This window comes from Pseudophaeobacter arcticus DSM 23566 (assembly GCF_000473205.1).
Lineage (GTDB): Bacteria > Pseudomonadota > Alphaproteobacteria > Rhodobacterales > Rhodobacteraceae > Pseudophaeobacter > Pseudophaeobacter arcticus.
Map to the genome: position 1 here is coordinate 3,185,735 of NZ_KI421507.1, position 109,871 is coordinate 3,295,605.

Here is a 109,871-nt window from a genome sequence, read left to right on the forward strand (position 1 = left end):
CAGCGGAACCCGCGGAAACCGCATAGGTTTCCAGCTCCGTATCGCCTGAAATAGCTGTCAGCTCGGTGGCTTCCAGCTTGGCATTCATCGGCGCGTTGGCTTCTTCTACCGCTGCGATCTCATTCGCCACATCGCCGCGTGTCGACCACCCGAGGATCCCTGCAGTGGCAGAGTTCACCATAGGCCAGGCCGGATACATGATGGTGTAGCCAATCGCCCAGACGATGGTGGCATAGAGTGTCCAGAGCCACCAGCGCGGCATCGGGTTGTCGAATTCTTCGATCCCATCCCAAGAGTGGCCGGTGGTGTTTGGATCATCATCGTATTTTTTGACGGGTTTGCTCATGTCCTCGCCTCCTTGTCTGCGGCGGGTGTCGCCTCGTTCCCTACAGGGGCGGGGGCGTCTACGTGGCGAAAGGGAATACTGGCCGTGTCTTCATAGACCTTGCTGCTGCCGGGCCGAAAGGCCCAGACAACAATGCCCGTAAAAAACACGAACAGAAACAACAACATCCAGCTGTCTGCAAATTCGCGCAGGAGTGTGTAGATTTCCATCAAGGCTCCTCCTTAGCGGTTTGCGTCGGGTGTGAAGGTTGAGAAATCAACCAGCGTACCCAACATTTGCAGATAAGAGATCAGCGCGTCGGCCTCGGACACGCCGGGTTGGCCATCAAAGTTGCTCACGCTGACCTTGTCGCCGTAGCGTTCCAGCAGCCCATCATAGTCGCTGTCAGGATCCGCCTGGGCCTTAAAGTCAGCCTGGGCACTTGCCAGCATCTCTTCCGAATAGGGCGTGCCAAGCAGAGCATTCACCGACATGATGTCGCCGATATACTTGCCATCGATCATCTTACGCTCGAGGAAGCCATATTTTGGCATAACCGATTCCGGCACCACAGACTGCGGGTTGCGCAGGTGATCGACGTGCCATTCATCCGAATAACGCCCCCCCACACGGGCTAGGTCAGGCCCGGTACGTTTGGAGCCCCACTGGAACGGATGGTCATACATCGATTCTGCCGCCAGCGAGTAGTGGCCATACCGTTCGACCTCATCGCGCATCGGGCGGATCATCTGGCTGTGGCAGACGTAGCAGCCTTCACGGATGTAGACTTCACGGCCCGCCAATTCGAGAGGGGTGTAAGGGCGCATGCCCTCCACCTTCTCGATGGTGTTTTCCAGCCAGAACAATGGAGCGATCTGAACCAGGCCACCAATAGACACCACCAGGAAACTGCAGATCAGCAGCAGGGTCGCGTTGGTCTCGAGGATTTTATGTTTGTCGAGAATTGCCATTTGCCATTCCCTCCTTATTCAGCCGGAACCGCGACAGTAAGGCTCGACTCTTTGGCCGGAGCTTTACGGACGGTCATCCACAGGTTGTAGCACATGATAAGCGCACCGGAGAGGAACATAACGCCACCCAGACCACGCACCACATACATCGGGAACTTCGCTGCCACGGTGTCGGCAAAGGAGTTCACCAGGAAGCCGTTGGCGTCAACTTCGCGCCACATCAGGCCTTCCATGATCCCGGTCACCCACATCGAAGAGGCATAGAGAATGATGCCGATGGTGGCGAGCCAGAAGTGCCAGGACACCAGGCTGAGGCTGTACAGACGCTCGCGCTTCCACAGAACCGGAACCAGGAAGTAGAGCGCACCAAAGGTGATCATCCCGTTCCAACCCAGCGCACCGGAGTGCACGTGACCAATGGTCCAGTCAGTGTAGTGGCTCAGCGAGTTCACGGCGCGGATCGACATCATCGGACCTTCAAAGGTCGACATGCCGTAAAAGCCGATCGAGATAACCATCATCCGGATAACCGGATCGGTCCGCAGCTTGTCCCAGGCGCCAGACAGCGTCATCAGACCGTTGATCATGCCACCCCAGGAGGGCATCCACAGCACGATCGAGAACACCATGCCAAGGGTCGAAGCCCAGTCTGGCAGCGCGGTGTAGTGCAGGTGGTGGGGACCGGCCCAGATATACAGGAAGATCAGCGCCCAAAAGTGGATGATCGACAGTTTATAGCTGAACACCGGACGTTCGGCCTGCTTTGGCACAAAGTAGTACATCATACCCAGGAAGCCCGCAGTCAGGAAGAAGCCCACAGCGTTGTGGCCATACCACCACTGCACCATGGCATCCTGCACACCGGACCAGACGATGACCGATTTGGACCCCCAGATGGACACTGGAATGGTCATGTTATTGACCAGGTGCAGCATCGCAACGGTGACGATAAAGGCCAGGTAGAACCAGTTGGCCACATAGATATGCGGCTCTTTACGTTTGATCACGGTGCCGAGGAAGACCGCCAGATAGGCCACCCAGACAATGGTCAACCACAGGTCAACATGCCATTCGGGCTCTGCGTATTCTTTCGACTGGGTGCCGCCAAACAGGTAACCGGTTGCCGCCAGAACGATAAACAACTGGTAGCCCCAGAACACGAACCAGGCCAGGTTGCCGCCCCAGAGGCGCGCGGCGCTGGTGCGCTGCACGACATAGAAAGAGGTCGCAATCAGCGCGTTGCCGCCAAAGGCAAAAATCACTGCCGAAGTATGCAAGGGACGCAGACGGCCAAAGTTGGCAAAGCCCTGAGCCCACTCAAAGTTCAGCGCTGGAAAAGCCAGCTGGAAAGCGATGAACGTCCCGACGAGAAAACCCACAACACCCCAAAAGGCAGTGGCAATCACACCGGCGCGCACAACGCTGTCAAAATACTCATTTTGCTGGCTGCCAGCAGCCGGCTTTGCGTCGCCAGTATGGCGCAGCGTGTATAGAAACAGACCACCAGCAACGAGCATGACGATTATCGCATGCACCTGGTAAGCCAGATCTCGCGCATAATTGGTCCCGATCATCGCGAAAAGCGTGACCAAACCAAGCGCGATCAGCTTGATATAATTAGACATTTTGCGTCCCTTCACCATGTCTCCCGCGATTCTTGGCGTCGCGAGAAACCCATTTATTCCCAGAACTAAATGCAAAACATGCGCTCCGGGCGCATTGATCTGCATCAAGACAAATATCATTCAACTGTGACAGACCAAACAGGGTACGGCTACACTAACAGCCCTTCTTGTTAGAGCTTTGAAATTTTACCACATGAGGTGAAACATGACTTACAAAACCATTCTCACGGTTCTGACCTCGCAGGACACGGCTGAGACCCCTCTGTCACAAGCGGCCTCAATGGCTGCGGCCTTTGACGGCCATACCGATGTCTTGTGCCTGGGCGTTGATCGCACTCAGACCGGGTATTACTATGCCGGTGCCAATGCCATGGTTCTGCAAGAAACCATGACTCGTGCCAAAGATGACGCCAATGCTCTGCAATCCTATGCAGATGACTACCTGAAAAAGGCCGGCGTCCAGTTTTCAACCGATGCGGGTATCGCGCAGATTGCCGATATGGGGCGCCACGTGGCGCGACTGGCGCGGTTTTCTGATCTGGTTGTCCTGGGCCAACCCTATGGCAAGGGCAAAGGTGTCGAAGCCGAACCCGTGGTCGAGGCCGCACTTTTTGAAGGCCGCGCTCCGGTTCTGGTTGTTCCCGACAATGCCAAGCCTGTTGGCCAGCCAAAAACCATCCTGGTGGCCTGGAACGAAAGCATCGAGGCGATGACCTCCATTCGCAAGGCCATACCTTTCCTCACCGGCGCCGATCTGGTGCGCATTGTGGTGATCGACCCGCCGCAACATGGGCCAGAGCGCTCTGACCCCGGCGGCATGCTGGCGCAGATGCTGGCACGCCAGGGGGTCAAATGTGAGATTGACGTGCTCAGCAAAACCATGCCGCGCGTCTCTGATATCCTGATCCGCCATGCCGCCGACACAGATGCCGGCATGATCGTCATGGGCGCCTATGGCCACTCCCGCTTCCGCGAGGCAATCCTGGGGGGGGCGACCCGCAATATGCTGGAAAACGCAACCGTGCCGATTTTCCTGGCCCATTGATCGCAACTTGGGCTGATCCAGCGTAGTCCTGATGATTTAGCCCAGAAAATTTGCCCCGCCCAGCTGCACCCAGCCGGGCGGGGTTTTCTATTTGGCGGGTTGGCCCACGGCCCGCCAGGCAGATCTGGTTCGGCCTCAGCTCCGGACGTAATGCAGGCCCTGGAACCTGGCCCGCATCCGGGCGGTCTGTTGCGCCACCAAATCGGGGTCATTGCCGGTCAGCCCGGCGGCGATCAAACTGGCCAGTTCCGCAGCATCCGCAGGGGTGACACCCCGGCGCACCAGCTCAGGCGTGCCAATGCGCAGCCCGTTCATATCCCCCGCCACCGGATCAATCGGCAGGCCAATGCCACAGGCCAGAAACCCGGCGCGGCGCAGTCTTTTTGAGGCCGCCTGGCCACCGCCAAACCGCGCCGCCTTGATGGCAAACTGATGCGAGCTGGTCGCCTGCCCGCCCGCCGCGCCATTTGGCTTAAAGACCGGCAGCCCCAGGGCCTCCAGTTCAGCCGCCAGCGCCTGAGCCAGGGCGATCATCGCCTGGGCATAGGCCGGGCCGTGGTCGACCCAGTCCAGCAGGCTCAGCGCCAAAGAGGCGGATTTTGCCGCGTCAAAATTGGCCGTCATGCCGGGAAAGGCGATGGCATCCAGGCGTTCGGCAATCTCGGCGTCATTGCTGACAATCAATCCCCCCGCCGGACCGCCAAGGCTCTTGTAGGTGCTCATGGTCATCACATGCGCCCCCTCGCTCAGCGGATTGGCCCAGGCCTGCCCGGCGATGATTCCGCATTGATGCGCCGCATCAAACAGCACCTTGGCCCCAACCTCATCCGCAATGGCGCGGATCTCGCGCACCGGATGGGCAAAGAGGTTGAGACTGCCGCCGATGGTAATCAGTTTGGGACGCTCCCGCAGCGCCAGGGCACGCAGGGCCGCAAGGTCAACCGTATAGCCATCGGCATTGACCGGCGCCGGATGGGACACCAGCCCATAAAGCCCGGCACAGCCATCGGCATGATGGGTGACATGGCCGCCAATTGCAGCAGGCGGCGCAATGATACAATCACCGGGTTTGGTGAGCGCCATAAACCCATAGAGATTGGCCAGCGCGCCGGAAGCCACACGGATCTCGGCATATTTGGCGTCAAAGATCTGCGCCGCCAGCTCGGCCGCCATGACTTCGATTTCTTCGATGGCCTCCAGCCCCATTTCGTATTTGTCCCCCGGATAGCCCAGCGACGGCCGACTGCCCAGCCCGCGCGCCAGCACCGCCTCGGCGGCGGGGTTCATCACATTGGTCGCCGGGTTGAGATTGAAACACTCCTGATCGTGGATCTCGCTGTTGCGCTGTATTAGCGCCTCAATCCGGTTGGCTGCCGCAGACGGAGCCATTTCAGCAGTCGCCGCAGCGATCGCCTGCACCCGGGTTTCGCAGGTGGTCGGAACCCAGGGACGGGTGGCAAGATGGGGCATGGTAGAACTCCTATGAAGCATGGTCCGGGGCCGGTCTTTGGCCTGGGCTTTCCCCAGTTGAGCCCCAGTCAGGCTTGCGCGCAAATCAGTTTTCTGAAAATCTAGGGTTAGAAAAAGTGAGTCTAACCCCATGACTGTTTCTCCACCCCGCCCAAAATCCTTTGCCATGACAGCCCTGCGCGCCTTTGAGGCCTCCGCCCGGTTGGGTGGGTTTTCAGCAGCGGCCAATGAGCTGGGCGTCACTCCCGGTGCCATCTCAGCGCAGATCAAATCGCTGGAGGCAGAGCTTGGCGCGCCGCTGTTTCAGCGCAGCGCCAAAGGGGTGGTTCTGACGCCGCTGGGGGCGCAATCTTTGCCCGCCTTTGGCCAGGCCTTTGATCAGCTGGGACAGGCCGTGCAACAGATGCGCGATGCCGCGGCGCCGCGGGTGGTCCATATCGCCACCCTGCCAGCAATCGCCCAGTTCTGGCTATCGCCCCGCCTGCCCCACCTGCGGGCGGAAATGCCCGGCACCGAAATCTCGATCACGGCCCTGGAGCAGCCGCCGAACCTCAAGCGGACCCCTTATGATCTGTGCCTGTTTTTTGGCGGTCACAACGGCACGGTCCTGGCAGAGGATGTCATCTTTCCCGTCTGCGCCCCAGCCCTGGCTGAGCGGTTGAAAACCCCATTGGATTTGCTAAAGGTGCCCTGTCTATATGACACCAGTTGGGAGCAGGACTGGGAGCATTGGTTGGCACAGGCAGCCCTGCCGCATCACATCGCGCCGCGTGGTCCGGTCTATTCGCTCTATGCCCTGGCCGTGGAAGAGGCGCTGAACGGAGCCGGGGTCTTGATCGGCCATGAGGCCCTGTTGGCACCCTATCTGGCAAGGGGGCAACTGGTGGCCCCTTTTGAGAAAAAAGCCACCCTCCCCAGGGCTTTGCGGCTGTGGAGCATGTCTGGACGTAGCCCCAGTTCCGCCAGTCATCAGGTTGCAAGATGGCTGACAGGTACAGGCAGGACAAACCCTGCCGACCCCGGCTTAAACCCTATAAAAATTGACATGGAAACGCGGCAGAATACCTGAGGGCGGGACCCTGGCCGGCGCCTCAGCTGATAAAGCCGCCATCGCTGTCATCGCCCGCTTCTTCGAACAGGCGCCCCATATCAGGCACTGACACCCGGCGTTTGCCCTCCAGCAAAATCACCCCGTCCTTTTTCAAGGCCGACATCTGGCGGCTGACGGTTTCAAGCGTGAGGCCCAGATAATCCGCCATTGCCTCGCGGGTGAGGGGCAGATCAAAGGTCATTGTGTTGACCGCCCCACGCGGCGTCAGCGAGGCATCGCGTCGGGCAATGATTGTCAGCAGGCTGGCAATTTTTTCCCGCGCAGTTTTGCGCCCCAGAACCAACATCCATTCGCGCGCGGCATCCAGTTCATCCAGGGTCATCTCCAGCAGGCGATGGGCAATATGCGGCGTATTGGCCATCAGCTCTTCAAAGGGCTTTTTGCGGAAACAGCACATCACCAGATCGGTGGTCGCAACCACATTATAGGCGGCACCGTCGCGCCCTGGGCGACCGACAAAATCGCTCGGCAGCAACAGGCCAACCATCTGCGTGCGGCCGTCCTCCATTGTCTGCGTCAGAGTTGCGATACCCGACACCACAGAACCGACAAAGTTCATCATATCGCCGGACCAAATAATTGGCTGCCCCGCTTCATAGCTGCGATAGTACTTGATGGCGTCCAACGCCTCCAGCTCGTCAGACTCGCAGCGAGCGCAAACAGCACGGTGGCGGATAGGACAATCAGCACAATTGATATGGGATATGGTTGGGGCGTTCATGGTCAGTCCCGTTTGATCTAGGTCAAAGTTCGTTCGTGCGAATACTGACTAGGATAGTGACATGTGTCAGGAATCACAATTGGCGAAGCTCGGTTTATTCGATGCCAAAGTGCCGCGCTATACCAGTTACCCCACAGCGGCGCATTTTGGGCCGCAAATTGGTGCTGCGCATTTCCAATCCTGGCTGGGCCAGGTTCCTGCCGGGAGCCAAATTTCCCTTTATGTTCACATCCCCTTTTGCCGCACACTCTGCTGGTTTTGCATGTGTCGCACCCAGGGGACCAGATCTGATGCCCCCATTTCGGCCTATGTTGCGGCGCTAAAACAGGAAATTTCGCTGCTCAGATCCCATTTGCCAAAAGATCTCTCCCTGTCGCGCATCCACTGGGGGGGCGGCACTCCGACCATTTTGCCCCCTGAAATGATTCGCGATCTGGCTGCTGCGCTGTGCGAGATAGCGCCTCTGGCTCCGGGCGCTGAGTTCTTGGTTGAGATCGACCCCAATGAATTCGACCAGGCCCGCTGTGAGGCGCTAATTGACGCTGGGCTTACGCGCGCCTCGATTGGGGTGCAGGGATTTGACGACACAACCCAGCAGGCTATTGGCCGTAGTTTAACCTTTGACAGGGTCGCGCAGGTGGTTGCGATGCTGCGCCATGGCGGCGTGCAGGACCTGAGCACCGACCTGCTGTTTGGCCTGCCGAACCAGACGCTTGCGCAGATCCGCCAAAGCACCCGGCAATTGCTGTCGCTGACGCCGGACCGGGTTGCGCTTTATGGCTACAAGCATCTGCCCGCGATGATCCGGCGCCAAACCATGATCCCGTCTGAAACCCTGCCCAAGCCCGAGGACCGGCTGGAGCTGTTCAGGGCCGCCAGGGCCATCTGCCTGGAAGACGGCTACCAACAGATCGGCCTCGACAGTTTTGCCCGTCCAGGTGACAGCCTGATCCATGCCCGTGAGACACAGGACCTCAATCAGGGATTAAAGCGGGGGTTTCAGGGCTATGACAACGACCCGGCAGAGGTGCTGATTGGGCTGGGAGCCTCGGCTGTTTCCCGGTTTCCGCAGGGCTACGCGCAAAACGCGTCCAGCACCGCCCACTATATGGCCGCGATCAAGACGGGATGTCTTGCCTCCGCCCGCGGCCATGCCTTTGCCGGGGAAGACCACCTGAGGGGGCGCATCATCCAGGCCCTGCTTTGTGGCTTTGCCATCCCCCGTGCGCAGATCCTGGCGCCCTGCCCGGAAATGGCCGCTCGGTTTGACACTCTTGTCACCGAGGCCTGCGCCGCCTTTCCGGGGATACTGGTTGAAACCACAGATGGCGCTGTGGTGACCGAGCAGGCCCAGGCCATCACACGGGTGATTGCCCGCCATTTCGACGCTTATGAAGCCGTCGTCACTGATGCTCAAACGGGCACGAACACCGATACGAACACCGAAACGAACACGGGCACAAACACGGACGCTGTCGCGCCAGCAGTCACCGCAGCTTTGGTCAATATGACCCCCGGCTAAACCTGCTCTTCCTTGTCCTGCCGCCTCTGCATGATGGCTTATCCACGGCACGCTGCAGCGCCGCGCCAGCGGCGCCACCCCCAAGGGTGTGCTTTTGCCTCTGGCAAATGCTGAGCGGGCGGGAGCCCCCCCTTAGCAACATCTCCACCTCAAAGACCCCCGCTCTGCTGTGGTCTCAGTTGCCGGTAGGTGCAGGGACCTCCCCCCTAGCCGTGCCGCAGGCTAGCGGGCGGCGGCCAGCAACTGGCGCGTATATTCCACCTTTGGATGCTCAAACAGCGTCTCGGCGGCCCCCGCCTCGACGATATCGCCCTGTTTCATCACCACCACCTGATGCGACATTGCCCGCACCACATTCAGATCATGGCTGATGAACAGATAGGCCAGCCCGTAGCGTTTTTGCAAATCGCGCAGCAGCTCGACGATCTGCACCTGCACCGTCATGTCCAGCGCCGATGTTGGTTCGTCCAGCACCACCAGTTTGGGCCGCAGCACCATGGCACGGGCAATGGCGATACGCTGACGCTGGCCGCCGGAAAACTCATGCGGGTAGCGATCCATCGTCGCCGGATCCAATCCAACCTCGACCATCACCTCCGCCACCAGGTCGCGCGGGGCGCGGTGCTGGTCGACCTTGTGAATGGCCAGCCCTTCGGCAATGATCTGGGCGCAGGTCATCCGCGGGCTGAGCGAGCCATAAGGGTCCTGAAACACGATCTGCATATCCTTGCGCAGGCTGCGCAGCTCACGCGTGGACCATTGCCGCAGATCGTCACCGCAGAACCGCACCTCGCCCTCAGAGGCAATCAGCCGCATGATCGCCAGCGCCATGGTGGTCTTGCCCGAGCCGCTTTCGCCGACGATACCCAGAGTTTCGCCAGCCCGCACCGAAATCGAGGTTGGATTGACCGCCTTCACATGGCCGACGGTGCGTTTCAACAGCCCCTTCTGGATCGGGAACCAGACTTTCAAATCCCGGGTACGGATCATCTCTGCCGCATCAGCCGCCACCGGTTCTGGGATACCAGAGGGCTCTGCTGCCAGCAGTTTTTGCGTATAGGCATGTTGAGGATTGTCAAAAACCTCCGCCGCCGGGCCTTCCTCGACAATCTCACCGCCCTTCATCACACAGACCCGATCGGCGATGCGGCGCACCACGTTCAGATCGTGGGTGATGAACAACAGCCCCATGCCCTCAGATTTCTTCAGCTCGGCCAGCAGCTCCAGAATCTGCGCCTGGATGGTCACATCCAGCGCCGTTGTGGGTTCATCCGCAATCAGCACCTCTGGTTTATTGGCCAGGGCCATGGCGATCATCACCCGCTGGCGCTGACCACCGGACAGCTCATGCGGATAGGCGCTCAGGCGGGTTTCGGCATCGCGAATGCCAACCTTTTGCATCAGTTCCAAAATGCGCGCCCGCGCCGCCTGCCCCTGCAATCCCTGATGCAGTGCCAGCGATTCCGCCAGCTGCTTTTCAATGGTGTGCAGCGGGTTGAGCGAGGTCATCGGCTCCTGAAAGATAAAGCTGATGTCATTGCCGCGCACCTGCATCAGGTGCTTTTCCGAGGCGCCGACCATTTCAACCCCGTCATAGGTGACGGACCCTTCCACGATGGCGCTGTCGCCCAGCAGTGACACGGTGGAGAGTGCCGAGACGGATTTGCCAGAGCCGGACTCGCCCACCAAGGCCACGGTTTCACCACGTGCAACCGAGAATGAGACGCCTTTGACAGCCTTGTTGATCTTGCCATCCTGACGGAAAGACACATGCAGGTCTTTGACCTGAAGGATTGGAGCTTTTGTCATGTCTGTCTCTTGCCTGCAGCAACACTGAGGGCGGTGCTTGACCGCGGGCGGAAACGAAGTGCCTGCCCATGGGAGCCATGGGGGTGGTCGGGCACTGCCCGGCTTGCTGCCGGGCCTCTCTGGCATGCGCCTCTTCTTATCATGAAAAGGTCTTTCTTGGATCAAAGGCGTCGCGGATACCTTCAAAGATAAAAATCAGCAGCGACAGCATCAGGGCAAAGGTGACAAAGGCGGTAAAGGCCAGCCAGGGCGCTTCGAGGTTTTGTTTTGCCTGCAGGGTCAGCTCCCCCAATGAGGGCGCCGAGGAGGGCAGGCCAAAGCCGAGAAAATCCAAACTCGCCAAGCCGCCAATGGTGCCGGTGATGATAAAGGGTAGCATGGTCAGGGTTGCCACCATGGCATTGGGCAGCATGTGGCGCAGCATGATGGTCATATTGCCCACTCCCAGGGCCTTGGCCGCGCGGACATATTCCAGATTGCGCGCCCGCAGGAATTCGGCCCGCACCACGCCCACCAGCGAGGTCCAGCTGAACAGGATCATCAGCCCCACCAAGAGCCAGAAACTGCGGCCCAGAATGGCAAACATGATGATGATCACATAGAGCGTTGGGGTGGAGCTCCAGATTTCGATCACCCGCTGGAACACCAGATCCAGCCAGCCGCCAAAATAGCCCTGCACCGCACCGGCCAGAATACCAACCACCGTGGCCGCGCCCGTCACCATCAGGGTAAAGACAATCGACAAGCGAAAGCCATGAATGACCCGCGCCAGCACATCGCGTTTGGCGTCATCTGTGCCCAGAAGGTTCTGCCCATTGGGTGGCAGTGGTGCAGCCCCAGGGCGGTCCACATTGGTGTTGTAGGAATAGGGAATGAGCGGCCAGATCGTCCAGCCCTTGTAGAACCCTTCAGCCGCGTAGCTGCCCCCCGCTATTTCCTCGATAATCTCTTCCGGTTCGTCAAAGCAGTCCTCAACCCCGCCAGATTGAATCAGGCATTCCACCTCTGGGTCGCGATAGCTTGCCTTGGTTTTTACATCGCTGCCAAAGGTGCTCTCAGGGTAGTACTTGAAGATCGGCGTATAAAGCTCGCCGCGATAGCTCACCAGGATGGGTTTGTCATTGGCCAGGAACTCAGCAAAGAGCGACAGGCCAAAAAGCACCGCAAAAATCCACAGGGACCAATAGGCGCGTTTGTTGCGGCGGAAGGTGTTCCAACGACGTTGGTTCAGCGGGGATAATGCCATGGTTCAGCCCTCCCGCTTTTCAAAGTCGATGCGGGGATCAACCAGTACATACATCAGATCGGAAATGATCCCGACCACCAGGGACATCAGACCAAAGATATACATGGTGCCAAACATCACCGGGTAATCCCGCGCCACCGCGGCCTCAAACCCCAGGCGGCCCAGACCATCCAGCGAGAAAATCGTCTCGATGATCAGGCTGCCGGAAAAGAATATGCTGATGAACACCGCCGGGAAACCGGCAATCACAATCAGCATGGCATTGCGGAACACATGGCCATAGAGCACCCGGTTTTCCGACAGCCCCTTGGCCCGTGCGGTGATGACATATTGTTTTTTGATCTCATCCAAAAAGGAGTTCTTGGTCAAAAGCGTCAAGGTGGCAAAGGAGGCAATGGTTGAGGCAATCACCGGCAGCGCGATGTGCCAGGCGTAATCGTAGATCTTGCCAAACAGGCTGAGGCTTTCCCAGTTGTCAGAGGTCAGGCCGCGCAGGGGAAAGATCTGCCAGTAGGAGCCACCCGCGAACAGAACCAGCAGCATGATCGCAAACAGGAACCCCGGGATGGCATAGGCGGCGATGATGATGCCACTGGTCCAGGTATCAAAACGCGAGCCATCGCGCAGTGCCTTGCGAATCCCTAGGGGGATCGAAATCAAATAGGCAATCAGTGTCGACCACAGCCCCAGAGAAATCGACACCGGCATCTTTTCCAACACCAGCTCTGTCACGTCGATCTTGCGAAAATAGCTCTCACCAAAGTCAAACCGCATGTAGTTGACCAGCATCAGGCCAAACCGCTCCAGCGGTGGCTTGTCCAGGCCAAACTGCTCTTTCAGCTCCTCGATGAGTTCCGGCGGCAGGCCCTGACGGCCTGCGTAGCTGTCATTGGCTTCTATCACCGATGATCCACCGGAATCCCCGCCGCCACCGGCAAAGCCCTCAAACACATCACCGCCGCCCTGCAGCTGCGCGATCACCTGTTCCACCGGACCGCCGGGGACAAATTGTACCAGGGTAAAGTTCACCACCATGATGCCAAACAGGGTTGGGATCACCAGCAGTAAACGTCTAAGGATATAGGCTGCCATGTCGCGCCCTTACCGCAAGGCGCCCGAGGCTTTCAATTCAGCCTCGCGCGCGGCATCCACCCACCACAGGTCCAGCAACCCGGTGTCATAGGGGGGCAGGTTTGCAGGGTAGGCATATTGTTTCCAATGGGCGATCCAGCTGACGTCCAGATACCAGGTTGGCACCATGAACCGTTTTGCCCGCAGCACCCGGTCCAGCGCACGGGCATTGGAGTAGAGCTCTTCCTGGGTTTTGGCGTCAACAACATTGTCAATCAGGGCGTCCACTGCCGGATCCGCCAGACCTGCCGGATTAAAGACCGAGAACTTATGCGCCTCGGCCCCAAAGAACTGATACAGGCCGGTCGATGGTTCCAGTGACATTGGATAGGCAAAGGAGACCATGTCAAAATCCTTTTCCCGGCGGCGGCTGGTGTATTGCGCGTAATCCACCCGATTGAGCACCGCGTCGATGCCCATTGCCTGCAGGTTTGACACATAGGGGCCGACGATACGTTCCAAAGTCGGGCTATCAAGCAGGAATTCGATCTTCAGTACCTCGCCCGCCGCGTTCTGGCGCATGCCCTCACTGTTCACTTCCCAGCCGGCCTCATCCAGCAGCTTCATGGCGCGGCGCAGGTTGCGACGATCATTGGGGCGTTTGGGTTTCGAGGCATGGGCCATCACCGGCTCAGAGGTCAGAATCGCCGGATCAATCTGGTCGCCCAGCGCGGTCAGCACCTCCAGTTCGCGCCCCGTCGGCACGCCTTTGGCCTCCAGATCGCTATCCTGCCAGAAAGAGCTGCGATGGCGGAACAGCCCGTATTGCAGGCTCTCGTTGGTCCATTCAAAGTTGAAGGCCAGCTGCAGGGCCTCGCGCACCCGAATGTCCTGGAACTTGGGCCGCAGCAGGTTCATCACAAAGCCATTGGCCACAGGCACATTGCCGTCCGGGATCTCGTTCTTGATCACATCGCCATTTGCAACCGCGTCAAAATCATAAGAGGTCGCCCAGCTTTTCGAGTTATTCTCAGGCCGCACGGTGTAGATGCCAGCCTTAAAGCCCTCCATGGCGGCAATGGCATCGCCAAAATACTCTACCCGGATGGCATCATAGTTATGTCGGCCGATGTTGACGTTCAGATCCTTGCCCCAGTAGTCGGGATTGCGGCGGTAGGTGATGCGCTGGTTGATCTCGGCCTTGTCCAGAATATAGGGGCCAGAGCCAATACCCGGATCCAGACGTGGCTCATCCAGGCGGCGGTTTTCGGGATCGGCCTCAAACCAGGCCTTCGAGAAAACCGGGGTGCCCCCCACCTGTGTGATCATGGCGCGGCGAGGGTAATCCGGAGAGAAGTAGAATTTCACCTGATGCGGGCCCAGCGCTTCGGCCTTGGGGATACGTTTGCGCACGGCTTCGGCATAGGACTGCAGGCCCTGATCCAGCAGGATGTTATGGGAAAACACCACATCATCCGCCGTCACCGGGCTGCCATCGGAAAAACGCGCCTCGGGGCGCAGGTTGAAAATCACCCAATCCTGGCTTTCGGGGTACTCCAGGCTTTCGGCAATCAGACCGTAATAGGATCCCGGCTCATCATAAGATTCCACCAGCAGACCCTCAAAATGCTCCGAGGCCAAGGCGCCGGCCCGGCCCTGGCGGGTAAAAGGGTTCATACTGTCAAAGGTGCCCACCGCCGAAATCGACAGCTCGCCGCCCTTTGGCGCCTCTGGGTTCACATAGTCAAAATGGGTAAAGCCTTTGGGGTATTTCAATTCCCCAAATTCGGCAAAGCCATGGCTCGTGATCACCTCCTCTGCCGCCGCCCGCAGTGGCATCGCCAGAAGCAGGAGGGCAAAGGCAAGCCCCAGAATCAACATGAAAACCGGGCTTGCAGGCCCAGCCTGCACCACCTGTGCCCTGGCCCGAGTAGCCCTTTGGGCCTCTTGCTGTGCTGCCTGATTACCTGCCATCTGGGATGTCATCTGTCACAACCTCCATTGCCCGGCCTTGGACTGGCGCGGTTTTTCCTGTCCCGCAAGCTAAAACCCGCAGGTGGTAACATTCAAGGTGAGATTACGTGATCGCGACAATCACCAGATCGAAAGCGCGTGATCTCGCCGCGACAACCGGACATTCCCCGACCCGTTGCACATGCAAAAGGCCGCAGCAGATGCCGCGGCCCTTTGAAATCTGTTGTGCTGGTTCGGGAAACCAGATCCGGATCAGTTGTCGAGGCTGTCCAGATAGGCAATGAGGTTCACCCGGTCATTTTCTTTTTTCAAACCAGAGAACGTCATTGTGGTGCCAGATGCATAGGCTGCTGGTTTCGTCAGGAAGTGATTAAGCTCTTCTGCCGTCCAGGTGCCGCCCAGCGCGGTCAGAGCGCCGGAATAGCCAAAGCCATCCATGCTGGCCTGGGCGCGGCCAACAACACCATAAAGCGAAGGACCGGTGCTGTTCACACCCTCTTCGAGTTTGTGGCATGCTGAACATTTTTTGAAGACCTTGGCGCCTTTGCCAGCGTCAGCTGAGGCCATCAGCTCTTCAAAGCTGACCTCAACCGCATCTTCATCAGCGGCGCTCGCATCCGCTACTTCAATTACATAAGATTGCTCACCGTGCGCATCTGACGAATAGAGCACATCCGCGGCCCAGTGGCCCAGAAGAAGCACCAGGAACGATCCGCAAACGCCTGCGGTCGCTTTGGTTAGGGTCATCGTGTCAAACATGAATCGCGTGTCCGTTTTAGCTGTCTGGGTCGTTGTCTAAGGCTTCCACTCGTCAGTGGCAAGGTATAGACAACGCGACGAAATGCCCGTTTGCTGAAGTTTTGCAGGAAAGTCGCACTGATGACCGGAAAAATTGCCATTCAGGGGGAGCTCGGCTCTTATAGTCACGAGGCCTGTCGCAATGCGCGCCACGCGATGGAGGTGCTTCCCTGCGCCACATTCGAGGATGTGATCGAGGCGGTGCGCTCAGGCGAGGCAGAGCAGGCGATGCTGCCGGTTGAGAATTCCACCTACGGGCGGGTTGCCGACAGCCACCGGCTGCTGCCCCATAGCGGGCTGCATATCATCGACGAAGCCTTTGTGCGGGTGCATATCAATCTCTTGGTGGTGCCCGGTGCCAAACTGGAAGACATCCGCGAGGCAAAATCACATCTGGTCCTGCTGCCACAATGCGGAAAATTCCTGCGTAAAAACAACATCATGGGCCGGGTTAGCCCGGACAATGCCCGCGCCGCACGCGATGTCGCGGCAGCAGGCGACATCCATACGGCCGCCCTGGCCAGCGAATTGGCCGGCGAGATCTATGGGCTGGATGTGCTGGAGAAAAAGATTGAGGATCGCGGTGATAACACCACGCGTTTCCTGATCATGTCGCGCGACCCTGACACCAGCCGCCGCGGTGCCCATGGCATGATCACCAGTTTTGTCTTTCAGGTCCGCAATATTCCCGCCGCCCTGTACAAGGCCATGGGAGGCTTTGCCACCAATGGCATCAACATGACCAAGCTGGAGAGCTATATGGTCGATGGATCTTTCACCGCAACGCAGTTTTATGCGGATATCGAAGGCCATCCAGATGATGCAAACGTGCAACTGGCAATGGATGAACTGGCCTATTTCACCACCAATGTGGAAATTCTCGGCGTCTACCCTGCCGACAATGGCCGCTATTAGGCGGCTCCGCCTCTCACGGCATCCAAAGTTGCGCCAAATGAGCGAACAACAAAGCGGTGCGCGAGAGATTGGCCTGCACTGCCAAACGCCTGCGCCCAGAGGTGCTGACGTACAGGAAATCTAGACTCTCCCCGGCATCCTTCCTATCGCTGGGGCGCAACCTGCCAGAGTCCGTCATGACAGCTATACCGCAAGCCACAACCTACCCCAGCGCCATCCCTGCCCATCGCCGTGCCGATATCGCGGTGCATGCGATTGGTCTGACCCTGATCCTGGCGGCCGGCCTTGCGCTGTCTATCAAGGCCAGCGCCGATCTTGATTTTACGCTGATTGCCGCGCTTGGTGTCTATATCCTCTGCGTTCTGGCCTCCAATATCGCGTCAAGCCTGTACCACTTTGGCCCCTGGCACCACCGCCGTGTATTGCTGCGCCGCATTGACCATGCTGCAATCTATCCCAGCATAACCGGCACCTTTACGCCTTTTTTTGTCCAGGCTGACACCTCCTGGACCTGGACACTCTTGTACCTGTGCTGGGGGCTGACCGCCCTCGCAATCTGGAACAAGATTACCAATGAAAACGTAAAGTCCCGCTGGTCGACGGCCTCTTACCTGGGGCTTGGCGCGCTGGGGTTGGGCGCACTGCCGGATCTGACCATGGTGCCAGCCACCAGCCTGTGGTGCATCCTGTCTGGTGTCACCAGCTTTGTGATCGGCACCGGGTTCTACGCCCGCAAGACCCTGCCGTTTCGCTATGCGATCTGGCACATGTGGGTCAATATTGGCGGCATTCTGATGTTTACCGGCATCTGGATCGCCCTGTTCTGACGCGCCCTGTTCTGACGCGCCCTGTTCTGACGCGACCTGAGACACCTCAGATGGGACGCTCACAGGCCTCGTTGCGGCCATGCCCCCCCAAATCCCACCCAGTTGCCATACAACACCGGTCACTTAATCCAGCTGTGATGCGGGGGCCTCGGCAGGCTCATCGCCGGCCCATCTGGCGGCCAGGTGCAGCAGGATGATGATCATGGCAATGGGTACAGAGATCGAAATCCAAACCATCGGAATGCCAAGGGTATCGGCAGTCAGGCCCGATTGGCGGGCAAGATAGCCTTTGGCAAAACCGCCGCGCAGGCCAATGAAACAGAAATAGACAACCGGCAGAATAAAGATGAGCACCGCAGCGCTTTCGACCGCTTTGGCAAAGGTCGCCAGAAAATGAGGGGGCTGCGGGAACACGCTGTGCATCAACACCGCATCTGAGCGGGTCTTGAACGACAGCGTCGCCCCCAGCAATCCGGTCCACACCATCGCATAGCGGGCAACATCTTCGGTCCAGACAGGTGGCGAGGCAAAGACATATCGCGCAATGATCTGAACAACCACCGTCACGAACATCAGACAAACCGCAAAAACGGCAACGCGGCGCATGAGATAATGCAAACGGTTACTGGTGGTGATGATGAGCTGGCGCATCTTTTTCTCCGGTTAGGGGCTGGGCGGGCTACCGGGCGGCAGCCCGCCCATCGGTTTAACGGTTCTCGTCAGACAGTTTCTTCCACAGCGCGGTGTCCTCTGCAGACATCAGGTCTGAATCGTAGACCGGCAGAGAGGCTTCACGAAACACGGCACGCTCTTCTGGCGTAAGGCGCTGCACTGTCACGCCCTTTTCCTCCAGCGCCAGCAGCCCGTTGACCGAAGCAGCCGCCAGCCAGTCGCGTGCCGCAGCGTCTGCAGTAACAACTGCAGCGTCAACGCTTGCACGATCTGCCTCTGACAGGCCATCGTACCAGTCCTTGGAGGCGATAACCGCCCGCAGTGGCCAGATCACATCCGCAGTGGCAAAATTCTTCACAAAATCGGTCTGGCCAAACATCACAGGCACAAAAGGCGAGTTCAGGTAGCCGTCGATGACACCTGTTTGCAGGCCTGCCGGGACTTCCCCCCAGGGCACAATCGTGCCGCTGGATCCCCAGGCCTGATACATGGCAATCTGCGCGTCATCCAAGGCACGCATCCGCAAAGACGCCATATCCGCCGGAGAGCGGACGGCCTGTGTTGTGGTAATCACGCCTGACGCGGGGCCAAGCGGTGCCAAAGCCAACAAGATCGCGTCTTGTTCTGCCAGGTTTTCATTGATGCGGTTGTAGACATCGCCCGCAGCCAGGGTGCGGTCCATATGCGCGATATCGCTAAAGATATATGGCAGGCGGATCCCGTAGATAAAGGGATCCACCTGGGCGACGGCGCGGACATCTGAAAGCGAAATTTCAAGCAAGCCAGTCGAGACCTGATCGAATTTCTCGGCCTCATTTCCAACCGAGCCACGTGGCATTTCACGCACCTCCATGCCTGCGTCTTTCAACGCGTTGCCAAAGGCAAATGCCCAGTTGTAGGATCCTGATGTTTCCAGATCCGGCTTGCTGTCCAGTGCAATTTTGACCTCTGCTGACGCAGATGTACCCATCGCGAGCAATGCCGCGAATGTAAGTGCCTTAAGTTTCATTGGTCGTCCTCCCTTAGGTTTGATTAGTTCACGGAAAATCCGAACAGGCGTGGCAACGTGAGACAGATTGCAGGCCAATAGACGAGCGCCAGCAGCAACAGCACCTGAACAAAAATGAAGGGCAGCACGGCATAGGCCAGCTTCCAATAATTGAGGTTTGTCAGCGCCGAGACCACGACAAGGCATTTGCCCAATGGCGGTGTAATCAGCCCAACACAGAGGTTGAAACACAGCACGATGCCAAGGTGGATCGGGCTGATGCCCTGCTCCATCGCTTGTGGTGCAAACAGCGGAATAAGCAGGGTCAGGGCCACGGGGGTATCCATGAACATGCCAGCGACCAGAAAAACGCCCACAAGGAAAAACAGGTATTTCGGCCCCGTCAACCCGAAGGAGTCGACCCATGTCGCAAGAGCCTGTGACCAGCCCAGCTGGCCCGCCAGGTAGCCCAGCACCGAAATTGCTGCGAGAATGATAAAGATCGTGCCCGTCATCTTTGCTGTGGCCTCAACCGCGTCAAAGATCATTTTCCAGTTGAGACCTTTGTAGTATTGCCCCGCCATCAGCGCCACCAGCACCGCGATGGCCGAGCCCTCGGTCGGAGTTGCCAGCCCAAAGACCAGTGATCCGAGAATCACCACGGGCAGGCACAGGGCCGGCGCCGCGTTCACCAGACTGGGCAGGAAAGACGGCAGCCCGTCAGAGGTTCCACCGGGATGTCCTTTGACGGCGGCAATAACCGCATTCAGCGCCATCAGTGCCGCAGCAAGCAGCAGGCCCGGAACAACACCCGCAATGAACAGGGCAGCAACCGACGCGCCGGTCAACCCGCCATAGATGATCATGATGATAGAGGGTGGAATGATCGGGCCGATCATCGAAGACGCCGCCGTGATCGCCCCGGCGTAATAGGGGTCATAACCGCGCGCCTTCATTTCCGGCACGAAGGTGCGCGACAAGGCCGCACTGTCAGCGATAGCCGAGCCCGAGATACCTGCAAAAAACACGCTGGTCAGGATATTCACATGCCCCAGGCCACCGCGAAAGCGACCAACAATGGACATGGCAAAATCAATCAGGCTCCGGGTGACGCCGGCGCGGCTCATGATCTCGGCGGTCAGAATGAATAGTGGCATCGCCATAAAGGCAAAGACGTCGAGCTGGGCAAAGATACGCTGCGGCAGGATCGACAGGAACTGGCTCTTGTCGACGGCAACAAAGGTCAGCACCGAGACTGCCCCCATGAGATAGGCAAAGGCCGTGCCGCTGATCAGCAGGAGAACAAAGATAACCGGAATGAAATACATGGGGCTATACCGCCGTTTCGATGGGGGTCGGCTCAGACCGGGCAGGACTGTGCAGGATCGGCGGATGCGTCACAATGGAACGCAGGTCGGTCGCCGAAGGCGCAAGGCTTGCCATATCGGGGCGCGGCCGCGCCATGTCCGGGTCCTGGGAGAAAAGCGTTTCCAGCGATTTGGCTGCCGCCAGCATCGCTTCGTCGCCGCGCACCGCGCCCAGCATCTGCAGCCCAAAGGGCATGCCACGGGAGTCGCGACCGCAGGGGAGCGTGATTGACGGGCCACCAGACAGCGAGCCGCGATAGGTGAGGGCAAGCCAGCGATAATAGATATCCATGCTCCGTTCCTCGATCTCTGTCGCATGCCCCTGGGTCCAGGGGAACGGCGACACCGGCGCGGTCGGCAGCAAGATGACGTCAAATTCCTGCATCAAGGCATTGAACCGGCGCAGGATGCGCGTCTGCTCGGCATGGGCCCAGGCCCGGTCCGCCAGCGACATCGACCGCCCCAGGTCCACATTCGCCTGGATGTCGGCGCCAAAGTTTTCGGGCTCGGATTTGACCCCTTCGCCAAAGGCCGACAGGAAACTTTCGGCCCGCAGGATGTCAAAGCACCGGTCCATCTCGCCGAGGTTCAGATCAACGGGGCGGCACTCTGCGACATGGGGGGTGATTTTCTGAATACGATTGCGGAAGGTCTCGCGAATATCCGGATCTACCGGCGCGCCACCAAAATCCTCGCTGAATCCCACACGCAGGGGGCTGAGTTCCTGGCGTGGCAGGGTCGCAAACCGATCCTGCGGCGCCCGTGCCGACAGTGGATCATCAAGGTCAAACCCCTGTGCCAGGCTCAGCATCAAGGCCAGGTCATCCACCGTCCGGGTCATCGGCCCAAGCACCGAAATGCCTGACCATCCCAGGGGCCGGGTTGGATGGGCGATCACGTCAACAGAGGGGCGAAATCCGACGATACCACAAAGTGCCGCTGGCAATCGAAGCGACCCCCCCGTGTCGGACCCGGTGCACATTGGCAAAAGCTCTGCCGCCAGCGCCGCCGCAGACCCACCAGAAGAGCCGCCCGCGATCAGGTCAGCGTCAAAGGGGTTGGCTGTGGCCCCCCAAACCGGGTTTCGGCTGTTCCCACCGGCGCCGCACTCGGGCACATTGGTCTTGGCCAGCACAATCGCCCCGGCGCCCCGCAGACGCGCGACCATGGGCAGATCTTGGCTGGGGAAATATGCGCGCATGCGTGGGCTGCCATGGGTCGTGAGCAAGCCTTTGGTATCTTGAAGATCTTTTACGCCAATCGGCAAGCCATCAAGTGGCCCCCTGGGCGCTCCTGCCTGCCATCTGTCGGTTGCCTGCGCCGCCTCTTTGATCGCCGCTTCAGCGTCGATCGCGGTCAGGGCGTTCAGCTTGGGGTTGACCTGTGAAATGCGCTCCAGGCAGGCCGTCAGGTATTCGCTTGGGGTCAGGCTACATGCCGCAAACCGCTCCAGAACCTGACGCGCCGAAAGGGCCATCAAGGCTGCCCCGCTCATGCGCGCACCAATGACGTATCATTCTCGATCAAGCCAGTCACTTTATCCCTCCCAAGAAAACGAATGAGGTTATGATAAAGTGACACAAACCAGATAAATAATGAAATTTGAGCGCCAAACATTAACCAAAAGGAATGGTCTCCAAGTCCTCCGTCGTTTTTTGCAGACATTTCTGGAAGAATGACAAGGCATGGTTGGTTTCGACCTGATCCTTGCGCCAAAAGCACCGGACCTCGGACAGAAAGCCGCGGGTGTCCAGCGGCAGCGTGACAATATCTCCGCGTGCCGCATGGGACTGGGCAAGACGCTGCGGCATCAGCCCCAATGCGGGGATGGCTTCCAACAGTGCCAGATTCAGCGTCAAAGACAGGGAGGCAATTGTATTGGCTGGTGGTGCCAGCCCGTTTGCCGCAAAAAGCGCATCGACGGCCCCCCGGGCAACCGAATTTGCGTGAGGCATAATCCAGGGGAAATCAACCACATCGGACCACTCAAGCTCAGACTTTCTGGTGAGCTGGTGATTACGGCCCGCAACAACGACAACGGGTTCTTCAAAAAGCCTGAGCTGGTCAATGCCGGTCAATTCCTGCGGCTGCCATATCCGGGCGATCAGCAAATCCAGTGCGCCGCCCTGCAATCCCGGAAGCAGCTCGACAAAATGCCCCTCCTTGACCACGATGCTGGCCTGCGGTGTGCTGCTTTTGAATAGCGCGATGGCACTGGGCAACAGGGTGGGCGCAACCGAGCTGACGACGCCAACCGAAACCGCGCCTGAAATCCCGCTGGCCATTGCCTCAATATCAAAGGCCGCCCGATCAAGCTGATTGAGCGCCTGCTTGGCATGGCTTACCAGACGATGACCAACCGGCGTCAAGAACAGACGGTTCCGGTCGCGGGTCACAATCGGAACGCCAACGATCTTTTCCAGCTCCGCAATCTGCTTGGAGACTGCGGGCTGCGTGACGTTCAGCTCCTCCGACACCCGCGCCACCAGTTTCAGGTCGGACAGGGCGGCAATGACACGCAGGTGGCGAAGCGTTATGGCCTTCTGGAAATCACTGTTTGAAATAGCCGTTACTCACAGGGTTTGGATGACTGGAGGATACTGTAGTTTGTTTCTGATGATAAAGCACACCCGGACTGAACAGGTTTCACCAAACTGGCGGGCAGGCAAAAGGACTGACAGCCACGTGCAAGCGTTTCAACATGACTGCTTTCCTTGCCCCCAAAAGCGGCGTTCGTGCACGACGTTGCAAAGGTCCGGATCGAGCCCTTGGCGAAGCGATTCTGCGCGATGCGCGAACATCACTTCTTGGTATTTGCGAGCTTTCCCAGAAGGCGCACCAGTTCATTGAGTTCGGGTTCGCTGAGCGATTGCTGAACCGATTTGACCAACATCTCTGCATAGATCGGCCAAATTGCTCTGCGGGTTTCCAGTCCTTTCGAGGTGAGCCTGATGATCTGCCCTCTACCATCGCCAGCTACATCCTCACGCGTGATGAGACCTGCCTTCGTGAGTCTATCCAACAGACGCGAGGTTCCATATTGAGGGAGCAATAGCCGCTCTTTCAGCTCGTAAGGGCGTATGCCTTCGGCCCCGGCTTTTTCAATCTCCAACAAAGCATCATACCAGCTCAGTTTTGGCAGGCCGCGTTCTTTCAACTCGATTTCAATCCCTTGAAGCAGCGTTTGGCTGACAGAGAGAAGGGATATCCATGCCCGGGTTGTTTGTGCGCTGAGTGTGGTCATAGGGTACATTAGCGCAAAAGATGCAACTGCATCAACCTTGACGTTCCGTTGGCTGCCCCTATATAGATGCAATTGCATCTACATGGAGATTCCGAATGACCCTGCATCTGATAAGCCATTCACTTTGCCCATATGTTCAGCGAGCCGCGATCTCGATGTTGGAAAAAGGCGTTTCTTTTGAACGCACTGATATCGACCTTTCAAACAAGCCTGACTGGTTTCTAACCATTTCGCCGCTGGGAAAGACGCCGGTTTTGACCGACAGGCAAGAAGCGATATTCGAATCCTCTGCGATCTTGGAGTACCTGGAAGATACCCGGCCGTCGCCTCTCCACCCTTCGGCTGCGATAACGCGCGCACAGCACCGTGGTTGGATCGAGTTCGGGTCGGCCACCCTCAACGACATAGCGGGACTTTATAACGCCCAGACTGCCGACACGTTCAATAAGAAACTCCAAACACTGGAGGCAAAATTCACACAACTTGAGCGACAACTGGGACAAGGCCCGTATTTCGCAGGGAGTGAGTTCACTCTTGTTGATGCCGTCTTTGCACCGGTCTTTCGGTACTTCGACTCGTTCGATGAAATCGGCGATTTCGACATCCTGACTGACAAAGAAAAGGTTCTGGCGTGGCGCGAAGTTTTGGCTGCACGACCATCGGTCAAACAGGCGGTATCTGAAAATTATCCAAGTCTTCTGAGGGCTTTTTTGCTCAACCGAAACTCCCACCTGTCTCGGCTCATGACGCGCCAAATCGGTGGAGACTAGACTAGGGTCTGGACCCTAGGTGTTCAGTCCCGGCATCTGGCAGCTTCGTCCGGCTCTGCTGACGTCCCACTGGCGCAATCTGAAACGCCGTTATCTAGCCTGTCTCATGGTGGCCCAGGATGCTGGTATTGACCGCTCAACTATGATGGAAGCCGATGCCCAAGAGTGTTGCGACGTGTGACCGCCAGCAACTTGGCGCAGTACTGGCCAGGCGGGGGGCGCAGAGAGCCAATCAGGGGAGCTGACGCGCGTTCACGGCGCGCGCCGGGCCGCAACTCCTGCCTTTCAATTTGATTGACAGTCTCAAGATTGACCTCATACATGGCCTAGATGGTTTTTCCCGGGGTCACTCCGGGAAAATGAAAAGGGAATACGGTGTGGTGTAGCCAATAGGCGCCAAATCCGTGACTGCCCCCGCAACTGTGAGCGGAGAGCACTGCTGCAACAAGCCACTGCCCCATAGGGTGGGAAGGCGCGGCAAGGCCTCGACCCGCGAGTCAGGAGACCTGCCATCCATTTGTTCACCCAACCCAGGACGGGGAGTCCTGACGGAGGCTTAGATGGCACAGAGTAACTGGCTACACAGGACCGGCACCTGCTCTCTTCGCGCGTTTAACTGCGGGGCGAGACATGACCAACCACAGTGATCATTCCATATTGATTTGCACCACCTGCAAAGGGGCAGGCGCCGCGCGCAAACTACGGGCAGCACTGGCGGAACATGTGTCAAAGCGGTTCGTTTTACGGGCCGTAGACTGCATGGCGGGCTGCGAACGCCCGATAACGGTCGGATTGCAGGGTCCGGGCAAGACACAGTATCTGTTTGGTGAGATCGAAGCCCAGGCGGATATCGAGGCGATCGCCTGTTTTGCCCAGCAGTTTTTGGCAAGCGACACGGGCTGGAGCACAGCCTCGGAGCGACCAAAGAGATTGTACGACAAAACCCTGGCACGGCTTCCCGCCTACAGGACGGAGGCCAAGACATGACCGGATCGCCACCTTTATCGCGACCTTTTCTCTGTGTGCGCGACCTGGAGTATTTTGCCCTGAACGGAGACCTGCTGGTCTCGGGGGTTTCCTTTGATTTGCAGCAGGGTTCGATCCTCGCCATTGCCGGGCCAAATGGCGCCGGCAAATCGACCCTGCTGAACCTGCTCTCAGGATGTGAACCTCTGGCGCTTGGTGAGGTTTTCATAGGGGGTGCCAGCCTGCGCCAGATGAAAGCTCAGGATCGGGCAGGACACATTGCCCTTGTCAGCCAGCAAAGCTCCCCGGATGGGCGGCTGCGACTTCAGGACTATATTGCCCTAGGGCAACTGCCAATCGCGGCGCGCCGGTCCGCACATCAAAACAGCCAAGCCATCGAGGCCATTCTGGACCTCACAGGGCTTACGAAAATGGCGCATAAACCAATGGCACAGCTGTCAGGCGGGGAGCGCCAGCGTGCGCATATCGCCCGTGCCCTTGCGCAGGAGCCCAAGCTCTTGTTTCTCGATGAGCCGACCAACCACCTGGACCCGGATGCCAAAGGGCGCATTTTGTCCCTGGTTGCCTCTCTGGGCATCACCGTTGTCATGGTGGTGCATGATCTGGTGATGATCCCGGAATTTGCCACCCATGCGGCCTTGATGAAATCAACGCGGCTTGTGGCCTTTGGTCCCGCCGCCGAGGTCCTGACCCCTGAAAATGTCCAGGCGACCTTTGGGGTCAGCTATCTGTGCTTCCCCCATGAGGGCCGGATGATCCCTGCGCTCGATATTCGCAAAACAGACTTCCAAAATCTGAAGGAAAACTCACAATGAAAACTCTCTGGTCTGCTGCGCTCCTCCTTGGTGCTGCAAGTAGCGTCGCGGCACATGAAGTGAAGGTCGACAATTGCGGCACTCCACTGGTTTTTGAAACCATGCCGGAACGGCTGGTTGTGCATGACATCAATATGTCTGAAATGGCTTTTGCGCTTGGCCTGCAGGACAAGATGGTTGGCGTCACCGGCATCTCCGGATGGTATAAGACAAGCCCCACATTCGACAAAGATCGCGGCGATATCCCTGAACTTGCGCCCAAATATCCAAGCGTCGAAAATCTGGTCTCGGCCTCTGCTGATCTGTTTTTTGCCGGCTGGTACTACGGCATGAAGCCCGGTGGCGATGTGACCCCGGACACCCTGGCGCCCTTTGGTATCAAAACCATGGTCCTGACCGAAAGCTGCGTGCATCTGGACAAAGACCGCCCAGCGGCCAGTATGGATCTTTTGTTCAACGACGTTCTGCGGCTCGGCAAGGTCATGCATGTGGAAGACAAGGCAGAAGCCTTGATTGCAGGCTGGCAGCAGCACTTGGCCAGCATTGAAGCCAGAACCGCCGAATTCGCCAAACCGCGTGTTTTCCTGTTGGACGGACCCGCAGATGCGCCCTTCACGGCCGGCAGGTTTGCCATCCCTGACGCCATGATCACAGCTGCAGGTGGCGCCAGCGTAACCCATGATCTGGACACCAGTTGGGGGCGCACCTCCTGGGAGGCGGTTGCGGCCGCCAATCCAGAATTTCTGGTGTTGCTGGACTACCAGAACGGCAATGGCGCCGCAGATACCTTCAAGTTCCTGCAAGAGCACCCGGTTATGGCACATACCGATGCGGTCAAGAATGAGCGCTGGGTGGGGCTGCGGTATGAAGAGCTGACGCCTGGGCCGGCAAATATTGCAGCCATCGAGAAAATGGCCAAGGCAATGCATCCGGGCCTCAACTGATATGGGCCGTTTTGGCCTTTCGCTGATATTGGGGGCGGCCGTTTTGGTCGCCCTGCTTTTACTCTCCGTCCTCTACGGGTCCACCGATGTGCCCATGGCGGAGGTCTTTGCCGCCCTCTCTTCGGGATTGGGGTTCAGCCCCCTGGAGCCAGAGCCCATTCATCGGATCATTTTTGACCTGCGCCTGCCGCGGGCGCTGTTCGCCGCCCTGATCGGCGCCGGATTAGGCCTGGTCGGCGTGGTTCTGCAAACCACAACCCGCAACGATCTGGCGGATCCGTTTTTGTTCGGACTTTCCTCCGGTGCCGCCGCCGGGGCGGTTCTGGTCATCACGGTCACCGGGGATTTTCTGGGGCTTTGGACCCTGCCCCTTGCGGCCTTTACTGGCGGGCTTGTGGCCTCCGGCATCGTGCTGCTGCTGGTGCGCAGCCTGCAAAGCAGCGCCCCGGAGAAACTTATCCTGGCCGGGCTGGCGGTCTCCTTTCTGTTTGCGGCAATCACCAACTATTTGATCTTTTCGGGTGACACCCGCGCGGCCCATTCGGTGATCTTCTGGATGCTTGGCGGACTTGGCCTCGCCCGGTGGGAGACCCTGCCTCTGGTCGCGGCGGGCCTGGCCTTGATCGCGACCTATGCCATTTGGCGCAGCCGCTGGCTGGACGCGCTACTGGCGGGGGATACCACCGCGACCAGCCTGGGTGTGCCGGTCGGCGCGCTGCGCACCCGCATGTTTTTGGTCTGCGCCCTGGGCACCGCCGCCTTTGTCTCGGTCGCCGGAGTTATCGGCTTTGTCGGGCTCATGGTGCCCCATATCGCCCGTGGGCTTGCCGGGCCAATGCATGGGCGTCTCTTGCCCATGGCGGCCATAATCGGCGCGGTTTTGCTGACCGCTTCTGATATCGTATCGCGCTTGCTTCTGGCGCCGCAGGAGTTGCCTGTGGGGATCGTCACCACCTCGGTTGGGGCAGCTTTTGTATTTCTTTTGCTATTGGGAACAAATCGGCGGGGGGCCTGAAAGAGCGTATCGCTCTTATTTTCGCATCCTTGCAACAGAGCCAGTGCACCAAACCGCCTGGCTTTCGTTCAAGGCTGCACCTGTTTCAGCCCTCCCCCGTTTTCAGGGGGTGCGCAGAGGGTTCAGATCCTCTGGGTATTCAAAATCGGGAGCTTAAGGGAGATAAGGTGAGAGGTTGGACATCGACCCAAGCGGGGCTCGTTGTGGCTGCTTCCTTCCGGATCTGACCAGGTTGGCGAGGCGCCTGCCCGCGCCAACCTCTCGAATCCCGATATAGGCAGAGTTTGGCCCGATGACAAGAGCCGGATACCAAGAGCGATGCCGCCATGCTTTGCGGCAAACAAGTGCCGCGCAGCCTGTTTGCCGCAGCCCGGATGCGTCGCCTTCAAATATGCCCGGCAAGATGTCAGGCCAGAGTGCGCAGCGCTAAAGGCTCAGCCGCAGTTTCAGGAAACCATTTGGCGTCACGCCCTGATCTTCGGCCAGGCCCTCGGGCAATTCGTCCAGATAATTGCGCGCAACCGGCCCGGTGTAGACATTCACCCGCGTCTCTGGAAGTCGACTGAGCCGCCAGGGGTAGCGGGCCTCTGCCAGGGCATCTTTGGGCAGACGTCCCGATACGTAATCGCAGATCGCATCGCGGATCTTGATCCCGGGCAGGCGCAGGTTCTCTGCCTCCTGCACCATTTTGAAATTACCGCCGCCACTAACCCGATAACTGTTTGTCGCAACTGCAAACAGCTGTGTGCTGGACACAGGTGCACCGTTCCAGCGCAGGTTCCGTATCCGGTGGGAGTCCGGATTGATTACCAGGCCAGAAGACGAAAACCGCGGCGGTTGTGACACATCAATTTCATAGTCCAGGCCAAAGATCACATCAAAATTATGTCCGGCGCGGTCCAGGTTGACCAGTTCTGTGTTGCGACTTTCCGGGGTGATCTGATTGAACATGCCGGCTGACATTTCCAGCCAATCCCGCAGCTGATCACCAGTGACGGTCACCCCCCAGATGGCATTGGGAAAAACCTGCAAATCCGCAACATTGCGCATGCAGAGATCCCCTGCCGCAACATCCGTGTAATTCTCGGGCCCTGAGCGGCCACCAAATTTCCCCGGCGACACCGCTGACAAAAGAGGCAGATCGCCCGCTGTGGCCCCCGCTAACATGGGGCGCACCGCCGCCATCTGCGCGCAGGCCGTCAGAGCCAGACCATGGTCCTGGCCAAAGAAAGTGAAATAAGAGTGCAGAGCTTCGGAACTATGCCCAACCGGCTCTTTCATCCGGACCTGGGTCTGCGCGTTTGCCTCCGCCAGGATCTCGACAAGAGACGGATCCTCCTCCACCAGAGGCGTCAGCCGTCCCCAGGCATCACGGCGGGAAATGGGCAGCGCACTGGCCTGCCAGGTCTCCACCCGCCAGCCCTTAGACCCGTAGCGCAGATGCAAGTCGATCCGCCCCAGATGAGAGCCATGTGCTCCGGGCATAACCACGGGTTTTGCAAAGGCATGTTCCGGATCGGGCAAGACCAAATGCGTATGGCCGCCAATCACCGCATCAATGCCAACAGTGGCCACAATCGGGCGCAGGGCGTTTTCCATGTTCGGAACAGAAAGCTCACCTCCAACCCCGGTATGCGCCAAGGCCACAACCAGATCGCAGCCCGCGGCCCGCAGGTCTGCGGTGCTGGCTGCGGCGGCCTGTACCATGTCTTGGATCTGGACCTCACCTTCCAGCAGATGTGCGTCCCAAATCATGGTCTGCGGCGGCAACACAGAGAGGATACCAATCCGCAGAACCGGCGCATCGGGCAGAGCAGCGAGCCGCCGTTCGATAATCGTTGTCTTTACAAAGGGAAGCGCGCGGTCCGGCGAAACCGCAGACATATTGGAGCAGACCACCGCACAGGGCGCATCTTTCAAAACCTCCTCGAGCATCGGAAGGCCATAATTGAAATCATGATTGCCCAGCCCTAAGGCATCATATTGCAGCGCCGAGAAGGCGGACATCAAAGGATGAACGGCAGTGGTGTCGGCAGAGGAGATCTTGGGGTCGACCTTCAGCGCGGCTTCCCCAATCGGGGATCCCTGTAAGGCGTCGCCATTGTCCAGCAGGAGAGTCACGCCCCCCTGGGCCTGAGCCTCTTTGCGTGCCTCGGAAATAAGACTGGCCAATCGGGACAGGCCCACGCCCGGGTCCTCCCGATCTGCGTAGTAATCTCGGCTGAGAAGGTGACAATGTAGATCCGTTGTCGCAAGGATGCGCAACATTCCAGAGGCTTCTGACTTGGAAGCTGCCATTTCTGTCATTGTGCTGATATCACAGCTGTCACTGCTTGGTCCAATCTCTTGCTTCACCAGCCCCCTTCAGAGAACCACCGTTCATTTGAAACAGCGTTTCACAAATTTGCAAAGCCTCCAAATACGTCATCTTTAAGAAAAATTAACCAAGTTGCCAAGGAGCTAGCCTGAGGGCAAACAAAGTCAAGGCAGCAATTTCACCACCTCTGTGGCGCAATAAATCAGAGATACTCTGGTATTTCGTGCCCCAAGGGGCCATCACTTTGCATAAATGCGCCAGATCACGGGGAACCGCTCGTTTCTGGCACCACAGTTAGTGCAGGGAGCGACGGATGAAACGGGCAGAACAGGTAACCTTTGGCGGCGGTGGCGGTTTGGATCGCAAGGCGCAGCTGCGAGAAGATCCCGCCGCACTGGAGACCGCCTGGGCCGCACCGGAGACGCAGGTTCTCATGACTTGGCGCGGCAAGATCCTCAGCCAGCGCTCTGATCCTGAGCGTGGACCTGATGGTCTGGCCTGGATTGCCTCCTCTCACCCCGTCGCATCGGAACACCGCAGCGCGGCGCTCTATCTTGGTGTGGCGCCTGACGGGACAGAGCGATTTGCCTGCGACCTTGGCGCCTGGCAGCCGGATGCATTGGATGAGATGGCCCTGGCCAGTTTTGCCGACCTGAGCGAACAACAGCACCCGGACCTGCCGACGGGCTATGTCTTTGCCGAACTGCGCCGCATCATGGCGCGCCTCTCTCCGCTGGAGGCAGAGCTGGCCGCCACCGCCAAAGCCCTGCTGTCCTGGCATCAGTCACACCAGTTCTGTGCCCGCTGCGGTGGCAAAAGCCAGGTCGCGCAGGCCGGCTGGCAACGCAAATGCCCCAGCTGCAAGGCGCTGCATTTCCCGCGCACCGATCCAGTTGTCATCATGCTGGTCACCCATGGCGATGACGTCCTGATGGGCCGATCACCTGGCTGGCCAGACGGTATGTATTCGCTCTTGGCCGGTTTTGTTGAGCCCGGGGAAACTCTGGAAGCAGCCGTGCGCCGCGAAGTGTTTGAAGAAACAGGCGTTTCTGTTGGCGAGGTTGGCTACCTCTCCAGTCAACCCTGGCCATTCCCGATGTCGCTGATGTTTGGCTGCAGCGGTCAGGCCACCAGCCGCGACATCACCATCGACCCCAAGGAAATCGAAGATGCAATCTGGGTGAGCCGTCAGGAGATGATGACTGTCTTTGCAGGAGAACACCCAATCATCAAACCGGCGAGAAAGGGTGCAATTGCACATTTTCTTCTCGAAAACTGGCTTGCGGACACTTTGGATTAAGGAGATTATTCTATCACCTAATCCAATAATACTCTCTGAGGGCTGACCACTGGTCAGGCGGCATATCATGGAATTAACGAGTAAAGAGGACGTCGACACGCCTCTGGCTGAAGTCTTTGAAGCGATTTCCGATTTTGCCAGCTTTGAACGGTCGGCAATCCGGCGCGGCATCGAAGTACAGCGTTTGAGCGACGATGCCACCCCGCAGGTTGGCATGGCCTGGGATATTCGGACGGATTTTCGCGGCAAACCCCGTGAGTTGCACCTGGAGCTTTCCAACTACGAGCCCACCACCTTGATTGGTTTTGAGGGCGATAGCGCCAGCCTGTCTGGCAAGGGCCAGATTGAACTATTGGCGCTCTCGCCGCGCCGCACCCGCCTTTCGGTGAAGGTCAATGTGCAGGCCAAAACCCTGTCTGGGCGGCTGCTGCTGCAATCGCTCAAACTGGCGCGGTCCAAGATCAACACCCGCTTCAAGCAGCGCGTGGCAGAGTTCGCCAGCCTGACCGAAGACCGGGTGAACCGCAGCGCCTGATCCCGGTTGCGGCCAGCCACAGCTGTGACGACCCAACTGTCGGCGCCACCTGGCTGCTTGCTCCGCTGTCCATCCCTGCCCGCCACCCTTTGCCGCTGTGGCGTGGGTGATCCTGTCCATACTGTTTTCTCTGTACTGGTATCTCCGGGCCGGTATGGGCCTTGCTGTGCCAATTGCGCAATTGGTGATTGACGACTCATATCTGTCAGCGATAGCGGTTGGAGAGATGGTTTCTGCGATGCATGTTCTTGTGTCCAGGATGAAAAGGGAACGCGGTGCGGCCAGGCTATTGCAGCCCTGCCAACTCCGCGACTGCCCCCGCAACTGTAAGCGGTGAGCGCTTCGGGTGAACCACTGGCACGGGGATATGATCCCTGCCGGGAAGGACCGAAACCGTATCGACCCGCAAGTCAGGAGACCTGCCATCACCAATGTAACTCGAAACTGGACGGGGAGTCCGGGCGGGTGCATGAGGTGGTTGCGGGTAACGCCCTCCTGGTCTCATGCCTGCGCCTTCTGATTTTCCCGCCAGCGCGCGGAGGGCGCATCATGACACCGATGGACCAGACAACGACCAAACAAACACATCACTTTTCCCAGAGCATCTGTATGCACCTGGGCAGGCCCTGCCCGGCCCTGTCCCGGATGCTCACGGCGCTGGCCGGGGCGCTGGATAAGGCCCGCCCGGTGACATCCGCCGAATTTGAGCTCTGCGGTGAAAGCCTTCTGGATGGCTGCGCGCGACATTGCCCGGCCCGGTTCATTGCCACCCACGACCGCATTCGGGTGTTTTGTGACGTCACCGAAGCAACCGATACCGAGGCCCTGGATCTGTTTGCTGATACTCTGTTCCAGCCAGACAGCCGGGCCTTTGCCGCAGCAAAACTGCATCAGCCCCCCTGCGCCATGGGCGAAGCCCTGCCAAAGCCTCTGCCCCAACAGACCACTGCGCAAACCGTCCACCCAGCGCTGTAGCGGCAAGTTTTATTGGGGGGCGGGCGGTTTAAGAGCCAGAAGCTGCGCTCCGCCCCCTATATCTTTCGGCTTTATATCTTTCTGGCTTTCTTGGCTCCTGGCCGTTTTGCAGCGGCCCGCGCCCAGGTCATCTGATCCTCGGTCTCGACAGCGCAGGCGCGCACAGCACGGAGCCGACGCAGCGCTTTGTCGGGCTGTTCCCCGGCCTCAATCATCAGACGCAGAACCACCATGCCGGACCGCCCGCAACCGCCTTTGCAATGCACCAGCACCCGGCCGCCCCCGCGCAGAGCCTGCAAGGCCAGCGCGCTGACCGCGGGCCATTGCGCCAGCATGTCTTTGGTTGGGGCGGAAAAATCTGGCAATGGCAGATGGATCCAGCGAGAGCCCATGGCCTGAAAATCCTGCCCCAAAGGCGCCGCACCAGCGCCGAGATGTTCAACTTCGGTTGTCATCGAGATCACCAGCCCTGGCTGCCAGTCATGCAGGTGATCCATGTCTCCCTTGTAGTCGCCGCCACTGCCTGGCAGCGGGCAAAGCGCCAGAATGCCATCGCCAACACTCAGCGCATGCAGCGTGAGGGATCGCACGGATTGGTCTGTGAGATGATCATCCATACCGAGCCCTTTCCCAGCCCCCCGCCGCGCTGGCAAGCGGGCCAAAGCAGCCCCTGCCAAACCCGGTGTTTTTAGACAATGGCATAGTCATATCACACAATCCGGATACACAGGCCCAACTTCGATCACAAACACGCGCCGAAAAACCAGTTCATAAAAGGCGGGCCTTAAAACTCAATAAAACCGACCACGCAGCAGGGTCAGCACCCGGCGCCAAATCAGGCACCGCCCCCAAAGTCTGACCTGCCGAGCCCCAGTTGGTCAACAGCGGTGGACGAAGCCCGCCAGCCCGCGTACCTTGCGCGGACGCGATCCCGCCTTCCGAATCCGGCAAGAGACCTATGAACGACAGCACAAGCGACAGCAGCCAGCCCCAGTATCAAGTCTTGGCGCGGAAGTACCGCCCCGAGACATTTGCCGATCTCGTGGGCCAGGATGCCATGGTCAGAACGCTGAAAAATGCGTTTGAAACCAATCGTATCGCCCAGGCCTTTATCATGACCGGCATTCGCGGCACCGGGAAAACAACCACGGCACGGATCATCGCCAAGGGGATGAACTGCATCGGCCCCGATGGCACCGGTCAGCCCACCACCGAGCCCTGCGGGGTCTGCGAACATTGCACCGCCATCATGGAAGGCCGTCATGTCGATGTGATGGAGATGGATGCGGCCAGCCGCACCGGTGTCGGAGACATTCGTGAAATCATCGATTCGGTCCAGTATCGCGCCGCATCGGCCCGCTATAAGATCTACATCATCGATGAGGTGCATATGCTCTCCACCAGCGCCTTTAATGCGCTGTTGAAAACCCTGGAAGAGCCGCCAGCCCACGTCAAATTCATCTTTGCCACCACCGAGATCCGCAAGGTGCCGGTGACCGTGCTGTCGCGCTGCCAGCGCTATGATCTGCGCCGCATTGAGCCCGAAGTCATGATCGCCTTGATGGGCAAGATCGCCACTGCTGAGAGTGCCGAGATCAACGACGATGCGCTGGCCCTGATCACCCGCGCCGCCGAAGGCTCGGTGCGCGACGCCACCTCGCTGCTGGATCAGGCTATTTCGCATGGCGCCGGCGAAACCACCGCCGATCAGGTCCGTGCCATGCTGGGTCTGGCCGACCGGGGACGGGTCCTGGATCTGATGGACATGATCCTGCGCGGCGATGCTGCCGGCGCCCTGACAGAGCTGGGCGCGCAATATGCCGAAGGCGCAGATCCCCTGGCGGTGCTGCGCGATCTGGCCGAGATCACCCATTGGGTCTCGGTGGTGAAAATCACCCCTGATGCTGCGGAAGACCCCACCGTCAGCCCGGATGAACGCGCCCGCGGACGGCAAATGGCCGATGCCCTGGCGATGCGGGTACTGACCCGGATGTGGCAAATGTTGCTCAAAGCCCTGGAAGAGGTCGCCGCCGCGCCAAACGCGATGATGGCAACTGAAATGGCGGTGATCCGGCTCACCCATGTGGCCGACCTGCCCAGCCCGGAAGAGCTGATCCGCAAATTGCAGGACAGCCCTCCGCCGCCCCCGAACGGACCCGGCGGCGGCATGGGCGCGGGTGGCTATGGCACCGCCTCTGCTCCAATGCAGGGCATGGCACCACCTGCGTCAGGTGGCGGTGCGCCGGGCGGAGGACCCACCATGGTATCCGGTGGCGCGCCGGTTGCGCAGGGCGGCAATGGCACCGCAACAGCGCTGGCACCAGAGACCCTTCAGGCCCTCGCCCGTTATCCAAGTTTTGAACATGTGGTCGACCTGATCCGTCAGCGACGCGACGGGTTGCTGCTGGAATATGTAAAGACCTATCTGCGCTTGGTCTCTTACCAGCCGGGACGCATTGCCATCCAGCCAACGGCGGACGCGCCCAAGGATCTGGCGGCCAGATTGGGGCAACAGCTGCAAAACTGGACCCAGGCCCGCTGGATCATCTCGCTGGAAAACGACGGCGGTGGCGACACCATCACCGAGCTGGAAAACGCCGCCGAAAATGCCCTGCGTGCCAAGGCCAGCGAACACCCGCTGGTGCAGGCCGTGCTGGCGAGCTTTCCCAAGGCCAAGATCACCCGCATCCGCACCGCACAGGAGCTCGCCGCTGAAGTCGAAGCCGAGGCCCTGCCAGAGGTGGAAGACGAATGGGATCCCTTTGAAGAAGACTAACCCTGTCTGCCACCTCCTGCCGCAGCGCAGATCTACGCTACGGCAAGGGCAGGCCTGGTGAATGCCCCAAAATGCGTCAGTTTTTCAGCAGCTCAGCGGTTGAAACAACCCGCGCATAGCTCATGGCTAAGGGCGCCATAAAGGCCGCATGAACCTGCTGGGCGCTCAGCTCAACGCCGCCAAACGCCATGGCCCGTGCGGCACAGGCATCTTCTGCCAGGGTGATGTCAAAGCCAAGATCACGCCCCGCCCGTGCTGTGGCATCAATGCACATCTGGCTCATGGCGCCACAGAGGGTCAGTGCCTCAATCCCGGCCTCTTGCAACAGGTCCGACAGGCCCGTGTCGAGAAAACTATTGGGCCGCGCCTTGGTCAAAATCGGCTCATCTGCGGTGGGGGCAACCGCGCTGTGAATTTCTGCCCCGCGGCTGCCCGGACGAAAGAACGGAGCCTCAGCCGAAGGGTTTTCATGGCGAATATGAACCACCATCTGGCCAGCCTCACGCGCTGCGGCAAGCAGAGACGCGGCATTTTCAGCCGCCTGCTCCATCGCATGCAGCTCCCAGTCCCCGCCTGGGAAATAGTCGTTCTGAATGTCCACCAACAACAATGCAGTCTTGCTCATCTTGAGCCTCCTTTTGATATCATGACCTCAGTAATGCCAGGGCTTGACTGCAGAACACATTGGCGCGTACGACAATAGATATGCAGGAACGGCCAAATATCTCACTTGCGCTGGTTGATTATCCCGGGGTGCAGAAATCCGCGCTTTGGGGGCTGGCGGATCTGTTTTCACTGGTGCCGCGCCTGGCCCCGGATGTGCCAGGGCCAGAAATCACCCTGGTGACCGCCGCGACCCCACCCGACAGGGACTTCACAGCCTTTGTGTTTCCGCCATCTCTGGAGCAGCAGCGGGGCACCCCGGGCGACCCGCTTGCCGACTGGGCGCACTCCCAGCACCGCAGAGGGGCGATTGCCTGTTCGGTCTGCGCCGGCGCCTTTTGGCTGGGGGCCGCAGGCCTGTTGCAGGGACGCCCCGCCACCACCCACTGGGCATTGGAGCAGGAATTTCAGACCAGGTTTCCACAGGTGGACCTGCAGGCAGAAGAGATCCTGATTGATGATCACGATGTGATCACCGCCGGCGGGCTTATGGCCTGGCTGGATCTGGGCCTTCACCTCGTCGGGCTATGGTACGGGCCAGGCATGGTGTCAAAACTGTCGCGGCATCTTCTGGTCGACCCGGCGGGGCGGGCGCAGCGGCATTACTCCAGCTTTCGCCCCAACCGCAGCCATGGCAACAGCGGCATCCTGAAGGCCCAGCGCCACATGGAGCAACATCTTGCCACGCCCCTGGCCAGCGCCGACCTGGCACAGGTTGCCGGCATGAGCCTGCGCAGTTTCAGCCGCCATTTTGACCGCGCCACCGGCTATACGCCAGCGGCATATCTTCAAAGTCTGCGCATTGAAAAGGCCCGCAACCGGCTGGAGCAAAGCACAGCCACGGTTGCAGAGATTTCCTGGGCCGTCGGCTATGCGGATCTGCCTGCCTTTTCGCGCGCCTTCAAATCGGTCACGGGCCTCACCCCCGGCGCCTATCGCGACCGGTTTCGCATCGCGCCACAGTCTCGCAAGCCATAGATCGAGAGCTTACCCTTGTGCGCGTGGCCCTGGCTTCGTATTTAGAACCCAACAGAACTTTTAGGAGAGATCCAATGCTCAAAGGCCTCGGCGGTCTTGGCGACATGGCCAAGATGATGAAATCGGCACAGGAACTGCAGACCAAAATGGCAGAGATGCAGGAAGAGCTGCACAATGTCATGGTGGTTGGCGAAGCAGGGGCCGGCTTGGTCAAGGCCACGGCCTCGGCCAAGGGGGAGCTGAAAGAGCTCGACATTGATCCGTCGATCTTTTCCGGTGATGACAAGGAAGTTGTCGAGGACCTGATCCTGGCGGCGATCAAGGATGCCCAGTCCAAGGCGGCGCTGAAGGCACAGGAAGAAATGAAAAACCTGACCGAGAGCATGGGCCTGCCCAAGGATATCAAGCTGCCTTTCTAACAGCGCAGCACATGATCGAACCTGAAAAGGCGCCCCCAAGGGGGCGCCTTTTTATGTGTCTGCAGCTTTGGCTCTTTGGTCTTTCGCCAATGCCAAAAGAAAAACGCGGCCCCCAAAAGGAGACCGCGTTTTCAGAATTCTGGCTCGGAAAAGGCTTACGCCAGTTCGAGGTTCACAGCGGACTCACGACCGTCGCGGCCGGGTTCGATGTCAAAAGTCACTTTCTGGTTGTCGGCCAGACCGGTCAGACCGGAACGCTCAACAGCAGAAATGTGAACAAATACGTCTTTGCTGCCGCCATCGGGTGCAATGAAGCCGAAGCCTTTGGTCGAGTTAAACCATTTTACGGTGCCTGAAGCCATGTCCGTAATCTCCTATTAAATGCTGCCCGCGTTGGTGCGGCAGCCCGGCGTGGTAGGTCTGGATCGAAGACTGAACGCCGTAAACGGGAGACAGTGGGTCGAAAAAGAAAAACGTTAGCAGTGCCTATATGCGCGGAGGTTGATTTTTTTTCAAGGGTGAATATACGTTCAAGGCTGGTTAGCACCTATGCAAACAGACAGGGGAGGTGGTCAGGGGCAGCCCCCATCGCGCCGAAACCCCAGAAAATCAGCGTTTGCGCCCAGCCCGCTGCATTCTGCCCTGCCCCGTCGCTGTTCATTCACCAACCCGCCCGCAGCCAATGGTGCCCAGGTTTTTTTTGGCCTTTGACGCAAATAGCGGGAAACTGCCTGGCTGAAACACATGATGCCAGGGCTTTTAGGGGTTTTTCGGGGCCTGGCCGCCCCCCGTCGCCAGCTTGATTCGAAATCCTGTTTCGGCAAATTGCCCACCCCGCCCCTGGTGGACGAGGCCGGCCCCGGAAACAAAGCCCAGGCAGTTGGGCCATGGGCCTTGCAGCGCCCGGGTGCTTTGCGCCTATATGTACCAATCGCAAAGGACCCAAGACATGAACGACGACAGCATCAGCGAGATCGAGCATTTGATTGCCCTGATGGCAAAACTCCCCGGCATGGGGCCGCGTTCGGCCCGTCGGGCGGTGCTGCATCTTATCCGCAAACGGGCGCTGCTGCTTACCCCGCTTGCCGAAAGTCTGGGACAGGTGGCGACCAGTGCCCGCGAATGCCTGAACTGCGGCAATGTCGGCACCCGTGACATTTGCGGGATCTGCACCGATGAGAGGCGCGCCAATGGAGAGATCTGCGTGGTCGAAACCGTCTCGGATCTTTGGGCGATGGAGCGGGCCGCGAGCTTTAAGGGCCGGTATCACGTGTTGGGCGGCACCCTGTCAGCGCTGGATGCCATTGGCCCCGAAGACCTGCGCATCCCGCGACTGGTGGACCGGGTCGCCAGCGAAGGGGTGCGCGAGGTCATTTTGGCACTCAACGCCACCATCGACGGCCAGACCACAGCCCATTACATCGCCGACCAGCTGGAGGATCAGGTGCAGCTCACCACGCTGGCACAGGGCGTACCAATTGGCGGTGAGCTGGACTACCTGGATGACGGTACAATCATTGCCGCTCTCAAAGCCCGCAAACAGCTCTGAGGTCAAAATCGCGACGACAATTACCGATGTGACTGGTTGCCTCCGCCTCCTCCGTCCGCTTCCTCCGGCAGGCGACCCTGTCTGGGCATCAGCCGTAAAACTGCCGTAAGGCCTGCGTCACCAGGTCCAGCCCTGCGTCGCTGACATCACGGTGCAACACCAATCGGATCGGCCCCGTTTCACCGGCGCCAATTACCACGCCGCTCTCGGCCAAATGCGCCTGAAGGTCGGTGTTTCGCCCGTCGCCGGGGGTAAAGAACACCATGTTGCTGGCCTGGGTTACCGCGCCACATTCCAGGCTCCGAAGGGTTGCAGCCAGCGCTGCGGCCCTCGCGTGGTCTTCGCTCAGACGGGCAACATTGTGGTCCAGCGCATAAAGCCCCGCAGCCGCCAATAGACCAGACTGCCGCATGCCACCGCCCAGCATCTTGCGCCAGCGGCGCGCCTTGCGGATCAGATCCCTGGGGCCCACCAGAACCGACCCCGCCGGCGTGCCAAGACCTTTGGAGAGGCAAATCGAAATGGTGTCAGGGATCCGCGCCAGATCCTGCTCTGCACATCCCAGTTCCGCGATCGCGTTAAAAAACCGGGCCCCGTCCAGATGAACCGCCAGCCCGGCCTGGCGCGCAGTGTCGGCGGCGGCTTGGGTCTGCGCCAACGAGACAGCCTGGCCGTTATGGGTGTTCTCCAGCGACAGCAACCGGCTGATTGCCATGTGGCTGTCATCGGGCTTTATCGCAGCGCCAATTGCATCCGGGTGCAAACTGCCATCCGCCTGGATCGGCAGCGGGCAAAGCGCAATACCGCCCAGCACCGAAGCCCCGGCGGCCTCGTATTTGTTCACATGGTAGTCAACGCCCACCAGGATCTCTTCACCGCGGCCACAATGGGCCAGCAGCGCTACCAGATTGCTTTGGGTTCCGGTGGGCAGCAATAGCCCTGCCTCTTTGCCCAGACGTTCGGCAAGCAGGGCCTCAAGCCGGTTGACGGACGGATCCTCGCCATAGACATCATCGCCAAGATCCGCCGCTGCAATTGCAGCCATCATGCCTGCATCGGGCCGGGTCACTGTATCGCTGCGCAAATCACACAGCGGCTGATTGCGCCCCAAACCGGGGGACGTGCCTGCATATTGGTTCACCTTGCGCTCTCCTGTAACTGGTCAGTGTGAAACTAGGGGCGGGCAGGCGCAAAAACAAAGAGATTATTGTTTCGGTCACAATGATCCCCCACAGGCGCAAGACATGCAAATCAGACATGCCAAAAAGGCCACACCCGGCGGGCATGGCCTTTGAAAGTCTATGTATCAGGGTAGATGATATTAGCCGCGTGGGTCGTCCGAATTGTCTTCGTCGTCCTCGTCATCCGCATCGGGAAGGTTAAAGAAACTATCCGCATCCGCCATCGGATTATTTGAGGGACGTTCATTGCCGCCACCCAGGGTAAAGCTTTCGAGACCTTCGATCCCGGCAGGCATCTTGGGCTCTGAATCCATACCCAGAGACTGCTCGGTGGAGACCAGCTTGCGGCGCTCGTCATCGTTCATCACGCCGCCTTCGGCGGCCTTCTTCGCGGCGGCCTTTTGCACAATCGCGTCCAGTTCGGACTGCTTGCACAGACCCAGAGCAACCGGGTCAATTGGCTGCATGTTGGAAATGTTCCAGTGGGTGCGCTCGCGGATCGACTGGATCGTCGGCTTGGTGGTGCCAACCAGTTTGGCAATCTGAGCATCCGACAGTTCGGGGTGGAACTTTACCAGCCAGAGAATCGAATTGGGCCGGTCCTGGCGCTTGGACAGGGGCGTGTAGCGCGGGCCACGGCGTTTTTCTTCGCCTGCAGCTGCGGCGTTGAATTTAAGCTTCAGCTTGTACAGCGGGCTGGCCTCGGCCTTGTCGATTTCATCCTGGGTCAGCTGATTGTTGGTCACCGGGTCAAAGCCTTTGACACCCGTAGCGACATCCCCATCCGCAATGCCCTGAATTTCCAACTCGTGCATGCCGACGAAATCCGCAATCTGCTTGAAGCTGATCGTTGTATTGTCCACCAGCCACACGGCGGTTGCCTTGGCCATCAATGGTTTTGCCATGTGCTCATCTCCTAAACTGCACCTTGTCCCAACATACAACTTCCCCGCCGCCTGAATTAGGCTGCCCCGGTGATTTGGGGTCGGTTTCCATTGTCGGGGAACTTCAGTCCTATATAGTCGCGCTGTTTTCATAAGGAAAGAGGCGATGCGCAGGTTCTTGTTCGCAGCTATTTTGGCTCTCACCGGGGGATTTGCCCCTGCCGCCTGGGCAGATGGCGAAAAATCAGGTGAGTTCGACTATTACGTATTGGCGCTCAGCTGGTCGCCCAACTGGTGTGAGATCGAAGGCGACGCCAAGAGATCCGATCAATGTGACCCGCGCCATGACCATGGCTGGACCCTGCACGGGCTCTGGCCGCAGTTTCATCGCGGCTGGCCCACATATTGCAACACCCCAGAGGCCCCGCCCCGGCGCAGTGATACAGCACAAATGGCTGATATCATGGGAACTCCCGGTCTTGCCTGGCACCAATGGAAGAAACACGGCAGCTGCTCTGGCCTCAGCGCGCAGGCCTATCTGGACCTGTCGCGCGCGGCCTATGACAGCATCAACCGGCCAGCGATCTTTCGCAAGCTGGAGCGCCCTGTGACCCTGCCTGCGACATTGGTGGAGCAGGCGTTTTTGCAAGCCAACCCGCAGTTTGATGCCGACAGCGTCACCGTGACCTGCCGCGATCATCACATCCAAGAGGTCCGCCTGTGCCTGTCGCGCGATATGCAGCCGGTGCCCTGTGGGCGCGATGTAATCAAGGATTGTTCGCTAAAGGATGCCCTTTTTACACCAGTTCGGTGACAGGAGAATCGGACCGGTCGTCACCTTTGCCCTACTCAATCTGGCTGCCCCTTGCGGCGTCAGGGGCTTGCTGTTTGCCCGGCCTGGCGCGTTGGTTTCTTTTGTACCAAAGCTGATATCTCGCACGCGCGCCCCTGTGGCAGGCCTGTGACCTGGGCTTGTGAAGGCCGGTAAACTGGATGTGATCACGCTATGTGCTAGATCTTGGTAATATGGGTCCTGTGCCGCATTGGCGCGGCTTTGCGGCATTCTTGATCCGGGCCCTCATATGGGATGAACGGGAGCACGCACATGGCACATACAATCGGAAATCCGCTCAGCTGGCTGGCACAGCATCTGGGCTTAACCTCGGCGCATGTCTCGGATTCGGTGGCACACCTGGGCAGCGATGAGACCACCGCCCACCCCGAGGTAAATCACCTGGAAATGTCGGACCTGCGGGCTGCGCTGAAGGCTGGGGTCAAGGATTTTGCCGCCTGCCGCAGCGATGCGATGTTTCTGATCCTGTGCTACCCGTTGATCGGCCTTGGCCTGGTGATCATGAGCCTGCACGTCAACATGCTGCCACTGATCTTTCCGATGATCCTGGGCTTTGCCCTGCTGGGCCCTGCGGCCTCTGTCGGGCTGTATATCATGTCGGCGCGCCGGGCTGCCGGTTTCACCCCGCGCTGGGGCGATGCCTTTGAGGTGCTGCGCTCTCCGGCGCTGCTGTCGGTTCTGACCCTTGGGTTTTACCTTGCAGCGCTGTTCACGGCTTGGCTGATGGTGGCGAATGCGATCTACAACCACACCCTCGGTCCCGAGGCGCCAAGTTCTCTCAGCTCTTTCCTGCTTTCCATCGTGCAACAGCCCGAGGGCTGGCAAATGGTCTTTTGGGGCGGGCTGATTGGCGCAGTCTTTGCCATCACTGCCCTGGCGGTCAGCCTCGTCTCCTTTCCGCTGCTGCTAGAGCGCAATGTCGGCCTGCCCATTGCCGTCACCACCTCGGCCAGACTGGTGCGGAAGAACCCACGCGTGACCCTGACCTGGGGGGCCTTTGTGGCGCTGGCGATTTTCCTCGGCTCCCTGCCTGCCTTTGCCGGGCTGGTGCTGGTGATTCCAATCCTGGGACATGCCAGTTGGCATCTCTATCGGCGCGCGGTGCGCTGAGACCCTCCTCCTCTTACGCTGCTGGGGACAGCCGAGGAGGTGTCGCCCGGGGCGCCCACCGGGTGGTGCCTGGCCGTCCCCACCGTCCCCCCGGGGTCAGGCGCGCTTTTCCAGCCTCCCGCAGGTTTCCCTGCGGTGCAACTGCGGGTGCAGCTGTCAGGCTAGGCGTCGGAAACTTTCAGAACGATCTTGCCGATATGGCCTGAGCTTTCCATCCGGGCATGGGCGGCGGCAGCTTCTTCCAGTGGGAATTCGCTGTCCATTACCGGCGCCAGTTTTCCGGCCTCAATCAGTGGCCAGACCACCTCGAACAGATCCTGAGCGATGCGCGCCTTTGCCAGATCGCTTTGCGGCCGCAGGGTGGACCCTGTCACCGTCAGGCGACGGGCCATGATCTGGGCAAAGTTCAGCTCGGCTTTGGGACCGGAGAGAAAGGCGATATGCACCATCCGGCCATCATCGGCGAGGGTTTTGATATTGCGGGGGATATACTCCCCACCCACCATGTCGAGGATCAGATCAGCACCGCCCTCGGCGCGCAGCACCTCAACAAAATCTTCGGTTTTGTAGTTGATCGCCCGTTCAGCACCAAGATCACGACAGGCCTGGCATTTTTCATCCGACCCGGCGGTGGTGAAGACCCGCGCGCCCAGCGCAGTGGCCAGCTGGATTGCGGTGGTGCCAATGCCGGAGGATCCGCCATGCACCAAAAACCGCTCGCCGGCCTTTAGCCCACCACGGGCAAAGACATTGGACCAGACGGTGAAACAGGTTTCCGGCAGGCAGGCCGCCTGTTTCAGGCTCATGCCATCCGGAATGGGCAGGCAATGGGCCGCCGGGGTTGCGACATATTCGGCGTAGCCACCACCGGGCAACAGGGCGCAGACCCGGTCGCCAATTTCCAATCCGGTGACACCGGCGCCCAGGGCGACAACTTCGCCTGCCGCCTCCAGCCCTGGCAGATCACTGGCGCCGGCGGGCGGATTATAGGCCCCGGCCCGTTGCAGCGCATCCGGACGGTTGACGCCTGCATAGGCCACCTTCAGCACCACCTGACCATGCGCTGGCTGCGGCATTGGCCGTTGGGTGAGCGTCAGCACCTCTGGCCCGCCGGGGGTGGAGATTTCAATGGCACGCATCATGTCGCTCATACGGGAGATCCTTATTGTCCTGGCCCAGCCGTCTGCTTTGGCCCCTGTCTTGGTGTGTCTGTCTTGGTGTGTCTGTCTTGGTGTGTCTGTCTTGGTGTGTCTGTCTTGGTGTGAAAGTTACCCTGATCGCTCAGCCCGGCAAAGCCCAGCCGGATCCTACGTCACAAACCGGTGGCGCTAAACCGGTGGCTCTAATCCTGGCCCTAGTCCTGGCGCCCCGGCAGGTCATCCTGTGCCGCAGGTCGTTTGATCTGGGAGGACAGCCACTCTGGCGCCGCCAAAAGAGGCTTGAGCAGAGGGTTCTTGCGCAGGCCCGCCTTTACCTTCTCAAACTGCATCACGTTGTCGATACGCCGATCCAGAAATTCCCAGGTGGCCTGATGATTGGGGCTGTCATCCCCCAGCCAATAAAGCAGCGTCGAGGAATAGACCCCCGACAGGATGGTACGTTTACTGTACCAGTTCAGATCCTCCGAGCTGTCGCCCAGCGCGGTCCAGATCGCATCACAGGTGCCCCACACAGCCTTGGCCCCCGCTGCGGCATGTTGCGGCAAGGCAAACAGTGTCACACCACGGCGCACCGCTTCTTTGTCTTCGGCCACCTCTAACCGGTAGCGCACCATGGCGGCGATTCGGTCACGGAACCGCAGGTCCGACAGATCACTCTGCGCCAGACGCGCCAGCATCATCTGGTCACCACGCCGGTGATAGGCCAGGGCCAGATCCACCGCGCCCCGCGGACAGATCGCCCGCGCCAGCACCGGGTTGATGCCGGTATCCGCAATCGCCGCCTCAAATGTTGCCTCGGACCAGCCATCAAACACCACATGCAGCAGGGCTGCATCCAGCAATTGGGTCACCAGATCGCTGGGCTGATCTGTCTGGTTTTCCTGGCTGCTCATGGGGGGTCTCCCGAAATGAAAGTGATGCGACCCCCGGCATCTGGGGAGTCGCGGCGTGATATCACAGTACTAGACAACATACAGGAGCTTTGCTATATGGCCACTTCCTGCAAATCCTTGCAACTCTATCTAGAAAGGTGGTGAAAACCACATGCAGGTTAGTGTTCGTGACAACAATGTCGATCAGGCGCTCCGCGCTCTGAAGAAAAAGCTGCAGCGTGAAGGCGTCTTCCGCGAAATGAAGCTCAAGCAACATTTCGAAAAGCCGTCCGAGAAAAAAGCGCGCGAGAAAGCTGAAGCGATCCGTCGTGCCCGTAAACTGGCGCGTAAGAAAGCACAGCGCGAAGGTATGCTCTAAGCTCCTTCTATCGGCCTTTTAGGCTTCCAGTTCTTTTCTGGACACAAAGTTGATGACCCCCGCGCCATGGCTCGGGGGTTTGTCATTTCTAGGGCCCCGTGATCCTGACCGTGATCCTGACCGCCTGCCATCCCGACCGCCGGTTTTGCAGACAGCCCGCGCCCCCATCTGTGCCGGCAGCTTTGCCACCATAAGAGAGCCAGCTTTGCTTTTGCGGCAAAGCGCAGGACGACCTATAGGCAAGATTTTTCCCAATACTAAACTTTAACGTGTATTTTTTCTCCGTACGTTCTATACTGGCTGTACTGGGCGACACCTCTGGGTTTCCCCGCCCATGTGCTTGCAGCCGGATTTGGAACACCCGGCTCTACCCGAGGTGACATAGCGCTCCCCCTAGTCAATAGGCGCGCCTTGCCCCCCTGCGCTCAAGGCTTATGTCACCTCGGGATCCTTCCCCGCGCGCCCAAATCTTTCCGGCTCTTGCCCCACGCCGTCCCAGAATCCTGCCGGTTTCGAACCGGTAACCACAGCCCCGATCAGCGGGCTGAACACCACACTGGCTGAACAGCACGCCAGCCATGCCAGCCCACGCCAGCCCACTCCAGCCCGCCACCTGGGCACTCACTCAGCCACCTGGGCGCTTAGTCTGGCTTGGGTGACCAGGCGACCGGAACTGTGATTGGCCCTCGAAACGCCCAGCCTCCGAACTGCGTATCCCCTGCAAGACGCAGATCTTCCACTGCTTCAAACAGCATCGGCAGCGCAACCTGGCTTATCAGCGCCTTGGACAGCCACGCCCCGGCACAGAAATGCGGCCCAGCCCCAAAAGAGATCGCGGCAGAGCAATCGCGGTGCAGATCAAAGACATCCGGGCGGGCAAAGATCCGTTCATCCCGATTGCCCGACCCATACATCAAAAACACCCGATCCTCTGGCTGCAGGCTCGCCCCCTGCAGCGTGTATGGTTTTGCCACCCGGCGCGGTGACATGCCAATGGGAGAAATCCATCGCGCGTATTCTTCAAAGGCCTGCATCCAGGGAACCCGCCCCGACAGCACCTCCGCAAGCTGGTCGCGGTGGCGCAACAGCGCCCAGATCGTTCCGGCGATGGCATCGCGCGGTTCATTCTGGCCACCAGAAATCGCAAGCTTGATATTGGCCCGTATCGCCGCGTCCTGTAGCCCCGCCCGCTGCTGCACCGCCAAAAGAGAGCGATCATCGGGATCCAAAGGCTGCGCCAGTCTGTCGCTGATGCAGGCATCAATCCTGTCTGTCGCCACCTGACAGCGGCGCTCGACTTCGCCATCGCCTGCATAATTGGCACAGCCATCAATCATATGCTGGCTGACCTGATCCATCTCATAAGCCGTCAAATTGGTCAGCCCGGTGATCCGCTTCAGCGCCTCACCCGAGACAACCATGGCGTAGTCACGCACCAGATCGCAGCCCCCCTTGGGCACCAGCTGTTCAAGCACATCCTGCGTCAAGGCCTGAAACTGCGCCAACCAGTGATCACGCACTGTTTTGGGAGAGACCGTGGGGAAAATCGCCCGACGCTCTTGCATATGCGCATCGCCATCTTTGCGCATCATGTTCTCGCCCATCAGCTGGACCATCAACCCATCCGGCTGTTCAGAAGAGAAGACCTCCACCCTCTTTTCTTCGCAAAAGATGTCGTCCCGGCGGGTGATCAGATAGGCCTGAAGCTGCGGCACATAGACCACCGCAGCCCGCTCCCGCATCTTCGCCAGATCCGGATAGGGATCCTGCCAGAACCGTTTGAGGTCAATGTCATACTGTTCAGCCCGTGCCATCACAGCCTCCCGCTTTGATCTTGCTGGCTGTACTGAAAGATGAATGAGTTGTCATGTCAACACAGTCCCCCTAAGATATGGGCATGAGTGATACCCCTCCCCTGCCTGACGATATGTTCCTGGTCACCGCCACCGGCAGCCCCGATGACCCTGCCGCGCCAACGCTGAGCCTGCAAAACAGCCCGGTCGTGCTGGTGACCTTTGCCGGCAACCGGCTGACACGGGAAGCAACCCGTGCCTATCAGGCAGAGTTTGGCATTGGCGTAATGGACTGGCGCATGCTGGTGATGCTGACCCGCAGCCCTGGCTGCTCTGTCGCTCAGGCGGCCCGCCTCACAGGGATCGACAAGGCAGCCGTCAGCCGGTCGTTGCAGCGGCTCGAAGGCAGCGGGCTGGCACAGTCCGAGGCCCAGGGCGGGGATGAGCGGCGCAAGTCCTGGAGCCTCACCCCAAAAGGGCAGGATCTCCACGGCAAAATCCTCCCCCGCGCGCTTGAGCGTCAGCAGGATCTGCTACAGGGGTTTTCACCAGAGGAGACCGCCCGTTTTACCAACTACCTGCGACGGTTTTTATCCAATATCGAAACCTCGCCATAGAGGCCCCGCACTGTGCCCTCGGGCACAGTGCGGGGCCCAACAGTGTGGGGCCTTCGTCAGAAGGTCGCTAAGCTGGCGGGAGCCCCCCCTTTAGCCTTTAATACCTTAGCCCTTAATAGATTTTGGGCACATAAAGCTCGTCCGGCAACACCCGGCGCTCGTAGTCGGGATTATACTCCCGGTCCGGCAAAGACACTTTTTCGCTGCTCACCTCGGTATAGGGGATCTTGCTCAAAAGATGCTCGATGCAGTTCAGGCGTTCGCGTTTTTTGTCATTGCCTTCCACGATATACCAGGGGGCCTCGGGGATGTTCGTGCGTTCGAACATCTCTTCCTTGGATTTGGTATACTGCTCCCAGTGGATGCGGCTTTCCAGATCCATCGGTGACAGTTTCCATTGTTTCATCGGATCATGAATGCGCATCATAAACCGCAGCTGCTGCTCTTCGTCGGTGATCGAGAACCAGTATTTCAACACGATAGTGTTTGAACGTACCAACATACGTTCAAATTCCGGTACATCTCGAAAGAAGGTTTCCACCTGGTCTTCATCGGCAAAGCCCATCACCCGTTCCACTCCGGCGCGGTTGTACCAGGAGCGGTCAAACAGCACGATCTCACCGCCCGAAGGCAGATGGGGCACATAGCGCTGGAAATACCACTGACTTTGCTCGCGCCGGCTCGGAGCCGGCAGCGCCACCACCCGCGCCACCCGCGGGTTAAGCCGCTGGGTGATCCGCTTGATCACCCCGCCCTTGCCGGCACTGTCGCGCCCTTCCATGATCACCAGCACCTTGGCGCCGGTCTCCACCACCCAGTCCTGCAGCTTGATCAGCTCTGCCTGAAGACGCAGCAGGTTGCGGAAATAGACTTTGCGATCCAGCATCTCCGGGTGTTGCTCGCGGTAAATCTTCCGCAGCTCCATGGACAACATCGGCTCGGCAAATTCAATTTCGATATCCTCGTCCAGTGTGTCCTGCAGCTCAGCCTCAAGCCAATCAAAGGAGTCGGAGTCGGTATCGCTGGTCACGGGCGTATTCCTTTACTGTACTGTCATTTGTCGATCCCACTACCAAGCCAGTGTGATCCTTTGATGTCACGCGCAAAAAAAACTGCAGGATCGCGACTGTTCGGCAAAGCCTCATGTGGTCCACCTGGGACGCGCCACTGTACTCGGCCATGTCCCAATGGAACCGCGTTTCACCGTGAGGTGCAACCGCAATTTCTGCGGTTGCGGCATCCCGGCACCACTGCACGACCTCTCGGCTCAAAGGATCAGCAGCGCTATCCCCGCGCGGCCGCAAGGATCAGATCAGCGGCTTTTTCGCCAATCATGATACTGGGAGCATTGGTATTGCCGCTGGGAATGGTGGGCATGGCGCTGGCATCCGCCACCCTTAGCCCTTTGATCCCCCGCAGGCGCAGCTCAGCATCCAGCGGTGCCGTGTCCTCTGCGCCCATATGCACGGTGCAGGTGGGATGGAAGATCGTGGTGCCAATCTCTCCGGCCGCCTTTGCCAGATCCTCCACCGCATCCGAAGCGCCCCCGGGCTTCATCTCCTGCGGGCCATAGCCCTGCATTGCCGGCTGCGCCATAATCTGGCGCGCCTGACGGATTGCCGCCACCGCCACCTGACGATCGCCCTCGGTGGACAGGTAATTAGGCGCAATCTCGGGCGCCTGATACGGATCGTCAGAGGTGATCTGCACCGTGCCGCGACTTTCGGGGCGCAGGTTGCAGACACTGGCGGTCAGCCCAGGGAAGTCATGCAGCGGCTGGCCAAAGGCCTCCAGCGTCAGGGGCTGCACGTGATATTCCAGATCCGGCGTCGCCAGATCGGGACGCGAGCGCGAAAAGGCGCCCAGCTGACTGGGTGCCATCGACATCGGCCCCGAGCGTTTCAGCGCATATTCCAACCCAATCTTGGCCTTGCCCAGCAGCGAGTTTGCCAGGGTGTTCAGCGTCTTTCCCCGCTCCAGCCGCCAGGCGCAGCGCAGTTGCAAATGGTCCTGCAGATTGGCGCCCACCGCCGGCATATCCCGCAGCACTGCAATGCCGTGGCGCTGCAACAGCTCCCCCGGCCCCAGGCCGGACAGTTGCAGGATCTGCGGCGAGTTCACCGCCCCTGCCGACAGCACCACCTCACCGCGTGCCCGCACCTGATGGGTGCTGCCGCCCTTGTCATATTCCACCCCAACCGCGCGGCCGTCTTCGATCAGGATGCGGCGGGTATGGGCCTTGGTCTCAACTTTCAGGGAACTGCCAGTGACCGTCCGCAAAAAGGCCTTGGCCGTGTTCATCCGCCAACCGCCGCGCTGGTTGACCCGGAAATAGCCGACGCCCTCATTGTTGCCGGTGTTGAAATCGGTGACCTTGGGCAGCCCCCAACTGGCGGCGGCCTGCATCCAGTCGTCCAGCACATCCCAGTGCAGCCGCTGGTTTTCCACCCGCCATTCGCCGCCCGCACCATGCATGTCAGACGCGCCTTCAACATAGTCTTCGGACTTTTTGAAATAGGGCAGCACATCGTCCCAACCCCAGCCCGCCAGCCCACGCTGTCGCCAGCCATCATAATCCGCCGCCTGCCCGCGCAGATAAAGCATGCCGTTGATCGACGAACATCCCCCCAGCACCTTGCCACGCGGATACAGCAGGCTGCGCCCATTCAGCCCCGCCTCGGCAGCGGTGCGATACATCCAGTCAGTGCGGGGATTGTCGATACAATAGAGATAGCCCATGGGGATATGGACCCAGTGATAATTGTCCTTGCCGCCCGCCTCAAGCAGCAGAACCTTATGGCCTGCTTCGCTCAGCCGCTTGGCGACAACACATCCGGCGCTGCCCGCGCCCACCACGATATAGTCCCACTCCATCGCCCGTCTCCTGCCTGAATTTTTCTGCAACAGACCACAGATGCACCGAGCGTGACAGAGGGAAATCTGCAAACCCCACTGTCATCAAAGCCTTGGCCATCAGAGCCTTGCCTGGTCGGCCCTAGACCGGCAGCGCAGTGGTTTTGAACACGGTCCGCAGGGCAAAGCTCGACTGCATCTGCGCCACCCCCGGCAGGCGGGTCAGGTGCTGGCGGTGGATGCGGGCAAAATCATCGGTGTTTTCGGCGACAACCTTGAGCAGGTAATCCGCAGTTCCGGCCATCAGATGGCACTCCAGCACGTCCGGAATACGCGCCACCGCACGTTCAAAAGCATCCAGCAGCTCATCCGCCTGGCTTTGCAATGTAATCTCGACAAAAACCGTGGTAGGCACCGCCATCTTGCGGGCATCCAACAAAGCAACGTAGCTTTTGATATAGGCGTCGCTTTCCAGCCGCTGCACCCGCCGGTGGCAGGCTGAGGCCGACAGGTTGACCCGCTCGCTCAGCTCGGCGTTGGAGATCCGCCCCTGCCGTTGCAGAACCTGTAGAATCCGACGATCCGTGCTATCCAGAGACATTTCTTCAAAGATCCTTGCTAGGTTCCGCCGGTTTAGGTGAAGATTCTTCGAATGTCATGTTTTTATTCCGCTCAAAAAAGCAGCACCTGTCGTCAGAGCTGCGTCAGACTGACGCAAAGAAAACGGAGGAGAGATCATGAAAATTGGCTGCCCAACAGAGATCAAGCCACAGGAATTCCGGGTTGGCATGACGCCTGACGCGGCACGCGAAGCTGTCAATCACGGCCATCAGGCCCTTGTTCAAAAGGGTGCCGGTCTGGGCGCGGGCTTTAGCGATGACGACTATATCGCCGCCGGGGCCGTGATCATCGACACAGCCGAAGAGATCTTTGCCACCGCCGATATGATCGTGAAGGTAAAAGAGCCGCAAGCGGTTGAGCGCAAGATGCTGCGCGAAGGCCAACTGCTGTTCACCTATCTTCACCTGGCCCCCGATCCACAGCAAACCCATGATCTGCTGGAAAGCGGCTGCACCGCCATCGCCTATGAAACCGTCACCGATGCCTCCGGCGGCCTGCCGCTGCTGGCGCCGATGTCCGAAGTGGCCGGGCGTCTGGCACCGCAGGTTGGCGCCTGGACGCTGCAAAAGGCCAATGGTGGTCGCGGTATCCTGATGGGCGGCGTGCCCGGCGTAGCGCCGGCCAAGGTTGTTGTCATTGGCGGCGGTGTTGTTGGCACCCATGCGGCCAAAATCGCCGCAGGCATGGGCGCAGATGTCACCATTCTGGACCGCTCTCTGCCCCGGCTGAAATATCTTGATGATGTCTTTGGCCGCAACTTCAAAAACCAGTATTCCACCGCTGGTGCCACCGCCGATCTGGTCCGCGAGGCCGATATGGTGATCGGCGCCGTGCTGATCCCCGGCGCCGAAGCCCCCAAGCTGGTGTCACGCGCCATGCTCAGCGAAATGAAGCCCGGTGCGGCATTGGTAGATGTGGCCATCGACCAAGGCGGCTGTTTTGAGACCTCCCGTGCGACCACCCATGCAGATCCAATTTATGAGGTCGATGGTATCATGCACTACTGCGTCGCCAACATGCCCGGCGCGGTTGCGCGCACCTCGACCCAGGCGCTTGGCAATGCGACGCTGCCCTTCATGCTGAACCTGGCCAACAAAGGCTGGCGTCAGGCCTGCGAAGATGACCCACATCTGCTGAACGGCCTGAATGTACACGCAGGCAAGCTGACCTACTATGCCGTCGGCAAGGCCCTGGGGCTGGACGTGATCTCTCCGAGCTTGGCGCTGAAACCCTAAAGGGTCTCTCGCAAATAGCTCATGGCCCGCCTGTTTCTCCCGACTGGCGGGCCTTTTTGTGTCCTAAAAGACCCGCCAAAACCCATTTGTAATGGCGGAATGGGAATTTTCCTCTAGCCAATAGATGTATTTCGCAGTTCCCTTAATGGATCGCGCCAAAGGGTCAAAGTCCCGGAGGGTGCCAGCAGAAACAGGGGGTACAGATGTTATCAGAATTTAAAGACTTTATCGCCAAGGGCAATGTCATGGACATGGCCGTTGGGATCATCATTGGCGCCGCCTTTACCGCCATTGTCAAATCCATGGTCGGGGATTTGATCAATCCACTGGTCGGGTTGTTCACCGGCGGGGTTGATTTCACCAATTCCTATATCGTCCTGTCTGGAGAGGTTGCCGCCGGCGCCTCGTTGGAAGCCGCCCGCGAAGCCGGGGCCGCCGTCTTTGCCCATGGCGCCTTTATCATGGCAGTGATCAACTTCCTCATCATCGCCTTTGTTGTCTTTATGCTGGTGCGCTACGTCAACAAGGTGAAAGACGCCGCCACCCGCAAAGCAGAGGCCGCCCCCGAACCCGAAGCCCCGGCGGGTCCAAGTGAGCTGGATATCCTGATGGAGATCCGCGACGCGCTCAAAAAGTAGGGCGCAGGCCTGACCACTGGCCTGACCACAGACCCGGCCACAAACCCAGACAACAGCACTCAGGCCCTCAGATCACTTTGGGGGCCTTTTCTTGTTGATCTCCCCTTGTCTGGTTTGGCCCAACTGTGCTTGATCCGCGCAAAACCACAAAACCGGAAGAGTGACACAACTATGGAAAATATTATTGAACAGGGTTTTGCCTATTGGCCCATGGTGCTGAACGGCTGCAAGGCGCTGGCCGTTTTGATCATTGGTTGGATGGTCGCCGGAATGGTGAGCAGCGCCATTCGCAAACGGATCAATGCCACCCCGGAAATAGACGCCACGCTTGGCAATTTTGTTGCCAGCATGGTGCGTTGGGTGCTGATTGCCGTTGTCCTGATTGCTGTGCTTGGCATCTTTGGCATCGAAGCCACCAGCCTGGTGGCGATGATGGGCGCGGCCACTCTGGCGATTGGCCTGGCCCTGCAGGGCACGCTGAGCGATCTGGCAGCCGGCTTCATGCTCGTGCTGTTTCGCCCCTATAAGATTGGCCAATACGTCGATATCGGCGGCACCGCCGGCACGGTTGTAGATCTGAACCTGTTTGTGACTGAGCTGGCAACACCGGACAATGTGCAGATCATCATTCCCAATGGGCAGGCCTGGGGCGCGGTGATCACCAACTTCTCGCACCACAAAACCCGCCGTGTTGATCTGGTCTTTGGCATCGACTACGGCGACAGCGCCGATGCGGCCAAAGCAATCATTCTGCAACAGGCCGCCGCAGACAGCCGGATCAAACAGGACCCCGAGCCATGGGTCCGGGTGACCAATCTGGGCGATAGCTCGGTTGATCTGACCACCCGCATCTGGGTGGATGCCGCAGACTACTGGGAGGTGAAATTTGCCATGACCCAGGCGGTCAAAGAAGCCTTCGACACCAAGGGCATCTCGATCCCCTATCCCCATACCGTGGAAATCAAACGCGACGCCTAGCGCTCCCGCCCGTCATCGGGATTTTGAAAAACCCTCTTCCCGTTGGGCCCGGCACCCCGCCTTTGGCGGGGTGCTGTTACGAAAACGGAGGGCGACCACCCAGATTTGTCATGCCATCGGCATCGGAAAAGGCCCAGCGAGAGGCCAGCAACTGGAAGCTTCTGTGGTCCCAACCCGAGACATCCCGCTGAAACCGCGACCGCCAAGAGCCTTCGACATGGACAGGCAGGCGAATTGCATTGACGTCTGGAGGCGTTCTGCCTGCTTTTGCAGCAGCTTGGCTGGCCCGTGCAAACATGGATTTAATCCGGCTCTCAACAGCGAGCGCTTCCTTGGCCCGCCGCCCGGCAAAAATCACAAAGACCTCTCGCCTGTCATTGAGATAGCCCCGAACCACCAGGTCCCCGCGGCTGCTGCGTTTGATATGCGGCACCAAAGAAACCCGGAACTGGCCCAGGTCCTTTTTGAACAGGCCCTGATCTTCACTTCTGTGGGTGATTTCTTTGGATGCGCGTCGACGGTTCTGCATAGGTATTGTCCATTGGAGCCCCAGAAACGGGACTCACCAAGTGTTGGGGTAAGAATGTGCTGCGGCACAGTCTAGGCAGCGCCCGTTAATGAGTGGTATTCAGCAGCGCTGCAGAACTCACCCAATCGCAGATCTTTGGCGGGACATGATCAAAATCTTGTCGTCAAAATAGCTGGCCTCACCGGAGGCCTGATAGCCCTGCTTGGCCGCGACCCGTTGCGAGGCGGCATGTTCAGGCGCAAAGATTGCCACCGTCTGTGGCCAGTCCTGCATCTGGTCGGCCCAATCATGGATGCAGGCCACCGCTTCGCTGGCTATTCCGCGCCCATGGGCCTGCGTCGCAAGAACCCAGCCTGCCTCGGGGACATCTGGCAGCGGTGGCGCGATCTCGCGGCGAAAATTGGCAAAGCCCACCTCCCCCAGGAAGTCGCCGCTGTCCCGATCACAAACCACCCAATAGCCATACCCCAGAGCCTGCCAATGGCCCATGTTGCGCAGCAATCGCGCCCAGGACTGCTCACGGCTGTTGGGGGACCCACCGATGTATTTCACCACCGCCGGGTCCGCCCACAGCGCCGCCACATCATCAAAATCCTGCACCCCATGTGGGCGCAGGATCAGGCGTTCGGTCCGGAGGATTGGCGCCGTCATTTCGGCAGCGAGCCCGTCAGTACATAGGACAGGATTTCCACCACCTGGCGCGGCTCATCCGTCACCGCCAGGGCTGCGGCGTGAACCTCTTTCAGGGCGTGCTGGTGCTCTGGCTGGCTGAGCACAATGATGGATTTCCCCAGCGCCGCCGCATAGCCCGCATCAAAGGCAGCGTTCCACTGTTTGTATTTCTCGCCAAAGCGCACCACCACAACATCCGCATCTTCTATCCCCTTCCGGGTCCGAATTGCGTTCAGCTTTGCGCCCTTGTGGTCATGCCAGAATTTGCTGCCTTCGGCGCCCATGATGGCGACACCGCAATCGTCACTGGCACCGTGATCGGTGACCGGGCTTTGAAAGCTCACATCCAACCCCTTGGCCCCCGCAATGATCTGCTCGCGCCAATCGGTGTGGATTTCACCAGAAAGATAAACCTTGAGTGTCATTTTGCGCTCCCGTTCTATTTTGCTTGCGATAGAAATAGGTCGGATCGCCAATCGGCACCAGAGCCCAATCAGAGGCGGCGTGCCACAATGTAACGCCCCGGCGTCGAAACCGGATAGCTGCCCGTCTCGACCACGGCAAACCCAGCGGCCTCGACCGCATCGTCAAGGCTGGAAATGTCGAAGAAATGTACCGCAGAGCCCGGAGCTTTCCCAAAGAACCGCATCACCGGTATCATTGTCTTGAACAGATAATATTTGGCACTGCCCCGCGCCTCGCCCAGGCAGGGTGTCTTGGATATGAACAGCCCGCCTTTTGGCAAGCGCGACGCCACCACCGCCAGTGCTGCATTCAAGTCAGGCAACAGATGCAAAAGGTTATGCGCCAGTACCACATCAAATGCCCCTTCCGGGGCCTGCGCAACGCTCCCATGGTGAAAACGGATATTATCAACCGCTGCGGCCTTTGCCCGTTCACGACCGATTCCCAGCATTTCCTGTGATAGATCCGACGCCGTGATCTCAGCCACTTGGGGCGCCAGTTCAATTGCCGTCGAGCCAGTGCCGCAGCCCAGTTCGAGAACCCGATCTTCAGGTTTCAGATAGCTGGCTGTGCGCGACAGCGCCTGACGATAGGCAGCCTCATCGCGAATGGCGTCTTTGGCATATTTGGCGGCAATTTTGTCCCAAAAAGGCGCATCCTCATTCATCCGGTCTCTCCTTCTTTTTGCGCAGTCTAGCCATACGGAGAACATATATAAATTGCCAAAAACCGGAGGTTCGATATACAGATATGCATGAATACTCTCGATTGGACCCATATCCGCGCCTTTCTTGCCACGGCCGAAACAGGTTCTCTTTCCGCTGCCGCCCGCCAACTGGGCTTGACCCAGCCGACCCTGTCCCGACAGGTGGCAGCATTGGAAGCGAACCTGGGGCTGATGTTATTTGAACGGCTCGGCCGTAGCCTCGCCTTGACGGATGCCGGGCACGAGCTGCTCCCCCACGGGCGCAAGATGGTAGAGGGTGCCAATGGGCTGAGCCTTGCCGCGAGTGCCCAGGCGCAGTCGATTGAGGGCACAGTCCGTATCACGGCAAGCGATGTGATGTCGGCTTTTGTCTTGCCGCCAGTGTTACATCAACTGCGCCAACAGGCGCCGCGTCTCACCATCGATATCGTCGCCGCCAATGACATTCGCGATCTGATGCGGCGTGAAGCAGACATTGCTATTCGTCACGTCCGGCCAGAGCAACCAGAGCTGATCGCCCGTCTGGTACAGGAAGCCACGGCACATTTTTACGCAGCCCCTAGTTATTTACAACGCCGGGGACGGCCCGAAAGCTTTTCTGCGCTTTCGGCGCATGATTTTGTCAATTTTGGAGATGTGCAGCGCTCGATTGATTTCCTCACGCCTCTCGGTATCGACCTCAGCAAGGACAATTTCAAGATCGGCTCCAACAGTGGGCTGGCCGCCTGGGAACTGGTCCGGCAAGGCTTTGGCATCGGCGCGATGGCCGATGATGTGGTCAAACACTCCAGTGGTGTGGAGCGACTGTTAACAGACCAGCCCCCCCTCCGGTTTCCGGTTTGGCTGACCACCCACCGCGAACTGCACACAAGTCGGCGCATTCGATTGGTCTATGATCTGCTTGCCGACTATTTTTCTGGAAAATAAAAACGCGCCCCGAAAGGCGCGTCTTTGTTGGTACTCTGATGCATTCGAAACGACACTTAACCGCGCAGGGTGCCACCTGTGGCCTTGGTCACCTTGGCGATGATCTTCTCGCTCACCGCCTCGATGTCCTTTTCCTTCAGCGTCTTGTCACTGGGTTGCAGGCGCACGGTCAGGGCCAGGCTCTTTTTGCCCTCGCCCAGCGACCCACCAATGAATTCGTCAAAGATACGAACATCGGTGATCAGCGCCTTATCTGCGCCAGAGGCCGCATTGACCAGTGTCAGCGCCTCGACCTCGGCATCAACCACAAAGGCAAAATCGCGCTCGACTGCTTGTAGATCGCTTTGCCCCAGAGCGGCACGGGTGGCGCCACTCTTGCGTGGCAATGGCACCTCATCCGGCCAGATGGTGAAGGCAACAACCGGACCTTTGATCCCCATGGCAGTGATCACCTTGGGGTGCAGTTCGCCAAAGATGCCCAGCACCTTTTTGGGGCCGAGGCAGATCTTGCCGTGACGGCCAGGATGCCACCAGTCCTGTGCGCCGCGCAGGATCTGCACCTTGGTCGGGGCACCGATGGCGGCCAGAATAGCCTCGATATCCGCCTTGGCGTCAAAGGTATCGACGGCACGCGCAGAGCCATGCACATCCTTGGGGCCGGTACTGCCCACCAGAATGCCCGAGATCAGATTGTGCTGCTCGCCAGGCTCGCCGCCATGAAAGGCCGGGCCAACCTCAAACAGCGCCAGATCCATGAACCCGCGCGCCTGATTGCGCGCTGCCGCCTGCAACAGACCCGGCAGCAAGGCTGGGCGCATATGTGACATTTCCGACGAGATCGGGTTGGCCAGCATGGTGGCGTCATCGCCGCCGCCAAACAGGGCAGCCGAGGCCTGGTCGATAAAGGTGTAGCTGACCACCTCGTTGTAGCCGAGACCAGCTGCGGTGCGCCGGGCCATCTGCTGGCGGCGCTGCTGCGGGGTCATCACCGCCTTGGGGATACCATCCGTGATCCGTGGCAGCGGCTTGCCCTGCAATTTGGTCAATGAGGCAATCCGGGCAACCTCTTCCACCAGATCGGCCTCTCCCTGCACATCAGGGCGCCAGCTGGGCACATTGGCCATATTGCCCTCAAGGCGGAAGCCAAGGCGGGTCAGCGTCTGGCGCTGATCGCTTTCGGGGATATCCATGCCCACCAGCGACTGCACCCGTTCGGCATCCAGTTTATAGGCGCGGGAATGATCGGGCACATCGCCTGCAATCACCACTTCCGATGCCTCACCACCGCAAAGATCCAGAATCATCTGGGTTGCCAGATGCAGGCCCTGGATGGTGAACTCTGGGTCAACGCCGCGCTCAAAACGATAGCGCGCATCCGAGTTGATCTTAAGCGCGCGGCCTGTAAGGGCGATCTGCACGTGATCCCAAAAGGCGCTCTCGAGAAAGACATCCACGGTCTCGTCCGTGCAACCGGTTTCTTCACCGCCCATGATGCCGGCAATGCTTTCGGCGCCGTTGTCATCTGAGATCACCATTTGCCCGGGCGCAAATGTATAGTCTTTCTCATCAAGCGCCTTGATCACTTCACCACCTGCGGCGCGGTGCACCCGCAGATCGCCTGCAACCTTGGCCGCGTCAAAGACATGCAGCGGGCGGTTCTGGTCATAGGTAAAGAAGTTGGTGATATCGACCAGCGCCGAAATCGGCCGCAGACCAATCGCCTTGAGCCGATCCTGCAGCCACTGCGGGCTGGGGCCGTTCTTGACACCCTTGATCAGGCGACCCGAGAACAGCGGACAGCCATCCAGGGTATCGTCATCAATACTCACCTTTATCGGGCAGGGGAAGCTGCCCGCGACGGGCGCAAAGTCTGGGGTTTTCAGCGTGCCAAGTCCCCGGGCGGCCAGATCACGGGCAATACCGTGAATGCCCAGCGCATCGGGGCGGTTTGGCGTGATGGCGATCTCGATCACCGGATCCACCTTGGCGGGCTGGTTTTCCGCCAGCCAGTCGACAAAGCGGTCGCCCACTTCGCCCGAGGGCAGCTCGATAATGCCGTCGTGTTCATCCGACAGTTCCAGCTCGCGCTCGGACGCCATCATGCCAAAGCTTTCCACGCCGCGGATCTTGCCCACGCCAATGGTGATGTCGAGACCGGGGATATACATGCCCGGCTTGCAGACCACCACGGTGATGCCTTCGCGGGCGTTGGGCGCGCCGCAGATGATCTGCATCTCGCCCTCATCCGTGTCCACCTTGCAGACCCGCAGCTTATCTGCATCCGGGTGCTTTTCGGCGTGTTTCACATAGCCCAGGGTAAAATCCTTGAGCCGATCGCCGGGATTGCTGATCTCTTCGACCTCTAGGCCAAGGTCAGTCAGGGTTTCAGCGATCTCATCCACTGATGCGTCAGTGTCGAGGTGATCTTTCAGCCAGGAAAGAGTGAATTTCATCGTTCCAGTTCCTCAACATGGGTAAGGGTAGGGTCAATTTTGGTACCCTCCACTATGTCGTTTCTCATTGCGCGAATTAACTCGCCGCGTGCGTTTCTAATTGGCTCACTAGCTCGAAACATCGCCCGAACATCCTCTTTTGTCGGTTCCCCCTGAAGCTTGTGCAAAAGACGGATCTTTTTCCCATCAGCCCAAAGATGGTCGCCAACATAGGAATTAAGAAGCTTTAGTGACGCTTGGGCGACCTCGTCGGGCGCCATCAAAGAAATTTGCTGATGAGACGGGGCGAGCTTGGACGCCCTCTCCAGCCCTTCATCAGCGTAAGTAAGGTTAGTCTCGCTTAGATTGCTATCCAACACGCGCAGATATTCCTTGTAAACGGCGAGTCGTTCACGACGCAGTTCATCATGCCGCTCTTCTTTGACTTTGAGAAAGTACATCCATAACGCCCCTCCCAAAGCAATAAACGGAGAGAAAATAGTGACTGCAAACTTGGCCCAATCCAACCAGTAAGGGCCTGGAGACATGACTGCAGCCGCAACTTCACTCACCGGCTCAAACCACCATGCAGTGTGGGCACATCCAGGCATTGGAAGCCGTAGTGGCGCAGCCAGCGTAGGTCGGAATCGAAGAAGGCGCGCAGGTCGGGGATGCCGTATTTCAGCATTGCCAGACGGTCGATGCCGATACCAAAGGCAAAGCCCTGGTAGATATCCGGGTCAATACCGCCAGCGGCGATCACCTTGGGGTGCACCATGCCGGAGCCAAGGATCTCCATCCAGTCGTCGCCCTCACCGATTTTCAGCTGGCCATTGTCCCAAGAGCAGCGAATATCGACCTCGGCCGATGGTTCGGTGAAGGGAAAGTGTGACGCGCGGAAGCGCAGCTCGACATCGTCCACTTCAAAGAAGCTTTTGACAAATTCCTCCAGCACCCACTTGAGGTTCGCCATCGAGATGTCCTTGTCCAGCGCCAGGCCTTCGACCTGGTGAAACATCGGCGTGTGGGTCTGGTCATAGTCGGCGCGATAGACACCGCCGGGGCAGATGATGCGCAGGGGCGCGCCCATCTTTTCCATCGAACGGATCTGCACCGGGCTGGTGTGCGTGCGCAGCACATGCGGCGGGCGGTCATCGCCTGTCGCGCGGTGCATGTAGAACGTGTCCATCTCGGCCCGGGCGGGGTGATGGCCGGGGATGTTCAGTGCGTCAAAGTTATACCAGTCAGTATCAATGCGCGGCCCTTCGGCAACGGAAAAGCCCAGCTCGGCAAAGATCGCGGTCAGCTCTTCCTGAGCCTGGCTGATCGGGTGCAGGCTGCCCTGACGCGAGGGGCGGACCGGCAGGGTCACATCCAGCCATTCGGTGCGCAGACGTTCATCCAGCGCCGCATCAGCCAGACCTGCCTTCTTGGCGGTGAGGGCAGAGTTGATTTCATCCTTCAGCGCGTTCAGCGCCGGGCCGGCCACCTGGCGTTCTTCGGGCGTCATCTTGCCCAGCTCGCGCATCTTCAGTGCGACTTCGCCTTTTTTACCAACGGCTGCGACCCGGATGGTCTCCAGCGCGTTTTCATCGGCAGCATCGGCGATCTGCCCTAGATATTTTGCTTTAAGATCGTCCATGACGGTCCCCTGAGTTTTGGCTTATGCCCTGCTACCACAGGTGCGCGCGAAAGCAAGACCATGGCTGCGTTCCGCACCGCCATGATGCGGGCATGACGCGGGTTGAACAGCAACAATTGCCTGGGAAATGGAGTTGCGACTTGCATCCCAGCGTTGCGCGCCCCATCTTTGCATCGCTGGCGTGAGGATTTTGGTGCCGTGTCCCAAAAAGTTATTCGTAAACTGACAACAATTCTGGCCGCTGATGCGCAGTCCTTCAGCACCGCGATGACTCGTGATGAGCTCGGCACCTATACCGATCTGCAGGCTGCGCGGAATGTGTTTTTCAAACTGATCGAACGCCACGGCGGCCGCGTGGCCAATACTGCGGGCGACGGGTTGATCGCGGATTTTCCTTCGGTGGTCGAGGCGGTGCATTGTGCCACCGAGGTACAGCAGGAGCTGACCCAAAAGGACAGCGGTTTGCGCTTTCGCATTGGCCTGCATCTTGGCGATGTGATCTGCGATGGCGATGATCTCATTGGCGAGGGCGTCAATCTGGCAGCCCGGTTGCAGACCATGGCCGACCCCGGCGGGGTTTTGATTTCACAGCAGGTCTATGACCAGGTCCGCAACAAGCTTTCTGTCGGGTTTGAATTCCTGGGTGACAAGCGCCCCCGGAACATGGTCGAAGACATCCCGGTCTACCGCCTGGCGCTTGGCCAGCCAATCAACATCGCCCCAGAGACTGCCTCTGCGGCCCCCAAACGACGCAGCCGTGTGTCACAGGTCTGGAGCGACCCTGAACCTGAGATCCCAACGCCTCTCTCCAGCCCGTCGACCGGTCAACCGCCCCAGTCCCAAGATGATCTCGCCGCTGGGTCCAGTGCCCCCCGTCCCGGCGTGGCGCTATCCCCGCTGGCCAAGGTCAAGCGCCTGCGCTATCTTGGCCTTGGCACAGGCGCTGCGGTGCTGCTCAACATGATCAGCGGCGGCTCGTTCTGGCCGGCCTGGCCCATTGTGACCGCAGCCGGGCTTTACGGGCTTCACAGTGGCGCTGCACTGCTGGGGCAGAACCACATCAAGGGAATTTCCCTGAACCTATGGGTCATCGCCGCCTTTCTGGTCTGCGTAAACCTGATGACCTGGTCTGGCACCCCCTGGGCCCTTTGGCCGCTGTCTGGATTACTGGCGGTCGGCGTTCTGGCACGTAAAAAGCAAACCAGCTAGGGCGCGGTCTATCCAACCCCGCTTGCCAGGGTTTGACAGGGCCAGCCAATCCCCGGGACGCTGCGCAACAGCACCTCGCCCCTGTCATGCCTTTGCCCCGCCATGCCTTTGTCCGCGCATGGAAAAAGCCCGCCCCAAAGGAGCGAGCTTGATACCCCACGCAGACACAAACCCGATCTGCATGGATCAGGTCAATCAGGTCTAGTTCAGCAATTTGACCGCTGTTCCGGTGGATATCCGGCAAGCCCAGCTAAAGGGACAGACCTGGATATTGCCAATCCTCGCATTGATCACCGCATCCGCCTTAAGCTCAGCGGCCTCGACCTGGAGCTTTCTGCGGGCCTGCTCAACTGTTGGATTCGGATGGAAGGCCGTGGCCTTGCCGACCGTGGTGGAGATTTCACCAAGCACTTGGAACTTGCCACCGTTAATTGTGTCCGACACAAGGACCGGCAGCTGATCAACTGGTGTCGCGCTGACCTGCTCAACCGCTTGGGCATCGCGTTCAATTCCAGCAGGATAAGTCATTTGATCGGCGCAACCCGCCAGCATCAGCAGGGGCAACGTCAAAAGAATTCTTTTCATAATAGGTCCTGTTTAATAGGTATCGGGGCTCGGCAAAGGCGCTGATTAGGCCTTTAGGCAAGCGGTAAAGATGGCGTGCTGGCTTTTGGAAAAGACTCCACCCGGCTGAATCCCAGCGGCCTCTTCCGGGGTCATGAACTTGTACAGATCGCCTTTGATCCCTGCCTGTTTCCAACAGGTTTCAATCAAGGCTTTGGTGATCTTGCCCCCTTGATCTTGCACTGGTCTGGCAACAACAGACTCCCCTCCGCCGCTGCTCACGCAACCAGAGAGCAACACAGCTGCAATGACCCACACACCTTTGATGTTCATAATATTTTACCTGCTTCCCTAATGTTCAGTGAGGAACCTATAACAACAAGCGGCGCAAGCAACCTGAAATTGAAATGAACACGCCCAAAGCCACCGCTCAAACTGCAATCCTTACCCACGACATCAACGGTTTAGGCACAGAAAAAGGCCGCCCCAAAGGAGCGGCCTTTCAAATCTGCAAAGCTGTAACAGCCTTAGGCTGCCAGCTCAGGTTGCCAGCTTACGCTGCCAGAGCGGACTGGGCCTGGCGCACGATGGCACCAAAGGCTTCGGGCTCGTGTACGGCCAGGTCGGCCAGAACTTTACGGTCAACTTCGATACCGGCCAGGTTCAGACCGTTGATGAAGCGGCTGTATGTCAGCGCTTCGTCGTGGCTGCGGACGGCGGCGTTGATACGCTGGATCCACAGAGCGCGGAAGTTACGCTTGCGCGCCTTCCGGTCACGTGTTGCGTATTGATTTGCCTTGTCGACGGCCTGACGGGCGACTTTAAAGGTGCTCTTGCGGCGGCCATAATAACCTTTGGCTGCCTTGATGACCTTCTTGTGACGGGCGTGGGTTACGGTACCACCTTTAACGCGGGACATATCTCAAACTCCTCTTAGCGATCGTAGGGCATATAGCCCTTGACGATTTTGGCGTCGGGAGCGGAGAGCTCCGAGGTGCCGCGTGCGTTACGGATGAATTTCTTGGTGCGTTTGATCATGCCGTGCTGTTTGCCGGCCTGAGCAGCCAGGACCTTACCGGTCGCTGTCACCTTGAAGCGCTTTTTGGCGCTCGATTTGGTCTTCATTTTGGGCATTTCCGTCTCCTTCAATGCGGGTTCGGTCTATGCGCGACTCGGCATGCCACTTCCGGCCGGCCACGCGAACAGGAGGGCCATGTACGAAAGCTGCTGCCAAAGGGCAAGCGAATTATCAGAAGAAACGTCCCAAAACTGAGAAAAAGACATCCGGGATCTGTTCCAACCGGTAGCCACCGGGATGAAAGATCATCGCATAGGCAATCAAACCCACCCCCGCGAGCAGAAAAACGCTGGACACGCGCGGCGGATGGGTCTCGCTCAAGGCCGACAGGATAGAGGGTATGGATAGTCCGCCCAGGACAATCCCCAGGATCAACGCCAGATCAGTATCCATGTAACCCTCTCACAACAGACTAATACAGTACTGCTGCGAGGTTACTCCGGGTCTGTGCTGTAAATCAAACGTTCATCACAGGGGGCCACCCGCAGGATATTGGTGGTGCCGGGCACATTAAAGGGCACCCCGGCAGTGACCACAATCTGATCGGTTTCGCTGGCAAAGCCACCGGCGCGGGCAGCCCGTGCCGCGCTCACAACGGCGCCCTTGAAACGCCCCTGTTCAGAGGTCAGCACACAGTGGCAGCCCCAGCTCAACGCCAGCCGCCTGGCGGTGCGTGGCAGTGGCGTCAGCGCGATGATCGGCACACCTGGGCGTTCGCGCGCGGTCAGCAAGGCGGTGGTGCCGCTTTGGGTAAAGCAGCAGATTGCCTTGATCTCGGTCTTTTCGGCAATCTCGCGGGCGGCAGCCACGATGGCATCCGCCACGGTGTCGCCCTTGGCAGAGCGCGAGGCGGCGATGATCTGTGCATAGGTCGGATCGGCCTCGACCTCGACCGCAACCCGGTCCATGGTCTGTACGGCCTCGACGGGATAGCTGCCCGCCGCTGATTCAGCGCTCAGCATGATGGCATCGGTGCCCTCGTAGATCGCCGTGGCGACATCCGAAACCTCTGCCCGGGTTGGCATTGGGCTGTCGATCATGCTTTCCAGCATCTGGGTCGCGACAATCACCGGCTTGGCCGCAGCGCGGCATTTGCGGACCAGACGCTTCTGGATCGGTGGCACCGCCGCCACGGGCAGTTCGACCCCCAGATCCCCGCGCGCCACCATGATGCCATCCGAGGCATCGAGAATTTCACTAAACCGTTCCACAGCCGAAGGTTTTTCGATCTTGGAGAGCACCGCCGCGCGGCCATCCGCCAGCCCCTTGGCCTCGAACACATCCTTGGCCCGCTGCACAAAGGAGAGCGCCAGCCAGTCCACCCCCAGACCACAGGCAAACTCCAGATCCGCCCGGTCTTTTTCCGACAGCGCCGCCAGGGGCAGCTCGACATCTGGCACATTGACGCCCTTGCGGTTGGAGATGGTGCCGCCGATCACCACTTCGCAGTCAGCAAAGTCAGCGCCACAACGCACCACCTTGAGGCGGATCTTGCCATCGTTGACCAAAAGATGCGCGCCCGGCTCCAAAGCGGCAAAAATCTCTGGATGCGGCAGACAGACCCGAGAGAGATCGCCTTCTGCCCCGTCCAGATCCATCCGGAAAGCCGCTCCTGGAACCAGCTCCTCTTCGCCCTTGGCAAAGACACCAACCCGCAGTTTTGGCCCCTGAAGATCCGCCAGAATTCCGATAGAGCGGCCCAGGTCCTGTTCAACCTGACGAATGATGGCATGTTTTTCTGCAATCTCAGCCTGGGTGCCGTGGGACATATTCAAACGGAACACATCGGCGCCGGCCTCAAACAGCGCCCGAATGGTCTCGTAGGTGTCCGATGCGGGCCCCAGAGTGGCGACAATCTTTACATTGCGCGAGCGTTTCATCAGGTCTCTCCTTTTGGGCATATCATGGGCCACCGTGCGAACATGTGGCCATAAAGCAAATGTTACCGCAAACAGCATTTGGGGCGGTTATCGCTCAATTCCCATTCTGCTGCAACTGCAGTATGGCTATTCCCAACAACAGGCGACAAATCCATGACATACAGTCCATTTATTATCCAAGGGGGCGATCGCCCCGGCCGCTGGCTCATCACCTGCGATCATGCCAGCAATGTGGTGCCGCCCTTTGTCGGCGGTGGCGACCTCGGCCTGCCAGAGACCGACATGCGCCGCCACATCGCCTATGATCCGGGCGCGCTGGCGGTAAGCACTTTGCTGGGAGAGTACCTGGACGCCCCGGTTGTGGCCTCAAATTTCTCCCGCCTGGTAATCGACCCCAATCGGGGCGAAGATGATCCAACCCTGCTGATGCAGCTCTATGACGGGACAATCATCCCCGCCAATCGCCACGCCGATGAGGCCGAACGCGAGAGCCGCCTTGCCCGCTGTTATCGCCCCTATCATGCGGCCCTGGCCGAATTGGCCGCACGGCCTGATACCGTGATTATCTCGGTGCATTCCTTTACGCCGCAGCTGCGTGGCCGCACGCCGCGCCCCTGGGAGATCGGCATCCTGCATCCAGAAGGTGAGCGGTTCTCCCCCTGTCTGATCGCCGCGCTACAGGCCGGCGGTGATCTTTGCGTCGGTATCAACGAACCCTATACCGGCTATCTGCCGGGAGATGCGATTGACACCCATGCCACCAAGATGGGCCGCCCCAATACCCTGATCGAGCTGCGCAACGATCTGATTGCCGATGACGCCGGGCAGCAGCTCTGGGCCGAGCGGTTGGCAGACTCCCTGCCACAGGCCTTGATTGCCTCGGGTCTGTAGCGCCCCCTCAGCGCAGATTGTGAGGCAACATTGTACCCCTTGGGCTGGATTGCTAGAACATTACAGGACGCCAGCACAAATCAGGAGCCCCAAATGAACAAGCAGATCGACCCACAGATCGACCCACAGACCGAGATCGAACTCCAGGCCGCCGCCTTTCGCCGCTTGCAAAAGCACCTGATGGAAGACCGCACCGATGTGCAGAACATCGACATGATGAACCTGGCAGGGTTTTGTCGCAACTGCCTGAGCCGCTGGTATCAGGAAGCCGCCAATGAACGCGGCATCGAAATGGGCAAAGTGGAAGCCCGCGAGATCTACTATGGCATGACCATGGATGAGTGGAAAACCACCTACCAAACCGAGGCCAGCCCGGAAAAACAGGCCAAATTCGAAGTCGCCTTCAAAGAGAACGTGACTGATAAGAGCTAGGGGAAAGCGCCCCTTTGCACCAATCCACTGGCGCGGTCGCACACAGCTCCTGTGCGGCCAGGGACATGTAAACGGGAGTGGGCGGGGCCTAGGTTGTCGGCACAGGTTGATCATCCCGGAGAAGACCCATGCCCCAGGCCACGCCCCAGCCCACCGTCAAAATACCCACCGCCAAAATGCCCAGCTATTTCATTTCTCACGGGGGTGGCCCCTGGCCCTGGATTCCCGATTGGCGGGCTCAGTTCGCGCCACTAGAAGCCTCCCTCGCCGACATGCCCACACAATTGCCAGACCGCCCCAAGGCCGTGCTGATGATCTCTGGCCACTGGGAAAGCGATTGTTTTGCGGTCATATCCGCCGCCAGGCCGCCAATGGTTTATGACTATTCCGGCTTCCCAGCCGAAACCTATGAGATCACCTACCCAGCCCCCGGCGCGCCAGATCTCGCCAAACGCGTCGCGGATCTCATCGAACAGGCGGGGCTGCCCAGCAGATTGGATCCGGAAATGGGGTTTGACCACGGCTGTTTTGTCCCCATGGCCGTCATGTATCCCGAGGCCGATATCCCCCTGTTTCAGGTCTCCCTGCGCCATGGTTATGACCCGGAACAGCATTTCAGGTTGGGCCGAGCCCTGGCGCCGCTGCGCGACGAAGGCGTTCTGATCATCGGCTCCGGGCTCAGCTATCACAACCTCGGTCTGTTTGGCCCCGCTGCCAAACAGCCCTCGCTGCAGTTCGATGCCTGGCTCGACGCGACTCTGGCCCTGCCTCAACCGGCGCGCACCGCTGCGCTGCTGGACTGGGAGCAAGCGCCCGCAGCCCGAATATGCCATGCCAAAGAAGACCACTTTGCACCGATCTTTGCCGCCCTGGGTGCAGCCGAAGACGCGCAGGCACTGCGGATCTATCACCAAGATGGCATCTTTGGTGGCGTAACCGCCTCTGGCTATCGCTTCGGCTGACCTCACCGGGTCCATTTTGGCCTCTGGCCCCTCTAGGGAGGCGGTCGCCTTTCAGCCTCTGATGTGGGGCGCGATGCTGTCGGCCGCCTCAATAATATAGGGCAGGATCTCCTGCTCGATTTTCTCGATACTCCACATCCGGGTTGAAACCGAACATTGAATGGCGGCAAAGGCCTGGCCATTTGGTCCCTTGATGGGGGCCGCAATACCGGTCTGGGACAGGATCGACTGATCCTGCGTCATTGCAAACCCGTTGGCCTCTGCTTCGTCGACGATCTTGACGATACTGTCGCGATCCATGTTTGTGCGCGGTGTCATTTGCGGCAGCGGCCATGTTGCGATCATTTTGTCGCGCGTCTCCTTGGGCAGGGTCGACAAAACGGCACGTCCCGCCGCAGAGCTCAGGGCGGGCAACCGACGGCCAACAATTGTCGACGCAAATTGGCCACTGCGGCCGGGAACCCGGCTGACATAAAGAATGTGATCCCCCGACAATTCAGCAAGGTTCACGGTTGCATCCAGCTGGTGCGATAATTCAATCAGCTTGGGCATGGCCAGCCGAACCAGAGGGTTCGACCAGAAATAGGCATAGGCCATCTCCAGCCAGGCATGTGACGGCCGATAGCGTTTGGTCGCCGGATCTTTGTCCAGCATGCCTTCCAGGTGCAGGGTATTTGCCAGCCGCTGCGCGGCGCTTTTCTCCAAACCGGTTCGTTTCACCAGCTCACTCAGGGACAGTTCGGTCGCGGTTTCATCAAAGGCGCGCAGAATTCTGAGCCCCTTGGCCAAAGAGCCTACATAAAGAGTGTTTTGTTTTTCAGGCACTTGAGCCGGCATAGCGAGGCTTCTTTTGGTTGGGGCAAATTTTGCTTGACGCAACAGATTATATAAAGAGTATTTTGGATAATAAATGATACTTAGCATTATAATATAATACAACAAAAATCCAACGTCCCTGCCGGGAGCGATCAATGAAAACCGCCGAAAAGATTGACGACTTTACCCTATGTATCCATCTCAAAGCGACCTTGCTGGACTCGGTGCTGACACCGCAACCGGACATGGAGGTCCCCGACACTCATCCTGGCATCGCCTTTGCCCCCCCGATTGCCCCCCCCTCTCGGGCCGTCATTTCCATCCACGCAGTACAGCGGCAAGCGGCCGATGCAAGACGACCACCCCAGTGAGGCAGTTCACGTCACATAGTCGCATAAAATGTCGCCTGCATGATCCCCATTCTGCCATGCCGTCAAATGAACCGGCATGATGCGCCGCCCTTTGCACCACCAGCAGACCAAGAAACGGAAACAGCCTAAATGACCCGTAATGACGCCCTAAACCAAGCGACCGAGTATTTTGAAACCGGGCGGCTGCAGTCCGATCTGGCCGCACTGGTGGCCTATCGCAGTGAAAGCCAGAACCCGGATCAGGCTCTGGTGCTGGATCAATACCTGCAGGAAGCCATTCAACCCCGGCTTGAGGCCATGGGCTTTATCTGTACGATTCACCAAAACCCAAGTTCAAAGATCGCCGGAGGCCCATTATTGCTAGGGGTACGGATCGAAGACCCCAGCCTGCCGACAGTGCTGACCTATGGCCATGGCGATGTGATCTGGGGGCAGGAAGGCGAATGGCGCGACGGGCTCACCCCGTTTGAGCTGACCGAAGAGGATGACCGTCTGTATGGCCGTGGGACGGCCGATAACAAGGTGCAGCATCTGGTCAATATCGCGGCGCTTGAATCTGTTCTGGCCGTGCGCGGCAAGCTTGGCTTTAACGTCAAAATCGTCCTGGAAATGAGCGAAGAAATCGGCTCGCCTGGCCTGGCCGAAATGATGGACAAGCACCGGGACACTATGGCGGCGGATGTTCTGATTGCCTCTGACGGACCACGACTAAGCGCCGAGCGACCCACAATGTTCATGGGCGCACGCGGCGGAATCAGCTTTGATCTGGTGGTGGATCTGCGCAAAGGCGCGCATCATTCAGGCAATTGGGGCGGGCTGCTGGCTGATCCCGCTATCATCCTGGCCCAGGCTTTGGCCAGCATCACTGATGCACGCGGCCAGTTGCAGATCCCCGAATGGCGCCCGACAAGCCTGACCCCAAAAATACGCGAAGCCCTGCGTGATTTGCCCGTGGGCACCGACAAGGAACCCACCGTCGACACCGATTGGGGTGAAGCAGGCCTAACGCCAGCCGAACGCGCCTATGGCTGGAACAGTTTTACGATCCTGGCGATGAAAGCAGGACTCCCCGAAGCCCCGGTCAATGCCATCGCCCCAATGGCCTGGGCGCGGTGTCAGCTGCGCTATGTGGTTGGCACCGACATTGAACAAACGCTCCCGGCCCTGCGGCGCCACCTGGATGCAAAAGGATTCGACAAGGTTCAGATCAGACCTTTGGACAAAGCCGTGTTTGGTGCCACCCGGTTAGACCCCGACCACCCTTGGGTGACCTATGTGCAGGCCTCTCTCAAGGAGACAACGGGCAAGGATCCGCATGTTCTGCCCAATCTGGCCGGGTCGCTGCCCAATGACTTCTGTGGGTGGCTCCTGCATTGCAAGCGTTTTCTGTCGGTATTTGCGGTCATTTTCGTCAGTACTGTCGTCTGTCCGGCCTGTTTATGTTTTGGCATTGCCTCCACTGGCCCTAATGAATTCCGCGAGCGAGGTTCCAATCGGCTTATCGACCTCAGAGGGCCGCAGCCATTCCCGGAGTGTCCTTGCTCTTGGTTGACTTAAGTCCGCATCATTACTTCAACGTCTTGCATCTGGTAGGCAGTCGGCGCGGTTAGAACGCGGGCTGCCTGTATTCCTGTTTCTTTGTGAGCATCGCCCAGATGGAACGCGCTGCCTTGTTCGCCATCGCGACGGTTGCCAGCCGGAACGGTTTCTCCGCGATGATCTTCGCCGTCCACAGATCGACTTTTTCAGGTGAGCGCTTCGCCATTACGGCGCGAGACGTCATGCCCACGACCAGAAGCTTGCGAATGTAGCGGTCGCCAGCCTTTGTGATCTTGCCCAATCGCTCCTTGCCGCCGCTGGATTTGTTGAGCGGGGTCAGCCCCAGCCAAGCCGCTAGATCGCGCCCGGTGCGGAATTGTTTTGCGTCCCCGATCGTAGCGACAATGGCCGATGCTGTTATTGGCCCAATTCCTGGCATGCGCATCAATCTGCGCGCATTAGCATTTAGCAGAGCATGTTGCTCGATCATCTTGGAATAGCCAGAGATGCGTTCGTTCAGGCCGATGAATTGGTAGCACTGTATCCCGAGCATCCCGTTCGCGATCTCAGGCATGTCCGGGTGATCACCGTCAAGGTGGCGCTTCGCAAAGGCCGTTACCGCTTCGATCCCGATAGGCAAGATATGCCCGAACTCGCGCAACAGGCTGCGGATCATATTGGCCAGCTGGGTGCGCTGCCGGACTGCCAGATCCCGCGTGCGGTGGATCGATAGAATAGCCTGTTGATCCTCGGTCTTGATCTCGACAAAGCGCATCGTCGGGCGCCTGACGGCTTCGCAAATTGCCTCCGCGTCCACCGCATCTGTCTTTCCGCGTTTGACATAAGGCTTTACATAGTTCGCAGGCATCAACCTGACATCGTGACCAAGTTTGCGCAGTGTGCGCCCCCAATGGTGCGCTGATCCACAGGCCTCCATTCCGACCATACAAGGCGGCAGCGTCTCGAAGAACGCCAATAGCTTCGCACGCTTGATCGCCTTGTTGAAGATCACGCGACCATTCTCGGAAATACCGTGAACTTGAAAAACATCCTTGGCCAAATCTAGGCCGACTGTCTTAACTGTCATTGGGTGGCTCCTTTCCTAGCAGTTGATGATAATTGCACTTTGGCACATTCGATGCCGGTGGAGCAGGAGCCACCCACCTCATCCGCTTTGCCGATGTTCTGGGCCTGCCAACCATCTGGATTCCGCACAGCTATCTGGGCTGCAACCAACACGCCCCGGATGAGCACGTCCTGAAATCTGTTTGTCGCGAAGCCATGCAGGTTATGGCAGGCTTGTTCTGGGATATCGGAACCCGTGCCCCTGACCGCGCAACTTCATAAAGGTGATCCATGACCCTACTAGCCGACCTTTTGGCAACTATCTTTGACAGACGCGCTGCCAGTGTGACAACCGGCAGCTATGACGACAGTTCCTTGTTGGAAATGGTCGATGCCCTGATGGTGACCCGCAGCGAAACCCAGGTGCTTGGCTTGGCACGCGAGATCCTGGCGCGGTTTCCTAAACTCACCGATGAGCAAAAGCTTGCGTTTTTCAGGCATCTGGCCCTCGGCATGGACATTGATCCCCAGGCGGTGCGCGCTGCCCTGAACGCCTATGAGGCGGCGCCTTCTCAATCCACCTACCGCGCCTTTCTGGCCGCTGCTGAACCCCAAAGGCAAGAGCTGGTGCGGAGGTTAAACCAGGCACCAAATGCAACCGCCGCTCTGGTCCATATGCGCACAGACCTGCTGCGCCTGGGACGTGATGATGCCACCTTGTCGGCCATTGATTTGGACTTTCGGCATTTGTTTGTCTCTTGGTTCAACCGTGGGTTTCTGGTTCTGCGGCCCATCAGCTGGGAAAGCCCGGCCCATATTCTGGAAAAAGTGATCGCCTATGAAGCGGTGCATGAAATCCAAAGCTGGGATGACCTGCGCCGCAGACTGGCCCCCGAGGACCGGCGCTGCTTTGCCTTTTTCCACCCCGCCATGCCGGACGAGCCGTTGATTTTTGTCGAAGTCGCCCTGACCAAAGGCCGTGCCTCCTCGATCCAGGCCTTGCTCAGCGAGGACCGCACCCCCATTGCTGCCAGTGACGCGGATACGGCGGTTTTTTATTCGATCTCCAATTGCCAACCCGGCCTTGCCCAGATCTCTTTTGGCAGTTCCCTGATCAAACAGGTGGCAACAGATCTTGCGGCGGAACAGGACGGGCTAAAAACCTTTGTGACCCTGTCCCCGATGCCCGGGTTGCGCAAATGGTCCGACCAGATCGGTGCGCCCTGGGATCCTGACACCCCCGAGACCATGCAGGGATTGGCGGCGCATTATCTGGTCAACGCCAAGCGGGATGATGGCCTGCCCTTTGATCCTGTCGCGCGCTTCCATCTTGGCAATGGCGCTGTGATTTCAGACATTTATCCAACTGGCGACCAATCTCCCAAGGGATTGGAGCAATCCGGCGGCGTGATGGTCAGCTATTATTACGATCTGGCCAAGGTGACTGCCAACCAAGAACATTACATCGCAACCAAAGACGTACAGGCCCTGCCATCCGTCAAGACCCTGGCGAAAGCGACGGCGGGTACCATCGGCACAAATGAGACCCCATTACATGGTCAATCAACATGACTAATCCACTTTATGATACTCTGTTCGGCCGTCACGCCGGGCAATCCACCCCGTTCCTGCAACTGTTGGATGGCACTTGCCTAACCCATGACAGCTTTTTGGCCATGGCCTCCCAGATCGCCCATGTTTTTGCAGACAAAGGCCTGTCGCCAGGGGATCGCGTTGCCGTACAGGTAGATAAATCGCCGGAATGCCTTGCGATTTATGCCGCTTGCGCGCAGGCGGGTCTGGTGTTTTTGCCGCTCAACACCGCCTATACCGCCAGCGAAGTGCAGTATTTCTTTGCAGACAGCGGTGCGGCCCTGATCATCTGCGCCAGCCGCTCCCAGCCGCTGATCCAAGCGATGGCGGATGAACTGGATGCGGCGGTGCTGACGCTGGATGCCGATGGCTCGGGGTCTTTGATGGATCACGCCCGCAGCAGGCCCACGACATTGGCCCCGGTCAAGCGCAGCCCCAGTGATCTGGCCGCATTGCTCTATACATCGGGGACAACCGGGCGCTCCAAGGGCGCAATGCTGAGCCAGGAAAACCTGTTGTCCAATGCCCAGGTCCTGGCCGCCGAGTGGCAATTCACCAACCAGGACATCCTGCTGCACGCCTTGCCGATCTTTCACACCCACGGCTTGTTTGTTGCGGCCAATGTGACGCTTATTGCCGGCGGCAGCATGGTGTTTATGCCCAAATTCGATCTCGATACCATGATCAGCTGGATGCCGCGCGCCACCTGCCTGATGGGGGTGCCAACCTTTTACACCCGCCTGCTGCAAGATGCCCGGTTCAACCGCGATCTGACGGCGCATATGCGGCTGTTCATCTCCGGTTCCGCTCCGCTCCTGGCCGAGACCCATATCCAGTTCGAAGAGCGCACCGGCCACCGTATCCTTGAGCGCTATGGTATGACGGAAACCAATATGAACACGTCAAATCCCTATAGTGGCGAACGTCGTGCGGGCACTGTTGGCTTTCCACTGCCCGGCGTCGAGCTGAAGATAACCAATCCCGACACCGGCGCCGCCCTCCCCCAGGGCGAGATTGGTCAAATCGAAGTGCGCGGGACAAATGTCTTTCAGGGCTATTGGCAAATGCCGGACAAGACGGCCGCTGAACTGCGCGCTGATGGCTTTTTCATCACCGGAGATCTGGGCCAGATCGACAGCGACGGCTATCTGCACATCGTCGGGCGCAACAAAGACCTGATCATCTCGGGCGGGTACAATATTTACCCCAAGGAAATAGAGCTGCTGCTTGATGATCAGCCTGATGTACTGGAAAGCGCGGTCATCGGCGTGCCACATGCGGATTTTGGGGAATCGGTGATTGGCATTCTGGTGCCAAAGCCGGGGAAAACACCCGATATTTCTGCAATCAAGCTCTCTGTCAGCGCAGCACTCGCAGGTTTCAAACAGCCCCGCAAATTGATCATTGTGGATGAACTGCCGCGCAATGCCATGGGCAAAGTCCAAAAGAACATTCTGCGTGACAGGTTTTCCTGAAGGCCCGCCTCTCGCAGGTGCACTGCCAGGGGGACCACACCTAAATCGCGCGGACCACAACGGATGCTGCCCCCGCGCTGACATGTCAGGCTCAATAAAGAAGGCCCCGCCAGATGCTGGCGGGGCCATATTCTAAAATCCAACATGCGCCATCAGCTGGCGCAGGGCCGCAAAATTGCGGTCTGTTCGTCAGACTTAAATCGCCGTTTTCAGGCTTTCGTCCAGATAGATCTCCCGCAGACGCTTGGCAATCGGCCCAGGCGTGCCATCCCCCAGCGCCACACCGTCGATTTCAACCACTGGCATCACAAAGGCGCTGGCAGAGGTGGTGAAAGCCTCATCCGCCTCTTTTGCCTCATCAATGGTGAACAGACGCTCTTCCACTTCCATCTGCGCCTCAGCCGCCATGCGCAGAACCGCCTTGCGGGTGATGCCATGCAGGATATCGGTGCTCAGCGGACGGGTCACGATCTTGCCGTTCTTGACAAAATAGGCGTTGTTCGAAGTGCCCTCGGTGACATAGCCATCCTCGATCAGCCAGGCATCATCCGCACCGGCCTTCTTGGCCATCATCTTGCCCATCGAGGGGTAAAGCAGCTGCACGGTCTTGATGTCGCGGCGGCCCCAGCGGATATCCTCAATCGAAATGATCTTGGCGCCTTTCTTGGCAGCCGGGTTGTCGGCCAGACCGGGCTTGTTCTGGGTGAACAGCACGATGGTTGGCTTTGTCGTCTCCGGATCCGGAAAAACAAAATCGCGATCGCCATCAGATCCACGGGTGATCTGCAGATAGACCAGACCTTCGACAATGCCGTTGCGGGCGACCAGCTCACGGTGGATCTCCAAGAGCTCCTCCTTGGAACAGGCCGCAGCCATGTCCAGCTCATCAAGCGACCGCTGCAGCCGCACCGCGTGGCCTTCAAAATCGATCAGCTTGCCATCCAGAACAGATGTCACCTCATAGACGCCATCCGCCATCAGAAAGCCGCGGTCAAAGATCGAAACTGTTGCTTCGGTCTCGGGCAGATATTCGCCATTTACATAAACAGTACGGGTCATCATGGTCTCCTCAACCCCAGAGCGCGGCCTTCGGCGGATGCACCCCGGCGGCGTCAAATTGTAGTGGTTCATTGCGGTCTTCGGCCAGCAGAAGCGGCCCGTCAAGGTCTGTTACCAAAACACCCTGCGCCAACAAGGTCGCAGGGGCCATCGCCAGCGAAGATCCAACCATGCAGCCGACCATCACATCATAGCCCTGTGCCAGTGCCTCCTGGCGCAGTTTCAGCGCCTCGGTGAGGCCACCTGTCTTGTCCAGCTTGATGTTGACCACATCATATTTGCCTTTGAGCTTTGGCAGGCTGGCGCGGTCATGGCAGCTCTCATCAGCGCAAACGGGCACCGGGCGTTCCATGCCAATCAGCGCTTCGTCCTCACCTGCGGGCAGCGGTTGTTCCACCAGCTCCACCCCCAGCCGCACCAGATGCGGCGCCAGCTCAGCGTAGACCTCAGCAGACCAGCCTTCATTGGCATCGACAATGATCTTGGCCTCTGGCGCCCCCGCACGCACGGCCTCGAGCCGGGGCATATCATCCGCCGTGCCAAGCTTGATCTTCAACAGGGGGCGATGGACATTCTCAGCCGCCTGTTTTTGCATCTCCTCGGGACTGGCCAGCGACAGGGTATAGGCGGTGATCTCGGGACCCGGCGCAGGCAGTCCAGCCAGTTCCCAAACCCGTTTACCGGCTTGTTTTGCCTCCAGATCCCACAGTGCGCAATCCACCGCATTCCGGGCTGCCCCAGCAGGCAACAGCTCTTGCAGCTCAGCGCGGGTGAACGCCGCAGGCAGACCTTCAATCTCAGCCGTGACGCTTTCCAGAGTTTCATTGTAGCGCGCATAGGGCACACATTCGCCCCGGCCAACAAACCCTGATTTTTCCACCGTTACCGTCAGCACCCTGGCCTCGGTCCGCGATCCCCGCGAGATGGTAAAAACCTGCGCCAGCTTAAAAACATCCGCAGTCACTGTGATCTTCATAAAACAGCCCCTTAGTTCATGCCCCCTGTAACCGCCAAAGAGCCATGGATAGAGCCTTGTACACCGCGGCCCCATCTTTCATCTTTCCCAAAATACCTCCGCCGGAGGCTCCAGCCCTAAAAGCCAGGCACCTCCGGCGGGGGCAGGTAGATCAGATCGCGGCCAAGGCGTCTACCAGACGGCCTGCCCCGTGACGGTAGGGATCAACCGCTGGCAGGCCCATACGCGCCTCTGTCTCGGCCAAATATTTTGTCGCTTCGTCTTCAGACAGGTGCTGGGTGTTCACCGAGATCCCAACAATCTTGCACTTGGCATTGGCCCGCTGTGCCAGCGGCAAAGCCACGTCGCGCAGCTCTTCCAGCGACGGAACCGTGTAGTCCGGCAAACCGCGCATATGCGACCGGGTTGGCTCGTGGCACAGGATCAGCGCATCAGGCTGACCGCCATGGACCAGCGCCATGGTCACACCGGAATAGGACACATGGAACAAAGAGCCCTGACCCTCGATCAGGTCCCAGTGGTCGTCATCATTGTCAGGGGTAAGATATTCAACAGAACCCGCCATAAAATCGGCAATCACCGCATCCAGCGGCACACCGTGGCCGGTGATCAAAATACCGGTCTGGCCGGTGGCCCGGAAGGTGGATTTCATCCCGCGCTTTTGCATTTCGGCGTCCATCGCCAGGGCCGTGTACATCTTGCCAACCGAACAATCGGTACCCACCGCCAGGCAGCGCTTCCCAGAGCGGTTCACACCATTGGCAATTGGATAGCCATCGGTGGGCACGCGCACATCATGCAAAGTGCCGCCATGGGTCTGCGCCGCAGCCACCAGGTCACCTTCGTCGCGCAACAGGTTATGCAGGCCCGAGGCCAGGTCAAAGCCCATCTCAAGCGCCTGAATCAGCACTTCTTTCCAGGCTGCAGAAATAACGCCACCGCGGTTGGCCACGCCAATCACCAGCGTCTTGGCGCCAGCCGCCTTGGCCTCTGCCAGGGTCATTTCGGTCAAGCCGAGATCCGCGCCGCAGCCAGGCAGACGAATTTGGCCAACGGCGTGATCCGGACGCCAGTCACGGATGCCAATGGCAACCTTGGCCGCCAGCATGTCGGGCGCATCGCCCAGGAACAACAGGTATGGTGTCTCGATCATCTCGGGCCCTCCACGAATTTACATTTCCTTGCGATCCTAGTTGAGCCCGCAAGCGATGCGGTCCCGTTTTTGCATTTGCGTAATCAAGGAATTCGAAAGATCCACCATCATACAGCGAAAACTTCGAAGATTCTTCGTCAGGAGCCAACCACACCGCTGATCCTTGCGCCGAGACGCCAAGAGCCGCGCATATGCCGCAGGAGCAATGCTGCACATGCAAAGTAGCCCTTGCAAGCCTTCGCGCAATTTCTTACCACTTCCAGAGACAAAATCGTAATTTCCTTACGCAAAGGATTGCCACTATGAGCTTTCGCCTTCAACCCACCGCCCCTGCCCGCCCCAACCGCTGCCAGTTGTTTGGCCCTGGCTCCAATACCAAACTCTTCCTCAAGATGGCCGCCTCAGCTGCCGATGTGATCAACCTTGATCTCGAAGATTCCGTGGCCCCATCAGACAAAGACAGCGCCCGCGCCAATGTCATCGAGGCGCTCAACACCGTGGATTGGGGCACTAAATACATGTCCGTGCGCATCAATGGGCTGGACACGCCCTATTGGTACCGGGACGTGGTGGATCTGCTGGAACAAGCCGGTGATCGCCTTGACCAGATCATGATCCCCAAGGTCGGCTGCGCCGCAGACGTCTATGCGGTGGACGCGCTGGTCACCGCCATTGAGCGCGCCAAGGGCCGCAGCAAGCCGATTTCCTTTGAAGTCATCATCGAATCGGCAGCTGGCATCGCCCATGTGGAAGAGATCGCCGCCGCCTCCCCACGGATGCAGGCAATGTCCCTGGGCGCGGCCGATTTTGCCGCCTCCATGGGCATGCAGACCACCGGCATCGGTGGCACCCAGGAAAACTATTACATGCTGCGCGACGGCGAAAAACATTGGTCCGATCCCTGGCACTGGGCCCAGGCCGCCATTGTTGCCGCCTGCCGTACCCACGGTGTGCTGCCGGTCGACGGCCCCTTTGGCGACTTCTCCGATGACGAAGGCTATATCGCCCAGGCCAAACGCTCTGCCACTTTGGGCATGGTAGGCAAATGGGCCATCCACCCCAAACAAATTAGCTTGGCCAACGAGGTCTTCACCCCCTCGGATGAGGCCGTTCTCGAGGCCCGCGAGATCCTCGCCGCAATGGAACAGGCCAAGGCCAACGGCGAAGGCGCCACCGTCTACAAGGGCCGCCTGGTGGATATCGCCTCGATCAAACAGGCCGAGGTCATCGTCGCCCAGTCCGAACTGATCGCTGCAAGCTAGCCCTATCGGCGACGCCCGATATGTAACTAGAGTGAAAGGGGCGCCAACCCGGCGCTCCTTATTCCGTTTGGAGGTGCCCCTTGGCCGCACTCACCCTGTTTCACACTGCCAAAGTGCACGTGGAGACCTTTGACCGTCTGGCGCCAAAGGCAGATCTGATCCATGTGGTGCGCCCGGATTGGCTGGAGCGTGCCCAGGGTGGCATAGATTCAGACCTGAGGCAGGAGATCACACAGGCCATCGCGGCTGTACCGGGGGCAAGCCTGTGCACCTGCACCACCATCGGCGAGCTCGCCGAGACCGCAGGCGCCACCCGCATTGACTGGCCAATGATGCAAATCGCCGCCCGGATCGGTGGTCCGGTGCTGATGGCCTATTGCCTGGACAGCACCCTTGCGCCCTCCAACGCCTTGCTCCGCCGCGCGTTCCAGGAAACCGGCCAGCCCGCTGAGGTCCACCCTCTCGACCTCACCACGGCCTGGCCCTTGTTTCAAGCAGGAGACACCGCAGGTTTTGCCGCAGCCATCACTGCCGCCATCATGGCAGAGCTAAAAACACGCCCCGAGATCTCAGCCGTGGTGCTGGCCCAGGCCTCCATGGCGGCGGCAGGCGCCCCGTTGCGCTCTCAGTTGGATATTCCCGTCCTGACCTCGCCCGAGATTGCCCTCCAGGCACTGCTCCCTTCGAAGCATAAGCAGACAGGGCCCAAAGGCGCCTAGGCGAATTGCAAAGAGGCAACCGCTGTTTCATCTTTCCAAAAATATCCCCCTCGCCCAGGGATCAGCTGCGCAGATCTTTGGGCGAGCCCATCACCACATAGGTGGTGATCGCGGTGACAAAGGGCGAGGTGCCCAGGATATCCGTGTGAAACCGCTTGTAGCTGGGCAGATCGGCGCATTCGACCCGCAACAGATACTCGATCGTTCCGGTGATATTGTGGCATTCCACCACTTCGGCTGCCTCATTCATCGCCCGCTCAAAGGCCTCTTGCGCCTCTTTGGTATGCTCCCCCAGCGCGACGCCAATATAGGTGACAAAACCCGCCCCCATGGCATCGCGGTCCAGCACCGCGCGATAGCCTGTGATAACCCCGTTTTGCTCCAGATCCTGAACCCGCCGCAGACAGGCAGAGGGCGAGAGCCCGACCCGGTCGGCAAGCTCCAGATTGCTGATGCGCCCATCGCGCGACAGCTCTTGCAATATTTGCTGGTTTATACGGTCATTTTTCGCCATTAATTGCCGTATTAACCAAACTTCACACAAAAACGCAATTTCATTCCGGGCAAAACACGTCACTTTCACCAGATGACATATGACCTCTTCCTCGCCCTCGCGCTTTTTGCCTTTGTCTCCTCGATCACACCTGGCCCCAACAATCTGATGTTGATGGCCTCAGGCGCCAATTTTGGCTTCCGCCGCACCATTCCCCATATGTTGGGGGTGGCGCTTGGCTTTGTCTTTATGGTGGTGCTGGTCGGCGCCGGATTGGTACAGATCTTTGATGCCTTCCCAATCAGCTACACGGTGCTAAAAGTTGCCTCGGTGCTGTACCTGCTCTACCTCGCCTGGAAGATCGCCAATGCCGGCCCGGCAGAAGCTTCGGGAAACACCGGCACCCCTATGACCTTTTTGCAGGCCGCCGCGTTTCAATGGGTCAACCCCAAGGCCTGGACCATGGCCCTCATCGCGATCAGCGCCTATACGCCGGACCAAACGCTTTGGGCGATCCTGCTGGTGGCGACAGTGTTTGGCGCCATAAACCTGCCTTCGGTGGGATCCTGGACCATTCTGGGTCAGCAGATGGCGCGCTTTCTCACCAATTCCCGCCGCCTGACCCAGTTCAACTGGCTGATGGCCGTGCTTTTGGTGGCCTCGCTCTATCCAGTGATCTGGCCGCAGTAACGGCGGCCAGACCTCTGTCAGCCAAACAGGTAACAGATCTTACTTCAAGGGCAGGCAGATTTCAGTCAGCAACTCCTCCGGTGCCACCTCACGGGGATTGTTGAGATAGAGCTCATAACAAGGCACCTCTGCCGGCTCTTCGCCTGACCCGGGCAGCCAATTTCCAAACAGACTGTGATAAGCCGCCGAAATACCGGCATAGGGACCCTTATAGGTCAACACTGCCACCTTGCCGCCCGCCAGGTGCCGCTCTTCCAGCCCCTCTGGGATCTCCGCTCCGTGGAATTCACCGCCCGCATAGCTGCGCAGATCCGCGGCGGGAACACTGTCTGGATCATCATAATAGATTGCCGCCATGACACCCAGATGCGGCCAGAGATTCCGGGTTTCACAAAGCGCGCCAAAGGCTTCGAATTTTTTGCCAATCAGGTGGTAGTCGCCAGTATGAGCCAAGCCGATCAGACGGCGGGCAGGCTCTTGGCGTAGGGAAACAGGATACATGGGATAGACTCCGGTTTTAAAATCAGGACGCGAGGGCAGATGGCACCCCGCTTTGCGAAAGGCCGCAGGGCTTGCGCCATAGGCCTCGGTGAACGCCCGATTGAAGGATCCCAGATTGGCATAGCCAACCGATTGCGCGATCTGCGCAACTGCGTCACCCGTCATTACCAGCGCGCTGGCGGCACGATGCAAACGAATGCGACGCACCGCTTGGGCGCAGGTCTCGCCGGTCACCGCATGAAATACACGGTGCCAGTGAAAGCGCGACATCGCCGCGACATCCGCCAACTGGTCCAGCGACAAATCCCCGGCAGGGGTATCGTGAATGTAGTTGAGGACGCGCAGGATGCGCTGTTCATAGGGGGCAGACATTGCTGTTGGGCTCCTTCTCTCTGACCTGTTCAGATCTGCCACGAAGCGGATTCACAAATCTTGCTGATCATTGCCACTGCCATCGCCGCTATGATTTTCCCTGCGGGAAACCGGACTATTCGGAATTTGGTTGACCCGAGGCAAGCCACAGAGTTGCATCTGGTCGCACAGAAGGCCATATACGGCAAAACCGCGTGAGCGAGGCGATATGACTCAGTACCTGGAATTTGAAAAACCGCTGGCCGAAATCGAAGGCAAAGCAGAAGAGCTCCGAGCCCTGGCACGGGCCAACGAAGAGATGGACATCGCCGACGAGGCCGCAGCGCTGGACGCCAAGGCCGCTCAGCTGCTGAAGGATCTCTACAAGGAGCTCACCCCCTGGCGCAAATGCCTGGTGGCACGCCACCCGGAGCGGCCCCATTGCCGCGACTACATCGACGCGCTGTTCACCGAATACACCCCGCTGGCAGGGGATCGGAATTTTGCCGATGATCTTGCTGTCATGGGTGGGCTGGCGCGGTTCAACGACCAGCCGGTGATGGTGATTGGCCACGAAAAGGGCTCTAACACCAAGGCGCGCATCCTGCATAACTTTGGCATGGCCCGCCCCGAAGGCTATCGCAAGGCCGTGCGCCTGATGGAGATGGCCGGGCGCTTTGGTCTGCCGGTGGTAACACTGGTCGACACCACCGGCGCCTACCCCGGCAAGGGCGCCGAAGAGCGCGGCCAGTCCGAGGCGATTGCCCGCTCCACCGAGATGAGCCTGAAAATTGGCGTGCCGGTTGTGTCGGTGATTATCGGCGAGGGCGGCTCTGGTGGCGCCGTTGCCTTTGCCACCGCCAATCGCGTGGCGATGCTGGAACATGCCGTCTATTCAGTGATTTCCCCCGAAGGCTGCGCTTCGATCCTGTGGAAAGACGCCGAAAAGATGCGCGAGGCCGCCGAGGCCCTGCGCCTTACAGCGCAAAACCTGCATGAACTGGCCGTGATCGACCGGATCATTCCCGAGCCTCTAGGCGGTGCACATCGCGACGCCAAGGCGGCGATGGCATCCGTCGCCACCGCCATTCAGGATATGCTGGATGAGCTGAAAGACAAAGACGGTTCCGAGCTGATCAAGGATCGCCGTCAAAAGTTCCTCGACATCGGCTCCAAAGGCCTGGCAGCCTGAGGTTGTCCTAACACACGGAAAAGTCGGCGAATTCGCCGGCTTTTTTGTGCCGGTTTTTGATGGAGATTCGCGTTCAGCTCTCTGGCAAGCTGGCTTGCTCACACGGTTTTCTTGGCGCTTCCCAGATTTTTGCGCATCGATACGCGATTGCCATTGCGTTCGTATTCTTGCCAGCCAAGGTATTGGTACAACCGCACATTCTCAGGCATATCCACATGTGTGCTGAGGTGCATTTCGCTCATCCCCTGCCGCTTGGCCTCGTTTTCCGCGCGTTCCATAAGCGCCCGCCCCAAGCCCTTGCCTCCGTGTTCAGGGTGAACCGCGATGTTGGCCAGCTTCAAGACCCCCTCATGGGCAGAGAGAAACAAACCCGCTATCACTTCACCGCTTTCGGTCGCGACCCAGACTTGGCTCTGCTCGATTTCCTCTGAAATCCCAGAGGAGACGGGGGGCAGGTCGGAAATACGGCTGGCATATTTAGCATAGGCTGCATCAATGCAGGCGGCCAAAGCCTCTGCATCGGCAGCATTTGCCTTTCGTATTTCTATTGGCATCAGTTCCAAATCTCTTTTCACGTTCACTTGTTTGAGCCTAGACCACCAGCAACCGCAACCCCTGTGTCACGTCAGACCGCACCGCCAGGCGCAGGCCCGGTTCATCCCCCGCCTTGAGCGCAGCAATGATCAGACGGTGATTTTGCGGCGGGTCGGTACGCCGCAGCCGCCCATAGAGCGCACGCATCGTCGGCCCCAGCTGCAGCCAGACGGTCTCTGCCATGGCCAGCATCGCCGGGGCCTGGGCGCGCAGATAGAGGGTGCGATGAAATTCCAGATTGGTGCGGATATAGCCAACCGCATCCCGTTTGGAGACCATCTCGGCGATGGTGACATTGATGCTGTGCAGCCTGTCGATCAACGCCATATGCGCCCGTGGCAGGGCGCGGCTGGACAGCTCAACCTCCAACAACGCCCGCAAAGCGGCCAGTTCTTCTATCCGTTCGTTGCTCAGCTCCGGCGTTGTGACCCGCCCCGAGGAGGACAGTGACAAGGCCCCCTCCGCCACCAGGCGGCGCAGGGATTCGCGCGCAGGCGTCATCGACACCCCGTATTCGCGGCCAATCCCGCGCAGGGTCAGGGCCTCGCCGGGGGCAATATCGCCATACATGATCCGCGCCCGCAGCGCCCGGTAGACCCGGTCATGCGCCGAAGCCGTGGTATCAGACGAAGGTGAAGCGGTGGGTTTGGCTGAAATGGACATACCCTATGCTGTGATCACAAAATCACCCATGGTCAACCTCAGAATGCGCTCTGCCGTCGTAATTGGCGCCTCTAGCGCGCGTCGAATCGATAGCGGTGCAGCTCGCCGCCCTCGCTTCGCAGCCACTGGCGCGGCGCGGCGCTATCGCCATAAAGCTGCGCCACCACGGCCCAGAAATCAGCAGAGTGGTTCATTTCGACCAGATGCGCCACCTCATGCGCCGCCACATAGGACAACACCTCAGAAGGGGCCAGGATCAGACGCCAGGAATACATCAATGTCCCCGCCGAAGAACAAGACCCCCAGCGCGAGCGCGTGTCACGCAGGCTCAGCTTGGCATAGGAACGCCCCACCTGCGCCGCATAGTGGTCCGACGCCGCCGCCAGCCGGTCCCGCGCCAACTCCTTGAGGTAGCGCTCAATCGACCTGGCGGGACGCGTGCCACCCACCACAATTGCCTCCGGCTCCAGGCGCACCCCCCGTTTCCCCCCCGCCACAATATGCCGCTGCTGCCCTTCGACCGGGATAGTGCTGCCAACCCCGATCTCAACCACCTCTGGACGGCGCGCCAGGTGGTCACGGATCCACCCTTCCTTTTCAGCAGCAAAATCCAGAGCTTCGCGCGCAGGCAACCGGGCAGGCAGGGTCAGGGTCACCCGGCCATCCAGGGCAGAAATCCGCAGGCTGATCCGCTTGGCACGCGCCGAACGACGCAGGACAAGAGGAACCGGCGGGTTTCCAGGCAGGTGATATGCGCTCATGGCGGCGCCCCTTCATGGCAAAGGCTTTGACAGTGCTCACCTCATATGGCAAGGCAACTGAATCGTCGATACGACTCACCAGTAAATCAAGGGGACCCACATGCCCAACGAAGAATGGGGCGTAAAGCGCGTCTGCCCAACCACCGGCAAACGGTTTTATGACCTGAATAAAAACCCGATCATCAGCCCCTACACGGGCGAAGTCGTGGAGCTGAGCACTGGCAAAAGCCGGATGATTGAAGCCGACGCCGCAGATGCCGCCAGCGCCAAGGCTAAAGAAAACGACGCGGATGACACAGATGTTCTGGACGATGACGACGATGTCGATCTGGATCTGGGCGATGATGTTCTGGACGATGATGACGATGACTCCGATACCGTGCCTCTCGAAGAGATCGCGGATGTCGCGTCGGATGACGACGATTCCTAAGATCACAAGATGTGATTTTAGCTCTCCCATGCAGCCATTTGGCTGCTTGGGGACCCAAGGGGGAATTGCACAGGTATCCGTGTAAAATCACCGCCAAGACGCCCGACAAAAAAACTCACGACGATGGTGCATTTTCCACTTGCGGCCTGCTGCATCGTCCCTTAAATCACCCTCACACCGCAAGACGGAGCGGCCGAATGGCCAGGAAGTTCCGACGGTGTGATTTGGGGCCTTAGCTCAGCTGGGAGAGCGCCTGCATGGCATGCAGGAGGTCAGGAGTTCGATCCTCCTAGGCTCCACCAAATCACTTGAAAAGGAGCAGATAGTTCTGCCTTTCTCGTCAGAGGATTTGCCTCTGTCGCGAAGACCGGTACTATTTTCCCTCCGAAAATCCATGCTGCTCCGATCCATGCCTAGCCCTGTTGAGCAGAACGTCCTTCTGCTTGCTATACTCCGCCTTGAATTCGCGCGTCCAACGCAAAGACAGGTTTAGTAGGCCGTCTATATTGGCGACTTTGCGTTGATCGACAAGTGTCGCAGCATCGCAGCGGACGGAGCTCCTAGGGTGCAGCTCGTAGGTAATTTGCATAGCCTCATTGCCTGGATTCAGATAGGGGTGCCCCATCAACACTTCAACCTGCTGTAACTTCACGACAATCTCTTCGGGCTTAGGTCTCTTTATCGCCATCTATGGTCCTCCGCTTTCCTAATCATAGGGGCGGACCACTTCTATGGGGGAGGCTCACCTTGACACATCCTCGAAGCGGAGGTCAGCCATCGCACATCCGGTCTTCCGGCAGACCCGCCAGATAGGAAGCGATCTGCGCGCGCGACTGCGCGATATCCGCGAGCTTGCGATCAAGCTTGGCGACTTCGCCCTGCAGCCTGGCCCGCAGACGGTCGCAGGGATGAAAGGTCGGCTCAGGGCTTATAATGCAGGGCAAGAGGTCGTGCATCGCTTCGACAGTCAGCCCGGCATCGGCCAGCTGCCGGATATGACTTGCCTGATCCAGATCGGCATCGGAATAATCCCGATAGCCGCTGACGGTCCGGTTCGGGCGCAAGAGCCCTTCGGCCTCGTAGAACCGCAACATCCTGACACTGATGCCGCTGCGGTCTGAAATCTCGCCAATCTGCACCTTGCTTTCCTTTTTTCGCTTGACCCTGACAGCGCTGTCATAGTGCATCACCCTTCCCGACACATCAAGTCGGAGAGTAAAACGATGTCGAAAACAGAAAAATTCAACTATGACGGCGCAGTGATCGGATATCGCGAGGATGGATCCGGCAGGCCGATTCTGCTCATCCATGGCACCGGCGGCGATGGTGCCGCGAATTTCGATGGGCTGATGCCCTATCTCGCGGACAGGCGGGTTCTACGACCCGATTATGCCGGCTCCGGGCTTACCCAGGATCCGACCGGGGTGCTGACACTTGATCGCCTCGTCGCGCAGGTCATCGGCGCGGCGGATCACGCCGGGTTTGGCACCTTCGATCTGGTCGGTTTTTCGCTGGGCGCGGCGGTTGCGACACGACTGGCCGCCCTTCATCTGGAGCGGGTGGAGAGGCTCGTTCTTATCGGCGGCTTTATCACGGGCGCCGACCCGCGGTCGCAGTTGCAGTTCCAACACTGGGCGCATTTGGCGCGCACTGACCCGGATGCGCTGGCCCGGCTCATGCTGCTGACCGGGTTCAGTCGGGATTTTCTGTCAGGAATAGGCCATCTTGAGGCGGTCGTCAGTGATATGGTCGCGGGTAGCAACTGGGACGGGATCGCAAGACAGTCCGAACTGGACCTGCGGGTGGATGTTTCGGGTGACCTCGGCGCGGTGAAGGCCCGCACCCTTGTCATCGGCAATCGCTTTGACCAGATGGTCGATCCGGCCGCGTCGGAGGCACTCGCGAATGGTATCGAGGGCGCAGTCTTGGCCTGGGTTGAAGGGCCACATCTTGCGCTGATGGAAACGCCAGAGGCGGTCGGGAACCTCATACAAGGCCATTTGGCAGTCTAGATGTCACCGCCAAAGCTGCCGTTACATGCTTTTTCGATGAAAATGGCAGCGGCAGCTTTGTCCCGCATCAGCGACAGTCGTCCCCGGATTTTGCTGCCCAAGCGACGAACGGCTGCATCGGGGAAGCCGCAGCGCAGCGCAAGCACGCTCTCGACCGGCGGCAATGGGCCGAAAGGGTCATCTTTCGGCTGTTAGATAGGCATCTACATCCTCGCGCCAGTAGATCCGGCTCAGATCATGGGGCATCGCCAACAGGACCACATTGGCATTTCTAAGTTTCATCGAAAGTGAGCCTTGTGGGCGCTGCACGACTTCCGCGAACTCGCCCAAGGAGATAAAGGTCTCTCAGAAACGCGTCAGACTGTCAGCGGTAACAACAATCGCCCCTCGGCGGTATTGCTCGGAGGTATCCACTCCGCACAACATTCCATGTTGGATCAAATATCCTACTGTTTTGGCCGTCACTCTTAACTGTCCGGCGGCGTCACCGATGGAAAGGCGGCTCTCCCGTGCGGGATTAGTTTCGTCCACAACAAATGTTCTGGATTTTCTACCTTCAGGTGAACGCTTTGCGTTTCGAAAATTCTTCTTCTCGCGCTCGAAGGCGTCGAGCATTCCCTGGGTAACAAAACTCATCGGTACGATATCACCGCTAGCCTCACGCGTTGCGAGACCTCGGTAAACCAGATCCTTCGCATTGCGCTTGGCGAACCCCTTCAGCGAAACCGACTTCTGTGGGTTCGACGAAGCCATTCCCTCCGATGGCACGCCCAACACCAGCACCCCTTTTCTGACGGAAAAATTGTCAAAGACGTGTCGCCGCACGACGTCACGCAGGGGCTCGAACTCATCGCCGAGACTCCGGCTCTTCAGCCACGCCATCCTGGGGCCAAAGAGTCGACCGAAAAACCTGCCGTCCACGACATCCACGCGAGCCATATCGGCAAGACAATTGGAAAGGGCTACAGGTCCGTCTTTCAGTGTGTCGTAGCCCAAGGAACCATAGGTCATCCAGTCTGGCTCACTGTGCCCCGCCAGCGCAGCATCTGGCCCCTTTGCGATACGCAGGCCCAGCACTTCACATGCCCGCGACGCCACGTTGAGTTCGAGGCGGTCGATCCATCGGTCGCCCCGCCCGCTCAGGGTGCGGTTCGTGAGATACGCCTCGAAAGGGCTGGGGGTTGCCTGGACCACCGGCTGATCCAAAATCCAAACGTGGTGTTTTCGCAGCTGCGCCGCGAAGTCTCTGGCATCCTTGTGAAATTTCTCGGTTGGAAGGCTCATGAGCATGCAGCTGTGTTCCGGGCAGCTCCTGATCGACGAGAATTTCCACTGGAGGCGACGCTGCACACTCCACGACTCCGCTGCTGACGACATCTCGGACCGTATGCACTCCGGGCAGACACGGATGCGCGTGCGCTGAAAGCTCTGAAGGGAGGCGAATTCTTCCCTCAGACGGAAATGGCCTTTACCGAGATGACGGATAGACACCCACTCCAATGCACCCAGGTCACACCCTGCAAGCTGGGCCAATTGCTCAATAGCCACCTTCTCACCACGAAAGAGCGGGTCGATCGGAAAGGCAATGTCGCCGCAAAACCTCTGCATCGAAACGGCGCCGTTCCTGGCCGCAAGCCGTGACAGCAAAGAAGTAGCGGGCTCACACGCGGCATGTGGCACCGTCAGCGGCAATTGCGGGAAATTCGTTCCGGGAGTGGCAGGTAGGCTTTTGACCAAGCGAGGCTTCCGAGATCAGACAAAGACTGGATTGGCCGGATCTTACGATCACTAGCTCAACTGAGCAACGCTGCTATGAATCCAGAAATTCCGCCGACTGGGTCAGCTATCTGTCACAAAAGTCGGTTTTGCTTGGCAACTGACAGGGGAGCAGTGGCGGACCGAGGAGGATTCGAACCCCCGACCCCCTGATTCGTAGTCAGGTACTCTATCCAGCTGAGCTATCGGTCCACTGCGTCAGGATTTAAGGCCCCTGCTCTGGAGAAGCAAGCCAAATTTCGGCAGGCCTCCAAGCCTTTCCAAACCATCCCCGAGGGGTGAGTTGAAATAGTGGCGGACCGAGGAGGATTCGAACCCCCGACCCCCTGATTCGTAGTCAGGTACTCTATCCAGCTGAGCTATCGGTCCACTGCGGCGGGGTTTAGTCCTAGGGGATGGGGCGCGCAACCCCAAAAACAAATAAGTGCCGGTCTTTTTGATCTCCTGCTTTTGGCAGCAAGAGATATAGCCTGTCCGCACAGTCTGCCGCTCACAGGGTTCCATCCCCCTTTGGCAGATAGATCTCAAACCTGCTGCCCTCGGGGCCGGTCTGGCTGAGCGTCACCGAGCCGCCGTGCCCCTTGGTCAGTTCTGCCGCAATCGCCAGCCCCAAACCGCTGCCGCCCTTGCGGACGCTGCCCTGGAACGGCGTAAACAGATTGTCCTGGGCGCGTTTGGGCAACCCCGGCCCGGTATCAGAGACCGAGATCCACCAGGCGTCATCCTCTTCGCGGGCCGCAACTGTCACGCTACCGGGCTTGCCCGTCGCAACAATCGCCTGGCGGGCATTGCGCACCAGGTTCATTACCACGCGAAACAATTGCTCTGAATCGCCGCGCAGCATCATGCCCTTGGGCACTGCGTTGATCAGCTCCACCGCCCCCTCGTCTGGTGCCAGCAATTCGCTCTCCACGACATCCTCGACCAGTTCACAGAATGGCACGAGCGAAAAGGTCGGGGCAGGTTCCTCGGCGCGGCCAAAGGCCAGAGTGCCTTCGCACAGGGAAACCGCGCGGGTGATGGAATTCACCAGCTTGGGCGCCAGCCGCCGCACCAGGGGGTCTTCGCTCATCTCGATGCGATCGGTGAACAACTGCGCCGAGGTCAGGATATTGCGCAGATCATGGCTGATCTTGGCCACGGCACCGCCCAGTTGCGCCAGCCGTTCCCGTTGCCGCAGCGCCTGGGTCAATTCTGTCTGAAGCTTCTGCAGCGCCTCCTCTGCTTCGCGCAGCTCGATAACCCCTGCATTGGGCTGAATGATGCCGCGGGCATCTTCGGGCGCGGCGGCATAGCGTTGCATATAGCCGACAACCCCCTTGATGGGCCGCACCAAAAACACCCGCACCGCCGCAAACAGCAACAGGGCGGTAAAGATCGAAATCACCGCAGAAAGCAACAGAACCCGCACCCCGTAGTCGATCATCGCCATCCTGAGTGGCGCGGTCTCGATGGTGATTTCAATCAGCAGCCCCGCGTCGCGCACCGGCGCGCCGATCACCCGGATGATTCTATTGGTTGGGCTGGCCAATTGGCGAAAGGCATCGCCAATCAGCGACAGTGCACTGGCCTTGCGCAGATCATATGTGCCTGCAATTGGCTGCGGGATAGGCGAAGACAACATCAGCTGGCGCACCTCATCGCGGCGCAGAACCACGTTATAGACGCCGGCATTCTCCAGCAGCTCGGCCTCCAGATCGGTTTCCAGCATGTCATCCGCAAGCAACACCAATGAGGCAATCTGCGCCCGCTCCAGACGCTCGGCAAGGTAATCGAGCCGAAAACGGGAAATCGACGGCACGAAGATCAGAACCTCGGCCAACATGACAAAGACAATAGTCAGAACCAGAAACCTGCCTGAAAGCGAATTCAGCATAGAGCCCTTTCCAGCTTAAGGAATCCAGCGCTGCACAAATTGCACCGCCCGTTTGACCAACTGGCTCTCAAAGAGCCGGGGTGAGAAATAGGCTCCGGCGACACGTTTGTTGATCTCCCCGATTGAAGGATAAGGCGCCACCATCGCGGCAACCTGACTCATCTTGAGCCTATTGGCCAGCGCCAGAGACCACAATGATATCAATTCACCCGCCTGATGGCCGACAATTGTCGCCCCAACTGGCCGCCCCTTGATCACCATCACCTTGATAAAGCCCTTGGTCTTCAGCTCTGCCAAAGCGCGGTCATTGTGGTGGAATTCAAACCGGGCCAGCTCTAGCCTGTCCCCATACTGGGCGCGGGCCTCTGCTTCGGTCAGCCCCACCTGCGCCAGTTCCGGATCGGTATAGGTGGCGCGCGGAATATGCAGCTCCTGCGCTTTGGAGGGCAGCCCAAACAGCGCCGAGCGGATGATCACCCCGGCATGATAGCCCGCCACATGGGTGAATTGCAGCCCACCCGCCACATCGCCAATGGCATAGACCCGTTTGTTGCTTGTGCGCAAAGACGCATCCACCTTGATCCCGCTGCGGCTTGGTGTGATGCCGCCTGCCTCCAGGTTCAACCGCTGCACGTTGCTTTTGCGTCCCACCGCCATCAGCAGATGCGAGCCCGCAAACCTGCGCCCGTCTTTGGTTTTCACCTCGATGGCCCCGGCCGCGCCGGTGATCTCGGCCGCCAGCGCATCTTCTGCAATTTCCACACCCTCAGCCCGCAACGCCTCCAGAACAATGGCGGCCGCCTCGGGGTCGTCGCGGCCCAGCGCCTTGGCGCCCTCGATTACCGTGACCTTGCAGCCCAGACGAATATGCGCCTGAGCCATTTCCATGCCGATGGGGCCGCCGCCAATGATCAGCAGATGCTCGGGGCGTTCATGCAGATCAAACAGCGTCTCGTTGGTCTCATAAGGCACGTTCGCAAGCCCTGGCACCGGCGGTACCAACGGGGATGATCCAGTTGCGATCACCACCCGGCGGGCGCGGATCACATGGTTACCGGCGCGCACCTCGGTTGGCGAGATAAAGGCACCAAATTCGCGAATGACCCGCACGCCAAACCCCTCAAAACGCTCTTGGCTATCCATCGGCGCGATGGTCTCAATGGTCTTTTGGACATGGGTCTTGGCGGCGGCATAATCCACCACCGGGGCATGATCCGCGACACCAAAGGCCGCCGCATGGGTCTGCCCATAGGCCGCCTTGGCACTGGCCAGCAGCGCCTTTGAGGGCACACAGCCATAGTTCAGGCAGTCGCCGCCCATCTTGTGGCCTTCCAGCAGCACCACCGAAGCGCCCATCTGGCTGGCCCCGGCAGCAACCGATAGCCCACCAGAACCGGCCCCAATCACCAGGAGATCACATTTGATCGGATTTTGAGAGGTCGGACTCATGGCTTAGTTCTCTTTTTTTGGGGCGCAGGGTTTTGACGATGATCGGCATGGCGGCCAGCACACAAAGCCCCAGCAGCGGGCCGATCACATGGGGCTCCCACAACAGGGACAGGTCGGGATCTTCACCACGGTCAAACACCTCGCCAACGCCCACGCCAATCCAGGTAAAGACAATGGCCCCCGGAATGATGCCCAGGGCCGTGGTCCACAGAAAGTTGCCAAACCGCACCCCCACCAGCGCCGGCAGCAGATTGGCGACAAAAAACGGCACCGCAGGCACCAGGCGCAGCAGCAGCAGGACTTCGACCTCATTCTGGCGCAGCGCGTTTTTCAGCATCTGCACCCGGCCTTCCGCCGCTTCCAGCTTGGAGGTCAGCATCTCCCCCAACCCCAGCCGCGCCGCCAGAAAGATGCCGCAGGCCCCAATGGTGGCCGCCAGCACATTCAGCGCCACCCCCGTCGCCAGACCAAACAGGAAGCCGCCAGTGACCGAGGCCACCGCAGCGCCGGGCAGCGAAAACACCACGATCAGAATGTAGATCCCCACAAACAAGGCCACCAGCCCCAGGAAGTTCTGGTCGCGAAACGCCATCAACACATCACGATTGTCGCGCAGCGTGTCAAAGCTCAGGTGATCTTTGAGCGTCGCGGCCCCGATCAATGCGATCACCACCACGATAATCAGGGGAAGGTGACGGGCAAGCCCGCGTTTTGGCGTCTCAGTCATCTTACTTTTCTCTCTTGGCCACTCTGCCTGGCTTGGGATTTGTTTCCGGGCTACGCTTAAATTAAGCTGGTCGCGAGCTTGAACGGGGGCTTATCACGCGGCCTTGATCTGATAGGCTCTTTTCGTGAGGAATCGCAGCATTGCCTAGAGGCTTTGAAACATTCCCCAAGGGTCCAGGCGGTATTTCTGGCGTTTTTTGACAGAAATATTACCCCCAGCCGCCAAAAACCCGGCTCAGCATTTGACTTGCCCGAGAATCCCTTCTAAAGACCGGGCTTCGAGATAGACACCACGGGTAGCGATTCCGCTTTGCCCTGTAGAAATTGGAGACCGGAGCGATGAAACGCACCTTTCAGCCTTCGAACCTGGTTCGTAAACGTCGCCACGGTTTTCGTGCGCGCATGGCCACCAAGGCAGGCCGCAAGATCCTTAACGCACGCCGCGCACGTGGCCGCAAGGAGCTGAGCGCATAAGCGCGACGCCCCAAGGATTGACAGATATGACACCGCCGAAGGCCCCTTTGGACAGCTCAGCTGCCGCCGGGAACCAGCCTTCGGCGGTTTCTGTTTGCGCAGATGCACCGCCGCTACAACAGAAACTGCCCCCATTGGTGGTGCTGTCCAAACGCAGTGAATTTCTCGCCGCCGCCCGCGCCCGCCGTCAGGGCACCAAAAGCATGATGGTGCAGGGACGCCAGCGCAAAGAGGGCGAGGCCGAAGGCTTTCGTGTTGGCTTTACCTGTTCCAAAAAGGTTGGCAATGCCGTTGCCCGCAACCGCGCCAAGCGCCGCCTGCGTGAAGCGGCCCGGCTGGTATTGCCTGCGATTGGCCGTGACGGCTGGGACTATGTGCTGATCGGCCGTGCCGAGGTGACCGCCAATCGCGGCTTTGACGATCTCAAGCGCGATCTGGCCTATGCGATCAAAAAGATCCACGGATGATCTTTTCTGCGCCGCCGCCCGCGCCTATTTTCCAGACATGACCCCACTTGCCCATATCCTGGCTCTGCCGGTCCGCGCCTATCGGCTGATCTTTTCGCCCTGGGTCGGGTTTAATTGCCGCTATCAGCCCACCTGTTCTGCCTACTCATTGGAAGCGCTGGAAAAACACGGCGCCATCAAAGGCACTTATCTAACCATCCGCCGCATTGGCCGCTGCCACCCCTTGGGGGGGGATGGATATGATCCGGTCCCCGGCAGTGACCCCGAACACGACAAAGCCATTTTGAAAGACTAGCCTCTCGACCTGACCCAAGGGCCGGGTTGTGCCCTTTTTTCTTGGCAAATGCCCCGCCAGGGGCTAGGGGGCCGACATGTTTGATGATGACAAATCCGAAATCCATCCGCTCTTTGCCGGGGCGCCCTCGACCACCGAGTTCAAAAAGCTGCGCAAGCGTATCGTGCGTCAGGCCCGAGAAGCCATTGAGCAATACGGCATGATTGAGCGCCCCGCCGATGGCAGCACACCCAAATGGCTGGTCTGCCTGTCCGGTGGCAAGGACAGCTATACGCTGCTGGCGGTGCTACACGAGCTGAAATGGCGTGGGCTGCTGCCCGTGGATCTGCTGGCCTGCAATCTGGATCAGGGGCAACCGGGGTTTCCCGCCACTGTGCTGCCTGCCTTTCTGGAAAAGATGGGCGTGCCGCACCGCATCGAATACCAGGACACCTATAGTATCGTGGTCGACAAGGTGCCTGCGGGACGGACCTTTTGCGCGCTCTGCTCGCGGCTGCGTCGCGGCAACCTGTACCGGGTCGCCCGTGAAGAAGGCTGTTCGGCGGTGATTCTTGGTCATCACCGCGATGACATCCTGGAAACCTTCTTTATGAACCTGTTTCACGGCGGACGGCTTGCCACTATGCCACCTAAGCTGGTCAATGAAGAAGGCGATCTTTTTGTCTATCGCCCGCTGGCCCACGTGGCCGAGGTGGACTGTGAAAAGTTTGCCAAAGCAATGAATTACCCCATTATCCCCTGTGACCTTTGCGGCAGTCAGGACGGCTTGCAACGCCAGCAGGTCAAACAGATTATCGACCAGTGGGAAGCCAACAGCCCCGGGCGGCGTCAGGTGATGTTTCGTGCCCTGACCAATGCCCGCCCCTCGCATCTTCTGGATCCCAAGCTGTTCGACTTTGCCGGGTTGGAACGCAAAATAAGCGAAGAAAGCGCCGATTCGGATGAGATTCCGCTGCTGCGTTAACTCCGGAGTCAGAAACAGACCTCTATTCTGTCCAAGCACCCCTGCTTTAGGCGAAAGGTCTGAACATGACAAAATCGAATTCCGGTCTCTTTAACCGAATTCGGGCAAGACTGGCTCCAGCGCTTTTGGCGCCTCCTATTCTTGCGTTCTTACCCGCCCTCACGCTTGCAACCTTTTGGCTCGGTGGTGAAGTGGCTCTGCTTTGGGTTGCGCTGGGTATACCGGTGGTCTTTGCAGCCTTTGGCGGGTTTTCCAATCACGGTCGCAATTTTGCCCCGCGCGACAGCGTCACCGGATTGTTGCTGCGCGAAGGCTTTGAGCTGGAAATGAAGCGCGTTGTCGATGACTGCAGCAACACCGAGCTTCGCTCGGCGCTCTACTACATCGAAGTTGACGAATTCAAAGAGCTCATCAACCGGGAAGGTCAGGATGCGGGCGATCTGATTATTCAAATCTGCGGCGAACGCATTGCCAGCACCCTGCGCAATGGCGACACCGTTGCCCGGATCGGCGATAGCAAATTTGCCGTCTGCCTGACCCCAGTGCTGCAATTGGATCTCGAAACCTGCGTGCAGATGGCCGGGCGTATTCAGGCCGCTGTCGAAGAGCCGATATCGCTGGGTGGCTCCACAGTCTATACCTCTTGCTCGATCGGATTTTGCCTGAACACCCGCGCCCCTAGTCGGCAATATTCCGACTGGTCTTCAGCTGCCTCTGCGGCGCTGACTGAGGCGCAGCAAAACGGTCCTTCGGGTATCCGGGTGTTTTCCGCCGATATGTATCAGCGCAGCAAAGCCCGAGGCAACCTGCGCGAGGAAGCCGCCGAGGCCCTGGAAGCCGGACATATCCTGCCCTGGTTCCAACCCCAGATCTGTACAGACACTGGCCGTGTCTCCGGGTTTGAGGCCCTGGCACGTTGGATGCACCCCGTGCGCGGGCTGATCCCCCCGGGGAAATTCCTCCCCGTGTTGGAGGACGCCGGGCTGATGGAACGGCTGAGCCAGGTCATGCTCTATCATTCGCTGACCGCGCTCAATGCCTGGGATGCGGCGGGACTAAAGGTGCCTGCTGTTGGGGTCAACTTTGCCACCCAGGAGCTGCGCAATCCTAATTTGGCCGAGAATATCAAATGGGAACTGGAACGGTTCGACCTGCCGCCTGCGCGTCTTTCGGTTGAAATCCTGGAGACCGTGATGACCGACCAGCCCGATGACGTGGTCACCCGCAACATTGCCGCCCTCAGCGATCTGGGCTGCCACATCGAATTGGATGATTTTGGCACGGGTCACGCCTCAATCTCGGCGGTGCGCCGGTTCAATATCTCACGGATCAAGATCGACCGTTCCTTTGTGCTGCGGGCAGATCGCGACCCGGACCAACAAAAGCTGATCGCCGCCATTTTGACCATGGCCGAACGCCTGGACCTTGAGACACTGGCGGAGGGTGTCGAAACCGCCGGCGAGCACGCGCTGCTGGCCCAGCTAGGCTGCGACCATGTTCAGGGCTTTGGCATCGGTCGCCCCATGCCATTTGACCAGACGCTGGACTGGATGACAGCCCACGAGGCGAAGTTGCAGCAAGCCCCGGAAATTGGTCGTCACACCCGCTGATCTCAATCTAATCACTGGCTAATCACTGGCGAAATACCGCTTTTCTGTCTCCGGGGCGCTTTGCCGCCCCGGATTCCCGCGATTCCGCTTGACCTTTGGGGGTCTTCTCTGTTGAACCACACCCTGTCATTCCCTACACGAGGTGGCAGTCCCAAATGGACGACCAGAACAAGAATCTTATTCTCGCAATCGCACTCAGCAGCCTCGTGCTTCTTGGGTGGATGTACTTTTTTCCACCCCAAGAGGTCCCGCCGGCTCCCGAAGCCTTGGCGACTGAAACGGCACCTACGGATGGTGCTGTCAGCACTCCCAGTGCTGTTGTTGCAGCCGATGCTGCAACCAGCCAGCCTACAGAAGAGGCCAGCGCCTCTGACGCGCCCCGCGTTAGCATCGAATCCAATCGCCTCACTGGCAGCATCTCGCTGCAGGGCGGTCGCATTGATGACCTGGCACTGAAAGACTACCGCGTTACCATTGATGCACCGGAAATTGTCCAGTTCCTCTCTCCGGTTGGAGAGCAGGGCGCCTATTACGCCCTCTACGGCTGGGCACCAGGCAGCGGTCTGGCTGCTGCGGACGTACCTGGGGCCAACACCCTGTGGACCGCCCCTGCAGGTGCTGAGCTGACACCTGACAGCCCGGTGACCCTGACTTGGGACAATGGCAAGGGCCTCACCTTCAACCGCACCATCGCCGTGGACGAGAACTATATGTTCTCGGTCACCCAGACAGTCACCAACGGCTCTGGTGACACCGTCTCGCTCGCCCCCTATGGCACCCTGGCGCGCCATGGTGAGCCTGCGGAGCTGAAGAACTTCTTCATCCTGCACGAAGGCGTTGTTGGCATGGCCGACGGCGAGCTGACCGAGCTGGACTATTCCGCTGTTGCTGATTTTGAAATGGATCCCCGTGACGGATCGCGCTCCGAAATCAAACAGGTAGAGGGCAACGGCTGGATCGGCTTCACCGATCACTATTGGATGTCGACGCTGATCCCAGCACCGGGCCAGGCGTTCCGCTCTGCGGCAAAATATGACGAACGTCGTGATATCTACCAAACTGACGTGGTGCTGCCGACCATGACTTTGGCTGCTGGCGAAACCGCTGAGGTCACCACCCAGCTGTTTTCCGGCGCCAAGGAATGGGCAACCATCCGCGCCTATGAAAAGGGCGGTATTGCCGGCTTCCTCGACAGTATCGACTGGGGCTGGTTCTTCTTCCTCACCAAACCGATGTTTGCCGTGCTTCACTTCCTGCACGGGCTGATTGGCAACATGGGCTGGGCGATCATCGCGCTGACCGTACTGATCAAGATCCTCGTCTTCCCGCTGGCTTATAAATCCTATGCCTCGATGGCGAAGATGAAAGAGCTGCAGCCGGAGATGGAAAAGCTGAAAGAGCGCGCGGGCGATGATCGCCAAAAGCAGCAAAAAGAAATCATGGAGCTATATAAGCGGGAAAAAGTGAACCCCGCTGCCGGCTGTCTGCCGATTTTGATCCAGATCCCCATCTTTTTCTCGCTCTACAAGGTGATCTTTGTAACCCTGGAGCTGCGTCACGCTGCCTTCTTTGGTCCCTTCCAGGATCTGAGCTCGCCCGATCCGACCTCGATCATGAACTTCTTTGGGCTGCTGCCCATGAGTGGTCCCGAAGCAGGTACAATTTTTGCCACCGTGTTTATTGGTATCTTGCCGATCCTTCTGGGTATTTCGATGTGGCTGCAGCAAAAGCTGAACCCGGCTCCAACCGATCCTACCCAGCAAATGATCTTTGCCTGGATGCCTTGGGTCTTCATGTTCATGCTGGGTGGTTTTGCCTCTGGTCTGGTTGTTTACTGGATCGCCAACAACACCATCACCTTTACCCAGCAGTATCTGATCATGCGCAGCCACGGCTTTAAGCCTGACGTCTTTGGCAACATCAAAGCCAGCGTCAAGCGCAAGCCAAAGGCTGGGAAAGAATGACAGCAACTGTCAAACAAATGTGGCGGCACCCGATCAAAGGCATCGGGGCCGAACCAGTGACACAGGTCCGTCTGGAGACAGGCGGACCTATGCCGTTGGACCGGGCCTGGGCCGTGCTGACCGGCACAGCCGAGGATACCGGCGAATGGCAGCACTGCCGCAACTTTGCCCGTGGCTGTTTCGGGCCTGAACTGATGGCAGTCACCGCCCAAACACAGGGCGACCAGATCACCCTGCGCCACCCGAAACAGGGTGAGATCACCCTGGCCCCAGCAACGGATGGCGCAAAACTGGTGGATTGGCTGCGGCCGATCTACCCGGCCGAGCGACCACAGCCCCACAGCTTGATTGCAGCCCCGGCGGGCGGCATGGCTGATGCCAGTTTTTCGGCGCTCTCGATCCTGTCACTGGCCTCGCTGCGGGCGCTGGGGGAAACCCTGGGACAGGAGTTGGACCCGCGCCGGTTCCGTGGCAATCTGTGGATCGACGGCGCTGCCCCCTTTGAGGAATTTGACTGGGTTGGGCGCCAGTTGCAGATCGGTGAGGTGCGTCTGGAAGTCATCGACCGCATCACCCGCTGTCGCGCAACCGAAACCAACCCGGACACGGGCAGCCGCGACGCCAACACGTTAAAGGCCCTGCGCGACCACTGGGGCCACACTGATTTCGGCATTCGTGCCAAGGTGCTGTGCGATGGTAATATTGCTCTCACCGATACCCTGGAGCTTGTCTGATGCAGATCCCATTCGCCCTCGCTGAAGAGCCTGACCAGATCACCGCAGAAAAGGGCCGCAAGCTGTTCGCGGGCGAATCCCTGTTTGTCAAAGGCGTCGTTGCCATGTCGGGCCTGCCCGAGGCGGACCGCATGGAGGTCTGCTTTGCCGGTCGGTCAAATGTTGGCAAATCCAGCCTGATCAACGCCCTCACCGGAACCAAGGGCCTGGCCCGGGCCTCCAATACGCCGGGCCGCACGCAAGAGATCAACTTTTTCACCCAGGGCCCCGAGCTCTACCTGGTGGATCTCCCGGGCTATGGCTATGCCAATGCGCCGCTGGCCGTGGTAGAAAAGTGGCAAAAGCTGCTCAAGCGCTACCTCAGTGGCCGTCAGACCCTGCGCCGCGCCTTTGTGCTGATCGACAGCCGTCACGGCGTCAAGGATGTGGACGAAGAGATCATGAGCCTGCTGGACAGCTCAGCTGTGACGTTTCAGTGCGTCATGACCAAGGCCGACAAGGTCAAGCTCAAGGATCGTGAGCGGGTGATTGAACAGGTCCGCACCACGCTGGCCCGCCACCCCGCGGCCTATCCTGAGATCGTGCTGACCTCCTCGGAAAAAGGCGATGGCATTGCCACCCTGCGCTCGATCATCTGCGGCCTTGAATAGGTGACCCACCGCCTGCTGTCATATGTCATGTTGCTGGCCATTGCCGCTGCCGGGTTGCTCCCGGCGGGGTGGATGCCAGCACATGCCAGCGACGGCAGGGTATTGTTGGTGATCTGTAGTGACGATGGGCTTGTGGAACGCTGGGTCGATCTGGACGACGGCGATGCTCAGCAGGATAACCATGACCGCCAAATGGACAAGTCCAACTGCCCCTTCGCGGGTCTGTCCAACCCTGCCGACCTGCCCCAACACAGCCCTGTCCTGTTAGGGTCGACCATGCCTTCCCTCGCCCGCTGGGCGCATGAAGAATTTACCCATCATCCTGCCGGACTCCACTGGCGCTATGATGCCCGCGGACCACCTGCCCTCTCCTGAACACTCAAAGCCTTTGCCTTTTGGTGCAGCCAGCCCTGGAACCCCCAGGCCATGGCGCTGTTTTGATATGGAGAGCCCCCATGGTGACCAGCTATTCGCATGATCCGGACCAAGCGCGCTCATCGCGTAGTCTCTGTGTGGCGCGCTGGTGCTGCACCTCGATGGTTCACTAGCCCCCCGCCAACCAGGCAGCTTACGCTCATTGAATTGGCTCCGCACTCATCCCTTCACCAGGGGCTGGAGCCAAAGGCCGGTTTGGCCCGATGCGTCCCTTGCGGCCCAACCGACCACTCGCCCCCGCAGAGCTTAGACTCCTCTGTGGGGGCATTTTTGCGCCCCTTTCTGGCCTTAGACGTGCTGGGCGCCGTTTACTTCGATCTCCGCGCCCGAAATATATGAGCTCTCCTGCGAGCACAGGAAATAGATCGCTGCTGCAACCTCTTCTGGCTGGCCCAGGCGCTGCATGGGGAGCTTTTCGACAATCTTGTCGGTGCCGGGGGACAGGATCGCGGTTTCCACCTCCCCCGGGGCAATCGCGTTTACCCGCACCCCAAGAGGCCCAAAATCATGGGCCATCTCGCGGGTCAGCGCTGCCAGTGCCGCCTTGGACGTGGCATAGGCGGCCCCGGCAAAGGGATGCACCCGGCTGCCGGCAATCGAGGTCACATTCACCACCGAACCCTTGGCGGCGGCCAGTTCGTCCTTCAGCCCGCGCGCCAGTACCACAGTGGAAAAGAAGTTGACGTGAAAGACCTTGCCCCAGGTCATCAGGTCGGTGTCCAGGGTGTTCAACCGCTCACCCTCGGGGCCTTTGGGAGAAATACCGGCATTGTTGACCAGCGCGTCGAGCTGACCGCCAAGCCGTTCCTGAATGATACCAACCGCGTTGATGGTGTCAGAGGGGTCCGACAGATCCAGCTGTACGTGATTCTCGGCACCGCCGCCCCAGGGGCATTCCTGGGGGAAGGGTTGGCGCGAACAGGTGATCACCCGCCAACCTTCGGCGTTGAACCGGCGCACTGTGGCGTGGCCAATGCCGCGACTGGCACCAGTCAGAAGCAAAGTCTTTTGGCGCATGGTGTGAATTCCGTCTTTTGAGGCTGCAAGGTGACCCTATCAGCCCAGGCCAGAGCCGCAATCTCTATGTCGCACTTGGCAGCAGTGCCAGAAGCAAGTAACACCAGACGCCAAGAGGACCCTGAGCCATGAAGAAACAAGATATGAACCGCGACTGGATTGCTACTGCCGAAACTCTGTCAAGCGCCCTGCCCTATCTGCAGCGCTATGACGGGGCGATTGTTGTCATCAAGCTGGGTGGCCATGCCATGGGCAGCGATGAAGCCATGGAGACCTTTGCCCGCGACATCGTGTTGATGCGACAGGTCGGGGTCAATCCGGTGATTGTGCATGGCGGTGGGCCGATGATCAACGCCATGCTGGACAAGCTGCAGATCAAGTCAGAGTTTGTCGATGGCAAGCGGGTCACCGATCAGGCCACCATGGAAGTGGTGGAGATGGTGCTCTCTGGGGTGGTAAACAAACGCATTGTGCAAGCGATCAATGCCCAGGGAGGCCGCGCAGTTGGCCTGTCGGGCAAGGACGCCAATCTGATCACCTGCGATCAGGCCGATGCCAAGCTGGGCTTTGTTGGCGCCCCAACACAGATGGACCCACAGGTGCTGTACGACCTGTTTGAAAAGGACATCATCCCAGTGATTGCCCCCATCGGGGCTGGTCGCACGGGTGAGACCTTCAATATCAATGGCGATACTGCGGCTGGCGCCATCTCCACTGCGCTCAATGCCGACCGGCTGCTGCTGCTCACTGATGTGTCCGGCGTCAAGGATGCCAGCGGCGAGGTTGTGACCGAATTGAAAGCTGCTGATGTGGAACGTCTAACTGCCGAAGGCGTCATTGCAGGGGGCATGATCCCCAAGACGGAAACCGCTCTGGCGGCCGTTCGTTCCGGTGTGCGCGCCTGTACCATTGTCGATGGCCGGGTCAAGAACGCCGTCCTGCTGGAGCTGTTTACCGACCACGGCGCAGGTTCGATGATCCGCGCATAGCTGACGCGGCCTCAGGGGCTGACACAACCGGCCCATAGCGGCGCATCCAGACGGGCATCACCGTTTTTACGCGTTTCTTGCCCAGCAGTCTGATATCCTCCCCGCAGACGACTGGGGAGGGGATGATGACACCAGCAACCACAGCTAAGCACGCCAAGACCGATCCACAGCCAGACTACGCCAACATCTCCCAGGCGGCGCATGCTGCGGGCCTACAGATCTATGGCGCGCTCCATCCCGAAAAGCGCCCGGTCAAAGCACTGTCGCATGGCACGCTGATTCTGTTGGGCTGCGGCGCGGAATTCTGGCCGACATTCACCCGGTCACCCGAGTATCTGGAAGCAGGTCCCGACCCAGTTGATCACTGGTCAGCACGCGTTGTTGGCGCCCTGGCTGCAACCCTGGGGGCCACGGCCTATTTTCCCTTTGGGGGGCCACCCTATGTGCCCTTTGTGGACTGGGCTCTGGCCTCGGGGCGGGCCTTCACATCACCGTCACAAATGATGGTGCATGATGAGGTTGGCATGTTGATTTCCTATCGGGGAGCGCTCCACTTCGATCAAAACTTTGACATACCCCCTCCACCTTTGGCACACTCCCCCTGCGCGACATGCACAACCCAGCCATGTTTGAACACATGTCCGGCAGCTGCTTTGGTTAAAGGTGGTCCCTATGAGCTGGCCGCCTGTCACCATCACCTAGACACCCCGGCCGGAGCAGCCTGCATGACGCAGGGGTGCCTCGCCCGGTGCGCATGCCCCCTCAGCCAGGGGGCAGGACGACGCATTGAACAAACCGCACATCACATGAGGTATTTTCACCCATCATGACCTGCACCCTAATTCTGACCCGTCACGCAAAATCCGCCTGGGACACCAACGCCCCCAGCGACCATTCCCGCCCACTGAACAAGCGAGGCCGGGCCTCGGCCAAGGCGCTTGGAAATTGGCTGCGAGAGATAAATGAGCTGCCAATGCAGGTTATTTCGTCCTCCTCTCAGCGTACACGGGAGACATATGAGCTGACCGGCATTGAGGCGCCTGCAGTCTTTACCGAGCGGCTCTATCACGCAAGCTCTGACATCATTTTCCAAGTGCTGAAAGAAGCACCGCATCCGCGAACGATGATCCTGGGCCATAATCCGGGGATTGCCGCCTTTGCCCATGCTATCGTGAACCATCGCCCCGATCATACCCGCTTTGACGACTATCCAACCGGCGCAACCCTGATCGTCAAGTTCGACATCAACACTTGGGATGATCTGGCCTGGAGCAGCGGCAAGGTTGTCGAATTCATCGTCCCCCGCGAGCTGCTGGGGGCTGAGGACATGCTGCTTTCTTGACCGGAAGCCTCCGGTATTGTAGCAAAAACTGTCTACTATGGAGATTTTATGTCCTGCTAGGGATGGTTCTACGGAACCGCTGCACAGATCAAACCCGCAACGCGCCACCGCTTTTGCAGTAGCCTGGTTTGGCTGTGCCTAATCCTTATCACTATTCGTCTGCGCATGGCGCAGCACTGCTCAAGGACATTCCATGACACTCATCAGACCTTTTTCCCCGGCGGACAAACTCGCCGTCCTCTCCATATGGCGCGAAGCAAGTGCATATGCCCATCCGTTTCTGACCGCCGAAGCCACGGATCAGGCCGAAGCCATGATCCGCGACCATTTTCTGGATCTGGCAGAAACCTATATGGCCGAGATCGCGGGAACACCCGTTGGATTTATCTCATTGATCCAAAATGAGGTTGGCGGCCTGTTTCTACGCCCTGCGTTTCACGGGCGCGGAATCGGACACGCGCTGATGGATCAAGCCGTTGCGCTCAAAGGACATCTTGAACTCGATGTCTTTGTCGAGAACGCCATCGGTCGACGTTTCTACAATAGATACGGCTTCACCGCAGGCGAGGAGCGCATGAACAGCTTCTTTGGTCATCCTGAAATCCGGATGCACCACGGCGAACAGTAGCTCGCTCCAATAGCAAAAAAGGCCCCTCGGTTTCCCGAGGGGCCTAACATTAGAATGGCAGAGATCTTAGTGCCCCAGGATCTGGCTCAGGAACAGTTTTGTCCGTTCGCTTTGGGGATTGTTGAAGAACTCTTCGGGTTCGTTCTGCTCCACAATCTGACCCGCATCCATAAAGATCACACGGTTTGCCACCTGACGGGCAAAGCCCATCTCATGGGTCACACAAAGCATCGTCATGCCCTCTTCCGCCAGTTCGATCATGGTGTCGAGCACCTCTTTGATCATCTCTGGATCCAGCGCCGAGGTTGGTTCATCAAACAACATGATCCGCGGCATCATGCAAAGCGAGCGGGCAATTGCCACACGCTGCTGCTGACCACCCGAAAGTTGGCCGGGATACTTGTCAGCCTGTTCAGGAATTTTGACCTTTTCCAGGAAATGCATCGCCCGCTCTTCGGCTTCTTTCTTGGGTGTTTTACGCACCCAGATCGGCGCCAGCGTACAGTTTTCCAGAATGGTGAGATGCGGGAACAGGTTAAAGTGCTGAAACACCATGCCCACTTCGGAACGGATCTTGTCGATATTCTTGAGATCATTGCTGAGCTCGGTTCCATCGACAACGATCTTGCCCTGCTGGTGCTCTTCCAGCGCGTTCAGGCAGCGGATCAGGGTTGATTTCCCCGAGCCCGAAGGCCCGGCGATCACGATCCGCTCTCCCTGATTGACAGTGAGATTGATGTCGCGCAGCACGTGGAAAGACCCGTACCACTTGTTCATATTGTTGATTTCGATCGCAACCTTATCCGAGACTTGCATCTTGGAGCGGTCGATTTGACGGTTCGTTGCCAGTTCAGACATATGTTGAACTCCTTAACGGTGGCCAGTCTGAAGCTTACGCTCCAGATACATGGAATAGCGAGACATGGAGAAGCAGAAGACAAAGAACATCAGGGCAATAAAGCCGTAGAGTTCCCAGACAACGCCATTCCAATCGGAATCTGCGCGGATGGCATTGGACAGGCCCAACGGGTCCAGCAGACCAATCACCGACACCAGCGTGGTGTCTTTGAACAGTCCGATGAAGGTCGAGACGATGCCCGGAATGGAGATCTTCAATGCCTGTGGCATGATGATCAGACGCTGTGCCTGCCAGTAGTTGAGGCCAAGCGAATCGGCCCCTTCGTACTGACCTTTTGGCAGCGCCGCCAAACCACCCCGGATCACTTCGGCCATATAGGCAGAGGCAAAGAGGGTCGCCATGATGATGACTCGCATGATGATGTCAAAGTTGGTTCCGGGTGGCATAAAGATGTTCAGCAGGGTTGAAGCCACAAACAGCAATGTGATCAGCGGCACCCCCCGGATGAACTCGATAAAGCCCACACAAAGCGCTTTGACAATCAACAGATCCGACTGACGCCCAAGCGCCAGAACGATGCCGATTGGCAAGGAAAAGCCAATCGAGACCACGCCGATGGTCAGCGACAGCATCATGCCGCCAAACTTGCGGCTGTCCACAGGTTCCAGCCCGATGGGGAGGATCCCCGTCAGAGCATCCGCCAAAGCCGAGGTAACAAACAGCCACCAGACAACCGCAGCCACGACCGCTGCGATCAGACCAATCAGTTCGCTCACGCGCTCTGTCAGCGATTTATAGACGACATAGGCCAGTACAAACCCAGCCAGTACCATGATGGGCGTCCAGATCGACCCGCCCCACAGCAACAGTGGCATCAGGAATGGATACAACCCGGTAAACCACATCATCTTTGCAGGCACCTTGTCCGAATAGAGGATCGGCAACAGGGCAACCCCCAGCAGGATAAAGGCAGCAATTGGGCGCCAGTAGTGTTCAGGAGGGTAAAACCCCATAAAAAGCTGCACCCAACGGTCTTGGATCACGCCCCAGCAGGCGCCAGAGAAATCTCCTTCACGTCCCAGCTCCGCCAGAATCTCGCGGCAGTTGTGCAGCGAGGTGGCGTTCCAGGTCGGGGACCAGGCCCAGGGAATAAAAGTTGCCAGCACAAAATAGATCAGTGCAATGGCCGCAATGGTGAGAGCCGAGTTCAGTGTTGACGAGAACAGATTGACCCGCGCCCAGCCGATGACACCCACAGAGGAGGCCGGTGGGGCCTGCTCTGGCAGCATCTCCGTGCGGACAAATGAAATATCGCTCATATTACCGCTCCACCAGTTTGACGCGTTCGTTGTACCAATTCATGATCCCCGAGATGCTCAGCGAGATTGTGAGATAGATCATCATGGTCATAAGCACTGTCTCCAGTTCGCGCCCCGTCTGATTGAGGGTGATCCCCATCAGCGTGCCCGTCAGATCCATGTAGCCTACCGCAATCGCGAGAGATGAGTTTTTGGTCAGGTTCAGATAGTTTGAGATCAGCGGCGGGATAATCACCCGCATCGCCTGCGGCAGGACCACCAAAGACATGACCTTGCTTGGGCGAATACCAAGCGCAGCTGCGGCTTCGGTCTGCCCATGGCTAACCGCCAGAATACCTGCACGCACGATTTCTGCGATAAAGGCCGCTGTGTACAAAGACAGAGCCAACCATAGTGCAATCAATGAGTTGCGCAGATGGGTGCCACCTTTGAAGTTGAAACCCTTCAGTTCCGGATAGCCAAGGTGGAACCCCAGCGCGACCAACAAAACGACCGTAGGCACCACAACCAGTCCAAGACGCATGTGCCAGGTCGTTGGCCGCACCCCAGTCTGTTCCTGAATCCGATCTGCGCGCGACTTGACCTTGGCCGCTCCCCAGAGACTAAGACCGAGAACCAACAAGATCACGATCAGGTCAAGGCTGACATCAAATCGTAGCGAGCTGTTGCCCAGCAGATGTATATCGCCAAGGCTGCGCGAAAAGAGCGGCTCCGGAACATAGACCCCACGGTTGGTCACCGCGACGGTATCGCCCAGTGACATCGTTGCAGAGGGGTTGTCGCCCTTGAAGGCGCGTGGTGCCGGCATTGTCTCGATCATCACCGCCATGGTGAAAACGATCCACAAGAGCACCGGAACATTCCGGAAGGTCTCGACGTAGATGGTTGTCAGCTTGGCGACGACCCAGTTGCTGGACAGGCGCAGCACACCGATGATCACCCCAAGAACGGTGGCGGTGAGGCAGCCAAGAACGGCAACAACCAGCGTATTTAGCAGGCCGACAAGTGCGGCGCGCATATGGGTGTCGCGAGACGTATACTCCAGCAAGCGTTGGTTGATGTCATAGCTCGCAGGCTCTCCCAGAAAGCGGAAGCTTGGTTCTTTACCAAGTGTCGCAAGGTTCTGGGCCGTATTGCTAACGAGCATGCCAAGTAAAAGAAGAAATCCGATCAGTGCGATGATCTGGATTGTCATAGACCGGTATCGGGTGTCGTAGATCAGCATTGATAGCCGAAACGACGCCTTCGGTGGGTCAGTGAAAGTTGTCATGACCT

Annotated in this window: 114 protein-coding genes, 3 tRNA genes, 1 other RNA gene, 1 pseudogene and 2 riboswitches (1 of these 121 cut by a window edge); of the genes and pseudogenes, 54 read left to right on the forward strand and 65 right to left on the reverse strand. The window is 59.0% G+C overall.

Features of this window, described 5'->3' with window-relative positions; genetic code table 11:
- The 4 genes in view from ccoP to ccoN are tightly spaced (at most 14 nt apart) and all read right to left on the reverse strand, a layout consistent with a single transcriptional unit that may run on beyond the window.
- Positions 1 to 346, reverse strand: the 5' end (the start) of a protein-coding gene (gene ccoP, locus ARCT_RS0119735; protein ID WP_027241625.1) for a cytochrome-c oxidase, cbb3-type subunit III. Its footprint begins 524 nt before the window's first position; only the first 346 of its 870 coding nucleotides appear in the window; it begins with the start codon at positions 344 to 346; the stop codon falls past the left edge of the window.
- Positions 343 to 555 carry a CcoQ/FixQ family Cbb3-type cytochrome c oxidase assembly chaperone gene (locus ARCT_RS0119740; RefSeq protein ID WP_027241626.1) on the reverse strand — a complete coding sequence of 71 codons (213 nt, stop codon included), beginning with the start codon at positions 553 to 555 and terminating at the stop codon, positions 343 to 345. The genes ccoP and ARCT_RS0119740 overlap by 4 nt, the downstream gene beginning before the upstream one ends.
- Before the next feature lie 12 nt (positions 556 to 567).
- Positions 568 to 1,296 carry a cytochrome-c oxidase, cbb3-type subunit II gene (gene ccoO / locus ARCT_RS0119745; protein WP_027241627.1) on the reverse strand — a complete coding sequence of 243 codons (729 nt, stop codon included), beginning with the start codon at positions 1,294 to 1,296 and terminating at the stop codon, positions 568 to 570.
- A gap of 14 nt (positions 1,297 to 1,310) precedes the next feature.
- The gene (gene ccoN, locus ARCT_RS0119750; protein WP_027241628.1) at positions 1,311 to 2,921 is read right to left on the reverse strand and encodes a cytochrome-c oxidase, cbb3-type subunit I; all 1,611 of its coding nucleotides are present in this window, start codon (positions 2,919 to 2,921) and stop codon (positions 1,311 to 1,313) included.
- Between the two features lie 205 nt (positions 2,922 to 3,126).
- Between ccoN and ARCT_RS0119755 the strand changes: the two genes are divergently transcribed.
- Entirely contained in the window at positions 3,127 to 3,966 is an 840-nt protein-coding gene (locus ARCT_RS0119755; RefSeq protein ID WP_027241629.1) for a universal stress protein, read from the forward strand.
- A gap of 135 nt (positions 3,967 to 4,101) precedes the next feature.
- Here the strand turns inward: ARCT_RS0119755 and ARCT_RS0119760 are convergent, their stop codons facing one another.
- A complete protein-coding gene (locus ARCT_RS0119760; RefSeq protein ID WP_027241630.1) occupies positions 4,102 to 5,436 on the reverse strand; it encodes a serine hydroxymethyltransferase in 1,335 nt (444 codons plus the stop codon).
- Between the two features lie 130 nt (positions 5,437 to 5,566).
- Between ARCT_RS0119760 and ARCT_RS26565 the strand changes: the two genes are divergently transcribed.
- Positions 5,567 to 6,505 (forward strand): LysR family transcriptional regulator, encoded by a 939-nt coding sequence (locus tag ARCT_RS26565; protein ID WP_051360899.1) that lies wholly within the window; start codon positions 5,567 to 5,569, stop codon positions 6,503 to 6,505.
- 22 nt (positions 6,506 to 6,527) lie between these two features.
- On the opposite strand, the gene fnrL is transcribed toward ARCT_RS26565, so the two are convergent.
- Positions 6,528 to 7,268 carry a transcriptional regulator FnrL gene (gene fnrL / locus ARCT_RS0119775; RefSeq protein WP_027241631.1) on the reverse strand — a complete coding sequence of 247 codons (741 nt, stop codon included), beginning with the start codon at positions 7,266 to 7,268 and terminating at the stop codon, positions 6,528 to 6,530.
- A gap of 61 nt (positions 7,269 to 7,329) precedes the next feature.
- Between fnrL and ARCT_RS26570 the strand changes: the two genes are divergently transcribed.
- Positions 7,330 to 8,790, forward strand: a complete 1,461-nt coding sequence (locus tag ARCT_RS26570) for a radical SAM protein (protein WP_084300908.1) — start codon at positions 7,330 to 7,332, stop codon at positions 8,788 to 8,790.
- Between the two features lie 222 nt (positions 8,791 to 9,012).
- Here the strand turns inward: ARCT_RS26570 and ARCT_RS0119785 are convergent, their stop codons facing one another.
- From ARCT_RS0119785 to ARCT_RS0119805, 5 genes are all read right to left on the reverse strand, one after another.
- Complete coding sequence (locus tag ARCT_RS0119785) at positions 9,013 to 10,599, reverse strand: ABC transporter ATP-binding protein (protein ID WP_027241632.1); 1,587 nt, start codon at positions 10,597 to 10,599, stop codon at positions 9,013 to 9,015.
- A 139-nt stretch (positions 10,600 to 10,738) separates the two neighbouring features.
- A complete protein-coding gene (locus tag ARCT_RS0119790) occupies positions 10,739 to 11,845 on the reverse strand; it encodes an ABC transporter permease (protein WP_027241633.1) in 1,107 nt (368 codons plus the stop codon).
- 3 nt (positions 11,846 to 11,848) lie between these two features.
- A complete protein-coding gene (locus ARCT_RS0119795) occupies positions 11,849 to 12,937 on the reverse strand; it encodes a microcin C ABC transporter permease YejB (protein WP_027241634.1) in 1,089 nt (362 codons plus the stop codon).
- 9 nt (positions 12,938 to 12,946) lie between these two features.
- The gene (locus ARCT_RS0119800; RefSeq protein WP_084300909.1) at positions 12,947 to 14,902 is read right to left on the reverse strand and encodes an extracellular solute-binding protein; all 1,956 of its coding nucleotides are present in this window, start codon (positions 14,900 to 14,902) and stop codon (positions 12,947 to 12,949) included.
- Positions 14,903 to 15,142: 240 nt separating this feature from the next.
- Positions 15,143 to 15,649 (reverse strand): c-type cytochrome, encoded by a 507-nt coding sequence (locus tag ARCT_RS0119805; RefSeq protein ID WP_027241636.1) that lies wholly within the window; start codon positions 15,647 to 15,649, stop codon positions 15,143 to 15,145.
- 120 nt (positions 15,650 to 15,769) lie between these two features.
- Here ARCT_RS0119805 and ARCT_RS0119810 point away from each other — a divergent pair, with 120 nt between their 5' ends.
- Positions 15,770 to 16,603, forward strand: coding sequence for a prephenate dehydratase (locus ARCT_RS0119810; RefSeq protein ID WP_027241637.1), 834 nt, complete (start codon positions 15,770 to 15,772; stop codon positions 16,601 to 16,603).
- Positions 16,604 to 16,779: 176 nt separating this feature from the next.
- Positions 16,780 to 17,430, forward strand: coding sequence for a PAQR family membrane homeostasis protein TrhA (gene trhA / locus ARCT_RS0119815; protein WP_027241638.1), 651 nt, complete (start codon positions 16,780 to 16,782; stop codon positions 17,428 to 17,430).
- A gap of 123 nt (positions 17,431 to 17,553) precedes the next feature.
- Here trhA and ARCT_RS0119820 read toward each other — a convergent pair whose 3' ends face one another.
- The 6 genes from ARCT_RS0119820 to ARCT_RS0119850 all read right to left on the reverse strand — a co-directional run bounded on the left by ARCT_RS0119820 (position 17,554) and on the right by ARCT_RS0119850 (position 23,701).
- Positions 17,554 to 18,081, reverse strand: a complete 528-nt coding sequence (locus tag ARCT_RS0119820; RefSeq protein ID WP_027241639.1) for a TRAP transporter small permease — start codon at positions 18,079 to 18,081, stop codon at positions 17,554 to 17,556.
- Positions 18,082 to 18,136: 55 nt separating this feature from the next.
- Positions 18,137 to 19,111: a TRAP transporter substrate-binding protein gene (locus ARCT_RS0119825; protein WP_027241640.1), complete on the reverse strand. Its 975-nt coding sequence runs from the start codon at positions 19,109 to 19,111 to the stop codon at positions 18,137 to 18,139.
- Between the two features lie 23 nt (positions 19,112 to 19,134).
- A complete protein-coding gene (locus ARCT_RS0119830; RefSeq protein ID WP_027241641.1) occupies positions 19,135 to 20,418 on the reverse strand; it encodes a TRAP transporter large permease in 1,284 nt (427 codons plus the stop codon).
- A gap of 4 nt (positions 20,419 to 20,422) precedes the next feature.
- Complete coding sequence (locus ARCT_RS0119835) at positions 20,423 to 21,952, reverse strand: amidase (RefSeq protein ID WP_027241642.1); 1,530 nt, start codon at positions 21,950 to 21,952, stop codon at positions 20,423 to 20,425.
- 121 nt (positions 21,953 to 22,073) lie between these two features.
- Positions 22,074 to 23,021 (reverse strand): LysR family transcriptional regulator, encoded by a 948-nt coding sequence (locus tag ARCT_RS0119845; protein ID WP_276202251.1) that lies wholly within the window; start codon positions 23,019 to 23,021, stop codon positions 22,074 to 22,076.
- A 236-nt stretch (positions 23,022 to 23,257) separates the two neighbouring features.
- Entirely contained in the window at positions 23,258 to 23,701 is a 444-nt protein-coding gene (locus ARCT_RS0119850) for a MarR family winged helix-turn-helix transcriptional regulator (RefSeq protein ID WP_051361109.1), read from the reverse strand.
- Positions 23,702 to 23,796: 95 nt separating this feature from the next.
- On the opposite strand from ARCT_RS0119850, the gene ARCT_RS0119855 reads away from it, so the two are divergent.
- The 5 genes from ARCT_RS0119855 (at position 23,797) to ARCT_RS0119875 (ending at position 28,232) form a co-directional block, all read left to right on the forward strand.
- On the forward strand, positions 23,797 to 24,471 hold the full coding sequence (locus ARCT_RS0119855) for a glutathione S-transferase family protein (protein ID WP_027241645.1): 675 nt from the start codon (positions 23,797 to 23,799) through the stop codon (positions 24,469 to 24,471).
- A 314-nt stretch (positions 24,472 to 24,785) separates the two neighbouring features.
- Positions 24,786 to 24,999, forward strand: a riboswitch (cobalamin riboswitch).
- Positions 25,000 to 25,101: 102 nt separating this feature from the next.
- Positions 25,102 to 25,458 (forward strand): DUF1636 family protein, encoded by a 357-nt coding sequence (locus tag ARCT_RS0119860; RefSeq protein ID WP_027241646.1) that lies wholly within the window; start codon positions 25,102 to 25,104, stop codon positions 25,456 to 25,458.
- Positions 25,455 to 26,273, forward strand: a complete 819-nt coding sequence (locus ARCT_RS26575) for an ABC transporter ATP-binding protein (protein WP_027241647.1) — start codon at positions 25,455 to 25,457, stop codon at positions 26,271 to 26,273. Before ARCT_RS0119860 ends, ARCT_RS26575 begins: the two co-directional genes overlap by 4 nt.
- Positions 26,270 to 27,217 carry an ABC transporter substrate-binding protein gene (locus tag ARCT_RS0119870; RefSeq protein WP_027241648.1) on the forward strand — a complete coding sequence of 316 codons (948 nt, stop codon included), beginning with the start codon at positions 26,270 to 26,272 and terminating at the stop codon, positions 27,215 to 27,217. Before ARCT_RS26575 ends, ARCT_RS0119870 begins: the two co-directional genes overlap by 4 nt.
- Position 27,218: 1 nt before the next feature.
- Positions 27,219 to 28,232 (forward strand): FecCD family ABC transporter permease, encoded by a 1,014-nt coding sequence (locus ARCT_RS0119875; protein ID WP_027241649.1) that lies wholly within the window; start codon positions 27,219 to 27,221, stop codon positions 28,230 to 28,232.
- Positions 28,233 to 28,397: 165 nt separating this feature from the next.
- Here ARCT_RS0119875 and ffs read toward each other — a convergent pair.
- Positions 28,398 to 28,496: signal recognition particle sRNA small type (gene ffs / locus ARCT_RS27665), an RNA gene on the reverse strand.
- A 162-nt stretch (positions 28,497 to 28,658) separates the two neighbouring features.
- Positions 28,659 to 30,539 carry a 5'-nucleotidase C-terminal domain-containing protein gene (locus ARCT_RS0119880; protein ID WP_027241650.1) on the reverse strand — a complete coding sequence of 627 codons (1,881 nt, stop codon included), beginning with the start codon at positions 30,537 to 30,539 and terminating at the stop codon, positions 28,659 to 28,661.
- Positions 30,540 to 30,862: 323 nt separating this feature from the next.
- Between ARCT_RS0119880 and nudC the strand changes: the two genes are divergently transcribed.
- The 3 genes from nudC to ARCT_RS26580 all read left to right on the forward strand — a co-directional run bounded on the left by nudC (position 30,863) and on the right by ARCT_RS26580 (position 33,359).
- Positions 30,863 to 31,849 (forward strand): NAD(+) diphosphatase, encoded by a 987-nt coding sequence (nudC, locus tag ARCT_RS0119885; protein WP_027241651.1) that lies wholly within the window; start codon positions 30,863 to 30,865, stop codon positions 31,847 to 31,849.
- Between the two features lie 67 nt (positions 31,850 to 31,916).
- On the forward strand, positions 31,917 to 32,384 hold the full coding sequence (locus ARCT_RS0119890) for an SRPBCC family protein (RefSeq protein WP_027241652.1): 468 nt from the start codon (positions 31,917 to 31,919) through the stop codon (positions 32,382 to 32,384).
- A gap of 210 nt (positions 32,385 to 32,594) precedes the next feature.
- Positions 32,595 to 32,825: riboswitch (cobalamin riboswitch) on the forward strand.
- Positions 32,826 to 32,933: 108 nt separating this feature from the next.
- Positions 32,934 to 33,359, forward strand: coding sequence for a hypothetical protein (locus ARCT_RS26580; RefSeq protein ID WP_240476347.1), 426 nt, complete (start codon positions 32,934 to 32,936; stop codon positions 33,357 to 33,359).
- A gap of 71 nt (positions 33,360 to 33,430) precedes the next feature.
- Here ARCT_RS26580 and ARCT_RS0119900 read toward each other — a convergent pair whose 3' ends face one another.
- Complete coding sequence (locus ARCT_RS0119900; RefSeq protein WP_027241653.1) at positions 33,431 to 33,976, reverse strand: protein-tyrosine phosphatase family protein; 546 nt, start codon at positions 33,974 to 33,976, stop codon at positions 33,431 to 33,433.
- Between the two features lie 341 nt (positions 33,977 to 34,317).
- On the opposite strand from ARCT_RS0119900, the gene ARCT_RS0119905 reads away from it, so the two are divergent.
- Positions 34,318 to 36,135 (forward strand): DNA polymerase III subunit gamma/tau, encoded by a 1,818-nt coding sequence (locus ARCT_RS0119905; RefSeq protein WP_027241654.1) that lies wholly within the window; start codon positions 34,318 to 34,320, stop codon positions 36,133 to 36,135.
- Positions 36,136 to 36,211: 76 nt separating this feature from the next.
- Here ARCT_RS0119905 and ARCT_RS0119910 read toward each other — a convergent pair whose 3' ends face one another.
- On the reverse strand, positions 36,212 to 36,760 hold the full coding sequence (locus tag ARCT_RS0119910; protein WP_027241655.1) for a cysteine hydrolase family protein: 549 nt from the start codon (positions 36,758 to 36,760) through the stop codon (positions 36,212 to 36,214).
- Between the two features lie 80 nt (positions 36,761 to 36,840).
- Between ARCT_RS0119910 and ARCT_RS0119915 the strand changes: the two genes are divergently transcribed.
- Both ARCT_RS0119915 and ARCT_RS0119920 read left to right on the forward strand, forming a co-directional pair.
- Entirely contained in the window at positions 36,841 to 37,776 is a 936-nt protein-coding gene (locus tag ARCT_RS0119915) for a GlxA family transcriptional regulator (RefSeq protein ID WP_036785195.1), read from the forward strand.
- A gap of 74 nt (positions 37,777 to 37,850) precedes the next feature.
- Positions 37,851 to 38,195 (forward strand): YbaB/EbfC family nucleoid-associated protein, encoded by a 345-nt coding sequence (locus tag ARCT_RS0119920; RefSeq protein WP_027241657.1) that lies wholly within the window; start codon positions 37,851 to 37,853, stop codon positions 38,193 to 38,195.
- A gap of 155 nt (positions 38,196 to 38,350) precedes the next feature.
- Here the strand turns inward: ARCT_RS0119920 and ARCT_RS0119925 are convergent, their stop codons facing one another.
- Entirely contained in the window at positions 38,351 to 38,557 is a 207-nt protein-coding gene (locus ARCT_RS0119925) for a cold-shock protein (protein ID WP_009809887.1), read from the reverse strand.
- 587 nt (positions 38,558 to 39,144) lie between these two features.
- On the opposite strand from ARCT_RS0119925, the gene recR reads away from it, so the two are divergent.
- The gene (gene recR / locus ARCT_RS0119935; RefSeq protein ID WP_027241658.1) at positions 39,145 to 39,744 is read left to right on the forward strand and encodes a recombination mediator RecR; all 600 of its coding nucleotides are present in this window, start codon (positions 39,145 to 39,147) and stop codon (positions 39,742 to 39,744) included.
- A gap of 88 nt (positions 39,745 to 39,832) precedes the next feature.
- On the opposite strand, the gene ltaE is transcribed toward recR, so the two are convergent.
- A complete protein-coding gene (gene ltaE, locus ARCT_RS0119940) occupies positions 39,833 to 40,885 on the reverse strand; it encodes a low-specificity L-threonine aldolase (protein WP_084300910.1) in 1,053 nt (350 codons plus the stop codon).
- Positions 40,886 to 41,065: 180 nt separating this feature from the next.
- On the reverse strand, positions 41,066 to 41,830 hold the full coding sequence (locus tag ARCT_RS0119945; protein ID WP_027241660.1) for a DUF1013 domain-containing protein: 765 nt from the start codon (positions 41,828 to 41,830) through the stop codon (positions 41,066 to 41,068).
- A 145-nt stretch (positions 41,831 to 41,975) separates the two neighbouring features.
- Here ARCT_RS0119945 and ARCT_RS0119950 point away from each other — a divergent pair, with 145 nt between their 5' ends.
- Together ARCT_RS0119950 and ARCT_RS0119955 are read left to right on the forward strand one after the other, a co-directional pair.
- The gene (locus ARCT_RS0119950; protein ID WP_027241661.1) at positions 41,976 to 42,623 is read left to right on the forward strand and encodes a ribonuclease T2 family protein; all 648 of its coding nucleotides are present in this window, start codon (positions 41,976 to 41,978) and stop codon (positions 42,621 to 42,623) included.
- Between the two features lie 291 nt (positions 42,624 to 42,914).
- Positions 42,915 to 43,772, forward strand: coding sequence for a DUF2189 domain-containing protein (locus ARCT_RS0119955; RefSeq protein WP_027241662.1), 858 nt, complete (start codon positions 42,915 to 42,917; stop codon positions 43,770 to 43,772).
- A gap of 161 nt (positions 43,773 to 43,933) precedes the next feature.
- On the opposite strand, the gene ARCT_RS0119960 is transcribed toward ARCT_RS0119955, so the two are convergent.
- Both ARCT_RS0119960 and ARCT_RS0119965 read right to left on the reverse strand, forming a co-directional pair.
- Positions 43,934 to 44,923 carry an NAD(P)H-quinone oxidoreductase gene (locus ARCT_RS0119960; RefSeq protein WP_027241663.1) on the reverse strand — a complete coding sequence of 330 codons (990 nt, stop codon included), beginning with the start codon at positions 44,921 to 44,923 and terminating at the stop codon, positions 43,934 to 43,936.
- Positions 44,924 to 45,126: 203 nt separating this feature from the next.
- Positions 45,127 to 45,825 (reverse strand): COQ9 family protein, encoded by a 699-nt coding sequence (locus tag ARCT_RS0119965; RefSeq protein WP_027241664.1) that lies wholly within the window; start codon positions 45,823 to 45,825, stop codon positions 45,127 to 45,129.
- Positions 45,826 to 45,976: 151 nt separating this feature from the next.
- Between ARCT_RS0119965 and rpsU the strand changes: the two genes are divergently transcribed.
- Positions 45,977 to 46,183, forward strand: a complete 207-nt coding sequence (gene rpsU / locus ARCT_RS0119970) for a 30S ribosomal protein S21 (RefSeq protein WP_008207378.1) — start codon at positions 45,977 to 45,979, stop codon at positions 46,181 to 46,183.
- A 641-nt stretch (positions 46,184 to 46,824) separates the two neighbouring features.
- Here the strand turns inward: rpsU and ARCT_RS0119975 are convergent.
- Positions 46,825 to 47,997 carry a cytochrome P450 gene (locus tag ARCT_RS0119975; protein WP_027241665.1) on the reverse strand — a complete coding sequence of 391 codons (1,173 nt, stop codon included), beginning with the start codon at positions 47,995 to 47,997 and terminating at the stop codon, positions 46,825 to 46,827.
- Positions 47,998 to 48,080: 83 nt separating this feature from the next.
- Here ARCT_RS0119975 and ARCT_RS26585 point away from each other — a divergent pair, with 83 nt between their 5' ends.
- A complete protein-coding gene (locus tag ARCT_RS26585; RefSeq protein WP_240476348.1) occupies positions 48,081 to 48,593 on the forward strand; it encodes a MarR family winged helix-turn-helix transcriptional regulator in 513 nt (170 codons plus the stop codon).
- Positions 48,594 to 48,705: 112 nt separating this feature from the next.
- Here ARCT_RS26585 and ppk2 read toward each other — a convergent pair whose 3' ends face one another.
- The 3 genes from ppk2 to ARCT_RS0119995 form a co-directional block, all read right to left on the reverse strand.
- Positions 48,706 to 49,623 carry a polyphosphate kinase 2 gene (ppk2, locus tag ARCT_RS0119985; protein WP_027241667.1) on the reverse strand — a complete coding sequence of 306 codons (918 nt, stop codon included), beginning with the start codon at positions 49,621 to 49,623 and terminating at the stop codon, positions 48,706 to 48,708.
- A 254-nt stretch (positions 49,624 to 49,877) separates the two neighbouring features.
- Positions 49,878 to 51,467 carry a GMC family oxidoreductase gene (locus ARCT_RS0119990; RefSeq protein WP_027241668.1) on the reverse strand — a complete coding sequence of 530 codons (1,590 nt, stop codon included), beginning with the start codon at positions 51,465 to 51,467 and terminating at the stop codon, positions 49,878 to 49,880.
- Between the two features lie 121 nt (positions 51,468 to 51,588).
- Positions 51,589 to 52,047 carry an Lrp/AsnC family transcriptional regulator gene (locus ARCT_RS0119995; protein ID WP_027241669.1) on the reverse strand — a complete coding sequence of 153 codons (459 nt, stop codon included), beginning with the start codon at positions 52,045 to 52,047 and terminating at the stop codon, positions 51,589 to 51,591.
- A gap of 136 nt (positions 52,048 to 52,183) precedes the next feature.
- On the opposite strand from ARCT_RS0119995, the gene ald reads away from it, so the two are divergent.
- The 3 genes from ald to ARCT_RS0120010 all read left to right on the forward strand — a co-directional run bounded on the left by ald (position 52,184) and on the right by ARCT_RS0120010 (position 54,918).
- Entirely contained in the window at positions 52,184 to 53,302 is a 1,119-nt protein-coding gene (gene ald, locus ARCT_RS0120000) for an alanine dehydrogenase (protein ID WP_027241670.1), read from the forward strand.
- A 203-nt stretch (positions 53,303 to 53,505) separates the two neighbouring features.
- Entirely contained in the window at positions 53,506 to 53,940 is a 435-nt protein-coding gene (gene mscL / locus ARCT_RS0120005) for a large conductance mechanosensitive channel protein MscL (protein ID WP_027241671.1), read from the forward strand.
- Positions 53,941 to 54,111: 171 nt separating this feature from the next.
- Positions 54,112 to 54,918, forward strand: a complete 807-nt coding sequence (locus ARCT_RS0120010) for a mechanosensitive ion channel family protein (protein ID WP_027241672.1) — start codon at positions 54,112 to 54,114, stop codon at positions 54,916 to 54,918.
- Positions 54,919 to 54,994: 76 nt separating this feature from the next.
- Here ARCT_RS0120010 and ARCT_RS26590 read toward each other — a convergent pair whose 3' ends face one another.
- The 4 genes from ARCT_RS26590 to ARCT_RS0120030 all read right to left on the reverse strand — a co-directional run bounded on the left by ARCT_RS26590 (position 54,995) and on the right by ARCT_RS0120030 (position 57,251).
- Positions 54,995 to 55,447: a hypothetical protein gene (locus tag ARCT_RS26590; RefSeq protein ID WP_036785201.1), complete on the reverse strand. Its 453-nt coding sequence runs from the start codon at positions 55,445 to 55,447 to the stop codon at positions 54,995 to 54,997.
- Between the two features lie 117 nt (positions 55,448 to 55,564).
- On the reverse strand, positions 55,565 to 56,098 hold the full coding sequence (locus ARCT_RS0120020) for a GNAT family N-acetyltransferase (protein ID WP_027241673.1): 534 nt from the start codon (positions 56,096 to 56,098) through the stop codon (positions 55,565 to 55,567).
- On the reverse strand, positions 56,095 to 56,544 hold the full coding sequence (locus tag ARCT_RS0120025) for a YtoQ family protein (protein ID WP_027241674.1): 450 nt from the start codon (positions 56,542 to 56,544) through the stop codon (positions 56,095 to 56,097). Before ARCT_RS0120025 ends, ARCT_RS0120020 begins: the two co-directional genes overlap by 4 nt.
- Positions 56,545 to 56,612: 68 nt before the next feature.
- Entirely contained in the window at positions 56,613 to 57,251 is a 639-nt protein-coding gene (locus ARCT_RS0120030; protein WP_027241675.1) for a class I SAM-dependent methyltransferase, read from the reverse strand.
- 87 nt (positions 57,252 to 57,338) lie between these two features.
- On the opposite strand from ARCT_RS0120030, the gene ARCT_RS0120035 reads away from it, so the two are divergent.
- A complete protein-coding gene (locus tag ARCT_RS0120035) occupies positions 57,339 to 58,217 on the forward strand; it encodes a LysR family transcriptional regulator (protein ID WP_027241676.1) in 879 nt (292 codons plus the stop codon).
- Positions 58,218 to 58,273: 56 nt separating this feature from the next.
- Here ARCT_RS0120035 and pheT read toward each other — a convergent pair whose 3' ends face one another.
- From pheT to pheS, 3 genes are read right to left on the reverse strand one after another with little or no spacing between them, the layout of a single operon-like run.
- A complete protein-coding gene (gene pheT, locus ARCT_RS0120040; protein WP_027241677.1) occupies positions 58,274 to 60,670 on the reverse strand; it encodes a phenylalanine--tRNA ligase subunit beta in 2,397 nt (798 codons plus the stop codon).
- Positions 60,667 to 61,221, reverse strand: coding sequence for a hypothetical protein (locus ARCT_RS0120045; RefSeq protein ID WP_154665406.1), 555 nt, complete (start codon positions 61,219 to 61,221; stop codon positions 60,667 to 60,669). The genes pheT and ARCT_RS0120045 overlap by 4 nt, the downstream gene beginning before the upstream one ends.
- On the reverse strand, positions 61,218 to 62,291 hold the full coding sequence (gene pheS, locus ARCT_RS0120050) for a phenylalanine--tRNA ligase subunit alpha (protein ID WP_027241679.1): 1,074 nt from the start codon (positions 62,289 to 62,291) through the stop codon (positions 61,218 to 61,220). The genes ARCT_RS0120045 and pheS overlap by 4 nt, the downstream gene beginning before the upstream one ends.
- Before the next feature lie 198 nt (positions 62,292 to 62,489).
- Between pheS and ARCT_RS0120055 the strand changes: the two genes are divergently transcribed.
- Positions 62,490 to 63,500, forward strand: a complete 1,011-nt coding sequence (locus ARCT_RS0120055; protein ID WP_027241680.1) for an adenylate/guanylate cyclase domain-containing protein — start codon at positions 62,490 to 62,492, stop codon at positions 63,498 to 63,500.
- A gap of 201 nt (positions 63,501 to 63,701) precedes the next feature.
- Here ARCT_RS0120055 and rcsF read toward each other — a convergent pair whose 3' ends face one another.
- From rcsF to pyk, 6 genes are all read right to left on the reverse strand, one after another.
- The gene (rcsF, locus tag ARCT_RS27260; RefSeq protein WP_051360903.1) at positions 63,702 to 64,085 is read right to left on the reverse strand and encodes an Rcs stress response system protein RcsF; all 384 of its coding nucleotides are present in this window, start codon (positions 64,083 to 64,085) and stop codon (positions 63,702 to 63,704) included.
- 45 nt (positions 64,086 to 64,130) lie between these two features.
- A complete protein-coding gene (locus tag ARCT_RS0120065) occupies positions 64,131 to 64,397 on the reverse strand; it encodes a hypothetical protein (RefSeq protein WP_027241681.1) in 267 nt (88 codons plus the stop codon).
- Between the two features lie 220 nt (positions 64,398 to 64,617).
- A complete protein-coding gene (gene rplT / locus ARCT_RS0120070; RefSeq protein ID WP_027241682.1) occupies positions 64,618 to 64,983 on the reverse strand; it encodes a 50S ribosomal protein L20 in 366 nt (121 codons plus the stop codon).
- Positions 64,984 to 64,997: 14 nt separating this feature from the next.
- Complete coding sequence (rpmI, locus tag ARCT_RS0120075) at positions 64,998 to 65,198, reverse strand: 50S ribosomal protein L35 (RefSeq protein ID WP_009809912.1); 201 nt, start codon at positions 65,196 to 65,198, stop codon at positions 64,998 to 65,000.
- Positions 65,199 to 65,313: 115 nt separating this feature from the next.
- Positions 65,314 to 65,535 carry a hypothetical protein gene (locus tag ARCT_RS0120080; RefSeq protein WP_027241683.1) on the reverse strand — a complete coding sequence of 74 codons (222 nt, stop codon included), beginning with the start codon at positions 65,533 to 65,535 and terminating at the stop codon, positions 65,314 to 65,316.
- A 41-nt stretch (positions 65,536 to 65,576) separates the two neighbouring features.
- On the reverse strand, positions 65,577 to 67,022 hold the full coding sequence (pyk, locus tag ARCT_RS0120085) for a pyruvate kinase (RefSeq protein ID WP_027241684.1): 1,446 nt from the start codon (positions 67,020 to 67,022) through the stop codon (positions 65,577 to 65,579).
- 153 nt (positions 67,023 to 67,175) lie between these two features.
- On the opposite strand from pyk, the gene ARCT_RS0120090 reads away from it, so the two are divergent.
- The 3 genes from ARCT_RS0120090 (at position 67,176) to ARCT_RS0120100 (ending at position 69,307) form a co-directional block, all read left to right on the forward strand.
- The gene (locus tag ARCT_RS0120090) at positions 67,176 to 67,913 is read left to right on the forward strand and encodes an N-formylglutamate amidohydrolase (RefSeq protein WP_027241685.1); all 738 of its coding nucleotides are present in this window, start codon (positions 67,176 to 67,178) and stop codon (positions 67,911 to 67,913) included.
- A 117-nt stretch (positions 67,914 to 68,030) separates the two neighbouring features.
- Entirely contained in the window at positions 68,031 to 68,345 is a 315-nt protein-coding gene (locus tag ARCT_RS0120095) for a DUF1244 domain-containing protein (RefSeq protein ID WP_027241686.1), read from the forward strand.
- Positions 68,346 to 68,617: 272 nt separating this feature from the next.
- Positions 68,618 to 69,307, forward strand: coding sequence for a DODA-type extradiol aromatic ring-opening family dioxygenase (locus ARCT_RS0120100; RefSeq protein WP_240476349.1), 690 nt, complete (start codon positions 68,618 to 68,620; stop codon positions 69,305 to 69,307).
- Between the two features lie 51 nt (positions 69,308 to 69,358).
- Here ARCT_RS0120100 and ARCT_RS0120105 read toward each other — a convergent pair whose 3' ends face one another.
- Positions 69,359 to 70,144: an IclR family transcriptional regulator gene (locus tag ARCT_RS0120105; RefSeq protein WP_036785209.1), complete on the reverse strand. Its 786-nt coding sequence runs from the start codon at positions 70,142 to 70,144 to the stop codon at positions 69,359 to 69,361.
- 134 nt (positions 70,145 to 70,278) lie between these two features.
- Between ARCT_RS0120105 and ARCT_RS0120110 the strand changes: the two genes are divergently transcribed.
- Together ARCT_RS0120110 and ARCT_RS26600 are read left to right on the forward strand one after the other, a co-directional pair.
- Positions 70,279 to 70,494 carry a hypothetical protein gene (locus tag ARCT_RS0120110; protein WP_027241689.1) on the forward strand — a complete coding sequence of 72 codons (216 nt, stop codon included), beginning with the start codon at positions 70,279 to 70,281 and terminating at the stop codon, positions 70,492 to 70,494.
- A 129-nt stretch (positions 70,495 to 70,623) separates the two neighbouring features.
- Complete coding sequence (locus tag ARCT_RS26600) at positions 70,624 to 72,051, forward strand: M20 family metallopeptidase (RefSeq protein ID WP_051360907.1); 1,428 nt, start codon at positions 70,624 to 70,626, stop codon at positions 72,049 to 72,051.
- A gap of 49 nt (positions 72,052 to 72,100) precedes the next feature.
- Here ARCT_RS26600 and ARCT_RS0120120 read toward each other — a convergent pair whose 3' ends face one another.
- Positions 72,101 to 73,120: an IS110 family RNA-guided transposase gene (locus tag ARCT_RS0120120; protein ID WP_027239017.1), complete on the reverse strand. Its 1,020-nt coding sequence runs from the start codon at positions 73,118 to 73,120 to the stop codon at positions 72,101 to 72,103.
- 86 nt (positions 73,121 to 73,206) lie between these two features.
- Between ARCT_RS0120120 and ARCT_RS28695 the strand changes: the two are divergent.
- The 3 genes and pseudogenes from ARCT_RS28695 to ARCT_RS0120135 all read left to right on the forward strand — a co-directional run.
- Positions 73,207 to 73,380: pseudogene (locus ARCT_RS28695) on the forward strand (M20 peptidase family dipeptidase); the annotation flags it as partial.
- 9 nt (positions 73,381 to 73,389) lie between these two features.
- Positions 73,390 to 74,670: a malonyl-CoA decarboxylase gene (locus tag ARCT_RS26605; protein ID WP_051360909.1), complete on the forward strand. Its 1,281-nt coding sequence runs from the start codon at positions 73,390 to 73,392 to the stop codon at positions 74,668 to 74,670.
- A complete protein-coding gene (locus tag ARCT_RS0120135) occupies positions 74,667 to 76,166 on the forward strand; it encodes a malonate--CoA ligase (RefSeq protein WP_027241691.1) in 1,500 nt (499 codons plus the stop codon). The genes ARCT_RS26605 and ARCT_RS0120135 overlap by 4 nt, the downstream gene beginning before the upstream one ends.
- A 195-nt stretch (positions 76,167 to 76,361) precedes the next feature.
- Here the strand turns inward: ARCT_RS0120135 and ARCT_RS0120140 are convergent, their stop codons facing one another.
- The 3 genes from ARCT_RS0120140 to dgcN form a co-directional block, all read right to left on the reverse strand.
- Positions 76,362 to 77,225 (reverse strand): D-amino-acid transaminase, encoded by an 864-nt coding sequence (locus ARCT_RS0120140; RefSeq protein ID WP_027241692.1) that lies wholly within the window; start codon positions 77,223 to 77,225, stop codon positions 76,362 to 76,364.
- Between the two features lie 10 nt (positions 77,226 to 77,235).
- The gene (gene dgcA / locus ARCT_RS0120145; RefSeq protein WP_027241693.1) at positions 77,236 to 78,201 is read right to left on the reverse strand and encodes an N-acetyl-D-Glu racemase DgcA; all 966 of its coding nucleotides are present in this window, start codon (positions 78,199 to 78,201) and stop codon (positions 77,236 to 77,238) included.
- 151 nt (positions 78,202 to 78,352) lie between these two features.
- A complete protein-coding gene (dgcN, locus tag ARCT_RS0120150; protein WP_027241694.1) occupies positions 78,353 to 79,354 on the reverse strand; it encodes an N-acetyltransferase DgcN in 1,002 nt (333 codons plus the stop codon).
- A gap of 302 nt (positions 79,355 to 79,656) precedes the next feature.
- On the opposite strand from dgcN, the gene ARCT_RS0120155 reads away from it, so the two are divergent.
- The gene (locus ARCT_RS0120155) at positions 79,657 to 80,616 is read left to right on the forward strand and encodes an L-malyl-CoA/beta-methylmalyl-CoA lyase (RefSeq protein WP_027241695.1); all 960 of its coding nucleotides are present in this window, start codon (positions 79,657 to 79,659) and stop codon (positions 80,614 to 80,616) included.
- A gap of 80 nt (positions 80,617 to 80,696) precedes the next feature.
- Complete coding sequence (locus ARCT_RS26610) at positions 80,697 to 81,335, forward strand: hypothetical protein (protein ID WP_036785212.1); 639 nt, start codon at positions 80,697 to 80,699, stop codon at positions 81,333 to 81,335.
- A gap of 61 nt (positions 81,336 to 81,396) precedes the next feature.
- On the opposite strand, the gene ARCT_RS0120165 is transcribed toward ARCT_RS26610, so the two are convergent.
- Positions 81,397 to 81,849, reverse strand: a complete 453-nt coding sequence (locus ARCT_RS0120165) for an Lrp/AsnC family transcriptional regulator (RefSeq protein ID WP_027241696.1) — start codon at positions 81,847 to 81,849, stop codon at positions 81,397 to 81,399.
- Between the two features lie 72 nt (positions 81,850 to 81,921).
- Between ARCT_RS0120165 and ARCT_RS0120170 the strand changes: the two genes are divergently transcribed.
- Positions 81,922 to 82,518 carry a LysE family translocator gene (locus tag ARCT_RS0120170; protein WP_027241697.1) on the forward strand — a complete coding sequence of 199 codons (597 nt, stop codon included), beginning with the start codon at positions 81,922 to 81,924 and terminating at the stop codon, positions 82,516 to 82,518.
- A 39-nt stretch (positions 82,519 to 82,557) separates the two neighbouring features.
- Here the strand turns inward: ARCT_RS0120170 and ARCT_RS0120175 are convergent, their stop codons facing one another.
- Positions 82,558 to 83,391 carry an AraC family transcriptional regulator gene (locus ARCT_RS0120175; protein ID WP_027241698.1) on the reverse strand — a complete coding sequence of 278 codons (834 nt, stop codon included), beginning with the start codon at positions 83,389 to 83,391 and terminating at the stop codon, positions 82,558 to 82,560.
- Between the two features lie 208 nt (positions 83,392 to 83,599).
- On the opposite strand from ARCT_RS0120175, the gene ARCT_RS0120180 reads away from it, so the two are divergent.
- On the forward strand, positions 83,600 to 84,562 hold the full coding sequence (locus ARCT_RS0120180) for an acetyl-CoA carboxylase carboxyltransferase subunit alpha (RefSeq protein ID WP_027241699.1): 963 nt from the start codon (positions 83,600 to 83,602) through the stop codon (positions 84,560 to 84,562).
- Positions 84,563 to 84,660: 98 nt separating this feature from the next.
- Here the strand turns inward: ARCT_RS0120180 and ARCT_RS0120185 are convergent, their stop codons facing one another.
- From ARCT_RS0120185 to ARCT_RS0120195, 3 genes are all read right to left on the reverse strand, one after another.
- Positions 84,661 to 85,116, reverse strand: a complete 456-nt coding sequence (locus tag ARCT_RS0120185) for a GNAT family N-acetyltransferase (RefSeq protein ID WP_027241700.1) — start codon at positions 85,114 to 85,116, stop codon at positions 84,661 to 84,663.
- Between the two features lie 37 nt (positions 85,117 to 85,153).
- On the reverse strand, positions 85,154 to 85,819 hold the full coding sequence (locus ARCT_RS0120190; RefSeq protein ID WP_027241701.1) for a GntR family transcriptional regulator: 666 nt from the start codon (positions 85,817 to 85,819) through the stop codon (positions 85,154 to 85,156).
- A 71-nt stretch (positions 85,820 to 85,890) separates the two neighbouring features.
- Positions 85,891 to 86,580: a M48 family metallopeptidase gene (locus tag ARCT_RS0120195; protein WP_027241702.1), complete on the reverse strand. Its 690-nt coding sequence runs from the start codon at positions 86,578 to 86,580 to the stop codon at positions 85,891 to 85,893.
- A gap of 100 nt (positions 86,581 to 86,680) precedes the next feature.
- Here ARCT_RS0120195 and ARCT_RS0120200 point away from each other — a divergent pair, with 100 nt between their 5' ends.
- Together ARCT_RS0120200 and ARCT_RS0120205 are read left to right on the forward strand one after the other, a co-directional pair.
- Complete coding sequence (locus ARCT_RS0120200) at positions 86,681 to 87,010, forward strand: TIGR02300 family protein (RefSeq protein WP_027241703.1); 330 nt, start codon at positions 86,681 to 86,683, stop codon at positions 87,008 to 87,010.
- 226 nt (positions 87,011 to 87,236) lie between these two features.
- Positions 87,237 to 87,312 (forward strand) — tRNA-Ala (locus ARCT_RS0120205).
- A 71-nt stretch (positions 87,313 to 87,383) separates the two neighbouring features.
- Here ARCT_RS0120205 and ARCT_RS26615 read toward each other — a convergent pair.
- Together ARCT_RS26615 and ARCT_RS0120215 are read right to left on the reverse strand one after the other, a co-directional pair.
- On the reverse strand, positions 87,384 to 87,698 hold the full coding sequence (locus ARCT_RS26615) for a hypothetical protein (RefSeq protein WP_036785216.1): 315 nt from the start codon (positions 87,696 to 87,698) through the stop codon (positions 87,384 to 87,386).
- Between the two features lie 82 nt (positions 87,699 to 87,780).
- Positions 87,781 to 88,197 (reverse strand): MerR family transcriptional regulator, encoded by a 417-nt coding sequence (locus tag ARCT_RS0120215; RefSeq protein ID WP_161631339.1) that lies wholly within the window; start codon positions 88,195 to 88,197, stop codon positions 87,781 to 87,783.
- 36 nt (positions 88,198 to 88,233) lie between these two features.
- On the opposite strand from ARCT_RS0120215, the gene ARCT_RS0120220 reads away from it, so the two are divergent.
- Positions 88,234 to 89,022 carry an alpha/beta fold hydrolase gene (locus tag ARCT_RS0120220; protein WP_027241705.1) on the forward strand — a complete coding sequence of 263 codons (789 nt, stop codon included), beginning with the start codon at positions 88,234 to 88,236 and terminating at the stop codon, positions 89,020 to 89,022.
- A 345-nt stretch (positions 89,023 to 89,367) separates the two neighbouring features.
- On the opposite strand, the gene ARCT_RS26620 is transcribed toward ARCT_RS0120220, so the two are convergent.
- The 6 genes from ARCT_RS26620 to ARCT_RS26625 all read right to left on the reverse strand — a co-directional run bounded on the left by ARCT_RS26620 (position 89,368) and on the right by ARCT_RS26625 (position 94,850).
- Entirely contained in the window at positions 89,368 to 90,759 is a 1,392-nt protein-coding gene (locus ARCT_RS26620) for a TniQ family protein (RefSeq protein WP_240476350.1), read from the reverse strand.
- A gap of 154 nt (positions 90,760 to 90,913) precedes the next feature.
- Positions 90,914 to 90,990: transfer RNA gene (locus ARCT_RS0120235), tRNA-Arg, on the reverse strand.
- 100 nt (positions 90,991 to 91,090) lie between these two features.
- A tRNA-Arg gene (locus ARCT_RS0120240) sits at positions 91,091 to 91,167 on the reverse strand.
- 121 nt (positions 91,168 to 91,288) lie between these two features.
- Positions 91,289 to 92,674 carry a sensor histidine kinase gene (locus ARCT_RS0120245; protein ID WP_027241706.1) on the reverse strand — a complete coding sequence of 462 codons (1,386 nt, stop codon included), beginning with the start codon at positions 92,672 to 92,674 and terminating at the stop codon, positions 91,289 to 91,291.
- Between the two features lie 15 nt (positions 92,675 to 92,689).
- Positions 92,690 to 94,123 (reverse strand): dihydrolipoyl dehydrogenase family protein, encoded by a 1,434-nt coding sequence (locus ARCT_RS0120250; RefSeq protein WP_027241707.1) that lies wholly within the window; start codon positions 94,121 to 94,123, stop codon positions 92,690 to 92,692.
- The gene (locus tag ARCT_RS26625; protein ID WP_051360911.1) at positions 94,089 to 94,850 is read right to left on the reverse strand and encodes a TVP38/TMEM64 family protein; all 762 of its coding nucleotides are present in this window, start codon (positions 94,848 to 94,850) and stop codon (positions 94,089 to 94,091) included. Before ARCT_RS26625 ends, ARCT_RS0120250 begins: the two co-directional genes overlap by 35 nt.
- Before the next feature lie 338 nt (positions 94,851 to 95,188).
- On the opposite strand from ARCT_RS26625, the gene rpmH reads away from it, so the two are divergent.
- The 9 genes from rpmH to ARCT_RS0120300 all read left to right on the forward strand — a co-directional run bounded on the left by rpmH (position 95,189) and on the right by ARCT_RS0120300 (position 102,382).
- A complete protein-coding gene (rpmH, locus tag ARCT_RS0120260; protein WP_027241708.1) occupies positions 95,189 to 95,323 on the forward strand; it encodes a 50S ribosomal protein L34 in 135 nt (44 codons plus the stop codon).
- A gap of 26 nt (positions 95,324 to 95,349) precedes the next feature.
- Complete coding sequence (gene rnpA / locus ARCT_RS0120265) at positions 95,350 to 95,790, forward strand: ribonuclease P protein component (RefSeq protein ID WP_027241709.1); 441 nt, start codon at positions 95,350 to 95,352, stop codon at positions 95,788 to 95,790.
- Positions 95,791 to 95,827: 37 nt separating this feature from the next.
- Positions 95,828 to 96,085: a membrane protein insertion efficiency factor YidD gene (yidD, locus tag ARCT_RS0120270; protein ID WP_027241710.1), complete on the forward strand. Its 258-nt coding sequence runs from the start codon at positions 95,828 to 95,830 to the stop codon at positions 96,083 to 96,085.
- Between the two features lie 76 nt (positions 96,086 to 96,161).
- Positions 96,162 to 97,049, forward strand: coding sequence for a tRNA 2-thiocytidine(32) synthetase TtcA (gene ttcA, locus ARCT_RS0120275; RefSeq protein WP_027241711.1), 888 nt, complete (start codon positions 96,162 to 96,164; stop codon positions 97,047 to 97,049).
- 65 nt (positions 97,050 to 97,114) lie between these two features.
- A complete protein-coding gene (locus ARCT_RS0120280; protein ID WP_027241712.1) occupies positions 97,115 to 98,659 on the forward strand; it encodes a putative bifunctional diguanylate cyclase/phosphodiesterase in 1,545 nt (514 codons plus the stop codon).
- 155 nt (positions 98,660 to 98,814) lie between these two features.
- On the forward strand, positions 98,815 to 100,623 hold the full coding sequence (yidC, locus tag ARCT_RS0120285) for a membrane protein insertase YidC (RefSeq protein ID WP_027241713.1): 1,809 nt from the start codon (positions 98,815 to 98,817) through the stop codon (positions 100,621 to 100,623).
- On the forward strand, positions 100,620 to 101,357 hold the full coding sequence (locus tag ARCT_RS0120290; RefSeq protein WP_027241714.1) for an MOSC domain-containing protein: 738 nt from the start codon (positions 100,620 to 100,622) through the stop codon (positions 101,355 to 101,357). Before yidC ends, ARCT_RS0120290 begins: the two co-directional genes overlap by 4 nt.
- Positions 101,357 to 102,007: a ribosome biogenesis GTP-binding protein YihA/YsxC gene (yihA, locus tag ARCT_RS0120295; RefSeq protein WP_027241715.1), complete on the forward strand. Its 651-nt coding sequence runs from the start codon at positions 101,357 to 101,359 to the stop codon at positions 102,005 to 102,007. The genes ARCT_RS0120290 and yihA overlap by 1 nt, the downstream gene beginning before the upstream one ends.
- 27 nt (positions 102,008 to 102,034) lie before the next feature.
- Positions 102,035 to 102,382: a DUF2946 family protein gene (locus ARCT_RS0120300; protein ID WP_240476351.1), complete on the forward strand. Its 348-nt coding sequence runs from the start codon at positions 102,035 to 102,037 to the stop codon at positions 102,380 to 102,382.
- Positions 102,383 to 102,730: 348 nt separating this feature from the next.
- On the opposite strand, the gene ARCT_RS0120305 is transcribed toward ARCT_RS0120300, so the two are convergent.
- Positions 102,731 to 103,459 (reverse strand): SDR family NAD(P)-dependent oxidoreductase, encoded by a 729-nt coding sequence (locus ARCT_RS0120305; RefSeq protein ID WP_027241717.1) that lies wholly within the window; start codon positions 103,457 to 103,459, stop codon positions 102,731 to 102,733.
- A gap of 128 nt (positions 103,460 to 103,587) precedes the next feature.
- Here ARCT_RS0120305 and argB point away from each other — a divergent pair, with 128 nt between their 5' ends.
- The 4 genes from argB (at position 103,588) to ARCT_RS26630 (ending at position 106,418) form a co-directional block, all read left to right on the forward strand.
- Positions 103,588 to 104,448, forward strand: coding sequence for an acetylglutamate kinase (gene argB / locus ARCT_RS0120310; protein ID WP_027241718.1), 861 nt, complete (start codon positions 103,588 to 103,590; stop codon positions 104,446 to 104,448).
- A 125-nt stretch (positions 104,449 to 104,573) separates the two neighbouring features.
- Positions 104,574 to 105,278, forward strand: a complete 705-nt coding sequence (locus ARCT_RS28700) for a hypothetical protein (protein WP_036786117.1) — start codon at positions 104,574 to 104,576, stop codon at positions 105,276 to 105,278.
- Positions 105,275 to 105,790, forward strand: a complete 516-nt coding sequence (locus tag ARCT_RS0120320; RefSeq protein ID WP_027241720.1) for a SixA phosphatase family protein — start codon at positions 105,275 to 105,277, stop codon at positions 105,788 to 105,790. Before ARCT_RS28700 ends, ARCT_RS0120320 begins: the two co-directional genes overlap by 4 nt.
- A gap of 193 nt (positions 105,791 to 105,983) precedes the next feature.
- The gene (locus ARCT_RS26630; protein ID WP_036785221.1) at positions 105,984 to 106,418 is read left to right on the forward strand and encodes a GNAT family N-acetyltransferase; all 435 of its coding nucleotides are present in this window, start codon (positions 105,984 to 105,986) and stop codon (positions 106,416 to 106,418) included.
- Between the two features lie 66 nt (positions 106,419 to 106,484).
- Here ARCT_RS26630 and ARCT_RS0120330 read toward each other — a convergent pair whose 3' ends face one another.
- From ARCT_RS0120330 to ARCT_RS0120340, 3 genes are read right to left on the reverse strand one after another with little or no spacing between them, the layout of a single operon-like run.
- Entirely contained in the window at positions 106,485 to 107,276 is a 792-nt protein-coding gene (locus ARCT_RS0120330; protein ID WP_027241721.1) for an amino acid ABC transporter ATP-binding protein, read from the reverse strand.
- A gap of 12 nt (positions 107,277 to 107,288) precedes the next feature.
- Entirely contained in the window at positions 107,289 to 108,596 is a 1,308-nt protein-coding gene (locus ARCT_RS0120335) for an amino acid ABC transporter permease (RefSeq protein WP_027241722.1), read from the reverse strand.
- Position 108,597: 1 nt separating this feature from the next.
- Positions 108,598 to 109,866 (reverse strand): amino acid ABC transporter permease, encoded by a 1,269-nt coding sequence (locus ARCT_RS0120340; protein WP_027241723.1) that lies wholly within the window; start codon positions 109,864 to 109,866, stop codon positions 108,598 to 108,600.
- Between the last annotated feature and the right edge of the window lie 5 nt (positions 109,867 to 109,871).

Bases quoted from the DNA above. Each gene is read 5' to 3' on its own strand.
- ARCT_RS0119740 (WP_027241626.1), bottom strand. From the start codon at position 555: ATGGAAATCTACACACTCCTGCGCGAATTTGCAGACAGCTGGATGTTG.
- ccoO (WP_027241627.1), bottom strand. From the start codon at position 1,296: ATGGCAATTCTCGACAAACATAAAATCCTCGAGACCAACGCGACCCTG.
- ccoN (WP_027241628.1), bottom strand. From the start codon at position 2,921: ATGTCTAATTATATCAAGCTGATCGCGCTTGGTTTGGTCACGCTTTTC.
- ARCT_RS0119755 (WP_027241629.1), top strand. From the start codon at position 3,127: ATGACTTACAAAACCATTCTCACGGTTCTGACCTCGCAGGACACGGCT.
- ARCT_RS0119760 (WP_027241630.1), bottom strand. From the start codon at position 5,436: ATGCCCCATCTTGCCACCCGTCCCTGGGTTCCGACCACCTGCGAAACC.
- ARCT_RS26565 (WP_051360899.1), top strand. From the start codon at position 5,567: ATGACTGTTTCTCCACCCCGCCCAAAATCCTTTGCCATGACAGCCCTG.
- fnrL (WP_027241631.1), bottom strand. From the start codon at position 7,268: ATGAACGCCCCAACCATATCCCATATCAATTGTGCTGATTGTCCTATC.
- ARCT_RS26570 (WP_084300908.1), top strand. From the start codon at position 7,330: ATGTGTCAGGAATCACAATTGGCGAAGCTCGGTTTATTCGATGCCAAA.
- ARCT_RS0119785 (WP_027241632.1), bottom strand. From the start codon at position 10,599: ATGACAAAAGCTCCAATCCTTCAGGTCAAAGACCTGCATGTGTCTTTC.
- ARCT_RS0119790 (WP_027241633.1), bottom strand. From the start codon at position 11,845: ATGGCATTATCCCCGCTGAACCAACGTCGTTGGAACACCTTCCGCCGC.
- ARCT_RS0119795 (WP_027241634.1), bottom strand. From the start codon at position 12,937: ATGGCAGCCTATATCCTTAGACGTTTACTGCTGGTGATCCCAACCCTG.
- ARCT_RS0119800 (WP_084300909.1), bottom strand. From the start codon at position 14,902: ATGACATCCCAGATGGCAGGTAATCAGGCAGCACAGCAAGAGGCCCAA.
- ARCT_RS0119805 (WP_027241636.1), bottom strand. From the start codon at position 15,649: ATGTTTGACACGATGACCCTAACCAAAGCGACCGCAGGCGTTTGCGGA.
- ARCT_RS0119810 (WP_027241637.1), top strand. From the start codon at position 15,770: ATGACCGGAAAAATTGCCATTCAGGGGGAGCTCGGCTCTTATAGTCAC.
- trhA (WP_027241638.1), top strand. From the start codon at position 16,780: ATGACAGCTATACCGCAAGCCACAACCTACCCCAGCGCCATCCCTGCC.
- ARCT_RS0119820 (WP_027241639.1), bottom strand. From the start codon at position 18,081: ATGCGCCAGCTCATCATCACCACCAGTAACCGTTTGCATTATCTCATG.
- ARCT_RS0119825 (WP_027241640.1), bottom strand. From the start codon at position 19,111: ATGAAACTTAAGGCACTTACATTCGCGGCATTGCTCGCGATGGGTACA.
- ARCT_RS0119830 (WP_027241641.1), bottom strand. From the start codon at position 20,418: ATGTATTTCATTCCGGTTATCTTTGTTCTCCTGCTGATCAGCGGCACG.
- ARCT_RS0119835 (WP_027241642.1), bottom strand. From the start codon at position 21,952: ATGAGCGGGGCAGCCTTGATGGCCCTTTCGGCGCGTCAGGTTCTGGAG.
- ARCT_RS0119850 (WP_051361109.1), bottom strand. From the start codon at position 23,701: ATGACCACACTCAGCGCACAAACAACCCGGGCATGGATATCCCTTCTC.
- ARCT_RS0119855 (WP_027241645.1), top strand. From the start codon at position 23,797: ATGACCCTGCATCTGATAAGCCATTCACTTTGCCCATATGTTCAGCGA.
- ARCT_RS0119860 (WP_027241646.1), top strand. From the start codon at position 25,102: ATGACCAACCACAGTGATCATTCCATATTGATTTGCACCACCTGCAAA.
- ARCT_RS26575 (WP_027241647.1), top strand. From the start codon at position 25,455: ATGACCGGATCGCCACCTTTATCGCGACCTTTTCTCTGTGTGCGCGAC.
- ARCT_RS0119870 (WP_027241648.1), top strand. From the start codon at position 26,270: ATGAAAACTCTCTGGTCTGCTGCGCTCCTCCTTGGTGCTGCAAGTAGC.
- ARCT_RS0119875 (WP_027241649.1), top strand. From the start codon at position 27,219: ATGGGCCGTTTTGGCCTTTCGCTGATATTGGGGGCGGCCGTTTTGGTC.
- ARCT_RS0119880 (WP_027241650.1), bottom strand. From the start codon at position 30,539: ATGACAGAAATGGCAGCTTCCAAGTCAGAAGCCTCTGGAATGTTGCGC.
- nudC (WP_027241651.1), top strand. From the start codon at position 30,863: ATGAAACGGGCAGAACAGGTAACCTTTGGCGGCGGTGGCGGTTTGGAT.
- ARCT_RS0119890 (WP_027241652.1), top strand. From the start codon at position 31,917: ATGGAATTAACGAGTAAAGAGGACGTCGACACGCCTCTGGCTGAAGTC.
- ARCT_RS26580 (WP_240476347.1), top strand. From the start codon at position 32,934: ATGACACCGATGGACCAGACAACGACCAAACAAACACATCACTTTTCC.
- ARCT_RS0119900 (WP_027241653.1), bottom strand. From the start codon at position 33,976: ATGGATGATCATCTCACAGACCAATCCGTGCGATCCCTCACGCTGCAT.
- ARCT_RS0119905 (WP_027241654.1), top strand. From the start codon at position 34,318: ATGAACGACAGCACAAGCGACAGCAGCCAGCCCCAGTATCAAGTCTTG.
- ARCT_RS0119910 (WP_027241655.1), bottom strand. From the start codon at position 36,760: ATGAGCAAGACTGCATTGTTGTTGGTGGACATTCAGAACGACTATTTC.
- ARCT_RS0119915 (WP_036785195.1), top strand. From the start codon at position 36,841: ATGCAGGAACGGCCAAATATCTCACTTGCGCTGGTTGATTATCCCGGG.
- ARCT_RS0119920 (WP_027241657.1), top strand. From the start codon at position 37,851: ATGCTCAAAGGCCTCGGCGGTCTTGGCGACATGGCCAAGATGATGAAA.
- ARCT_RS0119925 (WP_009809887.1), bottom strand. From the start codon at position 38,557: ATGGCTTCAGGCACCGTAAAATGGTTTAACTCGACCAAAGGCTTCGGC.
- recR (WP_027241658.1), top strand. From the start codon at position 39,145: ATGAACGACGACAGCATCAGCGAGATCGAGCATTTGATTGCCCTGATG.
- ARCT_RS0119945 (WP_027241660.1), bottom strand. From the start codon at position 41,830: ATGGCAAAACCATTGATGGCCAAGGCAACCGCCGTGTGGCTGGTGGAC.
- ARCT_RS0119950 (WP_027241661.1), top strand. From the start codon at position 41,976: ATGCGCAGGTTCTTGTTCGCAGCTATTTTGGCTCTCACCGGGGGATTT.
- ARCT_RS0119955 (WP_027241662.1), top strand. From the start codon at position 42,915: ATGGCACATACAATCGGAAATCCGCTCAGCTGGCTGGCACAGCATCTG.
- ARCT_RS0119960 (WP_027241663.1), bottom strand. From the start codon at position 44,923: ATGAGCGACATGATGCGTGCCATTGAAATCTCCACCCCCGGCGGGCCA.
- ARCT_RS0119965 (WP_027241664.1), bottom strand. From the start codon at position 45,825: ATGAGCAGCCAGGAAAACCAGACAGATCAGCCCAGCGATCTGGTGACC.
- rpsU (WP_008207378.1), top strand. From the start codon at position 45,977: ATGCAGGTTAGTGTTCGTGACAACAATGTCGATCAGGCGCTCCGCGCT.
- ARCT_RS0119975 (WP_027241665.1), bottom strand. From the start codon at position 47,997: ATGGCACGGGCTGAACAGTATGACATTGACCTCAAACGGTTCTGGCAG.
- ARCT_RS26585 (WP_240476348.1), top strand. From the start codon at position 48,081: ATGAGTGATACCCCTCCCCTGCCTGACGATATGTTCCTGGTCACCGCC.
- ARCT_RS0119990 (WP_027241668.1), bottom strand. From the start codon at position 51,467: ATGGAGTGGGACTATATCGTGGTGGGCGCGGGCAGCGCCGGATGTGTT.
- ARCT_RS0119995 (WP_027241669.1), bottom strand. From the start codon at position 52,047: ATGTCTCTGGATAGCACGGATCGTCGGATTCTACAGGTTCTGCAACGG.
- ald (WP_027241670.1), top strand. From the start codon at position 52,184: ATGAAAATTGGCTGCCCAACAGAGATCAAGCCACAGGAATTCCGGGTT.
- mscL (WP_027241671.1), top strand. From the start codon at position 53,506: ATGTTATCAGAATTTAAAGACTTTATCGCCAAGGGCAATGTCATGGAC.
- ARCT_RS0120010 (WP_027241672.1), top strand. From the start codon at position 54,112: ATGGAAAATATTATTGAACAGGGTTTTGCCTATTGGCCCATGGTGCTG.
- ARCT_RS26590 (WP_036785201.1), bottom strand. From the start codon at position 55,447: ATGCAGAACCGTCGACGCGCATCCAAAGAAATCACCCACAGAAGTGAA.
- ARCT_RS0120020 (WP_027241673.1), bottom strand. From the start codon at position 56,098: ATGACGGCGCCAATCCTCCGGACCGAACGCCTGATCCTGCGCCCACAT.
- ARCT_RS0120025 (WP_027241674.1), bottom strand. From the start codon at position 56,544: ATGACACTCAAGGTTTATCTTTCTGGTGAAATCCACACCGATTGGCGC.
- ARCT_RS0120030 (WP_027241675.1), bottom strand. From the start codon at position 57,251: ATGAATGAGGATGCGCCTTTTTGGGACAAAATTGCCGCCAAATATGCC.
- ARCT_RS0120035 (WP_027241676.1), top strand. From the start codon at position 57,339: ATGAATACTCTCGATTGGACCCATATCCGCGCCTTTCTTGCCACGGCC.
- pheT (WP_027241677.1), bottom strand. From the start codon at position 60,670: ATGAAATTCACTCTTTCCTGGCTGAAAGATCACCTCGACACTGACGCA.
- pheS (WP_027241679.1), bottom strand. From the start codon at position 62,291: ATGGACGATCTTAAAGCAAAATATCTAGGGCAGATCGCCGATGCTGCC.
- rcsF (WP_051360903.1), bottom strand. From the start codon at position 64,085: ATGAAAAGAATTCTTTTGACGTTGCCCCTGCTGATGCTGGCGGGTTGC.
- ARCT_RS0120065 (WP_027241681.1), bottom strand. From the start codon at position 64,397: ATGAACATCAAAGGTGTGTGGGTCATTGCAGCTGTGTTGCTCTCTGGT.
- rplT (WP_027241682.1), bottom strand. From the start codon at position 64,983: ATGTCCCGCGTTAAAGGTGGTACCGTAACCCACGCCCGTCACAAGAAG.
- rpmI (WP_009809912.1), bottom strand. From the start codon at position 65,198: ATGCCCAAAATGAAGACCAAATCGAGCGCCAAAAAGCGCTTCAAGGTG.
- ARCT_RS0120080 (WP_027241683.1), bottom strand. From the start codon at position 65,535: ATGGATACTGATCTGGCGTTGATCCTGGGGATTGTCCTGGGCGGACTA.
- pyk (WP_027241684.1), bottom strand. From the start codon at position 67,022: ATGAAACGCTCGCGCAATGTAAAGATTGTCGCCACTCTGGGGCCCGCA.
- ARCT_RS0120090 (WP_027241685.1), top strand. From the start codon at position 67,176: ATGACATACAGTCCATTTATTATCCAAGGGGGCGATCGCCCCGGCCGC.
- ARCT_RS0120100 (WP_240476349.1), top strand. From the start codon at position 68,618: ATGCCCACACAATTGCCAGACCGCCCCAAGGCCGTGCTGATGATCTCT.
- ARCT_RS0120105 (WP_036785209.1), bottom strand. From the start codon at position 70,144: ATGCCGGCTCAAGTGCCTGAAAAACAAAACACTCTTTATGTAGGCTCT.
- ARCT_RS0120110 (WP_027241689.1), top strand. From the start codon at position 70,279: ATGAAAACCGCCGAAAAGATTGACGACTTTACCCTATGTATCCATCTC.
- ARCT_RS26600 (WP_051360907.1), top strand. From the start codon at position 70,624: ATGACCCGTAATGACGCCCTAAACCAAGCGACCGAGTATTTTGAAACC.
- ARCT_RS0120120 (WP_027239017.1), bottom strand. From the start codon at position 73,120: ATGACAGTTAAGACAGTCGGCCTAGATTTGGCCAAGGATGTTTTTCAA.
- ARCT_RS26605 (WP_051360909.1), top strand. From the start codon at position 73,390: ATGACCCTACTAGCCGACCTTTTGGCAACTATCTTTGACAGACGCGCT.
- ARCT_RS0120135 (WP_027241691.1), top strand. From the start codon at position 74,667: ATGACTAATCCACTTTATGATACTCTGTTCGGCCGTCACGCCGGGCAA.
- ARCT_RS0120140 (WP_027241692.1), bottom strand. From the start codon at position 77,225: ATGACCCGTACTGTTTATGTAAATGGCGAATATCTGCCCGAGACCGAA.
- dgcA (WP_027241693.1), bottom strand. From the start codon at position 78,201: ATGAAGATCACAGTGACTGCGGATGTTTTTAAGCTGGCGCAGGTTTTT.
- dgcN (WP_027241694.1), bottom strand. From the start codon at position 79,354: ATGATCGAGACACCATACCTGTTGTTCCTGGGCGATGCGCCCGACATG.
- ARCT_RS0120155 (WP_027241695.1), top strand. From the start codon at position 79,657: ATGAGCTTTCGCCTTCAACCCACCGCCCCTGCCCGCCCCAACCGCTGC.
- ARCT_RS0120165 (WP_027241696.1), bottom strand. From the start codon at position 81,849: ATGGCGAAAAATGACCGTATAAACCAGCAAATATTGCAAGAGCTGTCG.
- ARCT_RS0120170 (WP_027241697.1), top strand. From the start codon at position 81,922: ATGACATATGACCTCTTCCTCGCCCTCGCGCTTTTTGCCTTTGTCTCC.
- ARCT_RS0120175 (WP_027241698.1), bottom strand. From the start codon at position 83,391: ATGTCTGCCCCCTATGAACAGCGCATCCTGCGCGTCCTCAACTACATT.
- ARCT_RS0120180 (WP_027241699.1), top strand. From the start codon at position 83,600: ATGACTCAGTACCTGGAATTTGAAAAACCGCTGGCCGAAATCGAAGGC.
- ARCT_RS0120185 (WP_027241700.1), bottom strand. From the start codon at position 85,116: ATGCCAATAGAAATACGAAAGGCAAATGCTGCCGATGCAGAGGCTTTG.
- ARCT_RS0120190 (WP_027241701.1), bottom strand. From the start codon at position 85,819: ATGTCCATTTCAGCCAAACCCACCGCTTCACCTTCGTCTGATACCACG.
- ARCT_RS0120195 (WP_027241702.1), bottom strand. From the start codon at position 86,580: ATGAGCGCATATCACCTGCCTGGAAACCCGCCGGTTCCTCTTGTCCTG.
- ARCT_RS0120200 (WP_027241703.1), top strand. From the start codon at position 86,681: ATGCCCAACGAAGAATGGGGCGTAAAGCGCGTCTGCCCAACCACCGGC.
- ARCT_RS26615 (WP_036785216.1), bottom strand. From the start codon at position 87,698: ATGGCGATAAAGAGACCTAAGCCCGAAGAGATTGTCGTGAAGTTACAG.
- ARCT_RS0120215 (WP_161631339.1), bottom strand. From the start codon at position 88,197: ATGCACTATGACAGCGCTGTCAGGGTCAAGCGAAAAAAGGAAAGCAAG.
- ARCT_RS0120220 (WP_027241705.1), top strand. From the start codon at position 88,234: ATGTCGAAAACAGAAAAATTCAACTATGACGGCGCAGTGATCGGATAT.
- ARCT_RS0120245 (WP_027241706.1), bottom strand. From the start codon at position 92,674: ATGCTGAATTCGCTTTCAGGCAGGTTTCTGGTTCTGACTATTGTCTTT.
- ARCT_RS0120250 (WP_027241707.1), bottom strand. From the start codon at position 94,123: ATGAGTCCGACCTCTCAAAATCCGATCAAATGTGATCTCCTGGTGATT.
- ARCT_RS26625 (WP_051360911.1), bottom strand. From the start codon at position 94,850: ATGACTGAGACGCCAAAACGCGGGCTTGCCCGTCACCTTCCCCTGATT.
- rpmH (WP_027241708.1), top strand. From the start codon at position 95,189: ATGAAACGCACCTTTCAGCCTTCGAACCTGGTTCGTAAACGTCGCCAC.
- rnpA (WP_027241709.1), top strand. From the start codon at position 95,350: ATGACACCGCCGAAGGCCCCTTTGGACAGCTCAGCTGCCGCCGGGAAC.
- yidD (WP_027241710.1), top strand. From the start codon at position 95,828: ATGACCCCACTTGCCCATATCCTGGCTCTGCCGGTCCGCGCCTATCGG.
- ttcA (WP_027241711.1), top strand. From the start codon at position 96,162: ATGTTTGATGATGACAAATCCGAAATCCATCCGCTCTTTGCCGGGGCG.
- ARCT_RS0120280 (WP_027241712.1), top strand. From the start codon at position 97,115: ATGACAAAATCGAATTCCGGTCTCTTTAACCGAATTCGGGCAAGACTG.
- yidC (WP_027241713.1), top strand. From the start codon at position 98,815: ATGGACGACCAGAACAAGAATCTTATTCTCGCAATCGCACTCAGCAGC.
- ARCT_RS0120290 (WP_027241714.1), top strand. From the start codon at position 100,620: ATGACAGCAACTGTCAAACAAATGTGGCGGCACCCGATCAAAGGCATC.
- yihA (WP_027241715.1), top strand. From the start codon at position 101,357: ATGCAGATCCCATTCGCCCTCGCTGAAGAGCCTGACCAGATCACCGCA.
- ARCT_RS0120300 (WP_240476351.1), top strand. From the start codon at position 102,035: ATGTTGCTGGCCATTGCCGCTGCCGGGTTGCTCCCGGCGGGGTGGATG.
- ARCT_RS0120305 (WP_027241717.1), bottom strand. From the start codon at position 103,459: ATGCGCCAAAAGACTTTGCTTCTGACTGGTGCCAGTCGCGGCATTGGC.
- argB (WP_027241718.1), top strand. From the start codon at position 103,588: ATGAAGAAACAAGATATGAACCGCGACTGGATTGCTACTGCCGAAACT.
- ARCT_RS28700 (WP_036786117.1), top strand. From the start codon at position 104,574: ATGACACCAGCAACCACAGCTAAGCACGCCAAGACCGATCCACAGCCA.
- ARCT_RS0120320 (WP_027241720.1), top strand. From the start codon at position 105,275: ATGACCTGCACCCTAATTCTGACCCGTCACGCAAAATCCGCCTGGGAC.
- ARCT_RS26630 (WP_036785221.1), top strand. From the start codon at position 105,984: ATGACACTCATCAGACCTTTTTCCCCGGCGGACAAACTCGCCGTCCTC.
- ARCT_RS0120330 (WP_027241721.1), bottom strand. From the start codon at position 107,276: ATGTCTGAACTGGCAACGAACCGTCAAATCGACCGCTCCAAGATGCAA.
- ARCT_RS0120335 (WP_027241722.1), bottom strand. From the start codon at position 108,596: ATGAGCGATATTTCATTTGTCCGCACGGAGATGCTGCCAGAGCAGGCC.
- ARCT_RS0120340 (WP_027241723.1), bottom strand. From the start codon at position 109,866: ATGACAACTTTCACTGACCCACCGAAGGCGTCGTTTCGGCTATCAATG.